The organism is Georgenia sp. Z1344 (assembly GCF_049856295.1).
Taxonomy (GTDB): domain Bacteria; phylum Actinomycetota; class Actinomycetes; order Actinomycetales; family Actinomycetaceae; genus JB111.
On the sequence record NZ_JBNDMZ010000009.1, the window covers coordinates 44252 to 156635 of the forward strand.

A 112384-nucleotide genomic window follows, 5' to 3' on the forward strand; every position below is an offset into this window, starting at 1 on the left:
GACTCCTCGTCGGCAGCCGCCTTGGTGGCGGTCGGCTTCTTGGCCGCCGGCTTCTTCGCAGCCGGCTTCTTGGCCGCCGGCTTCTTCGCGGCGGGCTTCTTGGCCGCCGGCTTCTCGTCCGCGGGCTCGTCGTCGGAGCTCTCGTCGTCGTCGGACTCCTCGGCCTCGTCCGCGCTGTCGGCGGAGTCGGGGCTGTCCGGGGAGTCCGCCGAGTCGGCGCTGTCGGCCGAGTCCGCCGAGTCGCCGGAGTCCGCGCTGTCGGCCGACTCCTCGGACTCCTCGCCCTCGGCCTCGGTCTTGTCGGTCTCCTCGGAGCCGAGGTACTCGCTGAGGTCGAGCTCGGTGCCGGAGCCGTCGACGACGGTGACGTCGCGGAGCACGACCGCGAGGGCCTTGTTGCGCGCCACCTCGCCCATGAAGGCGGGCAGCTGTCCGGTCTGACCGGCGGCCTGGATGAAGTTGTTCGGGTCCATGCCGTACTGCTGGGCCTGCTGGACGAGGAACTCGAGAAGCTCGTTCTGCGAGACCTGGACGTCGACCTGGTCGGAGATCGTGTCGAGGATGATCTGGTCGCGGAGCAGCTCCTCGGTCTCGCCGCGGATCTCCTCGCCGTGCGGGTCGCCCTCGGGCTTGCCCTCGGCCTCGAGGTGGCGCGCGATCTCGGCGTCGACCACGCCGGACGGGATCGGGACCTCGAGGTTCTCGCGCAGGTGGGCGAGCAGGAGGTCGCGGGCCTCGACGGCCTGGTTGCCCGCGCGGTCCGAGGCCACCTGGGTGCGCAGGTCGGCGCGCAGCTCCTCGAGCGTGTCGAACTCGGAGGCGAGCTGGGCGAAGTCGTCGTCGGCCTCGGGAAGCTCGCGCACCTTGACGGCGGTCGGCGTCACGGAGACGTCGGCCTCCTTGCCGGCGTGGTCGCCGCCGGCGAGCGTCGTGGTGAACGTGCCCTCCTTGCCGGCGGTGAGGCCGACGAGGGCCTCGTCCTGGCCGGGGAGCATCGAGCCGGAACCGACCTCGTAGGAGATGCCGGAGGCGGTGTCGACCTCCTCGCCGTCGACCATGGCGGACAGGTCGAGGGTGACGAAGTCACCGGTCTCGACGGCGCGGTCCACGCCGGTCAGCGTGCCGAAGCGCTCGCGCAGGGCGGTGAGGCGCTCCTCGACGTCCTCGTCCGACACCTCGGAGTCGGCCACCGTCAGGGTGATCGTCGAGAAGTCCGGGAGCTCGAGCTCGGGGCGCACGTCCATCGTGGCGGTGAAGACGAGCTGGCCGCCGAGGGGGCCGGTGACGGCCGGGAGCTCGGTGACCTCGATCTCCGGGCGGCCGAGCGGGTTGATGCCGGCCTCGCCGACGGCCCCGCGGTACAGGGAGTCGATCTGGCTGTTGATCGCCTGGTCGAGGACCGCGGCGCGGCCGACGCGCTGGTCGATGATCCGGGCCGGGACCTTGCCCTTGCGGAAGCCGGGGATGCTCACCTGCTGGGAGACCGTGGCGTAGGCGGAGTCGATCGCCGAGCTGAGGTCCTCGTACGGGACCGTCACGGTCAGCCTGGCCCGGGTGGCCTCGAGGTTCTCCACGTCCGTCTTCACTGCGGGGTACTCCAACTCGTCGGTAGATGACTTGAGCACGGGGCAGCGCGCACGGCGGCGCGGTGGGACCCGTGGGGTGGCGCCGCACGCCTCGTCGAGCAGGCGTGGGCACGCACGATCCTCACGATCCTACGGCACGACGCGCCTCGCGTAGAGGGTGCTCGGCCTCACGCGGGCGTCATCCGGGCCACACCTCTCCTCGCGTCGAGATTGCGGTTGGTGCACGTCGAGACTGCGGTTCGTCGTGGCCGGGAGTGCGGGTCACGCCGTCGAGATTGCGGTTCGTCGTCGTCGAGATTGCGGTTCGTGCGTGCGCTCGCCCCCACGCACCCCACGGACGGACCGTGCGCGGCATGCGAGGCGAGAGGACCCCATCGGGGACCCGCCCCGCCTCCTCACCTGCCCGCTACCGTCGGCGCGACACCCACGGGCACGACGACGGAGACCCCATGACCACCGACCCTGGTTCGACCGAGCTGCGCCGCGACCTGCGGGCCCTCGAGGCGCGCGTGCGTACGCTCGAGAACGCCCTCGTCCGACTCGTCATGGGCGCGGCGGGCGCCCTGCTCGTCGCGGGTCTGGTCCTCCCGTTCCTGCGCTACACGGACGACGGTGAACCGACGTCGTTCGCCCTGGCCTGGGCGGGCATCAAGGCCCTCGCCGACGGGGTCGTCGAGGAGCAGGGTGGGGGCGGGATCCTGCTGACGACCGTCATCTCCCTGCCGGCCGTCGTCTCGATCCTCGCGCTCGTCTCGCTGGGATTCCACGCCGCGCACCGGGACTCCGGCAGGCGCCGCGGGGTCGACGTGGCGATCGGCGGGCTCCTCGTGCTCTCGACCATCGGCGTCTTCTTCCTCGCCGCCGTCGGGAGCGGGCGCGACGTGGCGGATGCCGCTGTCGGCCCCGCGGTCTGGTTCTACGCCCCCGGGGCCATCGCGGTGGCGTGGCTGCTCGGCGAGGAGTCCGCGCGCTCGTGGTGGAACGCGGGGCGTCAGCTGCCAGGTTGACCCGCGGGCCGTCCGGCGAGGAGGCTCGTGGCGAAGCCGGCGATGTCGGTGGCGAGCCCTGGATGCGCCCGAGCTTCCGGCTCCTGGGCCGCGACCACGTCCAGGACGGCCTCGAGTGTGGCCGTCATCAGGTCCTCGGCTCCTCGCACACCCCACGATCGCGTCTCATCGAGCAGGTGCTCGCCGGTGACGGCGGCGTGCCGGTACTCCCCTGCGACCGACAGCGCGAGCTCGCCGTCGGTGGGCTGGTGTGCCTGGGGAACGACGTCGTAGGCCGGCGCGAGACGCATCGACCCGTCAGGGGGATGCAGGAGCGAGACGTTCTTGGCGTGCATGTCGAGATTGCCGACGGCGACGCTGAGAACCACGAGCCGGAACAACTCGTCGACGGACTCGCGGCCCGCCGCAGCACCGAGGGCGGCGGCGATCCTCGCGAGACTCACCCTGCCGCCGTGCCGCTGGTACTTCTCGTCCCCTGACGCCCCGAGGACCTGGTTGAGGTCCTCCTGATGCAGGCGCCCCTCGGACAGGTCGGGAGACCGGTCGTAGCGCTCGATCACGAGCGCCGGCACACCGTCGAAGTCGTCGATCCAGGTCGCGTGCGACGCGAGCCCCAGCGCCCGCGCGATCCGAGAGCCGTACTCCTCGTCGTAGATCGTCGTCGGCGCATCGACGGGGACGGGCTTGAGGATGTGCGTGGACGGCCATCCGTCGAGCACCTGCGCCCACCCGCCACCGACACGGGCGAGGACGATCTTGTCCTGCACACCGGCGAGGGACGTCTTCCCCCGGCCGGGCGCGTTCCCCAGCGGTCGCCCCCCGACCTCGCGCAGCATCTGGGCCACCTCCGCCGCGTCTCGCGGTTCCAAGGCGGGAGTGCGGGGCTCGCCGGGCTGCTCGGGGTCCCAGATCTGGAGCGCACCCGCGATGTCGCGACCATGCGCGCGCAGGAGCCCGAGCACGTCGGTCTCGGGCACGCGCGCCTGTTGCGCGAGCCTGGTGAGCATGCGCCCCTCCGGCAGCAGCTCGGCGAAGTAGTTCTGCCGCTGCGCCCGGCGCGCGCGAACGGGCACGGCGGACAGCGGGATCGCGACCGACAGCACCTGGCTGTCGAGCCCGAACCTCGCCACGGCACCCGGGTCCGGCACGAGGTCGAAGGTCCGGCGATCGCCGGTCAGCCGTCCGATGCGGGTGCCGTACAGGTCGACGGAGAGGTCACCCATCGTCGTCGGGAGGTGTGATCGTGGCGCTCAGCTCCATCCCGGTCGCGCGCATGAAGGCGAAGAGACGGTCGACGAGGATCGACGGCTTGCCAGCCTCGAGCTCCCAGACGTACTTCTGGGTGGTGCCCAGCTGCTCGGCCAGCTCACGTTGCGTGAGCCCCGAGAGCAGCCGGGCCTGCTGAAGGATCCTGCCCAGGGACTCGGGACCCGTCACCGTTCCGGTGTATGCCATCCGAACCTCCGACGTCGATAATAACGTCAACGTAGGTGACTACCTTTTTGACGTCAAGCATCATGACTGCGATATCGAAGTCAACCGACGGCCGCGGCTCCTGGGCGAGACTCGGTCCGGCAGCCCGGTGTCAGTCGACCTCGGAGAGGGGCGCACACGAGAAGCTCTCCAGCCATTTACGCAACATAGGCGATAAAGAAAACGCCACCGAAATAGAAATGCATATTTGTTCGCATCGAACGGTAAGGCATGCATTACCTTTCTGGACGCATTCCTCCATTGGTTCTACATTCTTTTCATCCGGCGCGACCAGCGCGCCTCGACGTCAGGAGGACACCATGTCCGTGCTCGAGATGCCGCGCGTGAGCGAGTGCTCCATCGACGGCTGCTCCTACAACCACGACGGCTGCACCGCCTTCGCCGTCACCGTCGGCCAGGACGCGCAGTGCGCCACGTTCCTGCCGCTCAACGTCAAGGGCGGCCTCGACAAGGTCGTCGCCCAGGTCGGCGCCTGCCAGCGCACGTCCTGCCTGCACAACGAGAACCTCGAGTGCTCGGCCGACTTCATCCGCGTCGGCGGCGCCGAGGCCGACTGCCTGTCCTACGAGGCCCGCGCCTGACACCCAGGCAGCTCACTCCGACGTCCCCGTCCCGCTCGTCCGGGCCGGGGACGTCGTGCGTCACGGAGCTGATCGGTTCGCGGCTCTCGGCGCAGGCTTAGAGAAATATCTCGGCCCGACTCCGTGTCGATGGCGTCGGGCCGAGGAGCTCGGAGCGAGTGACGGGAATCGAACCCGCGTAATCTGCTTGGAAGGCAGAGGCTCTACCATTGAGCTACACTCGCGCGCCCTCGACCGTGGCCAGGGGCAGCGCCCAGGTTAGCAAGGCGGAACGCCCTCGCCGAAGCCGGCGCCCGGGTGAGTGATCGGTCTCTCCTGCCCGCGTCGGGAGCCGCCGTCGCCGGACTCCCGCCGTACCCTGAGCGGGCGATCGTCGTCCGGACCGAGCACTCGGTGCACCGGAGGAACGGTCCTCGTCGCCGGGAGACCGGGGCGAACGGGGTGTGGCGCAGGTGGTAGCGCGTCCGCTTTGGGAGCGGAAGGCCGTGGGTTCAAGTCCCGCCACCCCGACCGATGTGATGTCCCGGGACATCGTGGACGGTTGAACCCCCGGTGACGGGGGTCCAGCCGGTCCGGTCGCCCGCGCGACGTCGCGGTGGGGTGATCTCCGAAACTCCCTTGACCTTGACGCTGGGTGAGCCTTCAGGGTGGTCCACATGAGCACCTACTACGACGCCTTCGAGCACAGTCCCGTCCCCGAGCCCGGGCCCGACGCCGTCGCGCCCGACATCTTCCGCGGCATCTACGGCATGCCCATGTTCGTCACGATCCCCACGACCGACATCGACGTGTCCGCCGACTTCTGGCAGCGCGCGCTGGGCTTCGTCGACCTCTTCTCTATCCCGGGCCGGATGGTCCACCTGCGCCGCTGGGCGTTCCAGGACGTCCTGCTCGTCGCCACCGACGAGGAAACCCCGGCACCCCCGGCGTCGAGCGTGACCTTCGCTGCCGTCCTCGACCAGGTCGACGGAATCGCCGAGGCGTGCAAGGAGCTGCGGCCGGGCTCGACGCAGGGACCGCGCCACACGCCGTGGAACACGGTCGACGTCGAGGTCGTCACCCCGGAGAACGCCCGCGTCCTCATGTCGGCGGCCAAGCCGTACGACCCCGAGAGCCAGTCGGCGAAGGATCTCGCGGACGTCGGCATCACCGGCCCGGAGGCGTGAGCGGCTCACGCCCCTCGAGGAGCGCGCCGCCGTGGCCCGCTCCCCGGATCAGAACGGCGAGGGAATCCACCAGGTGTCGTGCAGCGTCTGCGATCCGATGCCGTCGCCGTACACGGCGACGACCATGCCCGAGCGTTCGGCGTCGTAGAAGGTTGTGTAGTGCTCACCCGGGTCGGTGACGTCGGGCGGCGTGCGGAACGCAATGCCGTCCTCGCCGCCCGAGTAGCCCCAGACCGACCGCTCCCAGCCCAGGTTCTCGTCGCCCTCTGAGGTGAACTCGTCGCGCTCGATACTGCTCTCGAACTCGAGCACCGAGTACTCGATGCCGTCCGACTGGGTGCAGGTCATCGCCGCCACGAGGCCCGCGGGCACGTCATCCATGTGGCCGGAGACACCGTTCTCGCAGGTGGCGGAGTTGTAGCCCTGGCCACCCTCCTGCGAGGCGACGAGGTCGGGGAACGTGGCCGGGATCGAGGACTCCGTGCCCCACGCGTCGGCGAGCTCCTCCGCGCCCTGGGGCTCCTCCCCTCCCCCGCGGGTCAGCAGCCAGATGACGCCACCCACCACGATCAGCCCGACGACGACGATCGCGCCCAGCACCGCCGGGTGCAGGCCTCGGCGCTTCGTCCCCTTGGCGGCGCTGCCGTACTGGCTCTGACCGCCGTACTGGCCGCTGCCACCGTACGGTCCGGGGCCGGCAGCCGATGCGGGCGAGCCGGCGAACGGTGCCGGGCCACCCGTGGACGCCGGCGACCCCGCGAACGGCGCGGGACCGCCCGGACCGCCGAGGCCCACGGGTCGCCCGGGAGCTGCTGAGCCGCCGGGACCGGACGGGCCGGCAGCCGACGCGGGAGAGCCGGCGAACGGAGCGGGTCCGCCGGTGCCGCCCGGTCCACCCGGACGGCCGGCTGCGCCGGTCGCCGCGGCGCCGCCCTGCGGCGGGACGGCGTGGTTGCCGGTCGCGCCGGAGACGGCCGACGGGCTCGAGCCGCCGGGACCACCGGGGCTCTGCTGAGGCTGCGGGCCAGGGCCGCCAGGACCACCGGGGGCCTGCTGGGTCTGCGGGCCCGAGCCGCCGGGTCCGGGTACCGCGTGGGAGCCCGTCGCACCGGACGCGGCCGAGACGGGTGAGCCGGCGCCCGGACCGGCCGTGCCCGTGGCACCCGAACCCGGGCCCGCCGCCACCGGAGCAGCCGCTCCCGGGACTCCGTGACTTCCCGTGGCGCCGGACATCGCGGACGGGGAGCTGCCGGGCGCACCGGGACGTCCGGGCACAACCGGACCCCCGGAGGCTCCTGGGCCACCGGGGGCGCCCGGGCCACCGGGGGCTCCTGGGCCACCGGGCCCGCCGCCGGGCCGACCAGGGACGGGACCGCCACCGGGGCCGCCGGCCTGCTCGGACACGGGGATCGCCCCTGTGGGCTGCCACTGCTGCAGGCGGGCGAGCCGCTGGCTGATCCCGTCGAGGACGACGGGGTGCCGGGCCCCCTTGAACTCGTACGCGACCGTCCAGGTGCGGCCACCGCTGCCCACGGTGATCTCCTCGAGGTGGTCGCCCGGGATCACGCGCTCGAGCGGGAGACGCGGTGGGAGGTCGAAGAACTGGGACTCGCGCAGCAGCTGCTCGATCGCGCCGCGGTCCTGGGGCGAGGCCTGGCGCGTGTCGACCGGCCCCACCTGGAGCGACTGCGTGCCCGGGCCGAAGAACCGGCGGACCATCAGCGTGAACGGCGGGCGCGGGCCGGTCTGGGACTCGCTCGGGTACTGGCCGCCGCCGGGCGTCCGGCCCGGCGCCGCCTGGGCACCCGCGCCGGGGGTGGCGGTTCGTCCGGTGCCCGTCCGTTCGCCGGGTCCGGCCACGCGCCGGCCGGTCGGCGGGCCCGCCGTGTGCAGGCCGCTCGCACCACCCGACGCCGACGATCCGGCGCCCGCTGCAGCACCGGCGGCCGCGACACCAGCACCGGATCCCACACCACCCGAAGACCCACCGGCCTCGGAGCTCTCGCCCGCGCCACCTGCCTGCGACTCGCGCAAGGCCTTGTACGCGGCGCGACCGAGCGCACGGCACGTGTCGTACCGCTCGGCCGGGTCCTTGGCCATCGCCTTGGCGATGACGGCGTCGAACGCGGTCCCCAGCCCCGGCACGGACTCCGAGGGCTTCGGCGGCGGGAGGGTGAGGTGCGCGTTCATCTTGTTGAACGGCGTGTCCGCGGGGAACGGGATGCTGCCGGTGAGGAGCTCGTAGAGCACGCAGCCCAGCGCATAGACGTCCACCTTGTGCGACAGGTGGTGCGCCTCGATCTGCTCCGGGGCGGCGTAGGCGAGGGTCGCGAGCAGGTTGCCGGTGCCCGTGAGGTTGTCGCCGTCGTCGACGGTCTTGGCGATGCCGAAGTCGGTGAGAAGGACCTGCTCGGGCTCGTCCTCGTCGTCCGGGTCGAGCGGCGGGGCGAGCAGGATGTTGGCGGGCTTGACGTCCCGGTGGAGCAGCCCGTTGCGGTGGGCGAAGTCGAGGCCGGCGGCGACCTCGTGGACGATGTGGACGGCGCGCGCCGGGTCCAGGCCGCCCTCGACCGCCTTGACCTCGGCGGCGGCGTCCGTGCCCTCGACGTACTGCATGGCGATCCACAGCTGGCCCTCGTGCTCGCCGCGGTCGTAGACCGCCACGACGTTGCGGTGGAAGATCTGCGCCGCCAGGTCCGCCTCGCGCTCGAACCGCGTGCGGAAGGCCTCGTCCTTCGCGAGCGAGGTGCTGAGCATCTTGAGGGCGTCCTGCCGCGGCAGTCTCGGGTGCTTCGCGAGATACACCGACCCCATGCCGCCCCGACCGAGCTCGCGCACGATCGTGTAGCCGGCGAACTGCTGGCCGGGCTCGTGATCCACCGATGGACTCCGCTCTGACGACTGGGCGCGCGAAACTGACGCGAACATACCTTCGCAACACGCTATCGCCGTCGGCACCCCGAGGTGCGGCTAGTTCTCCCCCGTCGGCGCGTGTCGCCGGCGGCTCCGGTCGGTGCCGGACATGCGATCGACCTCGTGCAGCCGGGTCGGTCAGGGCACGTCGGCCTGGACGAGCCGCCCTCGTCCGGTCACCGTCACGGGACCGAGGTCGCCCGCCACGAACACGGCCTGCCCGCGGTGCAGCGTGGCGGCGAGCCCGTCGACGGTCACGGTGACCTCGCCGTCGAGCGCGAGCAGGATCCGCGGCCCGCGACCGGGCACGAGGGACTCGGCCTCGCCCTCGGCCTCGAGCGTGACGACGGCGAGCTCGAAGTCGTCGACGGGCGCGTAGTAGACGCCCACGCTCTCGCTCACGGTCTCCGGCGCGATCCGGACCGGTGGCGCCGCCACGTACTCGAGCGCCTCGAGCACCTCCCCGACGGCGACGTGCTTGCTCGTCAGCCCTGCCCGCAGGACGTTGTCCGAGGACGCCATGATCTCGACCGCGAACCCGGAGAGGTAGGCGTGCACCGCGCCGGCGGGCACGAACATCGCCTCGCCGGGGTGCAGGGTCACGGGGTTGAGCAGGAGGGCCACGACGACGCCCGGGTCCCCCGGGTGCTCCCCCGCGAGCTGCCCGACGATGCGGTCCATGCGCGGCGACGGCGACGACCCGTCAGCCAGGCGCCGCGCGCAGGCGGCAGCCACCGCAGCGACCTCGTCCGCGCTCGGCCGGGTCTCCTCGCGCAGCAGCCGCTCGACCACGGAGCGCACACCGTCCGCCGACGGCGCCGCCCGCAGCGCCTCCTCGAGCTCCGCTGTCAGAGGCGTCCCGAGACCGGCGAGCACCTCGATCGCGCGCCGCGGGGCCCGGAACCCGCACACGGCCTCGAACCGCGTGAGGGCGTAGACCATCTCCGGCTTGTGGTTGGGGTCCCGGTAGCTGCGCGCGAAGTCGCCGCGCGGGATGCCGGCGGCCTCCTCCTCGTCGAACCTCCGCCGGGCCCGCTCGAGGTCGGGGTGGACCTGGAGGGAGAGCGCGCGGTCGGGCGCGATGAGCTTGAGCAGGTAGGGCAGGTGCTCGCCGTACCGGGTGACGACGTCGGCGCCGAGCGTGCGGGACGGGTCGGCCGCGATGTGGTCGCCGAGGGAGCGCGGTTCGCCGCCGGTGGTGCGCCGTTCGCCGTCGGGCGGGTCGGTCGTCGCGCCGGGACCGCCGGCGGTCAGGGGAGGTTCGCCGTCGGGCGTGGTGACGGGTGTCGATCCCGCGGGGCGGCACGGGCGGGTCCGGGCCTGGGCCTCGGGGTGCGCGCCGAACCACAGCTCGGCGACGGGACCGCCCGCCGGCTCGACGCCGAGGAGCTCGGGGATGCGGGTCGCGGATCCCCATGCGTAGTCCCGCGGCGCTCCCTCGATGCGCACCAGGCCCTGGACGGCGGACATGCTCACTCCGTTTCGATCGTGCCCGCGCTGGTCGGCGGGACCCGCCATTCTCACCGGACGCGGAGGCGTCGGTCGACATCGCGGCGGGGAGTTGTCCCGATCCCCGGGGACGTCGAGTGCGGGGCGGCGTCGGTCCGTGGGGCGCGTCCGGTCCGCACGAGTGTGTCCCGCCCGCCCGGTACGGGTGCGTGCCGGGGCGCTCGAGTGTGCGGGTGAGGAGTGTCGGCCGCGCGCCCCGGGGGCGTCGAGTAGCCGGTGGGCGCGCCACGGCGGACGTGCGTCCGGTGCGCCCCGGCGCGCGACCCGTCCCACGCACCTGGGCCCGTGGAACGACGACGGCCCCGCACCCTGACGGGTACGGGGCCGTGCGTGAAGATGCGTCAGTCAGCCTCGACGAGGCCCTTCTGGTAGGCCTTCGCCAGACGACGGGGGACCTTGATCTCGCGACCCTTGACGCGGACGGTGACGAGCTCGGTGAGCTCGGCCTTCCACTGGGACCGGCGAGAGCGGGTGTTGCTGCGGGACATCTTGCGCTTGGGAACTGCCATGGCCCTGCCGCTCCTTTCTCGGGTGGACGATCAACGACCCCCAAGGATGCCAGAGCACGACGCCCAGGGGCCAACCTGCACAGCCTACGCGTCGTGTGAGATCCCTCGCCAGGCCCTCGGGCGCGCGACGCGTCACACCGCCCGCCTAGGATCGAGCTGCAGCCGAGCCCGAGGAGAGGACCGCCGTGCCGAGCCCGTCACCGCACGACGACGAGGCCACCCGCGCGTCCGCCGCCCTGCTCGGCGACCTGACCGCAGGGATCGCGCACGAGCTGACCAACCCGGTCGCGGCGATGGCCAGCGCCCTCGACCACCTTGCCGACGACCTCGACGACCTGCTCGACTCGCTCGCGCACGGCTCGCGCGCGGGCGACTCTCCTGCCGCCGACCTGCGCGGACGGATCGAGGACGCACGGCGCCGCATCGCCCACGCCCGCAACCGCCCCCTGCGCGCGAGCGCGGACGACCGTGCGCTGCGCCGCTCCCTCGCGGCCGAGGTCGGGGACGACGTGCTCGCACGCCGACTGCTCTCGGCCGGCGTGGAGGACCCGGCCGAGGCCGCGCGGCTCGCGGGCGACGAGTCGGCGATCGCGCGCGCCACGCACGCCACCGCCGTCGGCGACGCGCTGCGGCACCTCGACGGCGGCACCCGCCAGGTCGGCGCGCTCGTCGCGAGCATCCGCGCACACGTCCAGGCAGACTCCCCTCCGCAAGGGGGTGCCGCGGCGTCGGGCAGCTCCGTCGACCAGAGCGCCCCGGTGGCACAGGGCGAGGACGCGTCGACGACGTCTGCGGACCCCGGGGCACCGGGCGGCGGAGGCCCTGGCGGCGACCCCACCGCGTCCGTCGTCGTCGCGGACTCGTTGCGCTCCGCCCTCACCCTCACCGAGCACCGCCGCCGCGGCATCGCCACCGAGGTCACGCTCGCCGACGTCCCACCTGTGCGCGCCGAGCCCGGCCGTCTCGACCAGGTCTGGACCAACGTCCTCGTCAACGCGGCCGACGCCATGGGCGGGCACGGCACCCTGTCGATCGACGTGTCGGCGACGGAGGACGGGAACGTGCGCGTCGTCGTCGGGAACGACGGGCCGCCGATCCCGGCCGGCGACCTCGAACGGATCTTCACGCGGCGGTTCACCACCCGGTCCGGCGGCAGCGGCGGTGGACTGGGACTGGGGCTTGCGCTGTCGCGTGACATCGTCGAGCACGCCGGGGGGACGATGACGGCTCGCTCGCGCGAGGGACTGACGGAGATGATCGTGGAGCTGCCGCCCGGTCCGGGCGCGCAGGTGGCGGACGGGACCGCCGGGAGGGAGACGAGATGAGGCTGACCATCGTCGTGCTGGAGGACGACCCCGGGGTGCGGGCCGCCGTCGTGCGTGACCTCGAACCGTTCGCGGCGACGGTGCGCATCGAGGAGGCCGACACGGTCGACGACGCGTGGGAGATCGTCGACGAGGTGATGGCGGACGAGGACATCCCCGCGATGCTGCTCGTCGACCACGGGCTCCCCGGCCGCAACGGCGTCGACATGCTCGTCGAGGCATGGGTCGACCCGCGCACGTCCGACTCGCGCAAGATCCTGCTCACCGCCGAGGCCGAGCAGGCGGACACGATCCGGGCGGTCAACGAGGGCGGGCTCGACCATTACATCGGCAAGCCCTGGGACCCCGATGCCCTGCGCGCGACGGTCCGCAAGCAGCTGACGGACTTCGTCCTCACCACGAGAACCCCGGCCGACGCCCATGTCGCGGCCCTGGAGGCCGACCGGGTCGCCCACCTGCTCGGGCGTGAGGAGCAGGCCGCCGAGTGACCGCCGGTGCCACCGGCGGGTCCGGGTCTGGGTCTGGGTCTGGGTCTGGGTCTGGGTCCGAGGCCGGCACGTCCGGCGTCGGCCCCGGGGGTGTCGGCGCCGGGTCCGGGACCTTCTCCCCCGACGACGGCGCACCCCTCGTCGCGCTCCGCCCCGCGCGCGGCGCCCGGGCCGAGTTCGAGGTCGTGGAGAAGCGGTCGCGGTTCCTCGCACTCGCCGCACGGGCCGACGACGAGGACGCCGCCCGCTCCCTCCTGGCCGACGCGCGGGCCGCGCACCCGCAGGCCCGGCACCACTGCTCGGCGTGGATCCTGCCCGGTGAGGACGGCGGGCCCCCGGTCGCGCACAGCTCCGACGACGGCGAGCCCTCGGGGACGGCGGGCCGACCGATGCTCGACCGGCTCGACGGGGCGGGCCTCGAGGCGGTGGCCGTCGTCGTCGTGCGGTACTTCGGCGGGACGCTGCTGGGGACCGGCGGTCTCGTGCGTGCGTACGGCGACGCCGTCGGTGGGGCGCTCGAGGAACTGCCCCGGGTCGGCGTGCGGGTGCTCACGCGGTGCACGGTGACGGCCGACCATGCGGTCGGGCCGCGGCTCGAGGCGGAGCTGCTGTCGTCGGGGTCGTCGATGACGTCGGTCCTGGACGTGCGGTGGAACGCGGAAGGTGTCGAGCTGGACGTCGCCACCGACGACCCGGGGGCGCTCGAGGCGCGGGCGGCAGAGCTGTCCGGCGGGACGGCCCGGGTGATCGTCGCAGGACCCCACGAGGTCGAGCTGCCCCACGGATGAGGGGATCTCGCCCCGCGAGTGCGGGGACCCACGGCATCAACCTGGACGGCTTGTTCTAGTTCTCATAGAACTATAGAGTGAACCTATGCAGGTCGTCATCGACACCGCCTCGGCGGAACCGCTCTTCGAGCAGGTGGTCGCCCAGATCCGGGGCGCCATCCTGGCCGGCGAGGTCCGTCCGGGCGAGAAGCTGCCGTCGGCGAAGGACCTCGCCGCCGGGCTCGACGTCAACCAGCACACCGTGCTGCACGCCTACCAGGCGCTGCGCGACGAGGGCTTCATCGAGCTCCGCCGCGGTCGTGGCGCCACGGTCCGCGCCGACCACCCCTACCCGGACGCCAAGCTGCTGCGCGCGATCGAGACCGTGCGCCGGGCGGCCGCGGACTCCGGCGTCCCCCTCAACACCGTCATCCACCTCCTCAAGGAGCCGCAGTCATGACCACCGCCGACGCCACAGCCACCCGCACCGGTCGCGGCCCGGTCCCCCACCGCGGACGTCGACTCCTGCTCGGGGTCGCCCTCCCGCTCCTCGTCACGGCGGCCGCGTGGATCTACATCGCCGCGGTCGCGAGTGACCTCCCGAGCCAGGTGGCGGTGCACTGGGGCACGGACGGCCCGGACCGGTGGAGCTCCCGCACCGAGCTGCTGCTCGTGCCGGCCATCCTGTGCGCGGTCAGCCTGGCGATCACGTGCCCGCTTGCGGCCCTGACCGGCCGGCAGTCGATGACGCGGCGGATGACGGTCGGCCTCTCGGCAGGACTGGCCACGATGTTCGCGGGGATCGCCGTCGCCACGGTGCAGGTGAACCTCACCGACCCGCCGGGCGAGCCGCTTGCCGGCATCCTCATGGCGTCCGTCGCGGGCCTCGTCGTCGGCATCGCCGCGGCCGCCGGCGCCGGGGACGACCCGGTCGTCCGCGCGACCGAGCCCGTGCCCGCGGACGCCGAGCGTGCCGACCTCGGGCCGACCCAGCGCGCGGTGTGGGCGCAGGGAACCGGCGTATCGACGGGCGTGCTCGTCACCCTCGTCCTCGTCATGGCCGCGATCGGAGTTCTCATGGGCGTGCTCGGCAGCTGGCTGTGGGGCGCCGTCTTCGCCATCGCGCTCATCGCCCTCGAGCTGGCCTTCCTCCGGTTCCACGTGCGGGTCGACGCGGACGGCCTCGTCGCCCGCTCGATGCTCGGCATGACCGTGCTCCGGGCGCGGGCCGACGAGGTCGTGCGGTCCGACGTCGTGCAGGTCGAGCCGTTCGCCGAGTTCGGCGGCTGGGGGCTGCGGACCGATGCCCACGGTCGCGTCGGGCTCGTCACGCGCAGGGGCGAGGCGATCCGGGTCGAGCGATCGGGCGGACGCATCCAGCTCGTGACGATCGACGACGCCGGGCGCGGCGCCGCCCTGCTCAACACGATGGCGGAGCGCGCGCGGCCGGTCTCCCGGCTCGAGGACACCGAGCTCGGCGACGCCGCTCCCCGTCCGCAGGCCCGCGACGCGATCGAGCCGCACGGGCCGGCGGCGGGTGGCCGGAAGGCTGCAGCGGACGGCGGGAGCGACGCCGGCGTCGTGGGTGACTGACGCGCCCACATCCCGGACGCGCGTGGGACTGGTGCCGACCGGCCCCACCGATCAGGCACCATGGACGGTGGCCACCGGCTAAGGTGGTTGAGAGTTCAAACGTTCATGGCCGACGACGGCCCCGGTAGGGAGGTGACGCGTGCGCGACGACCTGGTGTCCCTCGTGCCTCCGCCGCACTTCGCGTTCTGCACCGACGGCGGCTGTCGCTAGGGCGTCGGGCCCGCACGAGCCGTCAGGCCTCCCGACCCCCGCCCCGCCGTACCCGGCCCCCACCGCCCGAGCCCCGCTCCGGCGTCGACGGGTGCGGCCGCGCCCCCGAGGCGCTCCCGACCAGTACGCCCGTTGACCCCACCAACCGGAGGACCCTCATGGCCCAGATCTTCGACGACGTCACCCAGGCCGTCGGCCGCACCCCGCTCGTCCGTCTCAACCGCGTGACCGACGGCGCCGGCGCGACCGTCCTCGCCAAGCTCGAGCACTTCAACCCCGCGAACTCGGTCAAGGACCGCATCGGAGTGGCGATCATCGACGCCGCCGAGGCGTCCGGCGAGCTGACCGAGGGCGGCACCGTGGTCGAGGCGACGTCCGGCAACACCGGCATCGCCCTCGCGATGGTCGGCGCGGCCCGCGGCTACACGGTCGTCCTCACGATGCCCGAGACGATGTCGAAGGAGCGCCGCGCCCTTCTGCGGGCCTTCGGCGCCGAGCTCATCCTCACGCCCGGGCCCGACGGCATGCGCGGAGCGGTCGAGGCCGCCGAGAAGGTCGCCGCCGAGCGCCCCGGTGCGGTGCTCGCCCGCCAGTTCGCCAACCAGGCCAACGTCGAGGTCCACCGCGCCACGACCGGCCCGGAGGTCTGGAACGACACGGACGGCGCGGTCGACGTGTTCGTGTCCGGCATCGGCACCGGCGGCACGATCACCGGCGCCGGCGGCTACCTCAAGCAGCAGAAGCCGGAGCTCCACCTCGTGGCCGTCGAGCCCGAGGAGTCGCCCATCCTCACCGGCGGCAAGCCCGGCCCGCACAAGATCCAGGGCCTCGGCGCGAACTTCGTGCCCGAGATCCTCGACACCGAGCTCTACGACGAGGTCGTCGACATCAACATCGACGCCGCCCTGACCTACGCGCGCCGCGCTGCCACCGAGGAGGGCCTCCTCGTCGGCATCTCCTCGGGCGCCGCGATCGCCGCCGCGGTCCAGGTCGCCAAGCGGCCCGAGCTCGCGGGCAAGACCATCGTCGTCGTCCTCCCGGACCTCGGCGAGCGCTACCAGTCGACCGCGCTCTTCGAGGGCCTGGTCGACTGACGTGCATGATTCCGGTGTGCCCTTCTGGGTCCTCCTGCGCGAGGACCTCGAGGCGGCCCAGCACGGCGACCCCGCCGCGCGGTCGAAGGTCGAGGTCGCCCTCGCGTACCCGGGCGTCCACGCCCTGTGGGCGCACCGGGTGGCTCACCGGCTCTGGCACGCCGACGGCTCGCGCGGGCGGCTCCGGCTGCCCGCGCGGCTCCTCTCGCAGGCGGCGCGCGCGCTGACCGGCATCGAGATCCACCCGGGCGCCGTCATCGGCCGCCGGATGTTTATCGACCACGGCATGGGCGTGGTCATCGGGGAGACCGCCGAGGTGGGTGAGGACGTGGTGATCTTCCACGGCACCACGCTCGGCGGAGTCTCGATGTCCAAGGGCAAGCGGCACCCCACCGTGGGCGACCGCGTGACGATCGGCGCCGGCGCCAAGGTGCTCGGGCCGGTCACCCTCGGGGCCGACGCGCGCGTGGGCGCCAACGCCGTGGTGGTCAAGGATGTCGGCGCCGGACGATCCGCCGTCGGCGTGCCGGCCAAGGAGCTGGCTCCGAAGCCGCCGGCCGAGGAGGCCCGCTGGATGGACCCGGCGATCTACATCTGAGCCGGCGCGCTCGACCACCGAGCGCTTCCATTCGAGGGCCGAGGAGCACGCGCTTCTCGGCCCTCGACGTTGGTGGGAAGCCCATCAAGTTGTCATGATGATTGACGAACGCTCCCGCAACTTGTCATAATGTTTCTCCCCAGTCGTCATGATGTGCAGCGAGGCGCAGATGTCATCCACCACCAGCACTCCTCCGGAAGCGGTCCGTGTCAACGGGCGCCGGGGAAAGTGGGGAGCGGTTCGCGACGACCTCATGCGCCGGTTCGGTCCGGCTCCGGCGGATACCCCATTGCCGAGCGAGGCCCTGCTGTGCGAGGAGTACGGCGTATCGCGGATCACGGTCCGACGAGCGCTCGACGAGCTCGACCGCGACGGCATCGTCCGGCGAGAGCAGGGCCGCGGGACCTTCACCACGGGACGACGGCGGAGCGCCGGCCCGCGCACCGAGGTCTTCGACCTCACGGGCTTCTTCCATCAGATGGCGGCTGAGGGACGGCGGGTGACGTCCCGCGTTCTCACGCAGGGTGTCTTCGCACCAGCCGCCGACGTCGCCCTCGAGCTCGGGGTGCACCCGACCGCGCCGGTCGTCCGGCTCGACCGCCTCCGCTCCGTCGACGGCACCGTGGATCATTTGAGCCGCGTGTGGCTCTCCCACGACGCCTACCCCGCCGTCGCGACGACCGACTTTCACGAGATCTCGCTGTACGACTTCCTTCGCGAGACCTACGGTCTCCAGCTCGTCGAGGACCGCGTGAGTGTGTCGATGGTCCGCCCCACGGGCGACGTCGCTGCGCTGCTGGACGCACCTGCCGGTTCGCTCCGACTGCACACCTCCTCCACGGCGTACGCGCCCGACCACAGGCCGATCGTGCACGGTCGGACGACATTCGCCTCGGCGGACGCGACCGCGAGCTTCACCGTGGTCACGTCCGGATCACCACTCCGAGACCCCGCCACGGCGGGGCTGCCGTCCACGACCCGAGGAGCATGATGTTGTCCACTCTGCTGACCGACGATCGGATCACCTTCGCCGACACCCTCGGCTGGGAGGAGGCGATCCGTCGCGCCGCCGCTCCGCTCGTCGCCGACGGGTCGGTCGATACGGGCTACGTCGATCAGATCGTCACCAACGTGAACGAACCCGGCGGTACCTACATGGATCTCGGCTTCGGGATCACGCTTGCGCACGCTCGTCCCGAGGCAGGAGTCAACCGCACGTCGGTGGCGCTCCTCCTGCTCGCACGCCCCACCGAGCTCGCCGACTCACCCGACCACCCGGTTCGCGCCGTCGTGGTCCTGGGAGCGACCGACAGTTCCAGCCACCAGGACACGCTCGCCGACATCGCCGCCATGCTCACCGACGAGGAGCGGCGCGGTGCACTCCTGTCCTCCACGACCCACGCCCAGGTCCGCGCCGTCGTCGACGCGGCCTGAACCCGGCGTCACGACCACGCCGCTCAGCGGCACACCACCACTCAAGGAGTACTCGTGAAGTTCATGGCAATGTGCAGCTCCGGACTCGGCTCGTCCCTCATGGTCCGGATGAACATCGAGAAGGCGCTGAAGACGATCGGGGCTGACGGCGTCGAGGTCGAGCACGCCGACCTCGGATCCGCCTCCAACGCCGACGCCGACGTGTTCTTCGTCGGCAAGGACCTGGAGAACTCGGTCGCCCACTTCGACGACGTCGTCGTCCTCGACTCGATCATCGACCAGAACGAGCTGGTCGAGAAGGTCCGCACCACGGCTGAGCGCCTCGGGATCCCCCACACGAGCTGAATCTTCGCCGCACCGCCGCGGCCCACACAGGAAGCAGACCCGCATGAACTCGTTCCTGAACGTCCTCGTCGACGTCTTCAGTCAACCCGCGATCCTCGTCGCCCTGATCGCGCTGCTCGGCCTCGCCCTGCAGCGCAAGAGCGGCTCGGACGTCATGAAGGGCACGATCCGCACGTTCGTGGGGTTCCTCGTGCTCTCTGCCGGCGCCGGTGTCGTCGTCACCGCGCTCGACCCGTTCGGCGCCATGTTCTCCGAGGTGTTCGGCGTCCAAGGTGTCGTGCCGAACAACGAGGCGATCGTCGGCCCCGTGCTCGTCGACTACGGCACCACAGCCGCACTCATCTTCTTCTTCGGGATGATCCTCAACGTCCTGTTCGCGCGTCTGACGCAGTTCAAGTACATCTACCTGTCCGGACACGTCGCGCTCTACCAGTCCGCGATGATTGCGGTTCTCCTCATCACGGCAGGGATGTCTCAGTGGGAAGCCATCCTCTGGGGCTCGATCGCCGAAGCACTGATCGTGACGATCTCTCCGGCGCTCGTGCAACCGTTCATGCGCAAGGTGACGGGCAATGACGACATCGCGCTCGGCCACACGGGTGGCGTCGGCATCGCCCTGTCCGGCCTTGTCGCCAAGGTGACGAAGGGCGACCCCGAGAACTCGACCGAGAAGGTCAACGTGCCGAAGTCACTGGGCTTCGTCCGGGACAGCACGGTGATCGTTGCTCTGTCGATGGGGCTGATCTTCCTCGTCGTGGCGCTGATCGCCGGACCGGCGTACGTCTCGACGGAGATCTCGGACGGTCAGAACTATGTGGTCTGGGCACTCATGGCAGCCGGACAGTTCGCCGCCGGCGTGTTCATCATCCTCGCCGGTGTCCGGGTGATCCTCGCCGAGATCGTGCCTGCCTTCAAGGGCATCTCCGAGAAGCTCGTCCCGAATGCCAAGCCTGCGCTCGACGTGCCCGTGACATTCCCGTTCGCGCCCAACGCGGTGATGATCGGGTTCCTGTCCTCGCTCATCGCCGGAATCATCGGCATGGCCATCATGGGCTTCGCAGGAACCGCGGTCATCATCCCGGGCATCATCGCCCACTTCATGACCGGCGGCGCAGCCGGAGTCATCGGAAACGCACAGGGCGGCCGCCGCGGTGCCGTACTCGGCGCGTTTGCCAACGGCGCGCTCATCACGGTCATCCCGCTTGCACTTCTCGACATGCTCGGCGAGTTCGGGTCGGCAGCCGCGACGTTCGGCGACTCCGACTACGGGTTCGGTCTGTTCATCGGCTGGCTCGACCAGCTCGGGGGCACGTGGGCGATCGTCGCGGGCATCCTGCTGGGGGTCGTCCTCATGTTCGTCGCCAGTGCCCTCGTGGGTCGGCGACGCCGTGCGACCGCTGCGAGAGAGTCAGCTTCGGTCGACGCCGACGCCTGATCGGACCCTGGCGAACACACGACAAGCCGGGCCGGACACGACAAACGCCTACGGCGCCGTCGTCCACTCAGACCGCGAGCACCTCCCGTGCCTCCGGTCGCAGGAGATGGACGACGGCGTCGCGCGCCCCCGCCGCGTCGGCGGCCGCGAGCGCGGCCTGCGCCATCGCTTCGCACTCGGCCAGCGTATGCGAGCGCAGGGCGTGCCGGACCGCCGGCAGCGCACCAGCCGACATCGACAAGCTCGTCACGCCCATGCCGGTCAGGGCGAGCGCCATGAGGGGGTCCCCGGCGGACTCGCCACACACGCCCACAGGCTTCCGGGCGGACACCCCGGCCGCCGCCGTGCGCGCGACGAGCTCGAGCACCGCCGGCTGCCACCGGTCGAGGAGGTCGGCGAGCCCGCCGAGCAGCCGGTCCGACGCCATCGTGTACTGGGCCAGGTCGTTCGTGCCGAGCGAGGCGAAGTCGACGTCGGCGAGGACGCCGTCCGCGCGCAGCGCCACGGCCGGGACCTCGACCATGACGCCGAGCCCCACGCCGTCGGTGAGCCCGGCCTCGCGGGCGGTCGCGACGAACTCCGCCGCCTCGCCGGCCGTGGAGATCATCGGCGCCATCACCCAGAGCTCGGCGGCGTCGGCACCGGCCTGGCCCCTCGCGCTCGCGAGCGCGCGCAGCTGGTCGCGGACGATCTCCGGCATCGTGCGCACGAGCCGGTAGCCCCGTACGCCGAGCGCGGGATTGTCCTCGTCCGCCTGGTTGGCGAAGGCGAGCGGCTTGTCGGCGCCGGCGTCGAGGGTCCGGACGACAACCTTCCGTCCGGCGAACGCCCGCAGCACGGCCGCGTACGTCTCGGCCTGAGCCTGGACGGCCGGCGCCTCGGTGGCGTCGAGGAAGAGCACCTCGGTGCGGAAGAGCCCGACGCCCTCGGCAGCGGTCGCGGCCGCGCGCTCGGCGTCGGCGACCGTGCCGATGTTGGCGAGCAGCTGGACGGCGTGCCCGTCGGCGGTCGCCCCGGGTTCCCGGTCGGCCTCGAGCGCGTCCAGCGCGGCCGAGCGGCGGTCGAGCTCGCCCCGAAGTTCGTCGTCGGGATCGAGAACGACACGGCCGTGCGCGGCGTCGACGGCGACGATCTCCCCGTCCGCGAGCCCCGTCGCGCCGGCGGCCCGGACCACGCACGGCAGGCCGAGCTGGCCCGCGATGATCGCCGTGTGGGAGGTGGGCCCGCCCTCCTCGGTGACGATGCCGAGGACGAGGTCGAGGTCGAGCGCCGAGGTGTCGGCGGGCGAGAGGTCCCGCGCGACGACGACCGCCGGCTCCTGCAGGTCGAGTCCCGGCTCCGGCTGTCCGGTCAGGCGCGCGACCACCCGGTCGCCGACCGAACGCAGGTCGGTGACGCGCTCGGCCATGTAGCCGCCGATGGACTCGAACGTGGTGGCGAATTCCTCTACCGCGTCGTGGACGGCGTGCGCGCGGCCGGTGCCGGCGCGCACGAGCTCGGCGGCGCGGGCGGAGAGCGCGGGGTCACCCGCCATGAGCGCGGCCGCACCGAGCACCTCGCCGAGGGTGGTGCCCTCCGCGGCAGCGGACCGTGCCGTGAGGTCCTCCTGGACGGCGGCGAGCGCCGCCTCGATCTCGGCGACCGCCGCCTCCGGGTCCGCCGGCGCGGGCTCGTCGGCAGGCAGCTCGGGCCCGCCCCGGACCTGCCGCACGGGGCCGACGACGCCGCGTCGGCCCACCCCGATGCCGTCCAGTACGCCCTCGGTCGTCGCGTCCATCAGTTGTCCTGCGGGTTCTCGAGGCGCGTCGCCAGCGAATCGACGGCCTCGTCGGCACCCTCGCCCTCCGCCGCCAGAACCACGGTGTCACCCTGCTTCACGCCGAGGGACATGACGGAGAGGATCGAGCTCGCGGATACCGGGGCGCCGTCCACCTTCGAGATGGTCACCTCCGCACCGGACGCCGTCGCCGCCGCGACGAACTCCTGAGCGGGACGGGCGTGCAGCCCGTGCTCGGAGGCGACGATCACTGAGCGCTGGGGCATGGTGACTCCTTCCGCATGGCCGGTGCCAGGGTCGGCATCGACGGTGGCGCCCAGGATAGAGGCGACGACAGGTCTCGTGGTGCCTCGGTGGCGCCCTGGGGGACAGCTGGTCGCATGCCCGAACCGAGGAGCCTCCGCCGCGTCGGCGGTGGCCACCGGCGGCCGCCTCCCCGTCTACGCCGCCCGCGCGCGCGAGCGCAGCAGACGCTGACACTTCCCGCACCAGAACACGGTGCGGCCCGCCATGTCGTCGATCGATACGGCCTGCCCGCACACGTGGCAGGCGCGCCCCGCACGCCGGTAGACGTACCAGCGGAAGTCGGCCTCCTCGTCGGTGGCGCGCTCGGCGGCCCGCGCCCACGAGTCCGGCCGCGGCGCGCGGCGGTCCTCCGGGCGGGTCGTGACGATGACGCCGTGCTCGACCCCGTCGGCCAGCAGCCCCGCGACGTCGTCCCACATCGCCCGCAGCCGCGCCACGCTCACGGCCCGCCCCTCGGTTCGGGGGTGGATGCGCGCACGGTAGAGCGCCTCGGCCCGGTAGATGTTGCCGACCCCCGCGATGACCGACTGGTCCATGAGCAGCTCGCCGATGCCGCGGCGGGTACGGCGCACGGCGGCCACGAAGCGGTCGGGGTCGGCGTCGGGGCGCAGCGGGTCGGGCCCGAGCCGCTCGTGCACCGCGTCCTTCTGACCCTCGTCGATGAGGTCGCAGCGCGCCGGGCCCGTGAGGTCCGCGACCACCCCGTCGGTGAGGAGCCGCAGCCGGACGGTCGGGCGCGGCTCGGGCACCACGAGCTCGGCATAGCCGTGGTCCTCGGTGTCCATGGGATCGGAGGGCACGACGTCGACGGCCAGGCTGTCGTCCCCGCCGGTGTCGACGACGCCACCCGGCGTCGTCCCCCGCCCCGCCCCGGGCGAGACGGCACCGGTCCCGTCGCTCGCCGGGCCACCCTCCGCGGGCCGGCGCGGCGCCCCGATCGCGTGCGGGGCGAACCCGTTCGCGGTGACGAACGACCACGCGCCGTAGAGGCCGAGGTGGACGTGGACGAACCGCGGCTCCCCGCCCGTGGGCGGCTCGAGCTCGACGAACAGGTGCTTGCCGTGCGCGCCGGTGCCTGTCACGCGCCACCCGTCGATCGCCTCGGCGCCGGCGGCGAACCGCCCCTGCGGGGAGGACGCGCGCACCACCGCGCCGGTGAACAGCGAGTCGAGCATGGTCGCGAGGCGCCGGATCGAGTGACCCTCAGGCATGCCGGTCGGGTGCCTTCCACTCGGTCGGGGCGTCCCACAGCGCGCGGCGCAGGTCGATCATCGTCGGCACCAGCGGCTCGAGCGGCGTGCCCTCGTTCTCGTACCGCGCGCTCGCCTCGGCGCGGAGCTGGCGTGGGAGCGTCCCGTCTGCGCGGACCACCCGCCACCAGGGCACGCGGTATCCGTGGCGCGAGAGGACGGTGCCGACATAACGGGCGCTGCCCCGGCCGGTGACGTCGCGGACGGCCTCGGCCACGAGGCCGTAGGTGGTCGCGCGACCGGCGGGGACCTGCTGGGCGACCTCCAGCACGAGCTCGGCGAGCTCGGTCGTGGCGATCCCCACGGGCTGCGGTGCGGACATGCTCCTTATGATCTCAGCATCATGTCCTCCTCCACCCTCCCCACGCCCGCCTCCGCCGACGCGCACGGGGCTGGTTGCTCACACTGCGACGACTCCGTGCCCCACGAGCACATCGACGTCCGCGCCGAGCTCACCGCCGCCGCCCGCCGTTCACGCACCCGTTCCGCGCTCGTCTGCACGATCGCCGCCGTGCCCCTCGTCGTCGGGCTCGTCGGCACGTTCGTCACCGGGGACGGCGCGCGCGCCGGGCTCCTCGCGCTCGTCGTCGCCGTCGGATGGCTCATCGCGTCGGCGCTCGGCGTGCTCCTCGTCCGGCACCTCGGTCGCCGGTCCTCCCGGCTCGGCCTCGCGGCCGGAGCTGCCACGACGGCGGCACTCGGCCCCGTCATCGGGCTCGCCGGGGCGGCGCTCACCGGGGTGTCGCCGGTCGTGTGGACCACGCTGGTCGCGGGCGGCGCGTGGTGGGCGGCGTCGGCGATCGCCGACGCGCTCGCCACCGTGGCCTGGCGCCGCTCGCTGTTCGAGCCGGGTGACGCGGCGGAGGCCGCGCGCGTCCAGGCGATCGCCGGCCGGGACGAGGGGCTCGACCTGCCGCTCGCCTGGCTCGTCCAGGGTCCGGCGGTGGGTGTGGCGGCGATCTTGTCGGGGCCGCTCGCCGCAGCGGTGGTCCTCCTGGCCGCGCTCTGCGCCGCGCTCAGCGTGCGGGGCTCGGCCCGTCGCCGCTGAGGCGGTCAGGAGCGGTCGTCTGCCTCAGGTGGGCGGATGTCGATCATTCCCTGGACAAACCTTGTGACTGCACGAGATCGAGGATGACGCGCGCGGTCTCGTCGGGCGCCGTGACCATCGGCCAGTGGCCGGCGTCGATCTCCCGGTAGCGCCAGCCGGGGCTCTCGGCGGTGACGTGCGACGTCGGCGGGTCCGTCCGTAGGCAGCGCACGTAGCCGAGGTCGAACCCGGCGTCCGTCAGCTCGAGGTCGGCGGCCGGCTCGGCGTAGGTGCCCAGCGGCTGGCCGCTCACCCGCTCCGCCATCCATGCGTAGTCGTCGTCGGTGAGGCCGTGCCCGGGGAACAGGGCGTCGATCTCCTGGCGGGTGAACCAGGGCGTCGCGCCGTCGACGGCGAGCAGCGGCATGACCTCCGACGCGCCGGGTCCCTGTTGGTCGAACCACGAGCGGCCGGGCGTCGGCAGGACGGCGTCGATCATGACGACGCTGCGGACCGGTGTCGTGCGCGGGGCAGGAATCCCCTCACTCGTCGCGGGAGTCCGGGCCGAGATCCGCTCACTCGTCGCTGGTGGAGGCGTGCTCGCGCGCTGCCGGGCGAGGACGCCCGCGACGATGAAGGCCGCGAACGAGTGGGCCACGATCGTCACGCCCTCCGGGCCGGGCGGACCCTGAGCCGCACTCTCGACTCCCGGCGAGCCCAGATCCGGGCCCTCACCCGCACTCTCGGCACCTGAGGCGTCATCCGTTTCGACCGTCTCAAGGGCGGCGACGACGTCGTCGACCCAGGAGGTCAGCGTCACCTCGGCGGCCGGGGTCGGGTCGCCGTCGATGCCGCGCAGGCGCGGGGTGACCACCCGGTGGCCGGCCGCCTCGAGCAGCGGCGTCACGCGTTCCCAGATCCACCCGCCCAGGCCACTGCCGCCCAGGAGCACGAGCGGCGCGGGGCGGCCGTCCACGCGCTACTCCTCGATCGTCACAGAGTCGAGGATCGCCTCGAACAGGGGCTCGGCCGCCTCGAGCTCCTCGATGGGTGCCGTCAGCGTGAGCCCGGCCATCGCACCGTCCGCGAGCTCGAGCGGGTAGATCCGCTGGATCGCCGGAAAGCTGTAGGGCGTGAGGTCGACCTCGTAGGGCGTCACGGTCTGGCCGGCGACCTCGCGGGGCTCGATCTCGGTGAGCGCGTCGGCGGGGGCGCCGTCGGCTTCCACGAGCTCGAGGTAGCTGCGACCGTCCACGAACTCGGCGGTGTAGACGGTGAGCACCCCGGCCGGGTAGATCAGCGTCCCCGAGGAGCCGACCATCTCGATCTCGGCGCCCTCCGGCGGCGGCGCAAGCATGTCGGTGAGGTCCATCCACTCGGCGGGCCAGACCAGCGACACCGGGGCGATGCCGCCGGGCGTGCCCTCGCCGCTGGTCGCACCCGCGTCGGAGGCCGCCTCGTCCGCATCGGAGGCTGCCTCGTCCGCCCGGGAGGAGGCCTCAGCCTCGGCCTCGCCCTCGTCGGACGGAGCCGCGTCGGAGTCGGTCTCCGAACCGCCGTCGTCCTGGCCGGTGCCGTCGGAGCTCTCCGACTCAGCCGGCTCGGTCGTTGCCGGCGGCGCCTCGGTCGTGGCGGCGTCGGTGGTGTCGTCGTTGTCATCGCCCCCGCACGCGGCGAGGACCAGTGCGGTCGCGAGCGAGGCGCCCGCGAGCGCAGGGGCACGGCGCGGGGCGGCCGGGCGGTTCGTCGTCGTGCTCATGGACCTCATGCCGTTGCCCCTCTATCCGTTCACGACTCGAGCTCGGCCACCTGGTCGATGCGCCGCTGGTGGCGCGCCTCGCCCGAGAACGGCTCGGCGAGGAAGGCGTCGACGATCTCGAACGCCTCCTCCTGGGTGTGCATGCGGGCGCCGACGCCGACCACGTTGGCGTCGTTGTGCGCCCGGGTCAGGCGAGCGGTCTCGACCGACCAGGCCAGACCGGCGCGCACGCCGCGCACCTTGTTGGCGGCGATCTGCTCGCCGTTGCCGGACCCGCCGATGACGACCCCGAGCGAGCCGGGGTCAGCGACAACCGCCTCCCCGGCCTGGAAGCAGAAGCCGGGGTAGTCGTCCTCGGCGTCGTAGGTCTCGGCGCCGTGGTCGACGACCTCGTGACCGGCGGACGCGAGGTGGGCCGAGAGGGCGGACTTGAGCTCGAAGCCGGCGTGGTCGGCGGCGATGTGGACGCGCATGGCGCACAGTGTGGCACGCGGCATGCCACGCATACGCTGGATGCCATGACCTCACCGAGCACCGAGCAGCCCGTCGACCTCGAGAGCTACGTGGACCGCGGCGTCCGCCCGCAGGACGATCTCTTCCGCCACGTCAACGGACGCTGGATCGCCGAGACCGAGATCCCGTCCGACCGCGCGCGCATCGGCGGGTTCGTCGACCTGCGCGACCGCTCCGAGGAGCGGGTCCGCGCCCTCATCGAGGAGCTCGGCGAGGCGGCCGCGACGGGCGAGGACGCCGGGTCGGTCGCCGAGGCCGGCGCCGACGCCGCCGCGGAGAACCCCGACCCCGCGGGTGCCGCGCCCAAGATCGGCGCGGTGTACGCGATGTTCATGGACGAGGCCGCGATCGAGGCCGCCGGCGCCGCCCCGCTGGAGGCGGACCTCGCACTCGTCCGCGGTGCCGACGACCACTCCTCGCTCGCCCGCGTCATGGGCGAGCTCCAGCGCACGGGCGTCTCCGGCATCGCCGGCATCGACGTCTCCCCCGGCATCTCCGACCCGGACTACCTCGTGTGGTTCGCGCAGGACGGCATCGGCCTGCCGGACGAGGCCTACTACCGCGAGGCGGAGCACGCCGCCGTACGCGAGGCGTACGCGGGGCACGTCGCCCGGCTCCTCGAGCTCGTCGGTGCCGTCGAGGCCGGGGAGGGCGCGGGCGCCGCGGAGCGGATCCTCGCGCTCGAGACGCGTATCGCCGCGCACCACTGGGACGTCGTCGCCACCCGCGAGGCGGACAAGATCGACAACCCGATGTCCTTCGTCGAGCTCGCCGGCTCGGCCCCCGGGCTCGACTGGGACGCCTACCACGCGGGGCTGCGCCTGCCCGAGGGCGAGCTCAAGCTGCTGGTCGCCACGCCGTCCGCGCTCGTCGGCGCCGCGCAGACCTGGGCGGAGACGCCGCTCGAGGACCTCAAGGTCTGGCTGTCCTTCCACGCGGCGGCCTCCCGTGCGTCCCTGCTCACCGAGGAGATCGTGGCCGAGCGGTTCGACTTCGCGGGGCGCACGCTCACCGGCGCGCAGGAGAATCGCGAGCGCTGGCGCCGGGGCGTCGGGCTCGTCGAGGGCCTGCTCGGCGAGGACGTCGGCCGGCTGTACGTCGCGCGGCACTTCCCGCCCACGCACAAGGCGCGCATGGACGAGCTCGTGACCAACCTCGTCGAGGCATACCGCGTCTCGATCGACGGGCTGGACTGGATGAGCCCCGAGACCAAGGAGCGGGCCCAGGCGAAGCTCGCCGCGTTCAACCCGAAGATCGGGTACCCGGAGATCGTCCGCGACTCCTCGGGCCTCACCGTGACCGAGGGCGACCTCGTCGCCACCGTGCGCGCCGGGCGCGCGTACTGGTGGGACGACGAGATGTCGCGCTACGGCGGCGAGGTCGACCGGCGGGAGTGGCTGATGACGCCGCAGACCGTCAACGCGTACTACAACCCGGTGTGGAACGAGATCGTCTTCCCGGCCGCGATCCTCCAGCCCCCGTTCTTCGACCCGGAGACCGACGACGCCTTCAACTACGGCGGCATCGGCACGGTGATCGGCCACGAGATCGGGCACGGGTTCGACGACCAGGGCTCGAAGTTCGGCCCCGACGGCCAGCTCGAGAACTGGTGGACCGACGAGGACCGCGAGCGGTTCATGGAGCGCGCGAACGCCCTCATCGCCCAGTACGACGGCCTCGTGCCCGCCCAGCTCGGCGAGAGCTCGGAGGTCTCGGTCAACGGCGCCCTCACCGTCGGCGAGAACATCGGCGACCTCGGCGGGCTCGACATCGGCCTCAAGGCCTACGCGATCGCCCTGCGCGCGCAGGGGGTCGACAGCCTCGACGACGCTCCGGTGGTCGACGGCCGCACCGGCCTGCAGCGCTTCTTCACCGGGTGGGCGCGCGTGTGGCGCTCGAAGCACCGCGACGAGGTGCTGCGCACGCAGATGTCCACCGACCCGCACTCCCCCGACGAGTTCCGCGCGAACGTCACGGCCTCCAACCTCGACGCCTTCCACCGGGCGTTCGACGTCCAGCCGGGCGACGGTGGCTACCGGGCCCCGGAGGAGCGCGTCGCCATCTGGTGAGCCGGGCGGGCAGCGCGCGGCCGACAGTCGCGCAGGACGGCGCATCGCCGCCACGACGGCGGTGCGCCGCAGTCGCCGTCCCGACCTCCGACGTCACCCGAGCGCCAGGGAGTCGAGGACGGTCGCGACGTCCTCCTCGACGACGTCGGTCCTCTCGGCGGTGACGACGAACATGACGAGCACGACGACGCCGTCCGGTCCTGGCACCGGATAGGCGATCGTGTCCCACTCCCCCGACGTGCTGCGCGCCTCCCAGCGCGTCACGCTCTCGCCGGCCACGTCCCGCGTCCCCGCCTCGACGATGCTCGCCGGGTCGTTCCCGCGCGCCGCAAGGAGGCCGGGCATGTCCGCGACCGGACCGTCGGCCGGTTCCACCACGACCGTCGAGCCGGCGATCGTGCCGTCCGCGGTCGCTGTGGCCATGGCGAGCGAGCCCGGCGGGAGGTTCGCCGCCGCGGCGGACTGCTCCTCCCACGCGTCCGGGTAGGTCACCGAGAGGGCCAGCGCCCCGTCCGGTGCCGGGGCGCGGTCGCCGGACGGCGCCGCGTCCTCCGATGCGGAGCCGGTCCTCGTCTCTGTCTCCTCGGTCTCCGGATCGGGCTCGGGTGCGGGTACGGACGAGGGCGAGGTGTCGGAGCCAGGGTCGGGATCCACCGGTCGTTCGTCGTCGTCGGGCGGGGTGTCCGACCCGGCCCCGGACTCTGAGGACCGGGCCCCGTCGGGCGCGACCGTCCCGTCCGACGCGCCCGTCGGCTCGCCGTCGCCGCACCCGGCGAGGGCGAGGCCGGCGGCGAGCAGGAGCGCCGTGAGGGAGGTGCCGCGAGCGGCGTTGCTGGACCCGGAGCGTGTGCGTGTGCGTGTGCGCATGCGGCCAGGCTGGCCGCGCGCAGCACCTCGGGCGGCTCGTCATCCACACGTCCGCTCCGAACCGCCACCTGTCCACATCCACCGGGACGGCGCACCACGACGAACGACGACGGCGCCACCCGCGATCGGCGACGCCGTCGTGCGACCCGCGAGGCGGTCCCTCGGGACGGCCCTCGGCCGGTCAGCTGATCTCGATGGAGTCGAGGATCGCCTCGAAGTCCTCCTCGTGGCTGTCGAAGTCGTCCACCGGGGACTGGACCGAGATCTCGACGTACGAGCCGTCCTCGAGCGGGAAGCCGTAGGCGCGCTGGCGCATCTCGCCGTCGCCCAGGTCCTGCGTCGTCTCGATGCCCTCCGCCTCGTGCCCGCCGATGTCGCGCGGCTCGAGCTCGGTGAACTCCGACGTGTCCTGGCCGCTCTGCGCGAACAGCTCCATGAACGTGCCCTCGCCGATCGTGCCGGGCGCGTACCGGATGACGCGTGCCCCGGTCGGGAACGGCTCGGCCGGGTCGAGCGCGTAGGCGTGGGTTTCGGCCACCCCCTGGGGCAGGCCGGCGCTGTCGGTCTCCAGGTCCTCCCAGCCCTCGGGCCAGGTGATGTCGATGCGTTCCTCGGCGGCAGCGCTCCCCGACTCTCCACCGGGGCCGGCCGAGCCGGACTCGCTCCCGGTCTCGGGCGGCAGGCCCGCGGGGTCGTCGGACCCGGTCTCGGACCCGGAGCCCGATTCGGCGCCGTCGTCGGACCCGGACTCCGCGCCGTCCCCCGCGCCGCCCGACGTGACCTCGGGCTCCTCCGACGTCTGCGGGGAGTCCTCGGTGGTGGTCGTCTCCTCGTCGTCGCCCCCGCCGCAGGCGGCGAGCGTGAGGCCGGCGCCGAGCGCGACGGCCGCGACAAGGGATCGACGGACAGGCGTGTGCATGATCCTCATGCCCTCCACTGTGCATCAGGGCGCCACAGGCGTGGGACCGGGATCCGCACGGGGCTCCCCCACCATTCGTGCCGACACCCATCACGCACGACGACGGCGCCGCCCGAGGTGGGCGACGCCGTCGTGCGACCTGCGGGGCGGTCCCTCAGGACCTCACCTCAGCGGGTCAGTTGATCGTGATCGAGTCGAGGATCGCGTTGAAGTCCTCCTCGTTGGCCTCGAACTCGTCGGCGGAGGACGAGAGGACGATCTCGACGAACGAGCCGTCCTCGAGCTGGAAGCCGTAGGCGCGCTGCACGATGGCGGTGCCCTGGGCGTCCTGCTCGAACTCGAGGCCCTCGGCCTCGTTCCCGTCGATGTCGCGCGGCTCGAGCTCGGTGTAGGCCGAGGTGTCCTGGCCGCTCTGCTCGAGCAGCTCGATGTAGGAGCCGTCGCCCATGATGCCGGGCGCGTAACGGATGGCCGTGACGTTCGTGGCGAAGCTGGCCGAGTCGGTCGTGCCGTAGGCGTGCATCTCCTCGACGCCCTCCGGGATCGGCATCTCGCCGGCGGCCGCGGACAGGTCCTCCCAGCCCTCGGGCCAGGTGATCTCGATGCGCTCCTCGCCGGTGGCGCCGCTCTCGGACTCGCCGCCGGGCGCCGCGCCGGCCGAACCGGCCTCGCTCTCGGTCTCCGGGGGGAGGCCCGCTGCGTCGTCGGACTCGGTCTCGGACCCGGTCTCGGCGGCGTCGGACTCGGTCTCCCCGCCGTCCGAGGGAGCCTCGGGCTCCTCCTCGGTCTCCGGAGCCTCCTCCTCGGTGGTGGTCGTCTCCTCGTCGTCGCCCCCGCCGCAGGCGGCGAGCGTGAGGCCGGCGCCGAGCGCGGCGGCCGCGACGAGGGAGCGACGGACAGGCTTGTGGGTGATGTTCATGTGAACCACTTTCCGGTAGGGGTCTGTCGAGTACGGGAAGGATCGACGGGGAGATCTCCCCGTGGGACCTTCCTCACTCAGTCGATGACGACGGATGCGAGGATCTCGTCGAAGGTCGGTATGAGGCTGGCGAACTCGGTCTCCTCGGCGACCAGGGTGATCTCCACGAGACCGCCGTCGTCGAGCTCGACCGGGTAGAGGTGCTGGACGACCGAGCCGGTCCCGGGGTCGGTGACGCGCTCGTACGGGGTGACGGGGGTTCCGTCCACCTCCCGTCCGGGCAGCTCGAGGAGCTCGGCGAGATCGGTCCCCTGCTCCTCGAGGATCTCGGCGTACGACCGACCCTCGGTGGTGGACTCCCCGAACGACATGACGACGACGGAGGTCGCGAACTGGTTCGTCGGGTCGCCGTACGCCTGGACCTCGGCCCCCTCGGGGGTGGTCGAGATGTACGGCGACAGGTCTTCCCAGCCCTCGGGCCAGGTGATCTCGACCTCCGGGCCGTCGAACGGCTCGGCGGTCGGGCTCTCCGACGACGACTCCGACGACGACTCGGACGACGACTCGCCCGAGCTCTCCGTCGAGGGGGTCTCCCCCGACGTGCTCTCGGAGTCGTCCTCGCCCCCGCCGCAGGCGGCGAGGAGGAGCGCACAACCCGCGGTCGCAGCGAGTGCTGCGGCGGCGCGGACGTGCGTCGGTCGGGTGCTCATCGCCCCCACGCTTGCACCACCGGCGCGATCTCGCATCCCTGCCCGCCGTGAGATGAACCGCACGCGACACGCCGCGGAGGTACCCGTCGACGCCCCTCAGTCGACCGAGATCGAGTCGATGATCGCCTGGAAATCCGGCTCGAACTCGCCGAACGTGGCCTGGGGTGCACCCACGACGACCTCGAGGAACTGGTCGTCCTCCGTCATCAGCCCGTAGCCGTGCAGAAGCTGGTCCTCCACGCCTTCGGTCTCGAAGACGATGGTGACCTCGTACCCGTCCGCCTCGGTGCCGAGGATCTCCCGCGGCTCGATGAGCGCCGCGTCCTGCCCGGGCCCGTCCGGCGTGGAGCGGCAGTGATCCACCATCGACTCGGCGTAGTCGTCACCCCAGTAGCCCGGCTCCCACAGCGTGATCCGGACGTCGGCGGGGCCGGTGAGGGTCAGCGCGCTGAGCGTCTCCTCCTGCCCCCCCGCTGCCCGGCTCCTGGGGCTGAGCCTCCCATTCCTCGGGCAGTGCGACCGTCACGCGGCCGTCCCCGACGGCTGCCGGATCACCCGGCTCGACGGCGTCGTCGTCGGAACCGGCCGACCCGGTCACGCGCGAGTCCGAGCTCGACTCCTCGGGTGCGGAGGTCGCGTCGTCCGTGCCGGACTCCTCGGCGCTCTCGTCCTCCGAAGGCGTCTCCCCGGTCGAGGTCTCCCCGCTCGGGGCCGCCTCGCTCGGGGCCACGGTGCCCTCGGGCGCGCCGACCGAGGCCGGCGGCTCGGGAGCGGGGCCGGGCGTCGAGTCGTCGTCCCCGCCGCAGGCGGCGAGCACGAACGTGAGGGAGAGGGCGAGAGCGCTGACGCCGAGACGTCGGGCGGACGGACGCGGAGCGGTGGGAGACGAGGCGGACGGTTGCGGGCCGGTCGGACGCGCGGCGGGAACACTCACGGCCGGATCCTTCGTCACGACGAGCTGGAGGCGGAGGCGTCGGTCAGTTGATGACGACCGAGTCGAGCGCCGCCTCGAAGGCCTCCTGGTGCTCGTCGACGGACTCGATGCCCGCCGAGTACACGATCTCGACGGCGCTGCCGTCCTCGAGGACGACCCCGTATAGCTGCTGGCGGTACGTGATGCCCTGCTGCGACGCGTCGGTCGAGTACCCCTCGGCCGGGTGCCCGCCGATCTCGCGCTCGGGCAGGTCGCGCAGGCTGGAGGGGTCCGCGACCTGCGGCTCGGCAAGATCGCGGTACGAGCCGCTCGGGACGGTGCCGGCCGGGTAGGCGACGACCACGATGTTGGACGTGAAGGTCCCGGGCTCCGCGTCCGGCACCGCGTAGGCCTGCACCTCGAGCGGTGCCGTGCCGGCGGCGAGCTGCTCGCTCACGTCGGTCCAGCCCTCAGGGAACTGCATCTCGACCTGGGGCACGTCGCCGGACCCCGCGGCGGCGTCGGAGCCCTCCTCGGTCGGCTCCTCCGTCGCGTCGTCGGAGCCGTCCTCGCTCGTCTCCTCGTCGGCGGGCTGCGTCTCCTCGGCAGGCTCGGTCTCCTCCGCCGGCTCGCTCTCCGTCTCGGAGGTCTCCTCGTCGGTGGGCTCGCTCTCCTCGGCAGGCTCGGACGCCGGAGGGTTCTCGTCGGGCGAGGGCGCGATCGCGGAGTCGTCGTCACCGCCGCAGGCGGCGAGGGTGAGGGCGGTCGCGAGGGTGAGGGCCGCGGCGGCGGCGTGGCGGGGGGACGTCGAGATCTGCATGGCCGAAGTCTCTCATCCCGCACACGGTGACAAGATGCGTCGTGCGGCGAGTTCTCCCCATGGTTCCGCGGTTCGACGGTTCCACAGATCGGCGGACGCACCGAGGCCCGGGACCCCTGCAGGGGTCCCGGGCCGCGGGCGACGTCGGACGTCAGTCGTTGGTGGTCTCGGGTCAGTTGATGGTGGCCGAGTCGAGCACCGACTCGAAGAGCTCCATGCCCTCCGTGATCTCGTCGACCTCCGCCGAGAGCACGAACTCGACGATGCTGCCGTCCTCGAGGACCACGCCGTAGAGCCGCTGGCGGAAGGTGAAGCCGGACTCGCTCGCGTCCTGCTGGTAGCCGGTCGCGGTGTGGCCGTCGATGTCGCGCTCGCCGACCTCGTTGAGGGAGCCGGAGTCGCCGCCGAGCTCCTGGACGAGCACGTCGCCGTAGGACGAGCCCGCGGGGGCGGTGCCCGCCGGGTAGGTCGTGATGACGGCGTTCATCGAGAAGCCGTCCTGGCTCGGCACGCCGTAGATCTGCATGCCCATGCCGGGCTGCTCCGGGACCTGGTCGGACATGTCGACCCACTCGTCGGGCCAGGTGACCTCGACCTGCGGGAGCTCGCCGGTCGCGCCGGCGCCCGGGGCCTGCTCGTCGGAGTCGCTGGGCGCCTCGGCCGCGTCGTCGCTCGGGGCGGCGGCCGCGTCGTCCTCGGTGTCCTCGTCCTCCGCGGGGGCGTCCTCGCTGGGCGCCTCGGCCGCGTCGTCCTCGGTGTCGCTGTCCTCGTCCTCCGACGGCTCCTCGGCCGGCTCCGAGGGCTCGGTCGTCGTGGCGTCGTCGTCGGGCGAGGGAGCAACCTCGTCGTCACCACCGCACGCCGCGAGCGTGAGCGTGGCGGCGAGGGCGAGAGTGGCGGTGGCTGCGTGGCGGGGGGAGATCTTTCGCGTTGTCCTGACGTCAGATTGATCCGCCGGTCGAGGTCCGGTGAACCGCTGTCATGGGGACGTCTGACCAGGTCGGACTACCTGTCGGACCGCGACCGTCCGGCATCACCGGGAGTCCGTCCGAATCACCCGGGGCCTGGCGGGTCTACTCGATGTCGATCGACTCCGCGACCTGACGAAGGCCCGGAAGGTCCGCCTCCTCGTCCCCCGCGTCCATCGCGAACTGGAGCTCCCACTGGTAGCCGTCCGTGTAGATCGGGTAGGTGTACTGGACGAACCCGCCCGTCGGCGTCGACATCTCCACCCGCAGGCCGGGTACCGAGGAACCGTCGACGGTGATCGCGTCGGCCTCCGACATCTCGGCGTCCGGCGGCCGCTGGGCCTCGAGCGCCTCGCGGTAGGCCTCGAACGAGCCGGCTCCGCCCTCGATCGCCGTGAGCGTGAGCTGCGTGCCGTTGGCGGCGGTCTCCAGGGGGGCGGCGCCGAGGACGATCGTCGGGTGGCCCTCGTAGGCGAACGACAGGTCGTTCCAGCCCTCGGGCAGCGCGTAGGACACGGTGCCGGCGTCGTGCTCGATCGTGATCCGCTCGCCGTCGGCGGCCGGCGCCTCGCCCTCCGCGTCGTCGTCGCCCTCCTCGGAGGTCGGTTCCTCGCCGGCCCCGTCGCTCGGGGAGTCCCTGGGCTCGTCCTCCGCGGGGCCGTTGGGCTCAGCGGCGGACCCGGCGCCCTCGTCGTCGTCGGCCGTGCTCGACTCCTCGGTCTCCTCCTCCGCCGGACCCTCGGAGCTCGAGGACCCGGACGGGGACTCCTGGGACTCGCTCGTCTCCTCGTCGTCGAGGCTCTCGACGGGTGAGCAGGCGGCGAGCGCCGCCGCGAGGACGAGCGCCGCGCCGGCGCCGAGGGTGCGACCGTGCCGCATGGGACTCCTTCTCAGGGGACGGGGACGAACCGCCGTGCCGGTGCGCCGGCACGCGTCGGGTCGATCAGGGGGTCAGGCGAGGATCGGACCCGAGGTCCGGGTGCGCTTGAGCTCGTAGAGCCCGGGCACGGAGACGACGAGCGCGAAGCCGTCCCACAGGCGCAGCGCGTCCTCGCCCGTGGGGGCGGGGGTGACGACCGGGCCGAAGAACGCGCCGTCGCCGTACTTGATGACCGGCACGCCGACGTCGTCGCCGACCAGCTTCTGGGCGGTGGCCGTCGTCGCCCGGAAGGCCTCGTCGAGAGAGGAGTCCTCGGCGGCCTCGACGAGGTCCGCCGGCAGGTCGAGCTCGGCGAGCGCCTCGGTCACGACCGCGAGCTCCTCGCTCTTGCGGTCCTCCGGGTGGAACTTCGTGCCGACGGCCGTGTAGAGCGCGGCGAACTGCTCGGCGGTCAGGCGCTCCTTGGCGGCCTGGAAGACGCGCACCACGCCCCACTGGCGGTCGAGGCCCGCGCGGTAGTCGGCGGGGACGTCCTTGCCCTCGTTGACGATGACGAGCGGCATGAGGTGGAGGTGGAGGTTGAGCCCGCGGGCCTCGGCGACCTCGGTGAGCCAGCGGGAGGTCATCCACGCCCAGGGGCAGTGGGGGTCGAAGAACAGGTCGACGTCGTGCGGCTGGAACGAGGCGGAGTCCGTCATGACCTCATCGTCCCACGGGGTCGGGCCGGTCGGCGGGAGCGGCACAGGGTGTCGACGGCGGCCCGCGCCCGGACGCGGTTACGCTGCCTGACGGCGCTCCTGCGCCCGGCCGGGACCACGGCGGTCCCGGTGCGTCATCCCCCGATCCACAGGAGCCCTCGTGCCCGCAGAGAACCTCACCCGGGCGGAGGCCGCCGAGCGCGCCTCCGTCGTGGCCACGCAGACCTACCGGGTCGAGCTCGACCTCACCCGTGGACCCGAGGTGTTCGGTTCGACGACGACGCTCACCTTCGCGGCCACCCCCGGCGCGTCCACGTTCCTCGACCTCATCGCGCCGGTCGTCCACCGGATCACGCTCAACGGGTCCGACGTCGACACGTCCGCGTTCGCCGACTCGCGCATCGAGCTGACGGGCCTCGCGGAGACCAACGAGATCGTCGTCGAGGCCGACGGCGCCTACATGACCACCGGCGAGGGCCTGCACCGGTTCGTCGACCCGGTCGACGAGAACGTCTACCTCTACTCGCAGTTCGAGGTGGCCGACGCGCGTCGCGTGTTCGCGTGCTTCGAGCAGCCGGACCTCAAGGCCGAGTTCAGCTTCGTCGTCACGGCCCCCGCGAGCTGGACGGTCTTCTCCAACGAGGCGGCCGCCGAGGTGAGCGACGCCCCGGTCGACCCCGGTGCCGACGGCGACTCCGAGGCCGACGCGCGGACCTGGACGTTCGCCCCCACCGCCCGCATCTCGACCTACCTCACGGCGATCGTCGCCGGCCCGTACGCCGGGACCACCGGCGAGCTCACCTCGAGCGACGGCCGGACGATCCCCCTCGGCGTCTACGCGCGCGCCTCGATCGCCGAGCACCTCGACGCCGAGACGATCATGGACGTCACCCGCCAGGGCTTCGCCTTCTACGAGGAGGCGTTCGACCGCCCCTACCCGTTCACGAAGTACGACCAGGTGTTCGTCCCGGAGTTCAACGCGGGCGCGATGGAGAACGTCGGCCTCGTCACCTATCTCGAGAACTACGTCTTCCGCGGGCCCGTGTCCGGCGCCGTGCGCGAGCGCCGCGTCATCACGATCCTCCACGAGCTCGCCCACATGTGGTTCGGCGACCTCGTGACCATGCGGTGGTGGAACGACCTGTGGCTCAACGAGTCGTTCGCCGAGTACGCGTCCCACCTCGCCGCCGCCGAGGGCCTGGGGATCGACGACTCGTGGGTGACCTTCACGTCGCTGGAGAAGGCCTGGGCGCTCGACCAGGACCAGCTGCCGACGACCCACCCGATCGTCGCGTCGATCGAGGACCTCGAGGACGTCGAGGTCAACTTCGACGGGATCACCTACGCCAAGGGCTCCTCGGTCCTCACCCAGCTCGTCACCTTCGTCGGGAAGGACGCCTTCCTCACGGGCCTGCGCCGCTACTTCGCCGCGCACGCCTTCGGCAACACCGAGCTGTCCGACCTGCTCGTCGAGCTCGAGGCCGCCTCCGGGCGCGACCTGCGGGCGTGGTCGACCGTGTGGCTCGAGTCCGCCGGCGTCACGACGCTCACGCCGGAGGTGACGACCGAGAAGGACGACGAGGGCGTCGAGCGGATCGCCACCGCCGCGATCCTCCAGTCCGTGCCGGACGCGCACCCGGTCCAGCGCCCGCACCGGCTCGCGGTGGCGGGGTACGAGCTCGACGGCGAACGGCTCGTGCGCAGCTGGTCCGAGGAGGTCGACGTCGACGGCGCGCGCACCGAGCTGCCGGAGATCGTGGGCCGGCCCTGGCCCGCGGTGCTGCTCGTCAACGACGAGGACCTCTCCTACGCCAAGGTCCGGCTCGACGACCGCTCGCTCGCCGCGGCCACCAAGCACGTCGACGCGTTCGCCGAGGCGATGCCGCGCACCCTCGTGCTCGCGTCCGCGTGGGACATGACGCGTGACGGTCAGTGGGCCGCGAGCCGGTACCTCGACCTCGCGCTGCGGGCGCTGGCCTCCGAGCAGCAGCCCACCGCGATGCGGGTGCTGCTCGCGAACGTGCGCACCGCCGTCGAGCGGTACTCCGACCCGACCACGCGCGACCAGGTCCGGGCCGCCGTGGCGGACGACCTCGCGGTCCTCGCCGAGGCCGGGTCCGACGCCCAGCTCCAGCTCTCGCGGGCGGCCGCCCAGCTCGTGGTCACCGACGAGCAGGTGGCGACCGTCCGCGGCTGGGTCGACGGCACCGCGCCTCTGGCCGGCCAGGAGGTCGACGCCCAGCAGCGGTGGGAGGTCCTGCGCGGGCTCGCGCTCGCCGGGGCCGTCACGGACGACGACGTCGAGGCGGCCCTCGCGGCCGACCCGTCGGCGACCGGCCGCGAGTACGCCGTGTGGGTCCGGGCCGCCCGCCCCACCGCGGAGGCCAAGCAGTGGGTGTGGGAGAACATCGTCGAGGCCGCGAACCTGCCGAACACCCAGCAGCGGTACGCCGCCCTCGGGTTCGCCGACGTGCGTGACCCGCAGCTCCTCGCCCCGTACGTGCGCCGCTACCTCGACGCGCTGGTGCGGGTGTGGACCGAGCAGACGAACGAGATGGCGCAGAACGTGGCCACGCTCGCGTTCCCGGCCGCACTGGCGGGACGCGCGGACGAGGCCGGCGTCGACGTCGTGGCCGAGACCCGCGCCTGGCTCGAGGCGAACGCCGACGCGCCGGCCGCCCTGCGCCGCCTCGTCGCCGAGCGGCTCGACACGGCGGAGCGCGCGGTACGCGCCCAGGCGGTCGACGCGGGCCGCTGAGGTAGGGGGCCGCCGGTGAAGCACCAGCCCGGCGACCACCCTCAGCGACGAATGCGGCGATCGGGTGGTGAGTGCGGGGACCGGATCCCCGCACTCACCGCCCGATTCCCTACGTCGAGGGCCGGAGCAGGCACCCGCGCCCGGGTCAGCGACCCTGGCGGCCCATCGCGCGCTCGACCGTCGCCACGAGCGAGCGGACGCGCGGGTGGGCGTGCAGGTCGTCGAGGAGGACCACCTGCTCGGTGCCGTCGGCGAGCGGCACCTTCCAGTTCGGGTACTCGGTGTGCGTTCCGGGCTGGTTCTGGGCGCGCCGCTCCCCCACCGCGTCGACGAGCGAGACGCCCACGAGGTAGCTCGGCGTCGCGGCGACGTAGGCGTGCAGCGCCTCGAGGATCTCGCGCTCCGAGGGGTCCTCGCCGACCAGCCCGTGCTCGCGCAGGCGCTCCACGGTGCGGCGACGCTCGAGCGCGGACTCGGCCCGGACCTGCTCGACCGGCTCCACCAGCAGGCCGAGGCGCTCGCGCAGGTCGACGTGCTCGTCGGCGAGGTACCCCGCGACGGGCGGCAGGTCGTGCGTGTCGACGGTCGCGAGCGCGAGCCGCCGGTAGTCCGCGGGCTCCTTCGGCCGCCCGTCCTCGTCCTTCTCGAACCAGAACACCTGCGTGCCGAGGACGCCGCGCTCCTCGAGGTAGTCGCGCACCCAGGGCTCGACCGTGCCGAGGTCCTCCCCGATGACCACCGCGCCCGCGCGGTGCGCCTCGAGCAGCAGGACGCCGACCATCGCCTCGTGGTCGTAGCTGACGTAGGTGCCCTGGTCGGCCCCGCCGTCGGTGGGGATCCACCACAGGCGGAACAAGCCGGCCACGTGGTCGACCCGGATCGCGCCGGCGTGGCGCAGCACTGTGCGCAGCATCTGCCGCAGCGGGGCGTAGGCGGTGCGCGCGAGAGCGTCGGGCCGCCACGGGGGCTGGGACCAGTTCTGGCCCTGCTGGTTGTACATGTCCGGCGGCGCGCCGACCTCGATGCCGGCGGCGAAGACCTCCTGGCCGGACCAGCGCTCGGCGCCCTGGGAGTCCACCCCGACGGCGAGGTCGTGCATGATGCCGAGCCGCATGCCGGACTCCGTTGCCGCGCGCTGCGCCGCCGCGAGCTGCTCGTCGAGCACCCACTGGAGCCACGCGAAGAATTCGACCCGGTCCGCGAGCTCGGAGCGCTTGAGCGCCACCTGCGGGCTTGCGGGGTCGGTGAGCTCGACCGGCCACGGCTCGCCGGCCTGGTCCTCGAGCAGCGCGCACCACAGGGCGAAGTCCTCCAGGCCCTCGCCCTCGTCCGCCCGGAACCGCTCGAACGCCTGCTGCCGCGCGGCGCTGCGGCCGGCGGCGAAGATCACCTCGAGCGCCTGGAGCTTGGCCGCCCACACGGCGTCGCGGTCGAGGGGCTCGTTCGTCTCGTTGAGGGGGCGCACCTCGTCCGCCGCCCACTGCACGAGCGAGCGCTCGGGGCCGGAGAGGTAGGTGGCCTCGTGGATCTCCTCGGGGCGCAGGTAGATCGGGTTGACGAACCGGCGCGTGACCGGGAGGTAGGGGGACGTCTCCATCCCCTGCACCGGCTGCGCGGCGTGCAGCGGGTTGATGAGGATGAAGTCGGCGCCGGAACCCCCGGCGAGCGCGGCCAGCTCGGCGAGGTCCGCGGCGTCCCCCAGCCCCCAGGAGCGGCGCGACCGCACGGAGTACAGCTGGGCGCTGAGCCCCCAGCCGCGGCCGCCCTCGAGCTCGGGAAGCTGCAGGCGGTCCGGCGTCACGGCCATGGGTGCACGACGACGCCGAGCACCCGCGGGCTTGGCGACCACCGTGTGCCAGCCGAGCGGCAGGTCGGCGGGGACGACGAACTCCACCCTCGACTGCGTGCGGCCGTCGACCTCCCGCATCTCGGGCGGCTCGGCCGCGGGGCTCAGCTCCCACCGCTCGCCGTCCTCGAGGCGCACCTCGACGTGGACGTCGGTGCCCAGCGGGACGTAGACCGACAGCCGGGACTCGTGCCCCTGCCGCACGACCACCGAGTCGGGCAGGACCTCGCGCCAGGGCGCCAGCTCGTGCTCCTCGAGGGACTCGGCGACCTCGTCGTCGGTGTCCGCCGGGACACCCAGGGCCCGCAGCGCCGACCGGATCGTGGCCGCGCTGATCGTCCGGTGCTTCCCGTGGAAGTCCCAGAACTCGGTGGCGACCCCCTTGAGGTCCGCCAGACGCGCGAGGGCCTGCGAGGGTGCCACGGCGTCGTCGGCGTCCATCATTGAGCTCCTTACGTGAGGCCCGCGCTGGCCGGCCGTCGAGGTTCGGTGGAACATCATGATCCTGCCAGAGCAGAACGGCGGACGCCGTGAGGTTGTGCCGTGTTGCCGCAAGGGTTCCACGGGTGACAATGGGGCGATGACGACGAGCGACCGATCGACCCAGCTGGCCGAGCGCGCGGCGCTGTTCGCCCGCCTCGGCGGCCACGAGACCTTCGAGCTGCTCGCCCGTCGCTTCTACGAGGGCGTCGCCACGGACGAGGTGCTCGCGCCGATGTACGAGGGCGACGTCGAGGGCGGCGAGCGGCGCCTGCGGATGTTCCTCGAGCAGTACTGGGGCGGGCCCACCACGTACTCCGAGGAGCGCGGCCACCCGCGTCTGCGGATGCGTCACGCGCCGTTCCGCGTGACCCCGGACGCTCGGGACCGGTGGCTCACGCACATGCGCGCCGCCCTCGACGACGCCGGGCTCGACCCCGAGTCCGAGCAGGCCATGTGGGACTACTTCGTCCGCGCCGCCGACGCGATGATCAACACGCTGGAGCCGCGGCCGTGAGCGATGAGCAGACGACGCACGTCGGCGTGCCCTCGGTGCCTCCCCCGCCGGGCGACCGGTCGGGCGTGCTCGACGTCCCGAGCAGCGACTCGGAGCAGATGCGGCGCATCCTCGACGCCATGCGCCTCGAGCGCACCGGCGACGACACGTACGCGGCGGAGTCCCTGCCGCAGCTGTCGGGGCGGATCTACGGCGGGCAGGTGCTCGCCCAGGCGATCCTCGCGGCCGACGACACGCTCGTCGACGACGGGGACGGCCCACGCCTGCTGCACTCCGCCCACGGCTACTTCCTGCGCCCGGGCAACGCCGACCACGGGGTGACCCTTGCCGTCGAGCGCCTGCACGACGGCCGCTCGTTCTCCACCCGCCGCAGCCACGCATTCCAGGGCGGGAAGCCGATCCTGTCGATCATCTTCTCGTTCCAGGAGACCCAGCCGGGGCTCGAGCACCACGACCCCGCACCGGACGCGCCGGACCCGGAGACGCTGCCGAGCGCGATCGACCTGTTCGAGTCCGTCGACCACCCCGTCGCGCGGTTCATGTCCTCGACCGCGGCGTTCGACATCCGGCACGTGGGGCCGAGCATCTACCTGGGGCCGGACCCGGACAGGTCCGACACGCAGATGCTCTGGATGCGGGCTCGTGCCCCGTTGCCCGAGGGCAGCAGCCAGCTCCTCCACCGCGCCCTGCTCGCCTATGCCTGCGACCAGGTGATGCTCGAGCCGGTGCTGCGTCGACAGGGACTGACGTGGCGCACGGACGGGCTCTCGATGGCCTCGCTCGACCACTCGATGTGGTGGCACCGAGAGCTGCGGGTCGACGACTGGCTGCTGTTCGTCCAGCGCTCGCCGTCCGCGCAGGGCGGCCGTGGCCTCGGGACCGCCGAGGTCTACGACCGCTCCGGCGCGCTCGTGTCGACCATCGGGCAGGAGGGCATGGTCCGCGTGCCCGAGCCCCAGCCGCACGTCTCGGGGTCGGGTCCCGGCGAGCAGTGGCGCCGGCCGTCCCTGCGATAGACACCTGCACGACGACGAGGCGCGCCCGGGCAGGACGTGCCCGATCGGGCGCGGGCTCGGGCCTCGTGCGCGCCGGCACCGCACCCGGGTCCCCGCGGCCCAGACGTCCCCCGCGGCATGCGATCTCCCGAGGGCGGGCAAGACCCCGGGAGCACGCGAGGACCGGGGAGCACGCGGGGTCCCGGCGCGGGGGCACCGGGACCCCGGGGCTGCCGTCAGGCCCGGCGGACCATGTCGGTCGTGTTCTGCGCCGTCCGGATGAGCGCGATCGCCGACTCGAGGCCGACGCGGACGAGGACGAGGTAGAGCAGGGCCGGCACCCAGCCGAGCAGGAGGGCGAGGATGCCGAGCATCGCCTCTCCCGTCGCGAAGCCGGTGACCACGAGCATGAGCCAGCCGATCGCGGCGATCCCGATGACCAGCACATAGATGATCTTCGCGAACGTCAGGGTGATGAAGTCGTTGAAGGACAGGTCGAACAGCTTGGCGAAGAACCCCTTCGCGGCGTCCGCCGGGGCTGTGGCGCGGTACGGGTCGCCGACGCCCGGGGGACCTCCCGCCCGGCCGGGGCCTCCGGGGCCGCCGTAGCCCCCGGGCGGCCCGTACCCGCCGTGACCGCCGGGCGACGGTGCGCTCGGATGGACGGCGTACTGGCCGGTCCCGGGCGACTGCGCGGAGTGCAGGCCGGAGTCCTGGTGCTGGTCGTCGGGCTGCCCGGGGTGGTGACCGAGCGGTTCGGGGGGATGGTGGGACATGAGTGCCTCCGAGGGCTCTCCATCGAGCTGGCCAGAGGGGGTTCAGGCCGTGTTCTCGACCGTCGACGAGCCACCGTCGGACGTGTCTCGGTCCCGGCGTCGGAAACGTATCGCAGCATCCGTGAGTTCGGACCACGCTGAACGTTCGGCCGCGGTGATCCTGCGCGGACGTCCAGTCTCCTCGTCGACGAGGACGAGCGTGGTCGTCGCCCGCGCGGCTGGCCCGTCAGGCCCGGGGATCTCGTAGCAGACGTCGATCGACGCCCCGCCCATGTGCGAGATCCACAGCTCCACCTGCAGGGGCTCGAGCGAGTACTCGACGGGCGCGAGGTACTCGATCTCCTGTCGGGCGATCAGCGTGTTCGTGCCCGACCCGGGGCCCATCGCGGGCGAGTCCTCCCCCTGGCGCGGCTGCCAGAACGCCTGGATGCGGCACTCCTCGAGGATGCCGAGCATCTTCGCGTTGTTGACGTGCCGGTAGGCGTCGATGTCCGACCAGCGCAGGCGCACGGGGATCGTCAGGCGAGGCATGGGAGCCATTGTCGCCCGACCGTCCGGGTCCGATGGTGACCGGCCGTGCGGAGGCACGGCCGACGACCGGGACCGGCCCGGACGGCCGACGACGAGAACGGCGCCCGACGGGCACCGACGAGCCGGACGACGACGGGCGGGGCTAGGCGGCGCTCCCGTCGCCGGGCACGAGGCGCGAGCGCTGGTGGCCCAGGCCGTCCACGCCCATCTCCATGACATCCCCGCCGGTGAGGTAGGGGAAGCGACCCGACAGGGCGACGCCCTGCGGCGTCCCCGTGCTGATGAGGTCGCCGGGCTCGAGCCGCACGTACTGCGAGAGCTCGTGGACGATCGTGGGGACGTCGAAGATGAGGTCCGCCGTCGTCGAGTCCTGCCGCGGCTCGCCGTTGACGGTCGACCAGATCCGCAGGTCCCCCGGGTCCAGCTCGCCCGCCGGCACGAGCGCGGGACCGACGGGGCAGAACGTCGGCGCGGTCTTACCCTTCGACCACTGCCCGAGCGAGGTGACGAGCTGGTGCTCGCGCTCGGAGACGTCGTTGCACACGACGTACCCGGCGATCACGGCCTCCGCCTCCTCGCGGGAGGCGAGCCGGTGCGCGGCGCGGCCGACGACGATGCCCAGCTCCACCTCCCAGTCGAGCTTCTCGGCGCCCGGGGGGATGACGACGTCGTCGTAGGGGCCGACGACGGTGTTGGGGTGCTTGAGGAAGACGATGAGCTCGCTCGGGGGCTCGGCGCCGGACTCCGCCGCGTGGGCCGCGTAGTTCTGGCCGATGCAGATCACCGCCGTGGGGCGGGCGATCGGCGCGCCGACGCGGGCGCCGTCGATGCTCATCTCGGGCAGCTCGCCCGCCTCGAGCGCGCGGGCGACGCGGTCGATCCCGCCGCCGCCGAGGAAGTCGCCGTCGATGTCGGCGGTCAGGCCGTCCAGCGCGTACGTCGTGCCGCCCTGCCGGACCACGGGTCGCTCGCCGCCGACCGGACCGATACGCAGGAGCTCCATGCCGGTCACGCCTCCGGGACGAGCGCGACGACCGCGTCGATCTCGACGAGGAAGCCGCTGAGGTCGGCCTGGATCGAGGTCCGCGCCGGGTACGGCTCGCTCAGGCACTCCTTCGAGACCTCGTTGAACTCGGGCCAGTCGGCCATGTCGTTGAGGTAGACGCCGATGCGCACGGCATTGCTCATCGAGGTCCCCGCCGCCTGGGCGACGGCCTCGAGGTTGGCGAACGTGCGCCGCACCTGGTCCGCGAAGCTGCCGCCGACGAGGGTGCTGTCGGCGTCGAACGGCCCCTGCCCCGCGAGGAAGAGGAACCCCCCGCTGACGATGCCGGACGAGTACGGGCCCGCCGGCGCGGGGGCCTCGGGCGAGGTGATCTGCTGCATGGGGGTGTTCCCTTCTAGTGACGGCCCAGGACGGGCCAGACGTCGACGACGACACCGCCGTCGACGACGAGGACGTGGCTGTGCATGTTGGTGAGCCCGCAGGCGTGGTTGGGGCGGAACCGGACGAGGTCGCCGACCTGCAAAGGCGCAGCGCCGCCGAGCACGCCGTGCTCCTCGTACCCCTTGGCGAGGACTCCCCCGCCGTCGGTGACGACGGTGCCGATCCGTCCGTCGCCGTGCATGCTCGGGTCGGAGCTCATGGCCTTGATCCCGGCGTCGACGACGACGGGCTCGCCCCGCTGCGTGCTCACCACGCGGCTGAGCACGCTCGTCGCGGTGTCGGCCGGGTCGATCGTGCCGATGGCGACCTGGTTCTCGTCGCCGTAGACGTAGGTGCCCGGACGGGCCTCGGTCACGCCGTCGGCGCTCGGGGCCGACCGTGAGCCGGCGGTCGAGCCGACCGAGACGCTGCCGACCTCGAGGCCGTCCGCACGCAGCCGGTCGGCGACATCGGCGAGGAGGCGCCCCGCCGCCGTGCCGACCTCGAGGCGCCGCTCCGGGTCGGGCCCGAGGGCCTGGACGTGCCCCTCGTGCGTGAAGATCCCCTCGAGCACGAGACCCGGCAGGTCCGCGAGGTCCCGGGCCACGGCCGGCGCCTCCTCGGGGTCGACGCCGGTGCGCCCGAGGCCGGTGTCGACCTCGAGGCGGACCTCGACCTCGACGCCCTGCGCGGCCGCCGCCTCGGCGAGCGGCCGGGCCGAGGCGAGCGAGTCGACCCCGACGATCAGGCGCGCGCGCCGCGCGGCGCCCAGCGCCGTCGCGACCCGGTGCGGACCGACGGGCGGGTACGCCCAGAAGACGTCCGGCACGCCGGCCGCGACGAGCGCCTCGACCTCGCCGGCCGTCGCCGCCGTGAGCCCGACCGCCCCCGCCTCGAGCTGCATGCGGGCGACCTCGGCGGACTTGCTCGTCTTCCAGTGGGGACGCAGCGCGACGCCGAAGCCGCGCGCCACCCCCGCCATCCGCGCGATGTTGCGCCGCACGGTCGGCAGGTCGACGAGGACCGCCGGGGTCGGCAGCTCCTCGAGCGGTCGGCCGACGACGTCGGCGGGGTCGGTCACGGTCACGGGGCCCTCCAGGGCGTCTCGGTGGGGTCGGCCGGTCAGGTCGGCAGGTCGGGCAGGCCGGCGGGCGGGACCGACGCCGGAGGCGGCGGCGTCGTCGGGGTGACTAGGCGAGCGGGAACTCGCGACGCACGTCGAACTGCGAGTACGCCACGTGGCGGGTGAGCGGGTCGGCCGCCTCGGCGTACTCGGTCAGCGGGAGCAGCGACCGGGTCTCGCCACGGAAGCGGACGTAGGGCTCGGCGAGCGCGACGCCGGCGGTGCGGCCGAACTCGCCGTTGCTCGCCTCGATGAGCTTGCGGGCGAACGGGCCGTCGTAGCCCTGGCTCGAGAAGCAGTCCATCGCGGCGATCTTGCGGCCGACCACCGAGGTGATGTCGATGAACAGGTCGTTGCGCACGCCGTAGGTGGACAGGGCGTCGCCCGCCATGACCGGGAGGCCGCCGAGGAAGACCTGCTTGACGTTGACCTCCTCCTTGCCGTCGATGTTCTTGAGGAACTGGGAGGCACGGTCGAGGGCGGCGATGAGCGTCATCGTCGCGATCGTGTGCGCGGAGTTCGTCACCGCGGGGTTCTGCGGGTAGTCCGCGATGATGACGTCGGGCCGGTGCTTGGCGATGAGCTCGGCGACCTCGTCGACCATGTCCTCCTGCACCACGCTGATGGCGTCGTCGTGGTCGAGGAACTCGATCGTGCCGATGCCGACGATCTCGGCGGCGCGCCGCAGCTCGCCCTTCTTGTTCTCGATGATCGCCTCGCGGTCGGCCTCGAGGAGGGCGAGGTCGGCGGCGTCCTCCTTGCGCGCCTCCTCGGCGTAGACGTTGGGGTGGATCCGTCCGCCGTGCGTGAGGATCACGGCGACGATCTCGTCGCCGGCGTCGGCGTGGAGCGCCAGCGTGCCACCGCAGTTGGTGATCGTGTCGGCGGGATGGGCGTAGACGGTCATGACGCGCATGGGTGTACTCCTGTTGTGGGGTTGGTCGTGCAGATCTAGTGGGTGGTGACGTGCGTGAGCTGCCGGTCCCGCTGACGCTCGGGGTCCGGGACCGGCGCGGCCTCGACGAGCCGACGGGTGTAGTCGGTCTGCGGGTCGTTGAGGACCGCCTGCGCGTTCCCGCGCTCGACGATCTGCCCGCCCTGGAGCACGACGACGCTCTCCGAGAGCAGCTCGACGACCGCGAGGTCGTGGCTGATGAAGAGGCAGGAGAAGCCGAGCCGCTGCTGCAGGTCCTGGAACACGTCGAGCACGGCGGCCTGGACCGACACGTCGAGCGCCGAGGTCGGCTCGTCCGCGATGAGCAGCTCCGGGTCGAGCGCCAGCGCCCGGGCGATACCGACCCGCTGGCGCTGGCCGCCGGAGAGCTCGTGCGGGAAGCGCGTGACCCACGCGGCGGGCAGCTGGACCTGCTCGAGGAGCTCGACGACGCGGGCCTTGCGCTCGGCCTTCGTCATCTCGCGCCGGTGCGCGACGAGCGGCTCGGCGATGCACTGGCCGATCGTCATCCGCGGGTTGAGCGAGGAGGCCGGGTCCTGGAAGACCATGCCGTAGTTCGCGCGCGACCGGCGCGCGGCCCCTCCCCGCAGGTCCTTGAGGTCGACGTCGCCGACCCGGATGCTGCCGGCCGTGATCGGGGCGAGCCCGACGATCGCCTTGCCGATCGTCGACTTGCCCGATCCCGACTCGCCCACGAGCCCGACGACGGACCCCTCGGGCACCGAGAAGCTGACGCCGTCCACCGCGCGGAAGCCCTGCCGGCGCCAGGAGCGGTTGTACTGGACCACGAGGTCGGTGACCTCGAGCGCGACCGGGTCGGAGGTCTCCGGCTCGGCGGGAACGGGTTCCTCGCCGGTCGGCTGCGGCACGGCGTCGAGGAGCTTGCGCGTGTAGGGGTGCTGCGGCGACGCGAAGAGGGCGTGCGACTCCGCCGTCTCGACGACCCGCCCCTCCTTCATGACGACGATGCGGTCGGCCATGTCGGCGATGACGCCCATGTCGTGCGTGATGAGCAGGATCGACAGGCCGCGGCGGTCGCGGATCGCGCGCAGGAGGGCGAGGATCTCCGCCTGGATCGTCACGTCGAGGGCCGTGGTGGGTTCGTCGGCGATGATGACGTCCGGGTCGTTGACGAGCGCCATCGCGATGACCGCGCGTTGGCGCATGCCGCCGGACCACTGGTGCGGGTACTGCTTCGCCCGCTCCGCGGCGTCCGGCACGCCGACCCGCTCGAGGGTCTCGACCACCAGGGCGCGGGCCTTCGCCCGGCCGGCCCGCGGGTGGTGGATGAGGTAGGCCTCCTCGATCTGCGCTCCGATGGAGATCACCGGGTCGAGGGTCGTCATGTGGTCCTGGAAGACCATCGCGATGCGCCGCCCCCGGATCTTGCGCATCCCGCCCTGGCTCAGCGTGGCGAGGTCGACGCCCTCGAACTCGATGTGACCGCCGAGGATGGAGGCGGTCGGGGGCAGGATCCGCAGGACGCTGAGCGCGGTCATGCTCTTGCCAGAGCCGGACTCACCCACGACGCCGACGATCTCGCCCTCGTGGACCTCGAGCGACACGTCCTCGAGGATGCGCGCCTTGCCCTGGGGCGTCCGGATGTCGAGGGTGAGGTCGCGGACCGCCAGCAGGGGGTTCGTCGTCGTCTGCCCGTCCGTGGTCGAGCCGCTCGACGTGCTGTCCGTCGTCGACCTGATCGTGGTCGACCCGTTCATGATCGGCCCGTCCGACGTGGTCGTCGTCGTCTTCTCGTCTGTCATGTCAGGTGTTCTTCCGCGGGTCGATGGCGTCCCGGACGCCGTCCCCGATCGCCATCGCCGACAGGACGGTGACGGCGATCATCAGACCGGCCGGCACCCACAGCCACGGCATCGACGACAGGACGGTGAGGGACTGGGCCTCGTTGAGCATGTTGCCCCAGCTGGACTCCGGGGGCTGGACGCCGGCGCCGAGGAACGACAGCGAGGACTCGAGGAGCACGGACTCCGCCACGAGCAGGGTCGCCGAGACGACGATCGGGGGCAGCACGCCGGGCACGAGGTGCCTCATGAGGATGAACCCGGTCCGCGAGCCGAGGGCCCGCGCGGCCTGGACGAACTCCTCCTCCCGGAGACTGAGCACCACGCCTCTCGCGATGCGCGCAGGCGTGGGCCACGCGAGGCCGGCGATGACGATGATGAGCATCGGCACGCTCGGTCCGATGACGCCGGCCAGGACGATGATGACGAGCACCGGCGGCACCGAGAGCATGATGTCGATGACGCGGCTGATGATCCCGTCGACGATGCCGCCGAACCATCCGGCGACGACGCCGGCCAGCGTGCCGATGACCACCGCCATGAGCGCGGCGAGGAAGCCCACCATGAGCGAGATCTGGCCGCCCGCGAGCAGCCGGCTGAAGACGTCGCGCCCGGTCGAGTCCGTGCCGAGCCAGTGCTCCCCGGACGGCGGCTGGCGGACGTTCGTCAGGTCGATCGCGTTCGGCGGGTGCGGGCTGATGTACGGGGCGAGCACGCTCGCGAGCACGGTGATGACCAGGGCGATGACGCCGATCACCGCGATCGGGTTCTTGAGGAACCGGCGCACCGCGAGCTTGTCGGGGGACGACTCCGACTGCGTCCCGGCGACGTCGGCCCCCGTGACGGGACCGGGGCTCTGGCCCGGGGACAGGTCGACGCTCGAGGCGGGACCGGGGGTCTGGCTCGTCATCGTGCGGTCCTCACCCTCGGGTCGATGATCGTGTAGGACAGGTCGGCGATGAGGTTGCAGATGAGCACGAGCACCGCGATGTAGAGCCCGAACCCGATGAGCACCGGGTAGTCGCGCTGCCCGAGGGCGTCGATCGCCAGCTGACCCATCCCGGGCCACGAGAAGATCTGCTCGAGCACGACCGCACCGGACAGGGCGATCGGGATCGTCATCGCGAGCACCGTGACCAGCGACATCAGGCTGTTGCGCAGGGCGTGCCGCAGGGCCCGTGCCCGGGTGCCGCCCTTCGCGATGATCGTGCGGACGTAGTCCTTGTTCAGCTCCTCGAGCACGCCGCTGCGCACGTACCGGATGAAGTTGGCCGCGTTGGCCAGGGCGAGCAGGCCCACCGGCATGATCATGTGGAGCAGCAGGTCGCCGAGGTCGTCGCGACCCGGCGAGTGCATCCCCGAGGAGGGCAGGACCTGCATCCGCACCGCGAAGGTGTAGATGGCGAGCATGCCGAGGAAGAAGCTCGGGACGGCGATCGCGATGACGCTCACCGAGCTGATCGTGTAGTCGGCGATCGTGTTGCGGCGCACGGCGGCGATGACGCCGGCCGGGACCGCGACGATCAGACCGATGGTCAGGGCGCTGCCCATGAGCAGGGCCGTGGGGCCCAGCCGGTCGGCGAGGAGGTCGCCGACCGGCCGGCCGTTGGTGTACGAGTAGCCGAGATCCCCCGTCAGGAGCCCACCGAGCCAGCGCCAGAACTGCACGACGATCGGCTGGTCGAGACCGAACCTCTCGCGGACCGACGCGAGGTACGCGTCGCGTTGGGCTCCGGCCAGCTCCGGCGGCACCATCATCTCGATGGGGTCGCCGGGTGCGAGCCGGACCAGCGCGAACAGTCCGATGGCGATGAGCAGGAAGACAGCCACGCTCGAGAGGAGACGTGGGACGAGGGCTCTCAGCATGCAGCTACTCCGTCACGGTCCACTCGGCGACGTTCCAGAAGCCGTTGGCGAAGTCGCCGTGCGGCTCGAAGCCCTGGAGGCGGTCGCTCGACGCCCACAGCGTGTCGGGGACGTAGAGCCAGAGGTAGGGCACCAGCTGGTTGTCCATGCGGACGGCGTCCTGGTAGATCGACTCGCGCTCGCCCTCGTCGGCGGTGACGGCGCCCTCGGCGAGCAGGGCGTCGAGCTCCTCGTTGCAGAACAGGGACGTGTTGCCTCCGGCGGGGAAGACGTTGTCGCAGGTCAGCGCGTTGGCAGAGACCGTCGGGTCGGGGGTGTAGAAGCCACCGCCCGAGACCATGAGGTCGTACTCCGCGTTCTCGATCATCGAGAGCTGGTTCGCGCTCTCGATCTGCTGCGCGACGGCGTTGACGCCGATCGCGTTGAGGTTCTCGATGGCGACCTGGACGGCGGCGTCACGATCGGCCGTCCCGGGGATGTAGCTGATCGCGACCTCCTGGTCGAAGTCGAAGCCCGCCTCCTCGAGGAGCGCCGTCGCCTCCTCCGGGTTGTAGTCGTACGTCTCGAGGTCGTCGGGCAGCGCCCACGGCGTCATGATCGTGCTGTTGATCGTCTCGCCGTGGCCGCCGAGGATGCCGTCGATGATGCCCTGGCGGTCGATGGCCATGAGGAACGCCTGACGGATCCGCTCGTCCTCGAACTTGGTGAAGTTGACGAGCAGGCGGAGGAACCCGGGCGACGGCGCCGAGCCGACGGTGACGCCGTCGAGCCCCTCGACCGTCTCGAGGTCCTGCGGCGCGATCTGGACGAGGTCGATCTCGCCGGTGGCGAGCTGCGCGGTCGCGACGTCGGTCGTGAGCATCTGGAGGTAGAGGGTGTCGATGCCGACCTCGGTCCAGTAGTTGGGGTTGGCCTCGAGGACGACGTTCTGGTCGGTGTTGAACTCCTGCATGACGTAGGGGCCGGAGCTCACGGTCGGCATCGTCCAGAACTCGTGCTCCATGATCTCGCCGGGCGCGACCTCGCCGAGGACGTGCTCGGGGAGGATCCCGAAGCCGATGCCGAACTCCGCGAGGTACCCGGGGGTCGGGTCGGTGAGCGTGATCGACACCGTCTGCTCGTCCTCCGCCACGAGGCCCTCGAGCGTCTCGGCCGAGCCGTCCTGGACCGCGTCGAACCCGACGACGTTGTCGAAGGGGGCGACGTTGGGGCTGGCGACGTCCGGGTTGGCGAACAGGTTGTACGTGAAGACGACGTCGTCCGCGGTGATCGGCTCACCGTCGCTCCACTCGAGTCCCTCGCGCAGGTGGAACGTGTAGGTGGTCGCGTCGTCCGAGACGTCCCACGACTCGGCGATGCGCGGGACCGGCTCGAAGTCCGGGCCCAGGTTGAACAGGCCGTCGTAGACGAGCGACATCGTCAGCTGCTCGGCACCCTGGCCGGGCGCGAGCGGGTTGAACTGGACGGGCGCCTGGTACAGGTAGAGGTTCGCCGACGTGGCCTCGCCCCCGTCCGACCCGGACTCGCCGCCGTCACCGTCGTCGCCGCCGCCCCCGCAGGCGGCGAGCAGGGCCGTCGTGAGGCCGACTGCCACGACACTCTTCGCGATTCGTGATCGCATCATTGCTCCTCGTGATCGGGTGGTGCTGGTGCGGGCGGCGACTATGCCGCCACGATGGGGGTGGTGAGGGACCCGAGTCCCTCGACCGCGGCGACCATGGTGTCGCCGGGCTGGAGGAAGACGCCGGTGGTGGCACCGACGCCGGACGGTGTGCCGGTGAGGATGACGTCACCGGGGTTGAGGGTCATGAGTCGCGAGCTGAAGGACACCAGCTCGGCGACGGTGTGGACCATGTCGGTCGAGCTCCCCCGCTGCATGACCTGTCCGTTGAGCTCGAGCGTCAGCCCGAGGTTCTGTGGGTCGGGCACCTCGTCGCTCGTGACGAGGTAGGGGCCCAGCGGCGCGGAGCCGTCGAGCCACTTGCCCTCGAGCCAGTCGAAGAACCCGGTCGCCGCCTCGCCGTCGCGCTCGACACCCAGGTCGAGGCTGCGCGCCGAGATGTCGTTGCTCGTGGCGTAGCCGAACACGTGCTCCAGCGCCCGGTCCACCGGCACACCCTGGGCACGCCGGCCGATGACCGCGGCGATCTCGACCTCCCAGTCGAGCTGGCTCGTGATCGGGTTGAGCGCCACCGGGGCGCCCGGGCCCGTGATCGAGGTGTCGGGCTTGAGGAAGAGCCGCGGCGTCGCGGTGGACTGCTTGCGCGCCTCGAACCCGGCCTCCTTGACGTGCTCCTGGTAGTTCGCGGCGACCGCGAGCACCTTGCCCGGGGCGAGCAGCGGGGCGAGGATGCGCGCGCCGTCGAGCGGGCGTCGGCCCGCCTCGGCCGTGCCGGCCTCTCCCCGGACGACGGCGGTCAGGTCCCCGTCGCCGGTGACGACGATCTCGTCGCCCTCGACGTACCCGTGCCGGACCGCGCCGTCCTCGTCGAACGTCAACCACTTCATGTCCGCTCCTTCCTCACCAGCTGGTCTCTGCCGTCGCACCGGACCGCGCCGAACCGGCGATCGCGGACAGGGTCTCGGTCGCCTCGTCCGGCGCGACGTCCGCGCCGGGCAGGCCGAAGGGCACCGCGCGCACGCCGGCCGCGGTGCGGACGTCGAGCTCGGGGCTCAGGAGGTCGACGAGCACCGACCCGTGCGTGCCGACGATCCGGACGGCGGCGCGCAGATACTCCCGGCGCTCCCCCGCGACCAGGGAGAGGTGGGCGCTCACCGCGACCCCGTGGTCGGCGCGACCGAGGAACGTCGCGGCGCCCGTGTCGGCACTCGCGTGGGCCTGGAGCGTGACCGAGGTCGGGCCGGTCGCGCCGCGCAGGACCTCGATCGCGTCCGGGCCGAGCTCGCTCAGCGCGTCCCCCGGGCCGGTCGCGACGAGATCGAGGGCGACGGCGCGCAGGAGCCCGATCTCGCCGCTGCGGACCGCGGCGAGCGCGCGCGTGAGGCCCGGGCGGGTGGCCAGCGGTCCGGTCATGACAGGGCTCCGATCTCGATCGTGCGGCCCGTGCGCAGGGACTCCTCGGACGCCGCGGCGATGTCGACGGCGTGGATCGCCGCCGAGACCGGCGGGACGACCTCGGCCTCGCTGCGCGCCGCGGCGACGAACGCCTCGAGCTCGCGGACGAAGGTGCGGGGGCCGGACCCGTCGACGCCCCAGGCGGTGAGGCCGGTGTCGGTCCAGGCGAGGACGCCCTCGGCGTCCCACGAGCGCGTGAGGACGCCGTCGGTGCCCACCACGGTGAGCTCGAGGTAGGACGCGCTGCGGGGCCGCTCGCCGCGGCTGATCTCGCAGACGGCCGCGGCGCCGCTCGCGAAGCCGAGCCCCATGACGAGGTAGTCGTAGATGTCGAGCGCCTCGCTCGTGGCGTGCTGCCCCACCGAGTGGACGCTCGTGGCGGGCTCGCCGATCCACCAGCTCGCGAGGTCGACGAGGTGGACGCCGTTGTGCAGGGAGTGGCCGCCGGACAGGGCGGGGTCGAGCACCCAGGCCTGCCAGCCGGGCCAGATCCAGCCGCCGTTGATGACGACCCGGACGAACCGGGGCGTGCCGATCTCCCCGGCGTCGATGACCTCGCGGATCGCGAGGCTCTGGTCGGAGAACCGGTGGCTGTGGCCCACGGCGAGCGCGAGCCCGCGCGCCTCGGCCTCGGCGGCGACGCCGCGCGCCCCCTCCGGGGTCAGCGCCAGCGGCTTCTCCATCAGCAGGTGCCTGCCGGCCTGAAGGACCTGGTGGCCCAGCTTCTCGTGCGTCATGTTCGGGGTGCAGACGATGACGGCCTCGACCTCGTCGTCCGCGAGGAGCTCCTCGACCGACCCGTAGCCGGCGCAGCGCTCGGTGTGCGCCACCTCGGCGGCACGGGCGGCGTCCAGGTCGCACACCGCGACGAGCCGCGCGCCGGGCATCGTGCGCAGCGCGGCCATGTGGGACAGGGCGATGCCGCCGACCCCCACGATCCCGACGCCGAGCGGCGTCTTGTCCTCGTTCACTGCTCTCTCCCTCTGATGAGCGCTCCCGGGCGGGCGCCGGTCAGGCGCCCGGAGTCGACGACGGCGATGCCGCCCACGTACACGTGGTCGAGCCCGACGGACGGCCGGGCCGGGTCCCCGAACGTGGCCGCGGAGTCGAAGGCCTGGTCGTCGAGGACGACGAGGTCGGCCCGCCGCCCGGGCACGATCCCGCTGCTGATGCCGGCACGCGCGGCGGGCGCCGTCGAGAGCCGGCGCACGGTCTCGCCGATCGCGGTCCCGCGGTGCCGCAGCATGCGGTACCCCGCGGAGAAGGCACCCCACGAGCGGGGGTGGGCCACGGACGCGCGGTGGGTGCGGTCGAGCGCGGTGCCGTCGGAGGCGATCGAGACCCAGTCGGTGGCGAGCATGAGGTCGATGTCGCTCCACCGGCCGCTCTCGGCCGCGACGTCGACGAGGCCGCGGTTGGCGACGAGGAGGTCGACGAGCCAGAGCCAGGGGTCCCCGGGCGCCTCCGTGAGGTCCGATCCGACGGCCTCGGGCGTCTCGGTCGCCTTCATCACGAGGATCTGGTCGAGGCCGTACCCGGCGGCGGCGAGCTCCCTCGCGACCGCGCCCGGGTCGGTGAGGCAGGCCGCGACCACGGCGTCCGGCCCGCCGTCGCGGAGCTCGGGCGGAAGCAGCTGGGTGAGCGTGGTGTGGCCGTGGACGTAGGGGTACGCGTCGGCGTCGATGTCGACGGACTCCCGCAGCGCCGCGAGGTGGGCGAGCGCCTCCGGGAACCCGTGCTGCCCGCCGATGCCCCGCAGGTGGGAGACCTGGAGCCTCGGCCCGCCCTCGCCGGACGCACCGGCCAGCTCGTCGATCGAGCGCCGCAGGGACCCGGCGCGGTAGTCGCGCAGGTGCGCCGAGAGCAGGCCGTCGTGCGCGGCGACGATCCGGGCGACGGCGGCGAGCTCGTCCGCACCGGCCGAGGCGCCGGGCGCGTACATCAGCCCGAGGCTCACGCCGACGACGCCGGCCGCGAAGGCGTCCTCGACCTCCCGCTCGAGGGCGGCGAGCCCGTCGTCGTCGAGCGGGTCCGTGCTCGTGCCGGTCACGGCGAACCGTGCGGATCCGTGCCCGACCTGGGCGGCGACGTTGGTCGCCGTCTCGCAGTCGTCGAGCGCCTGGAGCCAGCCGGCGACGTCGGTCCAGGTCCACCCGAGGTCGGGCGTGACGTCGATCGTGCTGATGACTCGGGCGAGGCCGGCGGCGTCGGCGTTCCCGGGGGCCGGGCTCATGCCGCAGTTCCCCACCACCTCGGTGGTCACTCCCTGACCGACCCTGCTCTCGTTGCCCGGGTAGGCGAGCAGGCTGAGGTCGGAGTGGCAGTGGAGGTCGACGAACCCGGGGGCGACGACCCGGTCCGTGCAGTCGACGATCTCCGCGTCGTACCCGCCGGCGGGCCGCTCGCGCGCCGGGACGACGGCGGAGACCCGTCCGTCGGCGACGAGCACGTCACCGAGGAAGGGGTCGCCGCCGAGCCCGTCGGCCACGAGGCCTCCGGTCAGCACGGTCGAGGAGATCGGGGACATGTCAGGCGTTCGCCGCCTGCGCCGCGAAGATCCCCTCGCGCGCCATCGCACCGAGGACGTCCTCGGCCTGGGCGAGCGTGCGGTCGACGTCGGCCTCGGTGTGCGCGAGCGAGATGTGGTTCCGCTTGAGCGCCATCGGGTACATGAACGAGCCCTTGTCGATCATGCGGCGGTGGAAGGTCGCGTAGGCGTGGTCGTCGTTGCGCAGCAGGTCGCGGTAGCCACGCACCTCGCCGTCGAGGAAGTACGGGATGAAGACGGAGCCGAGACCGGTGACGTGCGCGGCGATCCCGGCGTCGTCGGCGATCTGCTGGAGACCCACGCGCATCCGGTCGCCGAGGCGGCCCACGTGACCGTAGAAGTCGACCTCGGGGTCCTTGAGGACCTCGATCGTGGCGATGGCGGCGGCCATCGACGCGGCGTTCCCGTTGAAGGTGCCGGCGAGCATGACCGAGCCGCCGGCGGGCGTGAAGTGGGACATCGCCTCGGTGGAGCCGGCGAGGCCCGCGACCGGGAACCCGTTGCCCATCGCCTTGCCGAAGGTGGTGAGGTCCGGGGTGACGCCGCACAGCTCCTGGTACCCGCCGAGCGCGTGCCGGAAGCCGGAGATCACCTCGTCGAAGATCAGGAGGCTGCCGTGCGCCCGTGTGATCTCGCGCAGGCCCTCGAGGAACTCCTGCTCGGGCAGGAGCGCGCCGACGTTGTGGGGCACGGGCTCGAGGATGACGGCGGCGATCTGCTCGGGGTGCCGGGCGAAGTGCTCCTGCACCGAGGCGAGGTCGTTGAACTCGGCGATCAGCGTGTGGTCGATGGCGTCGTCGAGGATTCCCGAGGAGTTCGGGTCGCGGCCCCAGGCGAGGTCGGGGCTCGAGATGACGTTGCGGGCGAGCGCGTCGTAGGACCCGTGGAAGTTGCCCTGGAACTTGAGGATGAAGGGGCGCCCCGTCGCGCCACGGGCGAGACGGACGGCCTGGAACGTGGCCTCCGACCCGCTCATCGTGGAGATGACCATCTCGGCGCTCGGGATGGCGTCGACCACGAGCCGGGCGAGCTCGACCTCGAGCTCCGTGGTCCCGACGCCCACGAGGTCGATGTCGGCGATCGCGCGGGTGACGGCGTCGTTGACCCGCTCGTCGCTGTGGCCGAGCAGGATCGCCCCGAAGGCGGCGTGGTAGTCGGTGTAGACGCCACCGTCCATGTCGGTCATCGTGGCGCCCTTGGCCGACCGCCAGGCCCATGGTGCGCCGATGCTGCGGGTGGCGGAGTTGACCCCGCCCGGGATGATGCGCTCGGCAGCCTCGGCGAGGCTGCGGGAGACGGATGTCACGAGGTGCTCCTAGGTGTCGAAGAGTGCGTGCCGGCGGGAGCGGTGAGCTCGAGCATCGTCAGCGCGTCGCAGTGGATGATCCGCTCGATCGTGTCGTCGGCCACGAACGGCAGGTTCCCGGCGCGGAACCGGGCGATCGCGCGCAGGTTGGCGAGCGCCTGCGCGGGGGTCCAGAGGGGGTAGTCGGAGCCGAACACGAGCTTGTCGACCGTGCGCCACTCCTGGGCGCCGACGAATGCGAAGAACGCGTCCATCGGCCGGGACGGGACGCCCGACACGTCGGCGAAGACGCGCGGGTTCTTGCGCAGCACGACGTTCGTGTCGCGCTGCCAGGGGTGGCCCATGTGCGCCATGACCTGGGTGAGGTCCGGGTGGCGGCGGGCGACCTCGTCGATGACCATCGGCTGGCTGACCGCGAGCCGGCCGACGGGGCTGGGGGTGGCGCCCATGTGCCACAGGGCGACCATGCCGTTCGCCCGAAGCGTCGTGTAGAAGTCGTCGAACTCGTCGGCGAGCGGGTCGAACAGCGACAGGACCGGGTAGAGCTTGACACCCTGGAAGCCGAGCTCGACGGCCTCGTCGAGCTGGTCGCGCCAGTCGGCGTCGAGCGGGTCGATCGAGCAGAACGGGATCGCCGGGGTCTGCATCCGTGCCACGAAGTCGGCGACGAAGCGGTTCGGCGTGCGCACCCCGGCCTGCGACGCCGCGAGGCCGAAGACGACCGCGACGTCGACGCCGGCCTCCTGCATGACCTGGTCGTAGGACTCGGGCGTGACCACCGGGTAGGGCTCGCCGCCGTAGGCGCCCTGCCAGTGGTCCTCGTGCTCGCTCCCCCAGTGCTCCGGCTGGTGGCAGTGGCTGTGGACGTCGACGATCATGCGGTGGCCATCCGGGGGCGCAGCGGCTCGAGCGCGGCGTCGAAACCGGGCGCCGCGACGAGCTCGGCCGCCGCGGCGTTGAGGACGGGGAGGAGCGTCGCACGGGCCGGCTCCTCGAGCTCGGCGCTCGGGGCGGAGACGGACATCGCCAACGTGGGGGCGCCGTGCGTCGGCAGGAGGACGGCCATGCAGGTGACGCCGCGGTTGCGCTCCTCGTCGTCGACGCTGTAGCCGTCCCGGCGGATCCGCTCGAGCTCGTCGACGATGCCGGCCCGGGTGGTGATCGTGCGTGCGGTCCAGCTCGAGTAGGGCTCGGACTCCGGGAGGTGGGCGTCGATGGCGTCCTCCGGGAGGACCGACATGAGCAGCTTGCCGAGTCCGGTGCAGTACGCGTGGTCGAGCGTGCCGCCGGTGGCGAAGCGGAGCGCGCGCTGCGGCTCCGCCACGTGCAGGTGGAGGACCGAGGGGCCCTCGAGGAGGCCGACGTTTGCGGTGAAGCCCACCTCGTCGGCGAGCCGGCTGAGGACCGGGGCCGCGACGTCGGACATGCTCGGCGGCCGGTAGCCCTCGGCGATCTCGTGGACGGCATGCCCGATCGAGTACGCCGGGTGCTCGCCGGAGCGGCGGACGAACCCCTCCTCCTCCATCACCTGGAGGAGGCGGACCGCGGTCGACTTCGGCAGCTCGAGCTCCGTGGCGATCGAGGCCAGCGTGAGGGGGGCGGGTGCCTTGCCGAGCAGTCGCAAGATCGCCAGGGCTCGGACGAGCCCTTGCGAGTGATACGACTTGGCACGCTGTTCCATGTCGGGGACCGTAACAGGGGATCGGCCACATGGAAACACATTCCATGTCACGAATGCGTGTCGCGACGTGGCACGCGGAGTGCGATGAGACCTCCATGCTCGGGCACATCACGATTCGGTCACGCGACATGACACTCTCGACATGGAACGGGGGTCCATGCTGATAGTTGCGTCTCAACGGTCGGCAAAGGAGCCACTCGTGATCGCCCTCCCCTTGGTCAGGTTCAGTCCCTCTACTCACCGGCGGTGGCTCGGTCTCGCCACCGCTGCGCTCCTCGCGCTCGTCCTGGCACTGGCGCCAGTGGCGGTGCTACGCGGGTCTCCCGCCGCTGCGGCGCCCGCGGACGGTGCCGTGCGCACGTTCGACGACGAGCCGCTCGGCGAGCCACCCGCGGACTGCCGGATCATCGGTGACGTCACCGTCGCCGAGGCCGCCTTCGGCGGCGCGGCCGAGACGAACCAGGCGATGCGGGTGGTCGACCAGAGCAGCTCGGTCTACACCCGAGCCTGGTGCACCTACCCCCAGACCGAGGAGCGGTCCGTCTCCTACCGGTTCTCTCCCGCCGAGTTCAACGCCGGCCCCTACGTCGCCATCCAAGGTGCCGAGGGCACCAGTGCCAACGGCGTCTGGCGGTTCACCTTCAACCGCGACGGGGACGACATCCGGATCGCGGCCTACGACGGGTCCAGCTTCGCCGACGTCGCCCGGGTCGCGGGTGGCGCGGCACTCAACGAGTGGGTGGACGTCACCATCAACGCCACGACCGAGCGCGCCGAGATCATCGTCAACGGCGTCCGGTTCCAGACCGAGAGGCGCAACGCACCCTCGCCCACGTTGGGCGAGATCTACTTCGGGTCCGCCGGCGCCAGCGCCGTCGGCGTCGACTACTACATCGACGACCTCGCCGTCTCCGGCGAGCTGCCCGACGATGCCTTCGCGGGCCTCGCCGTCGAGCCCCTCCTCGACGACTTCATCGACGCCGGCGAGGTCGTGGACCTGTCCGTCGCGCGCGTCCAACTGCCCGAGGGCGCCGACGTCGCGGACTACACCGCGGTCGCCGAGTGGCAGGGCGAAACCATCCCCGCCGAGCTCACAGGCCCCGACGACGACGGCTGGGCGACCATCTCGATCTCCCACACCTTCGGTGACGGGGAGCGCGGGATCCTGCGCACGATCGTCACCGGCCCGGACGGGACCGAGTCGGTGGCCGCGCAGTCCGTCGGCGCGAGCTCCAGGATTCAGCCGGACGTCATCATCGCGGAGGGCGACGGCGACGAGCGGCCCTTCTTCCCGGAGGTCGCACGCCTCGACGACGGACGCCTGGTCACCGTCTACTACTGGTCGAACGGGCACTCGCCGGGCGACGGCGGTGATCCCGGTCAGATCCGGTGGACCGAGAGCACCGACGGGGGGCTGACCTGGTCGGAGCCGCGGGTCGTCATCGACACGCCCGACGACGACCGCGACCCCCAGATCACGCAGCTGCGCGACGGCACCATCGTGCTCACCTGGTTCCAGACGGACTGGACCGACTATCCCGCCGAGGGCGCCACGATCGACACCTACGTGGCACGCTCCGAGGACGGCGGCACGACGTGGTCCGACCCCGCCCTCGTCGAGACGTCGATGAGCTGCGGCTGCGGGCCCCGCAGCGGCCACTACCTCCTCGGCTGGGCGGCCGAGTCCGGCAACGTCGTCGAGCTGGACAACGGCGACCTGCTCGTCCCCCTGTACGGGACGCGCCCCGATGCCGCGCTGAGCCGCGCCAGCGTCGTGCGCAGCACGGACGGCGGACGGACCTGGCCGCTGGAGAACGAGGTGATGATCCCGTCGGAGCCCGGGGTCGGCCTCTCCGAGATCGAGGTGGCCGTCCTGGACGACGACCACCTGACCGCCGTCATCCGGCCCGGCCTCGTCAGCGAGTCGTTCGACCACGGTCGCACGTGGTCCGTCGCGAGCCCGGTCCCGTGGAGCATGCAGGCTCCCGACATCCTCACGCTGCCCGGCGGCCGGATGCTGCTCACGTACGGCGGCAACGACTACGGGTCCAGCGAACCCGTCGTCGGCCGGCTCGCGCACCCGGGGCAGGCCTGGACCGACACGACTCCCGTGCTCCTGTACATGTCGCGGCAGAACGTCGACCAGGGCGATCCGAGCTCCGCCGTCGTCTCCGGCGACGAGTACCTCACGGTGAGCTACGACACGAACATCAACGCCGTCGTCGGCACGTTCAGCTCCCTGGGTGACTATCCCGCGGACCCGAACGAGCCCGAGCCGGTGGCGGGGTCGATCACGGCGTCCGTCGAGGACGTTGACGGTGCTGCTGTTGCCGGTGGCGCGATCACGGTCGTGGCGCCCGGTGACGGTGAGGAGATCACGGTCGTCGACGGCGGAGAGGCCGACCTGGCCGAGGCCGACGGCGTCATCACGGTGGTCGTCGAGGGCGCCGGGGACTACGAGGTCACGCTGACCGGCGTGCCCGAGGGCTACGAGCACGAGGCGACCACGGCCACTGCCGCGATCACCGAGGAGACGCCCGACGTCACGCTCGACCCGTTCCTCGTCACGCTCATCGACGACGAGGAGCCGGGCGAGCCCGGGGAGCCGGACCCTGAGCCCGTTCCGCCGTCGCCGGGTCGTGGGTTCTACCTCAACGACGACTGGGACATCTGGGCCGACCACGAGTTCAGCTTCGGCCGCCCCGGCGACGAGGTCCTCGTCGGTGACTGGGACGGCGACGGCTCCGACACCCTCGCGGTCAGGCGTGGGAACGCGTACTACCTGTCCAACACCCTCTACGGCGGGACGGCGGACGTGGAGCTGACCTTCGGCCGCTCCGGCGACACCGTCCTCGTGGGCGACTGGGACGGCGACGGGTCCGACTCCTTCGCCATCCGACGCGGGAACTCCTACTTCCTCACCAACCGGCTCACCGGCGGGAACGCGGAGACCGAGCTGGACTACGGCCGGGCGTCCGACCAGGTCCTCGTCGGTGACTACGACGCCGACTCCGTGGACACGTTCGCCGTGCGGCGCGGCACCACCTACTACGTCTCCAACTCGCTGACCTCGGGTTGGGCGGACGCGCAGTTCGACTACGGCCGGGCGAACGACCAGGTCCTCGTGGGCGACTGGGACGGCGACGGCGCAGACACCTTCGCCTCCCGACGCGGGAACCAGTACCTCGTGTCCAACACCCTCACAGGCGGGTGGGCCGACATCGAGCAGTTCTACGGCCGCACCGGCGACGAGGTCGTCGTCGGCGACTGGAACCGCGACGGCACCGACACCCTCGGCATCCGCCGCTGACAAACCCCCGATCACCGACGTCCCCACCGCCCCCGGGCGGGCCCCCCGCATGACCCCAGGCGCCGCCACACCGTGCCGGCCGCACCACCGAGGAGGAAGTGGAAGAGATGAAACTCCGCAGATCGCGTCCACGACGCGCCGCGCTCGCGGCCGCCGTGGCCGCCTGTGCCCTGACGCTGGTGTCGGGCGCCGTCGTACCGAGCTCACCGGCCGTAGCGGCGCCGGCCGACGGCACCGTGCGCACCTTCGACGACGAACCGCTCGGCGAGCCACCCGCGGACTGCCGCATCATCGGCGACGTCACCGTCGCCGAGGCGGCCTTCGGCGGCGCCGCCGAGACCAACCGGGCGATGCGCGTGGTCGACCAGGACAACTCTGTCTACACGCGCGCCTGGTGCAACTACCCCCAGACCGAGGAACGCTCGGTCTCCTACCGGTTCTCCCCCGCCCAGATCAACGCCGGCCCCTACGTGGCCATCCAGGGCGCACCGGGCACCAGCGCCAACGGCGTCTGGCGGTTCACGTTCAACCGCGACGGCGACGACATCCGCGTCGCCGCCTACGACGGGTCGAGCTTCGCCGACGTCGCCACGATCCCGGGAGGTGCCACCCTCAACGAGTGGGTCGACGTCACCATCAACGCGACCACCGAGCGCGCCGAGCTCGTCCTCAACGGCGTCCGCTTCGAGACCGACCGACGCAACGCCGAGTCGCCCACGATGGGCGAGATCTTCTTCGGGTCCGCCGGACAGAGTCCCGTCGGCGTCGACTACTACATCGACGACCTCGCCGTCTCCGGCGAGCTGCCCGAGGACGCCTTCGCCGGCCTCACCATCGAGTCCACCTTCGACGACAGCGGCCTCGCCGTCGGCACGGAGGTCACCGACGAGCCCATCGCCCGGTTCGTGCTCCCCGAGGGCGCGGACGTCGCGGACTACACGGCGGTCGCCGAGTGGCAGGGCGAGACCATCCCGGCCGTGCTCAGCGGGCCCGACGAGGACGGGTGGGTGACGGTGTCGATCTCGCACACCTTCGCCCAGGCCGGCGTCAACACGCTGCGCACGGTCGTCACCGACACCGCCGGCAACGAGTCCGACAGCACCCAGGAGGTCACGGTCGCCGGCGAGTTCGACACGCTCACCTTCGAAAACGACGACGTCGGGTCCGTGCCGGCCGAGTGCTCCACGCTCGACGGCTACGACCCGGCGCTCGTCAGCGACGAGGCCGCGTCCGAGGGCGAGCGCTCGCTCCGTGTGCAGGACACGAGCTCCGACGCGGCCGTCGGCGTGACCTGCCCGGTGGCTCCCCAACAGGGCGCCTACCTCGCCTTCGACGTCAACCCCACGGCACTCGAGGGATTCACGTTCGACATCGTCGGCGACTCCCTGCTCCCGACCGGCCACCCGGCCAACTCGCTGTTCCGCCTGCGGGTGATCGACGACGGCAGCATCCAGTGGTACGAGCAGTGGACGAGGACCTGGCGCGAGCTGGCCCCGGCCGGCAGCGTCCCGCTCGGCGAGTGGTCGCAGATCGAGGTGGCGGTGCCGAGCGACAACGCCGCCGCGCGGGTGAGTGTCGGCGGCGAGTACGTCGGCTCCGCGGGGTCGACGATCGGCAACAACTCGGGCGCGACCAACGCGGTCACGGCCATCACCGGGCTCGCATTCACCACGGGTGCGACCGGCGTCGGGGCTGCGGTCGACGATCTCTTCATCGACGACGTCACGTTCGGCACGGCCGAGGAGACCCCGGCCGAGGCGGTCGGCACCGCGCCGTTCACCATCGGCGACACCGTGACGATCGACGACGACGGCGAGGATCTCGGCTTCCCCCTCGGCGGGATCCTCGTCCCGACCGACGACGGCGGACGTCGCATCATCTTCCCGTACTCGGCCAGCCCGGACCGCATCGACGCCTCCGGCTTCCTCTTCGGGATGTCGGACGACGACGGCGCGAGCTGGACCCCCGCCGTGGACCTCAACCCCATGCCGGACGCCTCGGGCATCACCGTGTCGAGGCTCCGCAACGGCGACATCATCGCGGTCGACTTCAACACGTTCATGGTGGACGGGAGCGGCAACCAGCAGGCCACCGTGGAGACCGCGGTCTCCTCCGACGGCGGCACGACCTGGGAGTACCGCGACGGTGTGCTCGACACGCCCGAGCCGATGCGGCCGATCGGCGCCACCTCACCGCGGCCGGGGACGACGCTGGGCGGCTTCGTGCTGCTCCACACCCTGCTCGAGGACCCCGACGGGACGCTGTACATCTCGGCCTACGGGTACTACGAGGGCGACGAGAACTACCGCCAGCTCCTGCTCGTCTCCGAGGACGGCGGCATCAACTGGGACGTCGCGGGCACGGCCGCCGAGCCGGACCCGGAGCTCGCCGACGTCACCGCCTACGACGGACCGAGCGAGGGCGCGGTCGAGCGGCTCGCCGACGGTTCGCTGTACATGGTCATGCGCACCGGCTGGCACCTGCCGATGCTCCACTCGCGCTCGACGGACGACGGCGCGACCTGGAGCGAGCCGGAGCCGATCGACGTCGGCCCGGCCGGGCAGGACCTGGAGAGCGTCCAGCCCACGATGGAGATGCTCCCCTCGGGCGAGCTGCTCCTCATGGTGGGGCGGCCCGGGCTCGTGCTCACGATGTCCGAGAGCGGGCGCGGGGACGACTGGAGCGTCCCGGTCGGCGTCGACTACAACAACTCCGAGAACGGCGCCTTCACGGTGCTCGACTCGATGAACGTCGTCGTCGCCGGTGACCGCGGGCGTGTGGCGCCGTGGGAGGTGTGGTCGCGGAACGTCTCGATCGCACCGCCGTGCGAGCAGACGATCACCGGCGCCCACGACGGATCGGTCACCGCCGGCGCGGGCGGGCTCTGCCTCGACGACGCGAGCGTCACCGGCGACGTCACCGTCGCGGACGGTGGCAGGCTCATCGTCCAGGACTCCGAGGTCACCGGTTCTGTCACCACCAACGGCGCCTCCGTCGTCGCGATCTGCGGGTCCGGCGTCACCGGACCGGTGAGCATCGCTGGTACGACCGGCCAGGTCTCGGTGGGCGACACGACCGCCGGGTGTGAGCAGTCGACGATCGGGGGCACGCTCAGCGTCACCGGCACGGCGGGCCCTGTCGTCATCGACCGCTCGGAGGTCGCCGACGACGTGACGATCGCGGACAACAGCGGCCGCATGGCGACCATCCTCTCCGGTCTTACCGTCGACGGCTCGCTGGCCTGCACGGGCAACGCGGTCGTCCCGACGGACTCGGGCGTGCCCTTCACGGTCGCGGGCGCGGCCAGCGGGCAGTGCGGGACCGACGAGCCCGAGCCGGTGGTGGTGACTCCTGAGGACGTGGTGTTCACGGACGAGGACGGGACCGACGCGGACACCTTCACGGTTCCCGAGGTCGAGGGCGTGGAGTACCTGGTCGGCGACGAGGTCGTCGAGGCGGGCACGCACCCCGGTGAGGGGACCGTGACCGTCACGGCGCGCGCCGCCGACGGGTACGAGCTGGCCGAGGATGCCACCACCGAGTGGAGCCACACCTTCGACGACAGCACGACGCCGGACCCCGACCCCGAGCCGGTCCCCCCGACCCCGGGTCGTGGGTTCTACCTCAACGACGGCTGGGACATCTGGGCCGACCACGAGTTCTCCTTCGGCCGCCCCGGCGACCAGGTGCTCGTGGGCGACTGGGACGGCAACGGGTCCGACACGCTCGCCGTGCGCCGCGGGAACGCCTATTTCCTGTCCAACTCCCTCTACGGGGGCAACGCGGACATCGAGCTGACCTTCGGCCGCTCCGGGGACACCGTGCTCGTGGGTGACTGGGACGGTGACGGCGTGGACTCCTTCGCCGTTCGTCGCGGTAACTCGTACTTCCTGACCAACTCGCTTGCGGGTGGGGACGCGGAGACCGAGCTGGACTACGGCCGCGCCAATGACCAGGTCCTGGTCGGTGACTACGACGGCGACGGGACGGACACGTTCGCGGTGCGTCGTGGGGCCCGGTACTTCGTGTCCAACAGCCTGGCCAGTGGCTGGGCGGATGCGGAGTTCACCTACGGGCGCGGCAACGACCAGGTGCTCGTGGGTGACTGGGACGGGGACGGGAGCGACACGTTCGCCTCGCGTCGCGGGAACCTGTACCTGATGTCGAACACCCTCACGGGTGGTTGGGCGGACCAGGAGGTTCGTTACGGCCGGTCGGGTGACGAGGTCTTCGTCGGTGACTGGAACGGCGACGGCTCCGACACGTTGGGTGTCCGCCGCTGACTGCCGGTTGCTCGTCCGTGAGTGACGAGTGAGCGGCTGTCGGTTCGACCAGTGAGCGGGCCCCGCACCCATCAGGGTGCGGGGCCCGCTTCGTCGTCCCCGGGGCGACGCGCTCACTCGTTGGGAGGACTTCCCCTCACTCGCCGGGCGGGCGGGCGAGCGAACGGACCACTGTCCAGCACGAACGAGCGCCGCCCGGTCTGTGACCGGGCGGCGCTCACTCGTCGTCGGAGCTGGTGCTCGCGTATGCGGCGGACGACTCGCGCCGCACGCTCGTCCTACCTGCGCTGACGCGAGACCGCCACGACGATCTCGATGAAGCCGCGCAGCACGGCGACCTTGAGGAGCACGACGGCGAGGCTGAGCACCCACTGCACCCACAGGCCGGCCGGGGCATCGCCGTAAGCGCTCGTCAGGGTGAAGATCTCGCCGATCCACTCGACGGCGAGGATCGCCACGCCGATGTAGAAGATCGTCGAGGCGAATCGCGCGACGGCCGACTCGGTGAAGCTGCCGGAGAAGAGGGCGGAGAAGACGTTCCCCTGGCCCTGGGCCTGCGGCGCGTACTGCTGACCCGGCGCACCGTAGCCGGCGGGGGCCTGTCCCGGCTGCCCCTGGGCGTAGCCGCCCGTCTGGCCGTAGCCGGCCCCGGGGGCGGGCTGGCCGTAGCCCTGCGGCTGCTGTCCGTACCCGTGGTCGGGGCCGGGCTGCCCGCCGGGGCCGGGCGCCGATGCTGCCGAGGGGTTGTACTCAGTCACTGTCTCTCCTGGAGTCGTTGAGGATGGGCCGCGAGGGACCATATCGGACCCGCGACAGCACAAACGAACCGGCCGCGCCTGACGCGCGCGGCCGGTTCGTCGGTGGGACCGAGGTCAGTCGCGCGTGAGCTTGCGGTAGGTGACGGAGTGGGGGCGCACGGCCTCCGGGCCGAGGCGCTGGACCTTGTTGGCCTCGTAGGACTCGAAGTTGCCCTCGAACCAGTACCAGCTGGCCGGGTTCTCCTCGGTGCCCTCCCACGCGAGGATGTGCGTGGCGACGCGGTCGAGGAACCACCGGTCGTGCGTGACGACGACCGCGCAGCCGGGGAACTCGAGCAGGGCGTTCTCCAGGGAGCCGAGGGTCTCGACGTCGAGGTCGTTGGTGGGCTCGTCGAGGAGCAGGAGGTTGCCGCCCTGCTTGAGCGTGAGCGCGAGGTTGAGGCGGTTGCGCTCACCGCCGGACAGCACGCCGGCCCGCTTCTGCTGGTCCGGCCCCTTGAAGCCGAACGCCGAGACGTACGCGCGCGAGGGCATCTCGACGTTGCCGACTTGGATGTAGTCCATCCCGTCCGAGACGACCTCCCAGAGGCTCTTGTCCGGGTCGATGCCGCCGCGCGACTGGTCGACGTAGCTGATCTTCACCGTCTCGCCGATCGTCAGGTCGCCGGAGTCCAGCGGCTCCAGGCCGACGATCGTCTTGAACAGCGTCGTCTTGCCGACACCGTTGGGGCCGATGACGCCGACGATGCCGTTGCGCGGGAGGCTGAAGGAGAGTCCGTCGATGAGCACGCGGTCGTCGAAGCCCTTGTGCAGGTCGCGCGCCTCGATGACCACGCTGCCGAGCCGCGGACCGGGCGGGATCTGGATCTCCTCGAAGTCGAGCTTCCTCGTGCGCTCGGCCTCGGCGGCCATCTCCTCGTAGCGGGCGAGTCGCGCCTTCGACTTGGCCTGCCGGCCCTTGGCGTTGGAGCGCACCCACTCGAGCTCGTCGGCCAGGCGCTTGGCCATCTTGGCGTCCTTCTTGCCCTGGACCTCGAGGCGCTGCTGCTTCTTCTCCAGGTACGTGGAGTAGTTGCCCTCGTACGGGTAGAGGCGGCCGCGGTCGACCTCGGCGATCCACTCGGCCACGTGGTCGAGGAAGTACCGGTCGTGCGTGACGGCGATGACGGCGCCGGGGTACTTCGACAGGTGCTGCTCGAGCCAGAGGACGGACTCGGCGTCGAGGTGGTTGGTGGGCTCGTCGAGGAGCAGGAGGTCGGGCTGCTCGAGCAGGAGCTTGCACAGCGCGACGCGGCGGCGCTCACCACCCGAGAGGTTGGTGACCGGCGAGTCCGGCGGCGGGCAGCGCAGCGCGTCCATGGCCTGCGCGAGCTGGGCGTCGATGTCCCACGCGTTGGCGGCGTCGATCTCGGTCTGGAGCTTGCCCATCTCCTCCATGAGCGCGTCGAAGTCGGCGTCCGGCTCGGCCATCTCGTTGCCGATCTCGTTGAACCGCTCGACCTTGCCCAGGATCTCGCCCACACCCTCCTGGACGTTGCCGAGGACGGTCTTCTCCTCGTTGAGCGGCGGCTCCTGCAGGAGGATGCCCACGGTGTGACCGGGGGTGAGGACGGCGTCGCCGTTCGACGGCTGGTCGAGGCCGGCCATGATCTTGAGGATCGTGGACTTCCCCGCGCCGTTCGGACCGACCATGCCGATCTTGGCGCCCGGGTAGAACGACATCGTCACGTCGTCGAGGATGACCTTGTCCCCGTGGGCCTTGCGGGCCCGGACCATGGAGTAGATGTACTCGGCCACGTAGCTCCCTCTCGATCGGGTGGTGGGGTGTGCCCGGCCCGTGCGGCCGCGGCGCTGTCCCCCAGCGTAGGCGAGGCGGGGGAACCGGGCCCAACCCGTCCTCGCATCCGACCCGGGAGGCGCCGACCTGTCGACGACGATCACCCCGGGCGTCCGACCACTCTCCCCGCGCGGCCGGACGCCCCGGGCGGTCAGAAGGCCGACTCGAGCTCGCGGTCGACCTCGAGGGGCTCGGACTCGATCCCGTGACCGGTCTCGACGCCGTCGGCCTCGTCGACCTCCGGCGCACCGGAGAGATCGCCGTCCGACGACGCCGGACCCTGCTGCTCGCCCTGGCCCGCCGTTCCGTTGTCGACCTTCGTGTAGGTGGTCAGCCCGCGGGACATCTCGAGAGCGACGGACTCGCCATTGATGACGAGGTTGGTGCGCTCCCCGCCGTCCTTGCCGGTCCACGTCTCGGTGGCGAGGTTCCCGCGTACGAGCACGGGCGTCCCCTTCTTGACTGACGCCCCGATGTGGGGCGCCATCCGGCCGAAGTTCTTGACGTTGAACCACTGGGTGGGTCCGTCCACCCAGGTGTTGCTCACGGTGTCGAACTTGCGCGGGGTCGAACCGAGGCGGAACGACACCCAGGGCGTCCCGGACTCGGTGGTACGGAGGATGGCGTCGGCGGCGGCGTTGCCGCGCACCGTCACCTGGATCTCGTTGGACATGACGTGCTCCTTCGCTGCCGGCGCCGTGCCGACTCGCGCCCACCGTGGCGTGAGGGACCCACTCGATGTGCGGACCGTCGTCGGGGGCTGTGGACGAGGGTGCAGTCCGCGGACCTGTGGGGACGTCGTGGCGGGCGGGACGGCCCTGAGCCGCGCTCTCGACGAGGAGCGAGACCCCGAGCCGCGCTCTCGGCAGAAGGTCGAGGCGCTACCCCGCACTCTCGACCAGAAGGCGGGGCTCCCAACCGCAATCTCGGCGGGCACCAACCGCAATCTCGACGACGACGAACCGCAATCTCGACGACAGGTGAGTGATGGGGACTGTCAGGCGAGGGCCGTGCGGAGGGACTCGTGATCGGCGAGGACCGGCTCGGCGGGCTCGCGCAGGGCGGAGCGCCCCACGTCGCGCAGCCGGGAGTCGAGCTCGCGGGAGTAGCCGGTCGCGCGCTCGTCGGCCGCCGTGGCCCTCACCCTCGGCGCCGCGAGGAGCAGACCCGCCCCGACGCCGGCGAGCACCACGGCCCCGAGCACCCATGCGACCAGCGGCAGGGACGCAATCAGCCCGACGACCACCACGACGACCGCCAGCGCGAGCGCCACCGCGCCCCCGATCTGCAGCCCGCGGGCGCGGGGCACGTCGGTGGCGGGCAGCGGGACCTCCGCGACGGCGGCGTCCACCGCGCGGGCCAGGTCCGGCGCGTCGGTGACGGCGTCGTCGAGCGACCTCGACCACCGCTCGGGCACGCCCGCGGTGACCTCGGCGAGCCAGTCGCCGCGCACGTCGGCCACGGCGAGCGGTCGGACCGGCTCGGGCCTCGCGGCCGCGCCGCCCGAACGGACGGCGGTGCGCACCGAGTCGGCGGCGGCCTCGGTCCCGACGGCGCGGGAGAGGTGGGCGCCCACGGCGTCGTCGGCGGGCGGGGTGATCTGCCGGTCGGCGACCTGGTCGGCGAGGCGCTCGGCGAGGCGGTCGATCCCGGCGTCGAGCGTGGCCGACGAAGTCGTGGGACGCACGAGCGCGCGGGCGAGGAACTCCCGCACGTCGGCGACCCCCTCCCCCGTCAGCGCGGAGGCGGTGAGGATCTCGACCCCGTCGAGGCCGTCGCGGCGCAGCACCTCCCGCACGTCCTCGACGACGACGTCGACGTCCTGCTCGCGCAGGTTGTCGATCTGGTTGACCACCACGAGCATGTGCTCCTCGCGGCCGCGCAGGTGCGTGAGGTAGTTGTCGTGGAGGACGTGGTCGGCGTACTTCTGCGGGTCGACGATCCAGACGAGGACGTCGACGAGCGGCAGCATCCGCTCGACGATCCGCTGGTTGGACTCCGAGCGGGAGTCGTGGTCCGGCAGGTCGAGGAGGACGAGGCCGTGCAGGAGCTCCTCGTCCGAGGCGTCGAGCAGCGACTCGCGCGTCACCCGGCGACCGGGCTCGACGAGGAGGAAGTCGAGCAGACGTGTCGCGTCCGGACCCCACACACAGGCCGTGGGCTCCTCGGTGGTCGGGCGCAGCGGCCCCACCTCGGCCACCTCGAGCGTGGCGATCTGGTTGAACATCGACGACTTGCCCGAGCCGGTCCCGCCGACGAGCGCGACGACCGCGTGGTCCACGCCGAGCTCGAGCCGGTCGAGCAGCTCCGCGCACCGCTCGCGCGCGGTGGCCGCGGCCTCGGCGTCCACCCGGTCGCCGGCACGGTCGAGCGCCTCGGTGAGGGCGCCGATGCGGGCACGCAGCCGCTCGGCGACGGGACGGTCGGAGGCGGCCGCGATCGGTGCGGTCTGGGTCACGTGAACTCCTTGAGCTCGCCCGCGCGGAGGCGGACGGCGGTGCCGGGGTCGACGGCGAGGTCCGCAAGGACGTCGGCGTAGGGGCGGGCGACGTCGCGGACGGCGCCCTGGGCCAGGTCGGTCAGGCTCTCGCGGGCGCCGGTCACGAGCCGCTCCCCGTCGGCCGGGAACAGCCCACGCAGCGCGGTGGCGGGGCCGGCGAGGCCCACGGCAGCGGCGCGCACGAGGCCGGCGACCCCGTCGGCCCCGAGCACGTCGCCCGCCGTCGTCCCGGACGCGACCGGGTCGACGGCCGCTGAGACCGAGGCCTGCCACGCCTCGACAGCGCGCTCGGCGAGCGCCTCGGGGCCGCGCGCGCGGCGGACCCGCTCGCCGGCGAGGATCTCGGCGGCACCCCCGGCCTCCCAGCGCGAGGTCATCGCCGAGTCAGCGGCGCGCACGTGCCGCAGGATCGTGTCGTGGACGGGGCCGTCGACCTGGGCGCCCACGCTGACGGCGGCGGCCCGGCGTTCCTCGTTGACCCGCGCGCGACCGGAGCGCAGCCGCTCGGGACGGGTGGCGACCCGGGCGAGCGGACCGCCGGTCGAGGCGAGCGCGAGCCAGCGCGTGGTGGGCGATCCGTGCCCGAGCGACGGGTCGGTCACGGCCTCGCGGACGTCCGCCAGCGGTCCGGCGATCGCGTCGTCGACCAGCCCGGTCAGCTCCTCGGCGCGCCGCACCTGCGCGTCGGCGGCGTCGGCGATCGCGAGCAGGTCGGCGCGAAGGGCCGCCCACGTGGTCCGGGTCGTGTGCCGGCGCAGCATCGACCCCGCCCGGGAGCGCGCGACGAGGCCGAGCCACTGCCGCAGCTCGGAGACCCTCTCGGGCGGGAGCGGACCGTGGTTCGGTCCGACGTCGGGCACCACGAAGATCGGGGCGTCCGAGGCGCCGAGGGCCTGGAGCCTCCTGGTGAGGTCCTGCTCGACCTCGCGCCGGACCCGGTCGTTGGCCCGGTTGAGGACGACCGCGACCGTCACCCCGCGCGCCTGCGCGGCGGCGAGCGCCGACCACGGCAGCTCGTCGCCGTACCGCACGGGGGTGGTGACGAATACCCACAGGTCGGCGGCCTCGACGAGCCGCGCGGACAGCTGCCGGTTGCGCGCCTCGACCGAGTCGAGGTCCGGGGCGTCGAGCACGGCCACGCCCCGCGGGACCTGATCGGTCGGCGCGAGGCGGGCCAGCTCGAGAAGCGGGTTGTCCACGAGCGCGTCGGCGTCGTCGGGGTGCGCCGCGAGGATCGCGGTGCGCGTGGTGGGCCGGAGCACGCCGGCGAGGGAGATCTCGTCGCCCACGAGTGAGTTGAGCAGGGTCGACTTGCCGGCCCCCGAGGAGCCGCCCAGCACGACCACCGCCGGCGCCGAGTCCTCGCGCAGGCGCGGCAGGAGGCGGACCTCGAGCTCCGTGAGCACGCGTCGTCGCCGCCCGCGCGCCTCCTCGGCGCCCGGGATGTCGAGCGGGAGCCGCAGCTCGCGCAGGTCGCTCAGCGTGTCGGCGATGACGGCCACCCGGGGTAGACGGTCGGGGGTGTCGCCCGCCTGCGCGGACCGGCGGGCGACGTCGGGCGTCGCAGCGCGTCGGTTCTCGGGGGTGGGCACATGGGTCATTGTGGCCGCCCGCGCGGTGTCGGTGCATGTCCGCACCGCCCGGCGCGCCGCGACGTTCGTGACACGTGGCCCGTCGGTTCGTGACACGTGGCCCGTCGATGCATGACAAATGTCGGAGACCGGCGGACGTCGCGCTCCTACTGTCGTCAGCGTCCCACCAGCCAGGAGAGGCGCCATGACGCAGCAGGCCGAGCACGTCCCACCCACCCCCGTCCCCGACAGCGCCGTACTCGTGGTCGACGAGGTCGTCCGCAGGTTCGGCGACCTCACCGCCGTCGGCGGCGTGAGCTTCCACATCGACAAGGGCGAGACCTTCGGTCTCCTCGGGCCGAACGGCGCCGGGAAGACGACGACGATCTCGATGGTCGCCGGGCTCATCCCCGCCGACTCCGGGACCGTGACGATCGCCGGCGAACGGGTCGGCCCGCACGCCGTCGAGCCGAAGCGTCACATCGGGCTCGTCCCCCAGGACCTCGCGATCTACCCCGAGCTCACAGCGCGCGAGAACCTCGTGTACTTCGGCCGCCTCCAGGGCATCGCCGGCTCCGAGCTCAAGGGCCGGGTCGACGAGGTGCTCGAGCTCATCGGCCTGACCGACCGCGCGAAGGACCAGACGAAGAACTACTCCGGCGGCATGCAGCGCCGCCTCAACATCGGCATCGGCCTGCTCCACCGCCCCGAGCTGCTCATCCTCGACGAGCCGACGGTCGGCGTGGACCCGCAGTCGCGCAACTCGATCCTCGAGTCGGTCGAGAAGCTCTCGGTCGAGGGCATGGCCGTGCTGTACACGACCCACTACATGGAGGAGGCCGAGCGGCTCTGCGACCGGATCGCGATCGTCGACGCCGGGCGGATCCAGGCGGAGGGCACGCGCGAGGAGCTCACGCGGATCGTGGGCGGGGTCGACCAGATCGTCCTGTCCGGCACCGGGGACACCGAGGCGGCGGCCGCCGCCCTGCGGGAGCTCGCCGCGGTCGAGAAGGTCGACGTCGAACGGCGCACCCTGCGCCTGACCGTCCGTGACGCGCCCGCCGTGGTCGCGGACGTCGTCACGCGGGCCACCGGCGCCGGGCTCACGCTCTCCGACGTCGAGATCTCGCGCCCCGACCTCGAGTCCGTCTTCCTCCACCTGACCGGGAAGGCGCTGAGGGACTGACATGCGGACCATCTGGACCATGACGCAGTCGGACCTGCGTCAACGCATACGAGACAAGTCGGTCATCATCTTCGCGATCGTCGTGCCGCTCGCCCTAATGACGGTCCTCAACCTCGTGGTCGGCGGGACGCAGGACGACGAGCTCGACCCCGTCACGGTGGCCGCCTCGGTCCCCGACGGCGACGACTCCGCCGCCACCCTGATCGACGTCCTCGGCGGCATCGAGGGCTTCGACGTCACGGTCGAGGAGACCTCCGCCGAGGACGCCCGCACGATGACCGAGGAGGGCGACGCCGCGCTCGGCGTCGTCGTGCCCGAGGGTTTCGGCGAGGGCCTGCGCGGAGGTGAGGCGCTCGACGTCTCCGTCATCGAGGGTGACGCCGCCGGGATCGAGGGCGACGTCGTGCTGTCGATCCTCCAGGGCACGCTCACCCGGATGCACGCCGCCTCGACGGCGGCCGGCGCCGGGTCCGCGCTCGGCATGGCGCCCGAGCAGATCGGGGCGCTCGCCGAACAGGTCGGCGCGGGCGACACCGCGCTCGCCCTCACGGCCGGCACGACGGCGGACGAGCAGCTCGACGCCTCCGCCACCCTCGTCGCGGGCCAGGCCGGGCTGTTCCTCCTGTTCACGGTCGGGTTCGGCGTGCTCGCGCTCGTCACCGAGCGGGAGCAGGGCACGCTCGCCCGGCTCCGGTCGATGCCGATGCCGACCTGGCACATCGGCGCCGCCAAGGCGCTGACGAGCTTCCTCCTCGGCGCGGTCGCCACGACCGTGCTCCTGGTCGCGGGCAGCCTGATGTTCGGGGTCGACTTCGGCAACCCGTTCGCGGTCGCCGTGCTCGTCCTGTGCGTGACCGCCGCCGGCACCGCCGTCATGCTCGTCATCGCCCGGGTCACGCGCTCGAGCGAGCAGGCGAACATCGCCCAGTCGATCGTCGCGCTCGTGCTCGGCATGGCGGGCGGCGCGTTCTTCCCGATGAGCGCCTCCGGGCTGCTCGGGCAGATCCTCGACCTCAACCCGATCGGCGCCTTCACGCGCGGACTCGGGATCACCTCCGGCGGCGGGGGGCTCGGCGAGATCGCCGTCCCGGTCGCCGTCCTGCTCGGATTCACACTCGTCATGGGCGCGGTGTCCCGCCTCGTCCCGGACAGGGGGACGTCGCTGTGAGAGCCATCCTGACGGTCGCCGGCACCGAGCTGCGCCGGTTCCTGCGCGACCGCTCCAACATCTTCTTCGTCTTCTTCTTCCCGCTCCTGCTCGTCCTCGTGCTCGGCTCCCAGTTCGGAGCAGCCGGCTCCCAGGGCAGCGTCACCGTGGCGGGACCCGACGGCGAGCTGCGCACCGAGCTCGTCACCGCCCTCGAGGAGCACGACCTCACGGTCTCCTCCGACGACGCCGATGCGACGCGGACGGCCGTCGCCCGCGGCCGGACCGACGTGGGGCTGTTCGTCCCCGAGGGCGCCGAGACCTCCTGGGCCGACGGCGAGCCCGTGACCGTCGAGGTCGTCTCCGGCTCGGGCGGGAACGCGTTCGCGATCGAGCAGCGCGTGTCGACCGCCGTCGAGTCCCTCTCCCTCGAGCGCGCGCAGGTCGACGCGCTCGTGTCGGCCGGCGCCGAGCAGGCCGACGCCGAGCAGGCGCTCGGCGAGACCCGCGAGGAGGTCGCGGCGCCGGAGCTCGTCGTCACCGACGTGAACGAGATCGCCCAGGAGTTCTCGGGTCTCGGCCAGTTCGACCTCGGCGGCGTCTCCCAGCTGCTCCTGTTCGTCTTCCTCATCTCGCTCGCCGCCTCCGGGACGCTCATCCAGGCCCGCCGCAACGGGGTCATCGGGCGGTCGCTGGCCGCGCCGGTACGCACGAGCCAGATGATGGGCGGGCTCACCCTCGGGCGGTGGGTGATCGCGATGTTCCAAGGCCTCTACATCATGGCCGCCACCGCGATCCTCTTCGGCGTGGACTGGGGCAACCTCGCCCTGTCCGCCCTCGTGCTCGCCGTGTTCGCCGCGGTGGCCGCGGGCGTGGCGATGCTGCTCGGCTCGGTGCTCGACAACGAGGGCGCCGCGTCCGGGGTGGGCGTGGGGCTCGGCCTCGTGCTCGCCGGCATCGGCGGCGGCATGGCCCCGCTCGAGGTGTTCCCCGAGACGATGCGGCAGGTCGCCCACGTCACCCCGCACGCCTGGGCCTACGACGCGTTCGCCGAGATCCAGCGGCACGACGGCGGGCTCGTCGACATCCTGCCGATGCTCGGGGTGCTCGCCGGGATGGCGGCCCTCGCCGTGCTGCTCGGCTCGTGGGCCATGCGCCGGAGCCTCGCGCGGTCGTTGTGACGCGGTCGTCGTGACGCGGGCGCTGTGAGGTGGGCGCTGTGAGGTGGGCGCTGTGAGGTGGGCGCTGTGAGGTGGGCGCTGTGAGGTGGGCGATCCGCTGATCGAACCGTTCGGGTGGCGTGCGGCACTTCCGGAGGTCCGGAAGCGTCGGACGCCACCCGATCGGCGTCCGAGGGCGGACGACGTCGGCCCGAAAGGCTGGGAGACTGGGGGCGTGCTCGAACAGTCCTCCCTCGCCCCGGCCCTCGACCTCCCGACCGCCGAGGAGGCGCGGGACCTGCGCCTCGTGGCGCTCGACATGGACGGCACGCTGGTCCGCTCCGACAAGACGGTGAACGACGAGTTCTGGCCGGTCGCCGAGGAGCTGATCGGGCGCGGCATCGTGCTCGTCGCCGCGAGCGGGCGGCAGCGCGGCGCGATCATGGAGACCATGGCGCCCGTCGGCGACCGGATCACCGTGCTCTCGGAGAACGGTGCCGTCGCCTGGCAGGGCGAGGAGGTGCTGCGCGCCGAGACCGTCGACCGCGAGACGACCGTGCGCGTCGCCACCGCCGTCCGCGCGCTGGCCGCCCAGGGGCGGGACACGGGGCTCGTGGCCGGCGCGCCGTCTCGGGCGTACGTCGAGCGCAGCGACGCGACGTTCCTCGCGCACGTGCGCCACTTCTACCCGGTCGTCGAGGTCGTCGACGACCTCACCGACCTTCCCGAGGACGTCGTCAAGCTTGCCACCTGGGACGCGGAGCCGATCGTCGAGGCGGTCGTCCCGGCGCTTCAGGCGCTCGAGCTCGACGCCGCGATCGTGCGCTCCCACGAGTACTGGGCCGACGTCATGCGCGCCGGCGCCTCGAAGGGGGCCGCGCTCACGCGCCTGCGCGAGTCGCTCGGGATCCCCCGCGAGGCGAGTGCCGCGTTCGGCGACCACTTCAACGACCTCGCGATGCTGCAGTCGGTCGGGATGCCGTTCGCCGTGGCCAACGCCGAGCCCGAGATCCGCTCCGCCGCCCGGTTCGTCGCCCCGTCCAACGACGAGGACGGCGTCATGCACGTCCTGCGCGCCCTCCTCGCCGCCTGAACTACTTTCGTCGAGATTGCGGTTGGTGCCCGTCGAGATTGCGGTTCGTGCACACCCCGTAGGTCGAGACTGCGGTTGAGGACCGAACGCTACGTCGGCACAGCGGATCGTCGTCGTCGACCCTCCGCCGGGGCGACGTCGAGAGTGCGGTTCAGGGCCAGGTCACTCGCCTCCCCCGCTCCGGATGGTGCCGCGATCACCATCCGAGCCACCGACGAGCAGGGTCACCGAAGGCCCGCGAGCTCGAGCACCTCGTCGACGAGCTCGACCAGCTCGATGTCATCCAGTACGCCGAGCGGGATCCACTCCGCGCGGTCGGTCGTGCCGTCAGTCTCGGGGCGGAGGTCCCCGCCGACGACCCGGGCCTCGTAGACGATCCGGATCCCCTGGAACGGCCGGTCGGCGGGCGGCACCCGGTCGGGCTGCGGGATGACGATGCTGCTCACCCCGATCAGGCCGGTGATCTCGACGTCGTACCCGGTCTCCTCGCGTGTCTCGCGCACCGCGGCGTCCTCAGGGTGCTCGCCGGGGTCGATGCCACCACCGGGCATCGTCCAGGCGTCGTCCGGATGGTCCCGGAGATGCGAGAGCAGGAGCCGGTCGTCCTGCACGACCACGACGTAGGCGGAGACACGGAGATCCACGCCGCGATCCAAGCAGCCGGCGCCGCGCACGAGCGAGGCAATTCGGAGCTCCCGCATCATCGCCCGTCGGCCGCAAGTCAGGCCTCAGGGTTCGGGGCACCCGCCTCACGTGCACGGCGGGCCGAGGCGACGTCGTCGACCACCTCGGCGATGTGGCGCACGCTGGTGATGAGCGAGCCGTACACGGGCCACGACCGTGCGGGGAGCTGCCGGTCGCGGCTGAGCTCCTCGGCCAGCGCCTCGAGTCTGTCGGCGACGGGCTCGACCTCGGCGTCGGGATCGGCGACGGAGCGACCGCAGTCCCCCACGATCCGCACCCAGGTCACGCGGAAGTGCTCGTCCCACTCGCCCTCGGCATACGTCGCGTTGTACAGCGTGCGCGCGAGGTGCCGCAGGTGCGAGACCCCCTCGTCCAGCCTCGGCAGGATGTCCTCGTACCCGAGCCGGACGCCCCGCCGTCCGGCGGCGTGGCGCTCGGGGAGGAACAGTCGGTAGTTCCCCCTCCTGCTCTCCCGGGCGAAGCCGACCGATTGCCACGCCACCTCGACGGACCTGCTCATCGACTCCGTCGCCTCGAACCAGTCGGTCGCCCGCTGCGTGCCCCAGTCCTCGGCGAACTCCTCGGCCATCTCGACGAGCACCTCACCCATCCGGCGGTTGACGGCATCCACGTGTCGAGCGGCCTGCGCGTCCCGCAGCGGGGGCACCACGAGCAGGTTGACACCGACCCCGACCCCGACGCCGACACCCACCTCGAGGATGCGGTCGAGCAGGAGCGGCGCCTGCTCGTCGAACCCGGTGCCGAGGACGAAGATCGCCGTCGTCGCGACGGCCGTCCCCTCGTCCCGGATCCACGGGGTCCGCGCGACGGCGAGGCCGACCAGGATCGCGAGCGCGAACGTCCACCCGTTGACGCCCAGATAGCTGCCGATGAGGAACGACATCCCGACACCGAGCGCCGACGAGAGGGTGAGCTGCACGCCGCTCGACATCGACCGGTACACGGTGGCGTGGACGGTGAGCAGAGCGGTCCATGGCGCCAGGAACGGCAGCTCGGAGTCGAGCACCGCGACCGACAGCCACCACGCGCCGGTCGCGGCGACGACACCCTTGAGGATCTGGAGCAGCTCGGTCGTGAGCTCGGGCCGCGCGAGAAGCTCTCGCAGCCGGCTGCCCGAGCCCTCCCCCGGACGTCCGCGGGTGCGTCCGCCCCGGCCCGGCCCGCCCGATCCAGCGGGCACCTGATCCTTCGGCGGCGACATGAGATCCTCTCGGGTGCACGACAGTCCCGGCGGAGTCCGTACCGAGCTCGAGGTCCGCAGCTCGGATCGGACATCCGGCGCCACGGTCGCACACCCCTGGTGCGCGCGCCCGTCGAGGACACCGTGCTCGGCACAGGATCCCTCCGCGCCCGAGGATCGGCCGATCCGCCGGCAGCGAGACACCTAGACTGTCCCGGTGGCGGCCGGCCGTGGCCACCCACGCCTCCATAGCTCAATGGATAGAGCACCGGCCTTCTAATCCGTAGGTTCCCGGTTCGAGTCCGGGTGGGGGCACCATGCCCGCGCGACGCCGCGCACAGGTGCGGGCACCGCACACGATCGCCCGTCGCGTCAGCCATCGTCGCGCGCCAGGCCGCCGATCCCCCTAGGCTCGTACCCGTTCCCGAGTCATGAGGAGGCAGTCAGATGAGCAAGGTGTCATTCCTGGTCGGACTGGGCGTGGGGTTCGTGCTCGGCGCACGCGCCGGCCGCGGTCAGTACGAGAAGATGAAGCGCCAGGCCACGCAGATCTGGGAGAACCCCAAGGTCGCGGAGGTGCGCGAGCAGGCGGCCGAGAAGGCCGAGGAGCTCGCGAAGCAGGCGCCGGGTGCTGCCGCCTCCGCCGCACGCACCGCGAAGGACAAGGTGGGTGAGGCCGTCGAGGAGCGTCGCGAGCGCTCCGCCACCGACGACGCAGCACCCGAGAGCACCGGGCCGTCGCCCGCGGTCGACGCCGGGATCAAGGACGCGCCGAACCGCGCCGACACCGCCTGAGGCAGTCAGCACCGATACACGCACGACGACGCCGGGCTCCCGCGAGGAGGCCCGGCGTCGTCGTCCGTCCGGAGGCCCGTTCCTGGCTCATGACGCGGCCCGCAACCGCACTCTCGGCACACGGGACACACGCGTGACACACGCGGGGCACACGCGCAACGCCGACGAACCGCAATCTCGACGCGCACCAACCGCAATCTCGACGAAGAAGAGCGTCAGGCGCCTGACCGGCGGACCATCTCGTTGATCCAGTCGGGCGCGTAGGGCGAGGTGCAGTTCGGCGGCGTCGGGTAGTCCTTGAGGACCTCGAGCCGCTCCCCGATGAGAAGCGCCCGCGGGCGCAGGTCAGGGTGCTCGATCCCGATGTGGGCGAGGCAGGTGTTCATCGACCACTGGAGCCGCTCGGGGGCGTCCTTCATCCGGGCGTCGATGACGTCGAGCAGCCCGTCGAGGTCGAGCCCCGCCGGCGACTTCCGGATCCGGACCGAGGTGAGGTCCCAGCCGGCGCTCTCGACCACCGGGTCGGGGTCGGTCAGCCAGCTCACCCGCAGGTCCTCGGCGTGCGGGCTCTTGCCGACCACGTAGCTGACCAGCCAGTCCTGGACCTTCGGGGCGCGGGCGTCGCGCAGCATCGCGTCCAGCTCGGCGCGCTCGAACGCCTTCGGCCGGCACACGAGCAGTGCGAGCAGTCGGGCGGCGGTGTCCTCGGTCGCCCAAAGGTCCGTCGCGAGCTCGTGCCGGGTCTTCAGCCGCTTGGCGATCGCGCGGAGCTTCGTCAGGTTGACGCCGTGGTCGTCGCCGCGGCGCTCGTTGACGGCCCGCATCCGCGGATCCTCGAGCGCTCGCAGCTCGGCGAGCAGGCTCTCGACGCCCTCCTCGGGCGCGGTGGTCGGCGTGGTCGCGGTCGCCATCACGGCTCCTCTCCTGGGTCCTCGCCCCAGTATGCGCGCAGGCCCGCCCCAGTCACGGTGGGTGCGAGTCACCGTGCCCGGGGCGGGCCTGCGGGGATCCGTGCGACGTCGGGCACCCGACGTCGCACAATGGCGACGAACCGCAATCTCGACGAGGAGGATCCGGTCGGGCGCCCGGGCGGCCGCGTCGACCGCGCCGGACGATCCCCGACGACGAGCTGCGTCGTCGCCGTGGGTCGCCGTCCGGCACGCCGGACCGCGACCCTGCTCAGCGGGCGTCGGCCCGCGCGAGGACGTAGCTCGTCGACGCGGCCTGCGCCCCGCGGTGCGTCCGGTCGGCCGAGATGCGGTCCCCGACCTCGTCGCGGACGATCGCTGACAGGGTGCGCCGGGCGGCGGCCGCGACGCGAGCGCCCACGGACGGACGGGGAGTCGGCCGGGACGTCCGCGGCACGACCGTCGCGACGTGCCGACGGATCGCCTCGGGGCAGACGACGGTGGTGGTTGCTGTGCTCATGATTCTCCAACCCGAGCGGCGCGCATGAGCGCGCCGAGGTGCATGCCCGCCCCTGCGGGCGGAGGAGATGGGCACGACGTCGAACCGCGCGGCTGCGCGGATGGTGATCGTCGTCGCCTCGTTCGCGGTCGCTCGTGGGCGACCGGGGCCGTTCAGCGGTGTCGGCTAGGCGAGGCGGAGAGCCCCGCCGTGCGCCGACGCCGGACCAGTGCCGGTGGCATTCATCTGATCCTCCTTCGCGTCGTGCGGACTGACGGGTGGTGAGACCGCCGGGATCGTCCCGGTCGGTCTCACAGGGACAACTTCACCAGGCCGTGCACGCGATGTCAGGTCTTTTTCCCGACGACGGCCTCCCGTCCGCCGTTCGTCCCATTCGACCACCGAGCACCGACATCGAGAGCGCGAGGTTCCCTCGGCGGGGGCTGCGTCCCGGCCGGCCCGGACGAGGGGCGGTCCGGCGGTCCGGACGGCCCCGGCGATCAGGCCAGGCCGGCCTCGCGGGCGACGATTGCCGCCTGCATCCGCGAGGCGACCCCGAGCTTGGCGAGCACCCGTGAGACGTGGGTCTTCACCGTCGCCTCCGCGATGAACAGCTCGGCGGCGATGGCCGCGTTCGACAGCCCCCGCCCCAGGGCGGCAAGTACCTCGCGCTCGCGGTCCGTGAGGTCGACGCCGATGCCGCCGGGACGACCCGGACCGCTCGCACCAGGGGGCCCGCCTGCTGCAGCTGAACCTGAGCCGTCGTCGACCGCGCCACCGGCGGCGCCGCCGGCCGCCGCACCGCCGACCACCCCGAGACCACCGCCGCCCACTCCGGCACCGAGCCCTCCCCCGCCCTCGCCCCGCAACCCCGGTCCGACGAACGCCGCGAGCACCCGGCGCGTGACCTCGGGGGCGACGACGCCGTCACCGGCCGCGACGGTCCGGACGGCGTCGATGAGAGCCTCGGGCTCCGCGGTCTTGAGGAGGAACCCGGCCGCGCCGGCGCGCAGGGCGCCGAACACCACCTCGTCGACGTCGAAGGTCGTCAGCACGAGCACCTGGGCGAGGTCCTCGCCGACGATCGTGCGCGTCGCCTCCACCCCGTCGACGCCGGGCATCCGGACGTCCATGACGACGACGTCGGGCCGCAGCGAGCGGGCGTTGAGGATCGCGGCGCGACCGTCGGCGGCCTCCCCCACCACCTCGACGTCGTCGGCGGCGTCGAGCAGGAGGCGCAGTCCCCCGCGGATCGCGGCGTGGTCGTCGGCGAGCAGCACCCGGATCATGCGGTTGCCTCCGTCACGGCGTCGTCCCCGGCGGCTTGCCCCGGTAGCTCGGGGACTCCCGTCGTTCCCGCCGGATCGGTCGGCAGATCGGCGCGGACCTGCCACACCCCGTCACGGACCCCGGCGTCGAACGTGCCGCCCATCGCCTCGGTGCGCTCGCGCATCGAGAGCAGCCCGATCCCGGGGGACGGCGTCGCAAGATCGACGTCGGCCGCGCGGGGGTCGCGGAGCTCGTTGGTCACCACGAGGGACAGTGTGCCGCCGGTGCGTTCGAGCTCGAGGTGCGCGTCGCCGGCGCCGTGCCGCAGCGCGTTCGTCAGCGCCTCCTGGACGATGCGCAGGGCCGACTGCGCGACCGGCGTCGGAGCCGTGACCGCGACGCTCCCGTCCGGGGCGAGCACGTGCGGGTCGACGGTGAGGGCGAGCCCCGCGTCCCGGGTCCGCTCGACGAGCGCCGGGAGCTCGTCAAGTCCCGCGGGCGACGCCCACGGCTCGTCGGACCCGGAGCGCAGGAGCCCCACCATCGTCCGCATCTCCTCCAGAGAGGCCACCGCCTCGCGCCGCACCGCGGTCAGTGCCGCCCGGTCGCGCTCCCCGTCGGGCGGTACCGCGAGCGCGGCCCCGGAGTGGATGGCGATCGCGGACAGGTGGGAGGAGATGACGTCGTGCAGGTCGCGGGCCATCGACGTCCGCTCCTCCCGGACGGCGTCGGCCCGCTCCCGCTCGGCGGCCAGGGCCACGGCGTCGGCACGCTCCGCCTCGAGCCGCGCCTTCTGCGCGGAGACCTCGGCGAGCTCGTGCCCGCGCCGCACCTCGGTCGCCCACCAGATCGGCATGACGCCCAGTCCGGCGACCTGGAGCACGGTCGAGATCCACACGCGCGAATCGCTCTCACCGATCGCAGTGCCGACGCCGGCGAGCACCGCCACCACCCCGACACCGACGAGCAACCCGATCCGCATCCGCCGCGACCCGACGAGCGCCGCATGGTGGATGAGCTCCCAGATGACGAGCAGCATCGCCACGCTTCCACCGAGCGCGAGGTCGACGAGGAGCAGCAGCGTCCCGACGACGAGCGACCCGCCCGCGTGGAGGCTGCGCAGTGCGACGACGGCGCTGCCCGCGACCAGTGTGACGACGAACCACCACGGCGAGATCGACCCGGCGTCGGCCCCGTAGACCGACGGCAGGTTCGTCAGCGGGTAGAGCCCGAGCCCGAGCGTGAGGAGCCCGATGCCGACGACGAAGCCGGCGGCACGCACGTCCTTGGTCCGGTCCGGGGTCACGGGGTCCATCCCAGCACGCCCGCCTTGTCGAGAAGGTCCGTCGAAGGATGTACCCGTTCGTCGCTCCGTTCGACGGACGCGCACGCGAGGGCCACCCCGGAGACTGGCGTCATGGACTTCCTCGGATCCTTCTCGGACGGCGCGATGTCGCAGCCGGCGCTCGCCGGTGTGCTGGCCGTGCTCGCGCTCATCGACTCGACGAGCTTCGGCACCCTGCTCATCCCGGTGTGGCTCATGCTCGCCCCCGGCCGCCTGCGCCCGGGGCGCGTGCTGGTCTTCCTCGGGACCGTCGCCGGGTTCTACCTCGCGGTCGGGATCGCCGTCATGCTCGGCGCCGACGCCTTCCTCGGCGCCTTCGGAGACCTGCTGTCCGGCCGGCCAGCAGCGATCCTCATGATGGTGGTGGGCATCGGCCTGGTCCTCCTCAGCTTCGCCCTCGACTCCCCTGCCGCCAAGCGCCGGGCAGCCGAGCAGGCCGAGCACGGTGGCGGTCGGATCGGCCGGTGGCGCGAGCGCGCCATGGGGGTCGAGTCCGACGACAACGCTGCGCGGGGCGGTGGCGTGGGCAGTGCCGTGAACGGTCGGCTCAGCACCGGGTCCGTGTCATGGTCCGAGTCGGCCCTTCCCACCTCGACGACGACGCGCGGGCGCGGATCGGTCGGCGCGCTCATGGGCCTGGCCCTCGCGGCAGCGGCCATCGAGGTGGCCTCGATGCTCCCCTACCTCGCGGGTATCGGTCTCATCTCCACCCAGGGGCCGGGCTGGCCGACATCGGTGCTGTGGCTGGCCGCCTACTGCCTCGTGATGATCACGCCGGCGCTCGTCCTGCTCACGGGCCGGCTCGTCGCCGCTCGTCAGCTCGACGGACCGCTGCGCAGGCTCGACAGCTGGCTCACGCGCAACGCGGCGTCGACCACCGCGTGGGTCGTCGGCATCGTCGGCGTGGTCCTCGCGCTCAACGGGCTCCAGCAGTTCCAGGGCTGAGCGGCGCCCCACCTACTGGACCGGCTCCCAGCTGCCGCAGCGGTTCGAGCTGAAGGCGACGTCGGAGGCGGCGATGGTGACGATCGACCCCGGGTTGCTCGTGAAGTCGTTGGCGATGATGTCCGACAGCTCGCCCGACGTGCCGGCGAGGCGCTCCCAGTAGCACCCGTCACCGGTGCCGGTCGACCGGTACGTTCCCGGGGCGATGTCGGTCCCGACCAGGTGGGTGCCCGCACCGAACGAGGCGGAGTCGATCTCCTCCTCCACGGCGCCGACGGCGACCTCGCGCTCGCCGACCTCGGTCTCGCGCTCGCCGATGTCCGTCTCACGTTCGGAGATCTCGGTCTCACGGGTGTCGAGGCCACTCTCGCGCTCGTCCAGGCCCACCTCACGCTCGTCGAGGCCGGCCTCGCGCTCGTCGTGCCCAGCCGTCGCGTTGTCGAGGTCGGTGAGCGCCTGGTCGCGCTCCGCGGTGACGTCGGTGACCTGCTGCTGCGCGGACGCGAGGTCGCCCTCGGTGGTGCCGAGCGTCGTCAGTGCCTCGTCCCGCTCGGACTCGGCGGTGGTGAGCCGGCCCTCGAGGCCGGCGTACTCCTCCGATGCGGTCGGGTCGGCGGTCATCCGTCCGCCGAGGAAGCCGGCGACCAGGGCGAGCGCCGCCACGAGGGTGGCGAGGGCGACGATCCGGGCGCGGCCGCCGCGGCGCGCCGGGGAGGTCGCAAAGGGCGCGTCGTCGGCCGGGTCTTGCTCGGTGGCGGTGGCGGTGGCGGTGGCGCAGCCGTACGCCGGGGCGTCGGCGTGGCCCTGACCGGCGTCGGGCGCGTAGGTCGGCGTGTACACGGGGGCGTAGGTGTCGGCGACGTCGCCGTTCGTCGAGGACGGCGGCACGCCGTCGGGGAAGGTGTCAGGCACGGGGGCTCCCTGGCTGATTCGGGTGGGGGGACGACGCGTCCGGGGGAACGCGTCGATGCCAAGGTATGGACCATCACCGACATCGAGAGCAGTTGACGAATCGACGCGCCCCCTGCCCAGCACTCTCGACAGGAAGCCGGACGCTCCGAACCGCAATCTCGAGGAGAGCTGCGCAGCCAGTCTTCGCGCTGAGCCGCACTCTCGACCAACTGGTCAGTCCTGAGGCGCACTCTCGACAGAAGGGGCGGCGCGGAGGTGCGCCCGCTCCCCCTGCTTGCCGATGAGGCTGAGGTACTCGACAGGTCCGTCCGGGGTGGCGCCGAACCAGTGCGGGGTGCGGGTGTCGAACTCGGCCGCCTCGCCCGGCCCGAGGATCATGTCCTGCTCACCGAGCACGAGGCGCAGCCGGCCGTCGAGGACGTAGACCCAGTCGAACCCCTCGTGCGTGCGCGGCTGCGGGACCTCTCCCGGCCGGCCGGCGGGCCGGACGAACTTGTAGGCCTGGATCCCGCCGGGACGGCGCGAGAGCGGCAGGACCACCGCGCCGTGGTCCCCGGCAAGGGGACGCATGTTGATGCGCGGGTCGCCGGTCGGCGGGGCGTCGACGAGCTCGTCGAGCGTCACGCCGTGCACCCGGGCGAGCGGAAGCAGCTGCTCGAGGGTGGGCCGGCGCAGGCCGGACTCGAGGCGGGACAGGGTGCTCGCGGAGATCCCGGTCCGCTCGGCGAGCTCCGCCAGCGTGACGTCGCCACGCTGCCGGAGGCGGCGCAGCCGCGGCCCGACGGCGTCGAGCGTGTGGTCGAGGTCGGGTGCCATGCCCCCAGTTTGCCATTCGGCAACTCTGCTTGCCATACGGGAAATGGCCGCGCAGGCTCGTCAGCACACCGACTCCCGGGGCGAGCGCCCCGCCGACGCATGTGAGGACCACCATGACCACGCCCGACCGCACCACTTCGCCCACGACGACGACCACCACCCCGTCCGATCCCGCCACGAACGACGACACCCTCCCGACGACGAACGACTCCCCCTCCCCCGAGACCTACGACGCCGTCGTGGTGGGCGGTGGTGCGGCCGGGCTCAGCGGCGCACTCATGCTCGCTCGCTCGCGGCGTCGCGTGCTCGTCCTCGACGGCGGCGAGCCCCGCAACGCCCCGGCCGACGCCGTCCACGCACTCATCGCCCTCGACGGCACACCGCCCCTCGAGCTGCTCGCCCGCGGGCGGGCCGACGTCGAGCGGTACGGGGGCGAGATCCGGCCCGCGAAGGTCCGGGACGCCCGGCAGGACGGCGACCTGTTCGTCGTCACCACCGAGGACGGCTCGACGGTCCGCGCCCGCAGGCTGCTCCTCGCCACCGGGGTGCTCGACGAGCTGCCCGAGCTGCCGGGCCTGCGGGAGGGCTGGGGTTCCGACGTCGTGCACTGCCCGTTCTGCCACGGCTGGGAGGTCCGCGACCGCGTCATCGGCGTGCTGGGCTCCCGTCCGATGGCCGTCCACCAGGCGTTGATGTTCCGCCAGCTCTCCGAGCGGGTCCGGCTGTTCGCGTGGGACCTCGAGCTCGCCGCGACCGACCGCGAGCGACTCGCCGCCCGCGGGGTCGAGATCGTCACGGGCACGCCCGATGGCATCGTGCGTGAGGGCGGCCGGGTGTCGGGCGTACGGATGGATGACGGGCGAGTCCTCGAGGTCGGGGCGGTGACGGTCCAGACCGTGCTCCAGCCGCGCCTCGAGCCGTTCGCGGCGCTCGGCCTCGAGGTCGCCGAGAACGTCATGGGCACCGCGGTCGCAGCCACCCCGACCGGCGCGACGAACGTCCCCGGCGTATGGGTGGCCGGGAACCTCGCGGACGTGTCGATGCAGGTCGGTGCCGCTGCCGCGCAGGGGGCGCTGGCCGGGGGCCACATCAACGGGGACCTCGTCATGGCCGACGCCGACCTGGCGGTCGCAGCGGCCGCCGCCTGACGGTCGCGCGCCTCGAGGCGGGTCGGGCGGGGCCGCCGGGCCGCCGCGGCCTGCCCGGGGCCGCCTCCCAACCGCAATCTCGGTGAGAAGGTCCTGATCTCGCCACGGATGTCGGCGGCCCTCGCTAGCCTCCGACCACACGGCCCCGCCCCGGGCCCGACGGACGGACGGCACCCCATGGCGACGCACTCGACCGACTACCGCGACACGCTGATCACCCCGGCCCCCGACACCCGGGCGACGCACCCGACGGAGCCGCCGACCGGGAAGGGCACGGTCGCGGAGCTGCAGTACGAGCGGCTCGCACCGACCGACTACGCCCTCACCAGCGACGAGCTGCTCCTCGACGTCCACATGGTCCGCCGCGGGATCCCCGCGACGGACGTCGACCGGGCGCGGGAGGAGTTCTTCTCGAAGGGGCAGCCGTGCCTGCGCGCCTCGCCGCTGACGAAGACCTACGGCTGAGCCGTGCACTTCGACGCCGAGGGGCGCATCGCGCTCGTCGAGCCCGGCTCCGACCGCTACGACGAGCTCGTGGCCGACGAGTCGGTGACGAAGCGACCGGCGATGCGGTCCTCGCGGTGAGGCGACGACGGCCGGGAGGAAACTCGCGTGCGTCGGTACGCGTCCCTCAGGCGAGTGCTCGGACGGTGGTCCCGACGAGTTCGACGAGGTGGGCGGCGTCGTCGCCGGCCGGATCCTGGTCCGGGTCGTAGATCGCCATGCTCAGGCCGAGGCAGCCGCCCTCCGCCACGGCCGCCGTCATCGCTACGGCAAGCTGGCCGAGGTCCAGGCCGTCGGGCTCGTCGGGGTAGTCGGGCAGGCCCTGCGCCGGGACGACTGTCGGGTCGAGGACGTCGACGTCGACGTGGAGCCACCACCCGTTCGTCCGCTCCCGCAGGTGGCGAGCGGCGTCACGGGCTGCACCACCGGGATCGGCACGCATCGACGTGAGATCCCGCGACCATACGCCGAGGTCGGCGAGGCTGCCGACGTTGAACCGCCGCCGCCAGTCGGCGTCCCGCTGCCCCAGCAGGCACAGCGAGTCGGTGTCGAGGGCCGGGAGCGGGACCCCGAGCCCGTCGCGCAGCGTTCGCCCGGTCAGCCCCAGGAGAAGGCCGACCTCGCAGTTGGCTGCCTCCCCGTCCTCGACGACGTCGAGCGGCATCGTGTCCTCGTGGCCGTCGAGCAGCAGGAGCCCGGGTGCCCTCCACGTCTCCGCCAGGCCCCCGACGACGCCGATCAGCTCGATCGTCGTCATGATCCACTCGTCCCGGCTACGGCCGCGGGATGTTGCGCAGGTTCGAGCGCGCCATCGACACGACCTCGCCGGCGCCCTTGGTGAAGACGATCTTGCTCATCGCGGTGGCGAACCCGAAGACCTGCTCGCCGGTGATCGACGGCGGCAGCGAGAGCGCGTTGGGGTCGGTGACGATGTCGAGCAGCGCCGGACCGGGGTGGGCGAGCACCTCGGCGATGCCCGCCTCGAGCTCCTTCGGGTCGGCCACCCGCACGGCGTGCCAGCCCATCGCCTCGGCGATCGCGGCGTAGTTCGTCGCGGGCACGTCCACGCCGTGGTCCGGCAGCTTGTCCACGAGCATCTCGAGCTTGACCATGCCGAGCGTCGAGTTGTTGAAGAGCATGACCTTGACCGGCAGCTCGCACTGGACGGCGGTGAGCATGTCGCCCATGAGCATCGACAGACCGCCGTCCCCGCTGAACGCGACCACCTGGCGGTCCCGGTCGGCCACCTGGGCGCCGAGCGCGTGCGGGAGGGCGTTCGCCATCGACCCGTGCAGGAACGAGCCGATGACACGGCGCCGGCCGTTGGGGGTGACGTAGCGGGCCTGCCACACGTTGCACATGCCGGTGTCCGCGGTGAACACGGCGTCGTCGGCGGCCGCCTGGTCGATGAGCGAGGCCGCGTACTCCGGGTGGATCGGCACGAGGTCCTCGGCATTGCGCGTGTAGGCGCCGACGGTCGAGTCCATCAGCTTCTCGTGCCGCTTGAGGGTCTTCTTCAGGTAGGAGCGCGAGCGCTTCGCCGCCACGCGGTCGAGCAGTCCGCGCAGGAACGGGCCCACGTCGGCGTGGACGGGGAGGTCGACGCCGGTGCGCCGTCCGATCACCTCGGCCCGGCGGTCGACCTGGATCGTCGTCGGCCCGTCGGGCAGGAACTGGTCGTAGGGGAAGTCGGTCCCGAGCAGGAGCAGCAGGTCGGCGTCGTCCATGCCCTCCGCGGCTGCGCCGTACCCGAGCAGACCGGTCATGCCGACGTCGAAGGGGTTGTCGTGCTGCACCCACTCCTTGCCGCGCAGCGAGTGGCCCACGGGCGCGCCGATCCTGTCCGCGAGATCGATCAGCTCGTCGTGCGAGCCCCGCACCCCGGCGCCGGCGAAGATCGCGACCCGCTTGGCGTCGTCGATCGCCTCGGCCGCGGCGTCGAGCGCCGACTGCGCGGGCTCGAGCGTGCCGCGCACGGTCGGCACGTAGGCGGGTGCGTCCGCGGTGGCCTCCTCGTCCGCGACGTCGCCGGGCAGGGTGACGACGGCGACGCCGGGGGCGGCGAGCGCGTGCGTGATCGCGGAGTGCACGATCCGCGGCGACTGGGTGGGCGTGCTGACGAGCTCGCTGTAGACGGAGCACTCCGTGAAGAGTCGGTCGGGGTGGGTCTCCTGGAAGAACTCCTGGCCGATCTGCGGTGTGGGGATGTGGCTGGCGATCGCGAGGACGGGCGCGCCGGACCGGTTGGCGTCGTACAGGCCGTTGATGAGGTGGAGGTTGCCGGGACCGCACGATCCCGCGCACACCGCGAGCTCACCGGAGATCTGGGCGTCCGCGGCGGCAGCGAAGGCCGCTGCCTCCTCGTGGCGGACATGGATCCAGTCGATGCCGCCCTCGGCGCTTCCGACGGTGCGGCGGACGGCGTCGACGACGGGGTTGAGGCTGTCACCGACAATCCCGTAGATGCGCCGCACCCCCACGGCCTGCAGCTGGGCGACGATCTGGTCGGCGAGCTTCACGGGGCAGTCCTCCTCGGGCCCGTGGGCACCCCGACTCCGGCCGCCGGGCCACGGGTCGTTCGTCGTCCCGCCAGGCTACGGCCCGGGCGCACGCCTCGCGCGTCGGGGCGACGCGGGCGCGGTCAGAGCAGGCCGAGCTCGGCGAACGCGCGGGTCAGGCCCTCGCGCTCGGGGCCCGGCGCCGTCCGGTCGGCGGCGGCCAGGACACGCGGGTCGGACCCCTCGATGGCCACGCCGATGCCGGCCTCGCGCAACATCTCGAGGTCGTTCATCCCGTCGCCGAAGGCGATCGAGTCGGCCACGTCGGCACCGAGGTGCGCGAGCGCGGCCCGCATGCCGACCGCCTTGTGCATACCGGCGAGGTAGAGCTCGCCGGACGAGGGGTGCAGGCCGGGCACGGAGGCCTCGAGGGACAGGACGGCCTCGCCGGCCTCGCGGGCGAGCTGGTCGTTCGGGACCCCCGACTCGACGACGACGGCCTTGGCGAAGGGGCGGCCCCTGAGGTCGTCGACGACGGACATGCCGGCGAGGATGTCGGACGGACCGGAGTGCCTCGAGCCGTCGACGGAGGCCTCGTGGCCGGCGACCGCCGCGCTGATGACCTGCTCCGCGTGCCGGTTTCCCAGGAGCGCCCCAGGCGTCTCGAGCACGAAGGTCACGTCGTAGGACTCGAGCACGTCGATGAGCCGGTCGCCGAGCTCGACCGGGAACCGCTCGTCGGCGACGACCTCGCCGTCGACCTCGACGTACGCCCCGGCCGTGGCGACGTACCCGTCGAAACCTGCGGCGGAGATGCGCTCGGGGAGCATGATCCGGGGTCGCCCCGTGCACAGCAGCACCCGGTGGCCGGCCGCACGGACGGCCTGCACAGCCCGCACGTGGCCCGGGGGTACCTCGCCCTGGTGGGCGTAGGTGCCGTCGACGTCGAGGAACACGATCTTGCTGTCGGTCATGGTCCGATTCTCCCCCGGCGGGCCGTCGACGGCACAGCCGTCCGCCGGTCGGCGGCCTCCCCCGACGGCCGGCCGACGCGACCCTCAGTCGGCGGCGTGCTTGCCGCCGCCGGAGTCGTCACCCTCGTTCAGGACGTGGGCGTCGTCCGGCGGTGCCGCCGCGTGGGCCCCGGAGGTGGAACCGTCGGACGGCTTCCGCCCCTCGCCGGCCCGGGCACCTGACGCGGGGGCCGATCCAGCGTCCGCACCAGCCGCGCCCGCACCAGCCTCGGCCTCGCCGGCGCCGGCATGCACGAGCACGGGGGCGTCGTCGTCGCCGACCCGCTCCTCCTCGCGGACCCGGGCCGCTCCCCCCCCGGCGCGCAGCCGCTCGAGCTCGGCGCGGGGCGCAGCGGCGTCCTCGCCGCGCTCCTCGCGCGCCGCCACGACCTTCTCCAGCCGAGCGATCTCCTTCTCCCGTGCCCGCCGCTCGCCGCGCCCCTCGGTCAGCTCGTAGAGCACCGGGACGAGCAGCAGCGTGAGGATCGTCGAGGTGATGAGGCCGCCGATGACGACGATCGCGAGCGGCTGCGAGATGAAGGCACCGCCGCCCGTGATGCCGAACGCCATCGGGATGAGCGCCATGATCGTCGCGGCCGAGGTCATGAGGATCGGGCGCAGGCGGTGCCGCCCGCCCTCGACGACCGCCTCGCGCAGGTCCATTCCGGCCGTGCGGTACTGGTTGATGAGGTCGATGAGGACGATCGCGTTCGTCACGACGACGCCGACGAGCATGAGCGCACCGACGAGGGCCGCGACCCCGAGCGGCGTGTCCGTCAGCCACAGACCGAGGATCGCGCCGGTGGCGGCGAACGGGATCGACACGAGCAGCACGAGCGGCTGCACGAGCGAGCGGAACGTCGCCACCATGACGAGGTAGACGAGCGCCACGGCGAGCCCGAGCGCGAGGAAGAGGTTGCCGAAGGCGTCCTCCTGCTCGGCGCTGACGCCGCCGATCTCGACGCTGACGCCCTCGGGCTCGTCGACCGAGTCGAGCGCCGTGGCGAGCTCGGCGTTGACCGTCTGCAGGTCGGCGATCTCGGTCGCCGCGGTGATCGACGCCGAGCGGAGTCCGTCCTGGCGGGTGATCGAGGCCTGCTGGCGCTCCTCAGCGACGTCGGCGACGTCGTCGAGCACGAGCGGCGCCTCCGGCGACCCGCCGAGCGGCAGGGCGCTCAGCTCGTCGACGGTGGCCGGCGCCTCCCCGGAGAACAGGACGATCGGGAGGGTGCCGTCCTCGGTGTCGACGTCGCCGGCCGGGAGGCCGTTGATCGCCGCGTAGGCGATGCCGCCGACGGCGGACTCGGTGAGGCCGAGCGAGGCCGCGGCGGGCCGGTCGACGGCGACCTGGATGAAGGGCAGGTCCGAGGCGAGCGAGCTCTCGACGTCGCGCAGCCCGTCGATCCCGGCGATCGCCGCCTCGACCTCCTCGGCGGTTGCGGCGACGTCCTCGCCGTCGGCCCCGGAGACGATGACCTCGACCCCGGAGGAGAACCCGCCGGCCGAGCCGGGCGCCACGGTGATGGTGCCGGCGTCCTCGCCGAGGGCCTCGAGCCGCTCGCGGACGTCGTCCTCGACGGCACCCGCGTCGGCGTCGACGTCGAGCGTCACCGAGAAGGTGACGTCCTGCGCCATGCCGAAGGCCGCCATCGCGGGATCGGCCGACCCGACCGTGACCTGGTAGCTCTCGACCTCCTCGACGTCGGCGAGCACGTCCTCGACCTGCTGGGCGGCGGCGTCCTGGGCCTCGAGCGTGACGCCCGTGGGCAGGTCCTGGGTGACCGAGATCGCGTTCTCGCCCGTGTCGCCGATGAAGTCGGTGGGCAGGCGAGTCGCACCGAACACGGTGGCCGCCATGAGGACGACGGCGCCGCCGATGGTGAGCCAGCGGTGCCCGAGGACGCCGCGCAACGAGGAGACGTAGCCGCGCTGCAGGATGCTCCTGCGCTCCTTCTCCTCCGCCTCGACGCGGGCGGTGGCGGCGCGCTCGGGGTCGACGGGCGTGCGGAGGAACCAGTAGGCGAGCACCGGGACGATCGTCAGGGCGACGAGCAGGGACGCGCCCAGTGCGAGGGCCACGGTGAACGCGAAGGGGCGCAGGAGCTCGCCGACCATGCCGCCGACGAGGCCGAGCGGGACGAACACGGCGGCGGTGGCGACGGTCGCGGACGTGACGGCGCCGGCCACCTCCTTGACGCCCGTGAGCACGGACTGCCGCTTCGACGTCCCGTAGGACTGATGCCGGGCGATGTTCTCAATGACGACGATCGAGTCGTCGACCACGCGGCCGATCGAGATCGTCAGCGCCGCCAGCGTGAACATGTTGAGCGAGTAGTCGGCTACCTTGAGCGCGAGCAGCGCGACGAGCAGCGAGAGCGGGATCGAGATCGCCGTGACGGTGGTCGCGCGGATCGAGCGCAGGAACAGCAGGATGACGAGGACGGCGAACGCGAGGCCGAGCACGCCCTCGACGGCGAGGTCCTCGATGGACTGCTGGATGAAGACGGCCTGGTCGAACGCGACGACGAGCTCGCCGCCGTCGCCGAGGGAGCCCTCGAGCTCGGGCATGAGCTCGCGGATCTGCTCCGAGATCTCGACCGTGTTGCCGTCGGGCGTGGCCGTGATCGCCAGCCCGATGCTCGCGACCCCGTCGGTGCGGGTGAGCGACGTGGCGGGCACGTCCTCGACGGCGACGTCCGCGACGTCGTCGATCGTCACGACCTCGTCCGGGGCGGGTGCCTGGGGCGCCTGCTCGGCGCCGTCACCGGCGGTCGGTGCCTGCCCCGGGTCGGTGGGCGCCTGCCCCGGGTCGGTGGGCGCCTGCCCCGGGTCGGTGGGCGCCTGCCCCGGGTCGGTCGGTGCCTGCCCCGGGTCGGCGGGTGCCTGGCCCCCGTCGGCAGGGGCGTCCCCGCCCGCGGCGCCGCCCGACGACGAGTCGGCGACGAGCGGGAGCCCCGCGATCTCCTCGGGAGACGTGAGGCGGCCACCGGCCTGGATCGTCAGCTCGCTGCCGTCGGACTCGATGGTGCCGGCGGGGGTGACCACGCCGTTCTCGTCGAGCGAGCTCGTGATGGAGTCGAGCGTGAGGCCCTCGGCGGCGAGCGCCTCGGGGTCGACGTCGATGGCGACGCGCTGCTCGGTGATGCCGGAGAGCTGGACCTGGCGGACGCCGTCGACCCGGGAGAGCTCGGGGACGAGCACCTCCTCGACGCGCTGCTGGAGCTCGGCGACGTCGGCGCCGCCCGTGGCGGCGAGCTGGATGACCGGGAGGTCGTCGACGGAGCCGGCGATGACCTGGGTCTCGGCGTCCTCGGGGAGCTGCTGCTCGACCCGGCCGAGGGCCACCTGGAGCTCCTGCTGCGCGGTGAGAATGTCGGTGCCGTACTCGAGCTCGAGCATGACCGCCGAGACGCTGGGACCGGACTGGGACGTGGTGCCCTCGAGTCCGGGGACACCACGCGCCGCCTCCTCGACCACGCCCGTCACCTGGTCCTCGACGATCTCCGGGGAGGCGCCGGGCATGGTCGTCACGGCGGCGACGATCGGCAGCTCGAGGTCCGGGATGAGCTCCTGCCGCAGGGAGGTCGTGGCCCACAGGCCGGCGAGCACGGCGATGATCGTGGACAGGGCCACGAGCGCGCGATTGGACAGCGAGAAGCGGGCGAGGTTCGCCACGGGCGTGCTCCGGGAGGTCGTCGGGGAGGGGATCGCGCCGGACCACCGGCCGCGCCGTCGCTGAGTCTAGACACCGCGTCTCGTCTGGTGGCATCAGCCGAAGGATTGACGGTGTGGTCGTCGGTGTGACGTACGCCGGGACCGCGCCGCCGCCGTCGTCCGCGCCTACGATTCCCTGGTGACTGCTGCTTCCCGCGCCAAGGACCCCATCGTCTGGATCGACTGCGAGATGACGGGCCTCGACGCCGAGCGCGACTCGCTCGTCGAGGTCGCCGTCGTCGTCACCGACTCCGAGCTGACGCCGCTCGACGCCGGGCTCGACCTCGTCATCCGGCCGCGCCCCGGCACGGTGGAGACGATGGACGAGGTGGTCGTCGAGATGCACAAGGCCTCCGGCCTCATCACCGAGCTGGACGACGGCCTCGAGATGGCCGACGCCGCGGAGCAGGTCCTCGCCTACGTCAAGCGGTTCGTGCCGGAGAAGCGCCGCGCCCCGCTCGCCGGCAACTCGGTGGGGACCGACCGCGTGTTCCTCGCGCGGGACATGCCCGAGCTGGTCGAGCACCTGCACTACCGGATCATCGACGTCTCCTCGATCAAGGAGCTCGCCCGCCGCTGGTACCCGCGGGCCTACTTCCAGTCGCCGCAGAAGAACGGCGGCCACCGCGCGCTCGCCGACATCCTCGAGTCGATCGACGAGCTGCGGTACTACCGCGCGGTCCTGTGGCCCGAGGGCGAGGGGCCGACGACCTCCGAGGCGCGCGCCGCCGCCAAGGCCGTCTCCGACCACCCGACGAGCGCCGCGATCACCGAGCTCGCGAAGCCGTCGGACGCGTAACCACGCCCGACGACGAGACCCTCTGACCCGGTGCCCCGGACCGCTCCAGCCACCTCCGCCACCGACCCGAGCCGACGCCGACCAGCGCCACCCCTGACCGGCGCCCCCACCGGCGGTGGCGCACCGTCCCCACGGCCCACCGCCGGCCGGGTTCAGTCCAGGTGCCCGATCGAGGCGCGGATGTCGGCCGCGACGAGCTCGGGCTGCTCCCAGGCCGCGAAGTGCCCACCCCGCTCGGCCTCGGTCCAGCTCACGACCCGGTCGACCTGCTCGACGAGCCGGCGCACGGGCCGGCCGATGTCGTCCGGCATGACGAGGATCGCCGTCGGCACGGTCGAGGGCTGCAGCGGCTCCGCCCAGTCGGGCAGCCCGTACTTGTAGTACCGGGCGGAGGAGCCGGCGGTCCGGAAGAACCAGTAGATCGAGACCACGGTGAGCATCTCGTCGCGGTCGAGCACCTGGTCCGGGTCGCCCTCGGCGGACGACCAGTCCTTGAACCGCTCGACGATCCACGACATCTGCGCGACCGGCGAGTCCGTCAGCGCGTAGGAGATCGACTGCGGCCGGGTCGACTGCAGCATCGCGTAGGCGCCGATGTCGTACATGTACCGGTACCCGTCGGCCACGGCGGCCGCCTCCGCGGGCACCGACATGTCCGCGGTCTCCTCGGTCAGCTCCTCGCCGCCGAGCGGGCCGGTGGAGTGGATGCCGGCGACGTGCTCGGGGTGGCGCAGCCCAAGGTCGCGGACGACCCCGGCGCCCGTGTCGTAGCCGTGGGCCAGGTAGCGCTCGTAGCCGAGCCGGTCCATGAGCGTGGCGAACGCGTCGGCCACCCGGGTGAGCGTCCACCCGACGACGGGGCCCGAGACACCGAAGCCGGGGATCGTCGGGGCGACGACGTCGAAGGCCTGGCCGCCGTCCGCGGGCTCGGTGAGCAGCGGGATCATCGACAGGAAGTCCGTCGGTCCGCTCGGCCAGCCGTGCACGAGCAGGAGCGGCTTCGCGTCGGGGCGGGGCGAACGGACGTGGACGAAGTGGACGTCGTGGCCGTCGATCGCGGTCGTGAACTGCGGGACGGCGTTGAGGCGGTCCTCCTGCGCCCGCCAGTCGAAGGTCTCCCGCCAGTAGGTCGCGAGGTCCTTCGCAAAAGCGAGCGGGAGACCGTCGGACCAGCCGGCCTCCGGGTTCTCGTCCGGCCAGCGCGTGTCCGCCAGGCGACGGTGGAGGTCCTCGATCGTGTCCTGGGGGACGGCGAGGGTGAAGGGACGGACGGTCTCGTCGGCGCGGGTGTCGGTCTGGGTGTCGGTGGTTCGCGTACCGCTGGTATCCATGACCGGGACGCTACGGACCCACCCGGACAGGGCGTGACCTTTTTTCTGCGCGACCTCTCGGGGACGTCGCGCCACCCCCCGCGGACGTGAGCGAGCGCACCGCACACACGGCGCCGACGCCCTCGGGCCTCGGATAGCATGGTGCGTCGCTACCGCCGGTCGGTGGCGCATGGTGGCTATAGCTCAGTTGGTAGAGCGCCTCGTTGTGGTCGAGGAGGTCGCGGGTTCAAGCCCCGTTAGCCACCCCAGGGAGTCAGGTTCGGGCCCCGGCCGAGGCAGCTCGGTCGGGGCCCGCCCCCTTCCGGCCCCGGACCCGGGCCCCGCCGGACCGTCCGTGTCGCCCCGCTCACACGTCTCCGGCCGACGCGCCGATCCACCATGCGCGCCGACGCCGGAGGGGGCAGAGTGGAGGGATGAGCACCGAGCAGACGTCCCTGTCCGTCTCCCGCACGATCGACGCCCCGGCGAAGGCCATCTTCGACGTCCTCACCCTCCCCTCCCGTCACTCCGAGTTCGACGGCTCGGGGATGGTCCGGTCCGACGACTACGCCGACCGGATCCAGCAGGTGGGCGACACGTTCGTCATGAACATGCACGCCGAGTCGCAGGGCGGCGACTACCAGATGCGCAACCACGTCACGGCGTACGCCGAGAACGTCATGGTCGGCTGGCAGCCGAACAGCCCCGACGCCGACGGCCCCGGGGGCTGGGAGTGGCTGTACGAGCTGAAGTCCCAGGGCTCGGACTCGACCGAGGTCACCCTCACGTACGACTGGTCGAAGGTGGAGGACCCGAAGCTCGCGTCGGTCTTCCCCGCGATCCCCGCCGAGAGCCTCGAGGAGTCCCTCAACCTGCTCGCCGCCGCCGTCTCGGACGCGTGAGGTGGGCGTACCCCGCAGGCGATCGCGCAGGAGCGTCAGGCGCGAGGCCGGCCGCACGGCCCTCTCCCGAGGATCGACCCCGCACGACGCCGACACCCGCACCTCGGCCGCCCACGCGGTGACCGCCGCCGGAACAGTGCCGGAGGGCACGGACGCGGGTGGTTCGACGTCGGGCCGTGCCGGTTTTCTCGCCGGATACCCACGCACCCGGGTGGTCATCCTCGCCTCGGTGACCATCGTCCTGGTCGGCCTGGCCGTCCAGACGATCAACCAGGCCGGCGCGCTGCTCAGCTCGATCCTCATCCCGACCGCGGTGGCGATCCTGCTCACGGGGCTGCTCATGCCGCTCCAGGTGCTGCTCAACCACCGGCTGCGCCTGCCGCGCCTGGCCGCCGCGGCACTGACGATCCTCATCACCCTCGCCTTCCTCACCGGGGTCGGCGCGCTCGTCGGAACCCAGATCTCCGAGGGGATCGGTGAGGTCGGGGAGCTCGCGTCCCTGCAGGTGCAGGACATCGTCAACGCGATCGCCAGCTCGCCCCTGCCCGTCGACGCCGCCCAGGTGCAGTCGGCCATGGACCAGGCGGGCACCTGGCTGCAGGAGAACTCCTCCCAAATCGCCACGTCGGCCGTCGGCATCGGGACCGGCGCGGCGGGTGTCGTCGTCGGGGCCGTGCTCTGCCTCGTCGCCACGTTCTTCTTCCTCGCCGAGGGCGACCGCCTCGGCACGTGGGCGATCATGCGCCTGCCCCGCCAGTGGCACGAGCGGGCCTACGAGGCGGCGCGCCGCGGCTGGGTGACCATCGGGACGTACACGAAGACGCAGGCGCTCGTCGCCGCCGTCGACGCGGTCGGTATCGGCATCGGTGCGGCGATCCTCGGGGTCCCGTTCGTCATCCCCCTCACCGTGCTGACCTTCGTGCTGTGCTTCATCCCGGTCGTCGGTGCGTTCGTCTCCGGCGCGCTGTTCGTGCTCGTCGCCCTGGGCTCCCAGGGCCTGACGGCGGCGATCATCATGCTCGTCATCGTCGTGGGCGTCCAGCAGCTCGAGTCGAACTTCCTCCAGCCGGTCCTCATGGGCCGGGCCGTCGACGTCCACCCGATCGTCGTCCTCCTCGGCGTGGCGACGGGCTCGTACATCATGGGCATCGTCGGCGCCCTCTTCGCGGTCCCCGCGATCGCCGCCGTCAACACGATCGCGAGCTACCTCGGCGGCCGGGACCCGTTCCCCGGACTGGCGCACGGCGGGAGCGCGCTCACCGACCCACCGCGCAGGCTCCTGCCCGAGGTCGACGCCGAGCGGATCCCGAAGCAGCTGGGGTCGGTGTCCCCCGCCTGGGTCGACGAGCGCAACGCCCGGCGGGACGAGAAGATCCGGCAGGTGCGCAAGGACCGGGCCGACTGACCGACCCGGTCGCTACAGCCGCACCCGCCGGTCCGTGGCGGCCGACTCGTACGCGGCGTAGATCGCCTGCATCGAGGAGTACGCGAGCTCGATGTCCGCCTGCGGAGTCCCACCGTGGACGACGCAGTCGACGAAGTCCTGCATCTCGCCGACGTAGCCGCGGGCCAGCAGCTCGTCGAGCAGCACGTACTGCCAGCCGGCCTTGTGGTCGAGCTTCTCGGTGACGTACACGTCCTCCACCGAGGCCGGGTCCGCGTGGAAGAGACGCATCGAGTCGTTCTGGCTGATCTGGCACAGGTGGACGCTGTCCGTGGTGAAGACCTGGACGGTGTTGCGGACCCCGCCGACGATCACGTCGCTCGCCGTCACCACGCCCCGGGTGCCGTCGTCGAAGGCGAGGACGACGTTCGCGACGTCCTCGACGTCGGCGGGCCGGGCGTGGAGGAAGCGCCGCCGCTCGTCCGGGAGCGTGGGCGTGATCGCCGTCGTGTCCGCGAGGACCGACTCGACGGCCACGCTGCGACCCGCCGCCCGTGCCTCGACCTGCTTGAGGTAGAGCATCGCCGACAGCGGGTGGCAGCCCTGCCGGATCAGTGCCCCGCCGCCCGAGTGGCGCCAGTGGCGCGCGTACTCGGAGTGCGAGCCGTTGTGGGACTCCTCGCCGAGCATCATCGTGATGCGCGACCCGGAGCGCTCGAGCACCTCACGGCTCTTCTGGATCGACGGCGCGTAGACGTAGTTCTCCGCGTACCCGAAGACCCGGTCACCCCGGACCACGACCTCCCGCAGCCGGTCCATCTCGGCCGTCACCGACTCGACCATCCGACGACGATCCACTCCGTCCGCGCCCTCGGCCGGCACGTCGAAGAACCCGGTCAGCGGCTTCTCGCAGATGACGTGCTTGCCTGCCTCGAGCACCGCGATCGCCATCTCGACGTGCAGCGACGGCGGGGTGCAGATGTCGACGACGTCCACGGCGTCGTCGGCCAGCAGCTCGTCGAGGTCCTCGTAGACCGCGTCGATCCCGTGCCGCTCCGCGAACGCCGCGCGCCGCGTGGGCGGCGCGGCTACCGCGACGACCCGGACGTCGTGGCCCGCGACCCGGCGGAACGCCTCGACGTGCAGGTCGGCCACGAATCCCGCGCCGACCATCCCGATTCCGACCGTCTCCATGTCGAGCCGTCCTTTCCTGTGGTGGTGAATCGCGGGCCCGGCCGAGGGTGGCGAGACGCGGGTGGACGCCTGCGCCCGCTAGGCAGCGGTCTCGCGCATGGCTGCCTCGAGCCGGTCGATCGCCTTGCCCGACGTCCGCTGCTTGATGATCCCCTCGAGCCCGTGGGCTGTGATGACCGCCTGGTTCGGGTGCCACTGGACCTGGACGACCGCCGTGTTCATGTTCATCGAGCCCGAGCCCATGAGCCCGATGAGGGCCTGGCGATCCTGGCGCAGGACGGTGTGCAGCACGGCGGCCAGGGCCGCCTCTCGCTCCGGCGTCGGCGGGATCGGGACGACGCGCTGCGAGCCGTATACCTTCGTGAACAGCCGGGCACCCAGCCTGCCGCCGCTGCGGCCGCCGGAGCGTCCACCGACACTCCCGCCCAGGGCTCCGGCGGCGGCGCCGCCGATCCCGCCGCCGATGGCTCCGCCGACCGCTCCCCCGCGCGCGCCGAGGTCCGCGTTGGCCTCGACGAGGAGGTGCCTGACCTCCTCGGGGGTGAGGATCGGCGTCGGGTGGTCGCGGACGTCAGGGGCCCGGGTCATGCGCGGCGGCCCGGAGTCGGGCCGTCCGCGGGTGGGACGGGCGAGCGGTGTCGTGGCACGGGCCAAGGCTAGCGGCCCGTCAGCGCACGAGCCGCGGAACGAGGCGGACGAGGGCCACCATGACGAGGAGCTCGACGAGCGTCTGCGTGACGACGACGATCGGCGCCACCTCGAAGCCGGCGGGGAGCGCGAGCGCGAGCGGGAGCACCACGAGCGAGTTGCGGGTGACCCCGGCGAACGTGACGGCGCGCCGCCCGGGGACGTCGAGCCCGGCGACCCGGCCCGCCCAGGCGCCGACCGGGAGCATGACGGCGGCGAACGCGACGTAGACCGGGACCACGAGCGGAAGCGCGCCGAGCTCTCCGCGGACGGCCGCGACCTGGGAGGTCACGACGACGCCGAGCGCGAGCATCATCAGCGGCACCATCGCGCTCGCCACTGCGCTCGACCAGGCCGCGGCCGCGCTCGCGCGGGCGGCGATCGCCTGGGTGAGCGCGGCGGCGGCGAGCGGGAGGGCGATGAGGACGACGAACGCGCGGACGAACGGGGCGAGGTCGACCGCGGCGACGGCGTCGGGGCCGGCGAGCAGCCACAGGTAGGCGGGCAGCAGCGCCATCTGTACGAGCATGAGGAGCGGGGCCGCCGCGAGCAACCGGTCGTGCGCGCCGCCGGCGAGGCCCGTGAAGACGATGACGTAGTCCACGCAGGGGGTGAGCAGCACGAGCAGGACCCCGACGAGCAACGCCCGGTCGTGCGCGACGACCCGCGAGAGCACCGCGACCACCACCGGCACGACGAGGAAGTTGACCGCGAGCACGACGACGACGAACCGCACGTCCCGCACCGCCCCGCCGATCCGGGCGAACGGCACCCCCAAGAATGTCGCGTACAGCAGCAGCGCGATCGCGGGATCGACCGCGTGACGCGCCGCCCCCGCCGCGCCGGGGACGAGGAGGCCGACCGCGGCTCCGAGCACCAGCGCCACCAGGTAGAGCGACACCTGGTGCCGCTCCATCCCCTCGACGACCACGCGCATGCCGGCCATCCTCTCGCGGGCCCCCGCCTGGTCCGGGTGACCTCCTCCTCACGTGACGCCCACGAAGGTCGCGGTTAGGCTGGCCTAAGTTGCCGTGCCCCCCGCACATCGCGCGCCCGGGCGGGCCCCCGAGCCGAAAGGTGCACATGACTGCCCACACCGAGCGTCCCCGTCGTCCGCAGCGGCCCCAGATCGTCCTCGAGGTGCTCGAGCGGATCCAGCTCACGCCGCACATGGTGCGGATCGTCGCCGGCGGACCCGGGATCGCCGCGGTCGAGGACGCGGGGAAGACGGACGCGTACACGAAGATGCTGTTCCCGCACCCGGACACCGACCTCACGCCGCCGTACGACATGGAGGCGCTGCGCGAGGAGCTCCCGACCGAGCTCATGCCCACGCGGCGCACGTACTCGATCCGGCGGTTCGACCTCGAGAATGGTCGGATCTGGATCGACTTCGTCGTGCACGGGGACCGCGGCGTGGCCGGGCCGTGGGCCATGGCGGCTCGCCCCGGGGACGCGGTCGTCCTCGGCGGGATCGGCGGCGGCTATGCACCGGACCCCGACGCCGAATGGCACCTGCTCGCCGGCGACGACTCCGCGCTCCCGGCGGTGGCCGCCGCCCTCGAGGCGATGCCGCGCGACGCCGTGGGCGTCGCCCACCTCGAGGTCGACTCCGCGGCCGATCACCAGGAGATCGACGCCCCGGACGGCATCGAGGTGCGGTGGCTGCACCGCGACGGCGCCGAGCCCGGCACCACCTCCCTGCTCACCGACGCCGTGCGCGAGACCCCGTGGCGGGACGGGCGCGTCCAGGTCTTCGCCCACGGCGAGCGCAGCGCGATGAAGTCGCTGCGCCCGTACCTCACCGACGACCGCGGGCTCGCGAAGGACCAGCTCTCGATCTCGGCCTACTGGGCGCACGGCCGCATCGAGGACGCGTTCCAGGCGGAGAAGCGCGAGGACATCGGCCGCATCTGACCGGCTCCTCTTCGTCGAGATTGCGGTTGGTGCACGTCGAGATTGCGGTTCGTGCACACCCCGTGTCGAGAGTGCGGCTCAGGGCGGGTGATCAGACCCTCCCCTGACTCGTCGGAGGAGAATCCCCTCACTCGCCAACGTCGGCATCGGCATCGGCATCGGGCCGCCGGTACTCGCTCGGCGTGAGGCCGAGGACCGTGCGGAAGTCGGAGCTGAGGTGCGCGTGGTCGGCGTACCCGAGGTCGGCCGCGACGTCCGCGATGCCGAGACCCGGCTCCTCCCTCAGGCGCCGGGCCGCCTCCTGCAGGCGGTAGCGCCGCACGATCGCCAGCGGCGCGAGCCCCACGTACCTGCGCGCGAGCCGCTGCACCGCCCGCGCCGACATCCCGAGCCGCTGCGCCACCTGCTCGACCCGCACCACCTCGGGGTCGGTGGCGACGAGGTCCTCCATCGCGTTGGCCGTCGCTCCCGCGTCGTCGGGGGCCGGCAGGTGAACACGCACCCAGTCGGCGAGCGCCGCCACGGCCCGGTCCCGGCCGGCGTCCTCGTCCGGGTCGGACATCGCCCCTGCGACCGCGGCGTGCAGCTCCCCCAGCCCCCAACCAGCGAGGTCCAGCACGACCTCGGAGTCCCGCAGGTCGCGCGGCTCGTCCGCGAGAGCCGCGATCCCGGCCGGCCGGAGCAGCGCGCCGACCGCCCAGCCGGTCCCGGAGAGGTCGCGGTGCGAGACGCCCGTCGTCGGACCGGAGAGCGTGACGCCGTCCGGTCCCACGACCAGGTTGGCCGCGGGGAACGGGAGGAGCCGCTGCCGCGAGACCCGTCCCGGGGCGAGGCGCCAGCGCGGCACCCAGAACCAGCGGACGCGATCCGCGAGGTCCGGCGGGGCCGCAGCGCGGTGAAAGGTCGGGAGCCGCGCCGGGTAGAGGATCCCGCGGCCGTCCGCCAGATCGGCCATCTCGCCCCCGCCTCCGACGTCGTCGCGAATCTCCAAGCCGCACTCTCGACGTCGAACCTAGCCTCACACCATGACCACCGAGCAGACCACGGCCACGACGACCACCACACCCACCACGACCTCCGACGACGACGCACCCCGCACCGGGGTGACCGGCGAGCACACGACGGACGGTGTCCCGCACGGCTCGACGAGCCTCACACCTTTCCTCGCCGTGCCCCGCGCCGTCGAGGCCGTCGAGTTCTACCGGGACGTGCTCGGGGCGCGCGTCGTCGACGTCACCGAGATGGGCGGCGTCGTCGTCCACGCCGAGCTCGACCTCGGCGACGGCCGCCTCCAGATCGGCGAGCCCAACCCCGAGTACGGCCTGGTCCCGCCGCCCGACGGCGACGCCGCCTGCTACTCGCTCGGTCTCTTCTGCGCCGACGCGGACGCGGTCGTCGCGCGCGCCGAGGCCGCAGGCGCCCGGGTCCGCGAGCCGCTGGCCACGTTCGTCTCCGGCGACAGGTACGCCTCGATCATCGACCCGTTCGGGGTGCGCTGGACCATCATGAGCCGGGTCGAGGACCTCTCCGAGGAGGAGAGCGCCCGGCGGGTGGCGGCATGGGCGGCCGAGCAGGAGGCCGCGGCGCACGCCTGACGGTGATCGGCCGCCCCGCCGGCGACGGCGGGGCGGCCACAGCCTGGGCGGGCAGGGCCCGACGACGGCTCAGAGCTGGTTGATCCGGAGCAGGTTGCCGGCCGGGTCGCGCACCGCACCGTCGCGGATGCCGTAGTCCTGGTCGGTCGGTTCCTGGACCACGTCCGCGCCGGCGGCCACGAGGGCCTCGAACACGCCGTCGAGGTCCTGGCTCGCCAGGGTCAGCGCAGTGTAGGCGCCCTTGGCGATGAGCGTGTGGACGGTGGCCCGCTCCTCGTCCGTCAGACCCGGGTCGAGCGCCGGCGGGTGGAGGAGGATCGAGGTCCCGGGCTGGTCGGGCGGGCCGACGGTGATCCAGCGCATGCCCTCGTAGCCGACGTCCTTGCGGACCTCGAACCCGAGGGTGTCGCGGTAGAAGCCGAGCGCCGCGTCGGCGTCGGTGTGCGGGAGGAAGGCCAGGGCGATGGTGAGATCCATGGCGGTCACGCTAGGGGCGCGATCTCGGTGCTCGCTTCTCGATTCCTGATCGGTCGCATGACCTGCCGCGCGAGGCACGGCAGGATCCCGGCGCCGGCCGCGCCGTGGTCCTTCCGGTACACGCTCGGCGGCACCCCGACCAGCTCGGTGAACCGCGTGCTGAAGGTGCCCAGCGAGGTGAAGCCGACCTCGAAGCACACCTCGGTGACGCTGCGGTCGCCGCGCCGGAGCAGCGTCATCGCGCGTTCGATCCGGCGTGTCATGAGGTAGGAGTACGGCGGCTCGCCGAAGATGCGGCGGAACTCGCGGCTGAGATGGCCCGCCGACATGTGAGCGCCACGCGCGAGCGCCTCCAGGTCGAGGGGGCGGGCGTACTCACGGTCGATGCGGTCGCGCACCCGGCGCATGGCGACGATGTCCCGCAGGCGCTGCTCCTCCCGCGTCACCGTGGCCATGCCCGGCATGGTGGCACGTCGCGTCGACCCGCGTCCGACGGCGGGAGCGGCCCGGCACCTGACGCACGGGCTGCACCCGCTGCATCCGCTGCACCCGCTGCACCGACCCTCGCGGTCTCCTCCCGCGAATGCGAGACTGGTGCCATGCAGGGACGGAGCACGCTCGCCACGGTGCTCATCGTCATCGGCGCCGTGGTCGTGGCGTGGTGGCTGGTGGGCTTCGTCTTCCAGGCCATCGCCTTCCTCGCGCGGCTCGTCGTCGTCGCGGTCATCGCACTCGTCATCTATGTCCTGATCCGCCGGGCGCTCGCCCGCCGCGACGAGTGAGCACAGGGTCCCTCCCGCACGCGGTCCCGCTCGGCAACGACCGAGGTTGCACTCGGGCGACCTCCACCTCCCCCGACCGAAGGAGCCAGCATGCGCGCCGTCGTCCTCCACGCCCCCGGTGACGTCCGGGTCGACACGGTCGACGACCCCGAGATCGTCGACCCCACCGACGCGATCATCCGCGTCACCGCCGCCTGCGTGTGCGGCTCGGACCTGTGGCCCTACCGAGGGCTCGAGGAGATCGGCGGGCCGACCCGGATGGGGCACGAGTACGTCGGCGTCGTCGAGGAGATCGGGGCGGACGTACGTGACCTCGCCGTCGGCGACCGGGTCGTCGGCTCGTTCGTCGCGTCGGACAACACGTGCGAGATCTGCGCCGCCGGCTACCAGTCGCGCTGCATCGAGCACGTCTTCATGGCCTCGATCGGCACCCAGTCCGAGCTCGCCCGGATCCCGCACGCCGACGGCACACTCGTCACGATCCCCGGCACCCCCACCGAGGCGCAGACCCGCGGCCTGCTCGCGGCCTCCGACGTGCTGGGCACCGGCTGGTTCGCCGCCGACGCGGCCGCCGTCGGGCCGGGGACGACCGTCGCGGTCGTCGGCGACGGCGCCGTCGGGCTCCTCGGGATCCTCGCCGCGAGGCGGTTCGGCGCCGAGCGGATCATCGCGATGTCCCGCCACGCCGACCGGCAGGCGCTCGCCACGCGGCTCGGCGCCACGGACGTCGTCGAGGAACGGGGCGAGGACGGCGTCGCACGCGTCAAGGAGCTCACCGGCGGCTACGGCGCGCACTCGACGATCGAGGCGGTCGGCACGCAGGAGTCGATGATGCAGGCCATCAGCTCGACCCGGCCGGGCGGTCACGTCGGCTATGTCGGCGTGAGCCACGGCGTCGAGCTCGACGGCGCCGCCCTGTTCCTGTCCGGCGTCCACCTCCACGGCGGCCCGGCGCCCGTGCGCCGCTACCTGCCCGAGCTGGTCGACCTCGTGATGTCCGACGAGATCGACCCGGGCGTGGTCTTCGACCTCACCCTGCCGCTCGACCAGGCGGCCGAGGGCTACCGTGCGATGGACGAGCGCCGCGCGATCAAGGCCATGCTCACGTTCTGAGCCGGCGCCAGCCCGCCGCCCCTCGACGACAGGACCCCGCATGAGCCTCGACGCTCTCCTGGCCGAGCTCGACTCCGGCCGCACGATCCCGTCCGACTCGCCGCTGCACGAGGCGATGCACGCCGCGAGCCAGGCGGCGCTGCGGATCACGGCCGAGCTCAACGGCCGGTACAACGCCCCGGACCGGGTCCGCGAGCTCCTCACCGAGCTCACGGGACGCCCGGTCGACGCGTCGGTCCAGATGTTCCCGCCGTTCAGCACCGACTTCGGTCGGAACATCCGGCTCGGCCGGCGGGTGTTCATCAACGCCGGCTGCCGGTTCCAGGACCAGGGCGGCATCACCATCGGCGACGACTGCCTCATCGGCCACGACACGATCATCGCGACGCTCAACCACGACCTCGACCCGGCCCGCCGGGGCGACATGAAGCCGGCCCCGGTCGTCATCGGGACCAACGTGTGGATCGGGTCGCGCGCGACGATCCTCCCGGGCGTGACGATCGGCGACGACGCCGTGGTCGGCGCGGCCTCCGTGGTCACCCGCGACGTCCCGGCCGGCGCCGTGGTCGTGGGCTCACCCGCCCGGGTCGTGCGGCACGTGACGGGCTGACCCGGCGCACCGGTAGCGTCCCCGGCATGACCGCGCCCTCCCCGCGCCCGCACGGGCACGACCACGCGCACGACGACGCCGCACCCGGCGGCCACGCGAGCGTCGATCCGGACCAGGACCCGACGGCGTACTGGGAGGGCCGCTACGGGGAGTCCGAGCGGATGTGGTCGGGCCGGCCCAACGCGACGACGGCGGACGTCGCCGCCGACCTGCCGCGCGGCAACGCCCTCGACCTCGGCTGCGGGGAGGGCGCCGACGCGATCTGGCTGGCCCGGCAGGGCTGGCGCACGACCGGGGTCGACATCTCGTCCGTCGCCGTGGGTCGCGCGAGAGCCGCGGCGAGCGAGCTCGGGCTGGACGAGGACGCGGTGCGGTTCGACGTCGCGGACCTCGCCACGTGGACCCCGGAAGGGCCGTACGACCTCGTCACCGCGAGCTTCCTCCACTCGAGCGTCGAGCTCCCCCGGACGCAGATCCTGCGGCGGGTGGCCGACGCCGTCGCACCCGGCGGGCACCTGCTCGCCGTCACCCACGCGGCCCCTCCCCCGTGGGCGGGTCCGGAGGGGCACCTCCACGACATGCCGTCGCCCGCGGAGGAGCTCGCGGAGCTCGATCTCGGCGACGAATGGGAGGTCGTGCTCGCCGAGACGAGGACCCGGGCCGCCACCTCTCCGGACGGCGAGCCCGCGGAGCTCGAGGACGGAGTCCTGCTGCTGCGCCGCCGGTAGTCCCCGTCCGGCACCGACCCGCATCACCGATGCCGTACCACCGGTCGGCCGGCCCGACCCGCGCCGCCGGCGTGGCCACCGCCGCCCCGCGCCGCCGCCTCGCGAGCGGCGCACGGTCACGCCGCGGCGGCGTCGTCGTGCTCGATCTCGTGCTCGGTGACGAGCCGGGTGCTGATCCGGGTGGCCACGTAGGCGACCGTGGCGAGGCAGACCACGACGGCTCCGACGAACACCGTCGGCAGCCCCCACAGCTCGCCGACCAGGCCCGCGGTCAGCGCCCCGAGGGGCATGAGTCCGTACCCGATCATGCCGCCGGCGCCGCCGACCCGTCCGAGCTTGTCGCGCGGGACGAGCCGCTGGCGCATCGTCCGCGACACCACGTTGCCGATCATGTTGGTCATCCCGATGAGCGTGAGAGCGCCGGCCATGGCCCAGGGGTTGGGGGCGATCACCGGGACGATGAGCAGCGAGAAGCACACGAGCCAGCTGCCGACGAGAAGCGGCACCTCCCGCAGCCGGGCCACGAGCCGCTCGGCGAGCATCGCGCCGAGGACGGCGCCGACGGCGAGGAGCGCACCGAGCAGCGCGTACTGCTCCGGCTCGAGCCCGACCCGCGACTCCTCACCCACCGCCCACAGCACGACGACCGAGAAGTAGGCGGTGTTGGCGAAGTTGAGGAGAGAGTTGCCGATGAGCAGCGGCCGGAGCACGGGGTGGCGGACCTGGAACCGCATGCCCTCGAGCACCTCCTGGAGCCTCGTCGCGGCAGGCTCGGACCGCTGCGCCCGGTAGCTGCCGCGCATGCCGAGGCCGATGACGAGGAGGAAGGCGACGCCGAGCGCGGCCGGTACGCCGAACACCCATCCGCTGCCGATCGCGACGAGGAGCCCGGCGAGCGGGGCACCGAGAAAGTTGGTGCCGACCTGCTCGAGCCCCATCACGCGCCCGTTGGCGGCGGACAGCCGCGAGCGCGGGACGAGCTGCGGGACGATCGAGGACCCGGCCAGGTCGACGAAGACCTGGGTGACGCCGTAGAGCCCGACCCCGGCGATCAGTACGGGCATCGTCAGCCGGTCGGTGGCGGCCAGCGCGGCCAGCCCTGCCATGACGGCCACGCGGACGACCATGCCGAGGAGCTGGACGTGCCGGCGGTCCATCCGGTCGACGACCACTCCCGCGACGATGCCGAGCAGCAGCCACGGGAGCCAGAACGCCGCCTGGATGAGCGAGATCTGCCCCGGCGAGCGCGTGAGGGTGACGGCGACGAGCGGGACACCGACGAGGACGAACCCGTCGGCCAGGTTGGCGAAGCCGACGCCCGTGAGGTGGACGCCGAATCGCCGGCCGAGGGGTTCCCGGACGGTCGGGGCGTCCTCGACACCGGACGTGGGTGCGGTGGGCGTGGTCATGGCGGTCTCCCCTAGAGTCGGTGCAGAAGGATCAATGCAAAGTTCTCTCTGCAAAGGTATCTCTGCATATGGCGACGCACAACCCCCCGACGGACTCCCGCGACCCCGACGAGCCCGAGTTCTTCGCCCCCGCGATCGACGCGCGCGCGATGAAGGCCTTCGCCCACCCCCTGCGGATGGCGATGTACGACTACCTCGTCGATCACGAGGCGGCGACGGCGACGATGCTCGCCCGGCACACCGGC

General features: G+C 72.6%; 104 protein-coding genes, 4 tRNA genes and 1 pseudogene (1 of these 109 only partly in view). 42 read left to right on the forward strand and 67 right to left on the reverse strand.

All coding sequences use genetic code 11. The features are described 5' to 3' along the window. The coding region (tig, locus tag ACPYO6_RS10915; protein ID WP_425714894.1) for a trigger factor at positions 1 to 1586 on the reverse strand (1586 nt) is incomplete at its 3' end. 449 nt (positions 1587 to 2035) lie between these two features. Here tig and ACPYO6_RS10920 point away from each other — a divergent pair. Continuing rightward, a complete protein-coding gene (locus tag ACPYO6_RS10920) occupies positions 2036 to 2593 on the forward strand; it encodes a hypothetical protein (protein ID WP_425714895.1) in 558 nt (185 codons plus the stop codon). Here the strand turns inward: ACPYO6_RS10920 and ACPYO6_RS10925 are convergent. Together ACPYO6_RS10925 and ACPYO6_RS10930 are read right to left on the reverse strand one after the other, a co-directional pair. Continuing rightward, entirely contained in the window at positions 2578 to 3816 is a 1239-nt protein-coding gene (locus ACPYO6_RS10925; RefSeq protein WP_425714896.1) for a type II toxin-antitoxin system HipA family toxin, read from the reverse strand. The two genes, ACPYO6_RS10920 and ACPYO6_RS10925, sit on opposite strands and share 16 nt — an antisense overlap. Then, positions 3809 to 4048: a helix-turn-helix domain-containing protein gene (locus ACPYO6_RS10930; protein WP_425714897.1), complete on the reverse strand. Its 240-nt coding sequence runs from the start codon at positions 4046 to 4048 to the stop codon at positions 3809 to 3811. The genes ACPYO6_RS10925 and ACPYO6_RS10930 overlap by 8 nt, the downstream gene beginning before the upstream one ends. A 338-nt stretch (positions 4049 to 4386) precedes the next feature. Between ACPYO6_RS10930 and ACPYO6_RS10935 the strand changes: the two genes are divergently transcribed. Continuing rightward, a complete protein-coding gene (locus ACPYO6_RS10935; RefSeq protein ID WP_425714898.1) occupies positions 4387 to 4668 on the forward strand; it encodes a DUF1540 domain-containing protein in 282 nt (93 codons plus the stop codon). Between the two features lie 153 nt (positions 4669 to 4821). On the opposite strand, the gene ACPYO6_RS10940 is transcribed toward ACPYO6_RS10935, so the two are convergent. Continuing rightward, positions 4822 to 4892: transfer RNA gene (locus tag ACPYO6_RS10940), tRNA-Gly, on the reverse strand. 213 nt (positions 4893 to 5105) lie between these two features. On the opposite strand from ACPYO6_RS10940, the gene ACPYO6_RS10945 reads away from it, so the two are divergent. Together ACPYO6_RS10945 and ACPYO6_RS10950 are read left to right on the forward strand one after the other, a co-directional pair. Further along, positions 5106 to 5178: transfer RNA gene (locus tag ACPYO6_RS10945), tRNA-Pro, on the forward strand. Between the two features lie 146 nt (positions 5179 to 5324). Continuing rightward, positions 5325 to 5834, forward strand: coding sequence for a VOC family protein (locus ACPYO6_RS10950; protein WP_425714899.1), 510 nt, complete (start codon positions 5325 to 5327; stop codon positions 5832 to 5834). Positions 5835 to 5882: 48 nt separating this feature from the next. On the opposite strand, the gene ACPYO6_RS10955 is transcribed toward ACPYO6_RS10950, so the two are convergent. From ACPYO6_RS10955 to rpmF, 3 genes are all read right to left on the reverse strand, one after another. Next, complete coding sequence (locus ACPYO6_RS10955) at positions 5883 to 8714, reverse strand: protein kinase domain-containing protein (RefSeq protein ID WP_425714900.1); 2832 nt, start codon at positions 8712 to 8714, stop codon at positions 5883 to 5885. A gap of 171 nt (positions 8715 to 8885) precedes the next feature. Beyond that, entirely contained in the window at positions 8886 to 10217 is a 1332-nt protein-coding gene (gene manA, locus ACPYO6_RS10960) for a mannose-6-phosphate isomerase, class I (RefSeq protein WP_425714901.1), read from the reverse strand. 380 nt (positions 10218 to 10597) lie between these two features. Further along, positions 10598 to 10765 carry a 50S ribosomal protein L32 gene (gene rpmF, locus ACPYO6_RS10965; RefSeq protein WP_425714902.1) on the reverse strand — a complete coding sequence of 56 codons (168 nt, stop codon included), beginning with the start codon at positions 10763 to 10765 and terminating at the stop codon, positions 10598 to 10600. 185 nt (positions 10766 to 10950) lie between these two features. On the opposite strand from rpmF, the gene ACPYO6_RS10970 reads away from it, so the two are divergent. From ACPYO6_RS10970 to ACPYO6_RS11020, 11 genes are all read left to right on the forward strand, one after another. Beyond that, complete coding sequence (locus ACPYO6_RS10970) at positions 10951 to 12090, forward strand: ATP-binding protein (RefSeq protein WP_425714903.1); 1140 nt, start codon at positions 10951 to 10953, stop codon at positions 12088 to 12090. Next, complete coding sequence (locus tag ACPYO6_RS10975) at positions 12087 to 12578, forward strand: response regulator (RefSeq protein WP_425714904.1); 492 nt, start codon at positions 12087 to 12089, stop codon at positions 12576 to 12578. The genes ACPYO6_RS10970 and ACPYO6_RS10975 overlap by 4 nt, the downstream gene beginning before the upstream one ends. A gap of 185 nt (positions 12579 to 12763) precedes the next feature. Next, a complete protein-coding gene (locus ACPYO6_RS10980; RefSeq protein WP_425714905.1) occupies positions 12764 to 13366 on the forward strand; it encodes an IMPACT family protein in 603 nt (200 codons plus the stop codon). An 85-nt stretch (positions 13367 to 13451) separates the two neighbouring features. Next, positions 13452 to 13805, forward strand: coding sequence for a GntR family transcriptional regulator (locus tag ACPYO6_RS10985; protein ID WP_425714906.1), 354 nt, complete (start codon positions 13452 to 13454; stop codon positions 13803 to 13805). Then, on the forward strand, positions 13802 to 14938 hold the full coding sequence (locus tag ACPYO6_RS10990) for a DUF1648 domain-containing protein (protein WP_425714907.1): 1137 nt from the start codon (positions 13802 to 13804) through the stop codon (positions 14936 to 14938). Before ACPYO6_RS10985 ends, ACPYO6_RS10990 begins: the two co-directional genes overlap by 4 nt. 369 nt (positions 14939 to 15307) lie before the next feature. Then, positions 15308 to 16243 carry a cysteine synthase A gene (gene cysK, locus ACPYO6_RS10995; RefSeq protein ID WP_425714908.1) on the forward strand — a complete coding sequence of 312 codons (936 nt, stop codon included), beginning with the start codon at positions 15308 to 15310 and terminating at the stop codon, positions 16241 to 16243. Between the two features lie 16 nt (positions 16244 to 16259). Beyond that, a complete protein-coding gene (gene epsC / locus ACPYO6_RS11000) occupies positions 16260 to 16841 on the forward strand; it encodes a serine O-acetyltransferase EpsC (protein ID WP_425714910.1) in 582 nt (193 codons plus the stop codon). A 253-nt stretch (positions 16842 to 17094) separates the two neighbouring features. Then, a complete protein-coding gene (locus tag ACPYO6_RS11005; protein ID WP_425715051.1) occupies positions 17095 to 17832 on the forward strand; it encodes a GntR family transcriptional regulator in 738 nt (245 codons plus the stop codon). Further along, positions 17829 to 18275, forward strand: a complete 447-nt coding sequence (locus ACPYO6_RS11010; protein WP_425714911.1) for a PTS sugar transporter subunit IIA — start codon at positions 17829 to 17831, stop codon at positions 18273 to 18275. Before ACPYO6_RS11005 ends, ACPYO6_RS11010 begins: the two co-directional genes overlap by 4 nt. 63 nt (positions 18276 to 18338) lie before the next feature. Continuing rightward, positions 18339 to 18620 carry a PTS sugar transporter subunit IIB gene (locus ACPYO6_RS11015; RefSeq protein ID WP_425715053.1) on the forward strand — a complete coding sequence of 94 codons (282 nt, stop codon included), beginning with the start codon at positions 18339 to 18341 and terminating at the stop codon, positions 18618 to 18620. A 43-nt stretch (positions 18621 to 18663) separates the two neighbouring features. Beyond that, complete coding sequence (locus tag ACPYO6_RS11020; protein WP_425714912.1) at positions 18664 to 20055, forward strand: PTS ascorbate transporter subunit IIC; 1392 nt, start codon at positions 18664 to 18666, stop codon at positions 20053 to 20055. Positions 20056 to 20122: 67 nt separating this feature from the next. Here the strand turns inward: ACPYO6_RS11020 and ptsP are convergent, their stop codons facing one another. The 4 genes from ptsP to ACPYO6_RS11040 all read right to left on the reverse strand — a co-directional run bounded on the left by ptsP (position 20123) and on the right by ACPYO6_RS11040 (position 23710). Next, positions 20123 to 21832 carry a phosphoenolpyruvate--protein phosphotransferase gene (ptsP, locus tag ACPYO6_RS11025; RefSeq protein WP_425714913.1) on the reverse strand — a complete coding sequence of 570 codons (1710 nt, stop codon included), beginning with the start codon at positions 21830 to 21832 and terminating at the stop codon, positions 20123 to 20125. Continuing rightward, on the reverse strand, positions 21832 to 22098 hold the full coding sequence (locus ACPYO6_RS11030) for an HPr family phosphocarrier protein (RefSeq protein WP_425714914.1): 267 nt from the start codon (positions 22096 to 22098) through the stop codon (positions 21832 to 21834). The genes ptsP and ACPYO6_RS11030 overlap by 1 nt, the downstream gene beginning before the upstream one ends. Before the next feature lie 174 nt (positions 22099 to 22272). Further along, positions 22273 to 23349 (reverse strand): Fpg/Nei family DNA glycosylase, encoded by a 1077-nt coding sequence (locus ACPYO6_RS11035; protein ID WP_425714915.1) that lies wholly within the window; start codon positions 23347 to 23349, stop codon positions 22273 to 22275. Next, the gene (locus tag ACPYO6_RS11040) at positions 23342 to 23710 is read right to left on the reverse strand and encodes an MGMT family protein (protein ID WP_425714916.1); all 369 of its coding nucleotides are present in this window, start codon (positions 23708 to 23710) and stop codon (positions 23342 to 23344) included. Before ACPYO6_RS11040 ends, ACPYO6_RS11035 begins: the two co-directional genes overlap by 8 nt. Before the next feature lie 21 nt (positions 23711 to 23731). Between ACPYO6_RS11040 and ACPYO6_RS11045 the strand changes: the two genes are divergently transcribed. Then, on the forward strand, positions 23732 to 24436 hold the full coding sequence (locus ACPYO6_RS11045; protein ID WP_425714917.1) for a hypothetical protein: 705 nt from the start codon (positions 23732 to 23734) through the stop codon (positions 24434 to 24436). A gap of 43 nt (positions 24437 to 24479) precedes the next feature. Here ACPYO6_RS11045 and ACPYO6_RS11050 read toward each other — a convergent pair whose 3' ends face one another. Genes ACPYO6_RS11050 through ACPYO6_RS11060 form a run of 3 tightly spaced genes read right to left on the reverse strand, consistent with a single transcriptional unit; the run spans position 24480 to position 26647 of the window. Further along, on the reverse strand, positions 24480 to 25391 hold the full coding sequence (locus ACPYO6_RS11050) for an alpha/beta fold hydrolase (RefSeq protein ID WP_425714918.1): 912 nt from the start codon (positions 25389 to 25391) through the stop codon (positions 24480 to 24482). A 3-nt stretch (positions 25392 to 25394) separates the two neighbouring features. Then, positions 25395 to 26174 (reverse strand): hypothetical protein, encoded by a 780-nt coding sequence (locus tag ACPYO6_RS11055; RefSeq protein WP_425714919.1) that lies wholly within the window; start codon positions 26172 to 26174, stop codon positions 25395 to 25397. Positions 26175 to 26203: 29 nt separating this feature from the next. Further along, positions 26204 to 26647: a ribose-5-phosphate isomerase gene (locus ACPYO6_RS11060; protein ID WP_425714920.1), complete on the reverse strand. Its 444-nt coding sequence runs from the start codon at positions 26645 to 26647 to the stop codon at positions 26204 to 26206. A gap of 45 nt (positions 26648 to 26692) precedes the next feature. Between ACPYO6_RS11060 and ACPYO6_RS11065 the strand changes: the two genes are divergently transcribed. Then, complete coding sequence (locus ACPYO6_RS11065) at positions 26693 to 28756, forward strand: M13 family metallopeptidase (RefSeq protein WP_425714921.1); 2064 nt, start codon at positions 26693 to 26695, stop codon at positions 28754 to 28756. Positions 28757 to 28849: 93 nt separating this feature from the next. Here the strand turns inward: ACPYO6_RS11065 and ACPYO6_RS11070 are convergent, their stop codons facing one another. The 10 genes from ACPYO6_RS11070 to ACPYO6_RS11115 form a co-directional block, all read right to left on the reverse strand. Continuing rightward, on the reverse strand, positions 28850 to 29623 hold the full coding sequence (locus ACPYO6_RS11070) for a hypothetical protein (protein WP_425714922.1): 774 nt from the start codon (positions 29621 to 29623) through the stop codon (positions 28850 to 28852). A 181-nt stretch (positions 29624 to 29804) separates the two neighbouring features. Further along, positions 29805 to 30551, reverse strand: coding sequence for a hypothetical protein (locus tag ACPYO6_RS11075; RefSeq protein ID WP_425714923.1), 747 nt, complete (start codon positions 30549 to 30551; stop codon positions 29805 to 29807). A 166-nt stretch (positions 30552 to 30717) separates the two neighbouring features. Next, positions 30718 to 31461: a hypothetical protein gene (locus ACPYO6_RS11080; protein WP_425714924.1), complete on the reverse strand. Its 744-nt coding sequence runs from the start codon at positions 31459 to 31461 to the stop codon at positions 30718 to 30720. Positions 31462 to 31538: 77 nt separating this feature from the next. Continuing rightward, entirely contained in the window at positions 31539 to 32171 is a 633-nt protein-coding gene (locus ACPYO6_RS11085; protein ID WP_425714925.1) for a hypothetical protein, read from the reverse strand. A 96-nt stretch (positions 32172 to 32267) separates the two neighbouring features. Next, positions 32268 to 32537, reverse strand: coding sequence for a hypothetical protein (locus tag ACPYO6_RS11090; protein WP_425714926.1), 270 nt, complete (start codon positions 32535 to 32537; stop codon positions 32268 to 32270). 16 nt (positions 32538 to 32553) lie between these two features. Further along, entirely contained in the window at positions 32554 to 33105 is a 552-nt protein-coding gene (locus tag ACPYO6_RS11095; RefSeq protein ID WP_425714927.1) for a hypothetical protein, read from the reverse strand. 43 nt (positions 33106 to 33148) lie between these two features. After that, positions 33149 to 33904, reverse strand: a complete 756-nt coding sequence (locus ACPYO6_RS11100; RefSeq protein ID WP_425714928.1) for a hypothetical protein — start codon at positions 33902 to 33904, stop codon at positions 33149 to 33151. Between the two features lie 172 nt (positions 33905 to 34076). Continuing rightward, a complete protein-coding gene (locus ACPYO6_RS11105; RefSeq protein WP_425714929.1) occupies positions 34077 to 34466 on the reverse strand; it encodes a hypothetical protein in 390 nt (129 codons plus the stop codon). A gap of 511 nt (positions 34467 to 34977) precedes the next feature. Continuing rightward, positions 34978 to 35751, reverse strand: coding sequence for a hypothetical protein (locus ACPYO6_RS11110; protein WP_425714930.1), 774 nt, complete (start codon positions 35749 to 35751; stop codon positions 34978 to 34980). A gap of 72 nt (positions 35752 to 35823) precedes the next feature. Then, entirely contained in the window at positions 35824 to 36450 is a 627-nt protein-coding gene (locus tag ACPYO6_RS11115) for a disulfide bond formation protein DsbA (RefSeq protein ID WP_425714931.1), read from the reverse strand. Positions 36451 to 36610: 160 nt separating this feature from the next. Between ACPYO6_RS11115 and pepN the strand changes: the two genes are divergently transcribed. Continuing rightward, on the forward strand, positions 36611 to 39208 hold the full coding sequence (pepN, locus tag ACPYO6_RS11120) for an aminopeptidase N (RefSeq protein WP_425714932.1): 2598 nt from the start codon (positions 36611 to 36613) through the stop codon (positions 39206 to 39208). Between the two features lie 145 nt (positions 39209 to 39353). Here pepN and malQ read toward each other — a convergent pair whose 3' ends face one another. Continuing rightward, the gene (malQ, locus tag ACPYO6_RS11125) at positions 39354 to 41495 is read right to left on the reverse strand and encodes a 4-alpha-glucanotransferase (protein WP_425715054.1); all 2142 of its coding nucleotides are present in this window, start codon (positions 41493 to 41495) and stop codon (positions 39354 to 39356) included. Positions 41496 to 41634: 139 nt separating this feature from the next. On the opposite strand from malQ, the gene ACPYO6_RS11130 reads away from it, so the two are divergent. Further along, positions 41635 to 42051, forward strand: coding sequence for a globin (locus ACPYO6_RS11130; RefSeq protein WP_425714933.1), 417 nt, complete (start codon positions 41635 to 41637; stop codon positions 42049 to 42051). Then, positions 42048 to 43067, forward strand: coding sequence for an acyl-CoA thioesterase (locus ACPYO6_RS11135; protein WP_425714934.1), 1020 nt, complete (start codon positions 42048 to 42050; stop codon positions 43065 to 43067). Before ACPYO6_RS11130 ends, ACPYO6_RS11135 begins: the two co-directional genes overlap by 4 nt. Positions 43068 to 43282: 215 nt before the next feature. Here ACPYO6_RS11135 and ACPYO6_RS11140 read toward each other — a convergent pair whose 3' ends face one another. From ACPYO6_RS11140 to ACPYO6_RS11220, 17 genes are all read right to left on the reverse strand, one after another. Further along, positions 43283 to 43822, reverse strand: a complete 540-nt coding sequence (locus ACPYO6_RS11140; protein ID WP_425714935.1) for a DUF4282 domain-containing protein — start codon at positions 43820 to 43822, stop codon at positions 43283 to 43285. Positions 43823 to 43864: 42 nt separating this feature from the next. Next, positions 43865 to 44353, reverse strand: a complete 489-nt coding sequence (locus ACPYO6_RS11145; RefSeq protein WP_425714936.1) for an acyl-CoA thioesterase — start codon at positions 44351 to 44353, stop codon at positions 43865 to 43867. Positions 44354 to 44495: 142 nt separating this feature from the next. Then, on the reverse strand, positions 44496 to 45356 hold the full coding sequence (locus tag ACPYO6_RS11150) for a fumarylacetoacetate hydrolase family protein (protein ID WP_425714937.1): 861 nt from the start codon (positions 45354 to 45356) through the stop codon (positions 44496 to 44498). 5 nt (positions 45357 to 45361) lie between these two features. Then, complete coding sequence (locus ACPYO6_RS11155) at positions 45362 to 45739, reverse strand: RidA family protein (RefSeq protein ID WP_425714939.1); 378 nt, start codon at positions 45737 to 45739, stop codon at positions 45362 to 45364. A gap of 14 nt (positions 45740 to 45753) precedes the next feature. After that, positions 45754 to 46866 carry an alanine racemase gene (locus ACPYO6_RS11160; protein WP_425714940.1) on the reverse strand — a complete coding sequence of 371 codons (1113 nt, stop codon included), beginning with the start codon at positions 46864 to 46866 and terminating at the stop codon, positions 45754 to 45756. Positions 46867 to 46969: 103 nt separating this feature from the next. After that, positions 46970 to 47818: a PIG-L deacetylase family protein gene (locus ACPYO6_RS11165; protein ID WP_425714941.1), complete on the reverse strand. Its 849-nt coding sequence runs from the start codon at positions 47816 to 47818 to the stop codon at positions 46970 to 46972. A gap of 35 nt (positions 47819 to 47853) precedes the next feature. Further along, a complete protein-coding gene (locus ACPYO6_RS11170) occupies positions 47854 to 49620 on the reverse strand; it encodes an ABC transporter ATP-binding protein (protein ID WP_425714942.1) in 1767 nt (588 codons plus the stop codon). Position 49621: 1 nt separating this feature from the next. Beyond that, positions 49622 to 50569 carry an oligopeptide ABC transporter permease gene (opp4C, locus tag ACPYO6_RS11175; RefSeq protein ID WP_425714943.1) on the reverse strand — a complete coding sequence of 316 codons (948 nt, stop codon included), beginning with the start codon at positions 50567 to 50569 and terminating at the stop codon, positions 49622 to 49624. After that, positions 50566 to 51525, reverse strand: coding sequence for an ABC transporter permease (locus tag ACPYO6_RS11180; RefSeq protein WP_425714944.1), 960 nt, complete (start codon positions 51523 to 51525; stop codon positions 50566 to 50568). The genes opp4C and ACPYO6_RS11180 overlap by 4 nt, the downstream gene beginning before the upstream one ends. A gap of 4 nt (positions 51526 to 51529) precedes the next feature. Then, positions 51530 to 53119, reverse strand: coding sequence for an ABC transporter substrate-binding protein (locus ACPYO6_RS11185; protein WP_425714946.1), 1590 nt, complete (start codon positions 53117 to 53119; stop codon positions 51530 to 51532). A 68-nt stretch (positions 53120 to 53187) separates the two neighbouring features. Beyond that, positions 53188 to 54033 (reverse strand): fumarylacetoacetate hydrolase family protein, encoded by an 846-nt coding sequence (locus tag ACPYO6_RS11190; RefSeq protein ID WP_425714948.1) that lies wholly within the window; start codon positions 54031 to 54033, stop codon positions 53188 to 53190. A gap of 13 nt (positions 54034 to 54046) precedes the next feature. Next, positions 54047 to 54559 carry a hypothetical protein gene (locus tag ACPYO6_RS11195; protein ID WP_425714949.1) on the reverse strand — a complete coding sequence of 171 codons (513 nt, stop codon included), beginning with the start codon at positions 54557 to 54559 and terminating at the stop codon, positions 54047 to 54049. After that, the gene (locus ACPYO6_RS11200; RefSeq protein ID WP_425714950.1) at positions 54556 to 55572 is read right to left on the reverse strand and encodes a Gfo/Idh/MocA family protein; all 1017 of its coding nucleotides are present in this window, start codon (positions 55570 to 55572) and stop codon (positions 54556 to 54558) included. The genes ACPYO6_RS11195 and ACPYO6_RS11200 overlap by 4 nt, the downstream gene beginning before the upstream one ends. After that, the gene (locus ACPYO6_RS11205; RefSeq protein WP_425714951.1) at positions 55569 to 57128 is read right to left on the reverse strand and encodes an N-acyl-D-amino-acid deacylase family protein; all 1560 of its coding nucleotides are present in this window, start codon (positions 57126 to 57128) and stop codon (positions 55569 to 55571) included. The genes ACPYO6_RS11200 and ACPYO6_RS11205 overlap by 4 nt, the downstream gene beginning before the upstream one ends. 1 nt (position 57129) lies before the next feature. Further along, positions 57130 to 58455 (reverse strand): aspartate aminotransferase family protein, encoded by a 1326-nt coding sequence (locus ACPYO6_RS11210; RefSeq protein ID WP_425714952.1) that lies wholly within the window; start codon positions 58453 to 58455, stop codon positions 57130 to 57132. Then, positions 58452 to 59333 carry an amidohydrolase family protein gene (locus tag ACPYO6_RS11215; protein WP_425714953.1) on the reverse strand — a complete coding sequence of 294 codons (882 nt, stop codon included), beginning with the start codon at positions 59331 to 59333 and terminating at the stop codon, positions 58452 to 58454. Before ACPYO6_RS11215 ends, ACPYO6_RS11210 begins: the two co-directional genes overlap by 4 nt. Then, positions 59330 to 60136, reverse strand: coding sequence for an IclR family transcriptional regulator (locus tag ACPYO6_RS11220; protein ID WP_425714954.1), 807 nt, complete (start codon positions 60134 to 60136; stop codon positions 59330 to 59332). The genes ACPYO6_RS11215 and ACPYO6_RS11220 overlap by 4 nt, the downstream gene beginning before the upstream one ends. Positions 60137 to 60335: 199 nt before the next feature. On the opposite strand from ACPYO6_RS11220, the gene ACPYO6_RS11225 reads away from it, so the two are divergent. Together ACPYO6_RS11225 and ACPYO6_RS11230 are read left to right on the forward strand one after the other, a co-directional pair. Then, entirely contained in the window at positions 60336 to 63446 is a 3111-nt protein-coding gene (locus tag ACPYO6_RS11225) for a sialidase family protein (protein WP_425714955.1), read from the forward strand. Between the two features lie 107 nt (positions 63447 to 63553). Further along, the gene (locus ACPYO6_RS11230; RefSeq protein WP_425714956.1) at positions 63554 to 67729 is read left to right on the forward strand and encodes an exo-alpha-sialidase; all 4176 of its coding nucleotides are present in this window, start codon (positions 63554 to 63556) and stop codon (positions 67727 to 67729) included. A 278-nt stretch (positions 67730 to 68007) separates the two neighbouring features. Here the strand turns inward: ACPYO6_RS11230 and ACPYO6_RS11235 are convergent, their stop codons facing one another. The 5 genes from ACPYO6_RS11235 to ACPYO6_RS11255 form a co-directional block, all read right to left on the reverse strand. After that, positions 68008 to 68487 (reverse strand): DUF4282 domain-containing protein, encoded by a 480-nt coding sequence (locus ACPYO6_RS11235; protein WP_425714957.1) that lies wholly within the window; start codon positions 68485 to 68487, stop codon positions 68008 to 68010. A 114-nt stretch (positions 68488 to 68601) separates the two neighbouring features. Next, complete coding sequence (ettA, locus tag ACPYO6_RS11240; RefSeq protein WP_425714958.1) at positions 68602 to 70284, reverse strand: energy-dependent translational throttle protein EttA; 1683 nt, start codon at positions 70282 to 70284, stop codon at positions 68602 to 68604. Between the two features lie 191 nt (positions 70285 to 70475). After that, positions 70476 to 70997, reverse strand: a complete 522-nt coding sequence (locus ACPYO6_RS11245; protein ID WP_425714959.1) for a single-stranded DNA-binding protein — start codon at positions 70995 to 70997, stop codon at positions 70476 to 70478. Between the two features lie 324 nt (positions 70998 to 71321). Beyond that, complete coding sequence (locus ACPYO6_RS11250) at positions 71322 to 72782, reverse strand: GTPase (protein ID WP_425714960.1); 1461 nt, start codon at positions 72780 to 72782, stop codon at positions 71322 to 71324. Further along, a complete protein-coding gene (locus ACPYO6_RS11255; protein WP_425714961.1) occupies positions 72779 to 74416 on the reverse strand; it encodes a hypothetical protein in 1638 nt (545 codons plus the stop codon). The genes ACPYO6_RS11250 and ACPYO6_RS11255 overlap by 4 nt, the downstream gene beginning before the upstream one ends. A gap of 184 nt (positions 74417 to 74600) precedes the next feature. Between ACPYO6_RS11255 and ACPYO6_RS11260 the strand changes: the two genes are divergently transcribed. The 4 genes from ACPYO6_RS11260 to ACPYO6_RS11275 all read left to right on the forward strand — a co-directional run bounded on the left by ACPYO6_RS11260 (position 74601) and on the right by ACPYO6_RS11275 (position 78981). Continuing rightward, complete coding sequence (locus tag ACPYO6_RS11260) at positions 74601 to 75581, forward strand: ABC transporter ATP-binding protein (RefSeq protein WP_425714963.1); 981 nt, start codon at positions 74601 to 74603, stop codon at positions 75579 to 75581. Between the two features lie 19 nt (positions 75582 to 75600). Next, positions 75601 to 76749: an ABC transporter permease gene (locus ACPYO6_RS11265; protein WP_425714964.1), complete on the forward strand. Its 1149-nt coding sequence runs from the start codon at positions 75601 to 75603 to the stop codon at positions 76747 to 76749. Further along, positions 76746 to 77909, forward strand: coding sequence for an ABC transporter permease (locus ACPYO6_RS11270; RefSeq protein WP_425714965.1), 1164 nt, complete (start codon positions 76746 to 76748; stop codon positions 77907 to 77909). The genes ACPYO6_RS11265 and ACPYO6_RS11270 overlap by 4 nt, the downstream gene beginning before the upstream one ends. Before the next feature lie 214 nt (positions 77910 to 78123). Further along, entirely contained in the window at positions 78124 to 78981 is an 858-nt protein-coding gene (locus ACPYO6_RS11275; RefSeq protein ID WP_425714966.1) for an HAD family hydrolase, read from the forward strand. A gap of 224 nt (positions 78982 to 79205) precedes the next feature. Here ACPYO6_RS11275 and ACPYO6_RS11280 read toward each other — a convergent pair whose 3' ends face one another. Further along, positions 79206 to 79625 carry an NUDIX hydrolase gene (locus tag ACPYO6_RS11280; RefSeq protein WP_425714967.1) on the reverse strand — a complete coding sequence of 140 codons (420 nt, stop codon included), beginning with the start codon at positions 79623 to 79625 and terminating at the stop codon, positions 79206 to 79208. A 77-nt stretch (positions 79626 to 79702) separates the two neighbouring features. Beyond that, a complete protein-coding gene (locus ACPYO6_RS11285; protein ID WP_425714968.1) occupies positions 79703 to 80887 on the reverse strand; it encodes an FUSC family protein in 1185 nt (394 codons plus the stop codon). A 221-nt stretch (positions 80888 to 81108) separates the two neighbouring features. Between ACPYO6_RS11285 and ACPYO6_RS11290 the strand changes: the two genes are divergently transcribed. Beyond that, a tRNA-Arg gene (locus ACPYO6_RS11290) sits at positions 81109 to 81184 on the forward strand. A 129-nt stretch (positions 81185 to 81313) separates the two neighbouring features. Continuing rightward, positions 81314 to 81661: a YtxH domain-containing protein gene (locus ACPYO6_RS11295; RefSeq protein WP_425714969.1), complete on the forward strand. Its 348-nt coding sequence runs from the start codon at positions 81314 to 81316 to the stop codon at positions 81659 to 81661. Between the two features lie 215 nt (positions 81662 to 81876). Here ACPYO6_RS11295 and ACPYO6_RS11300 read toward each other — a convergent pair whose 3' ends face one another. The 4 genes from ACPYO6_RS11300 to ACPYO6_RS11315 form a co-directional block, all read right to left on the reverse strand. Beyond that, on the reverse strand, positions 81877 to 82572 hold the full coding sequence (locus ACPYO6_RS11300; protein ID WP_425714970.1) for a DNA alkylation repair protein: 696 nt from the start codon (positions 82570 to 82572) through the stop codon (positions 81877 to 81879). A 268-nt stretch (positions 82573 to 82840) separates the two neighbouring features. Next, on the reverse strand, positions 82841 to 83089 hold the full coding sequence (locus ACPYO6_RS11305) for a hypothetical protein (RefSeq protein WP_425714971.1): 249 nt from the start codon (positions 83087 to 83089) through the stop codon (positions 82841 to 82843). A 479-nt stretch (positions 83090 to 83568) separates the two neighbouring features. Continuing rightward, positions 83569 to 84357, reverse strand: a complete 789-nt coding sequence (locus ACPYO6_RS11310; RefSeq protein ID WP_425714972.1) for a response regulator — start codon at positions 84355 to 84357, stop codon at positions 83569 to 83571. Continuing rightward, on the reverse strand, positions 84354 to 85652 hold the full coding sequence (locus tag ACPYO6_RS11315; protein WP_425714973.1) for a sensor histidine kinase: 1299 nt from the start codon (positions 85650 to 85652) through the stop codon (positions 84354 to 84356). The genes ACPYO6_RS11310 and ACPYO6_RS11315 overlap by 4 nt, the downstream gene beginning before the upstream one ends. Positions 85653 to 85754: 102 nt before the next feature. Between ACPYO6_RS11315 and ACPYO6_RS11320 the strand changes: the two genes are divergently transcribed. After that, positions 85755 to 86627 (forward strand): GAP family protein, encoded by an 873-nt coding sequence (locus ACPYO6_RS11320; RefSeq protein ID WP_425714974.1) that lies wholly within the window; start codon positions 85755 to 85757, stop codon positions 86625 to 86627. A 12-nt stretch (positions 86628 to 86639) separates the two neighbouring features. On the opposite strand, the gene ACPYO6_RS11325 is transcribed toward ACPYO6_RS11320, so the two are convergent. Both ACPYO6_RS11325 and ACPYO6_RS11330 read right to left on the reverse strand, forming a co-directional pair. Beyond that, positions 86640 to 87539 carry a hypothetical protein gene (locus ACPYO6_RS11325; protein ID WP_425714975.1) on the reverse strand — a complete coding sequence of 300 codons (900 nt, stop codon included), beginning with the start codon at positions 87537 to 87539 and terminating at the stop codon, positions 86640 to 86642. A gap of 213 nt (positions 87540 to 87752) precedes the next feature. Further along, positions 87753 to 88355, reverse strand: a complete 603-nt coding sequence (locus ACPYO6_RS11330) for a helix-turn-helix domain-containing protein (protein WP_425714976.1) — start codon at positions 88353 to 88355, stop codon at positions 87753 to 87755. Positions 88356 to 88468: 113 nt separating this feature from the next. Between ACPYO6_RS11330 and ACPYO6_RS11335 the strand changes: the two genes are divergently transcribed. Then, positions 88469 to 89503 carry an NAD(P)/FAD-dependent oxidoreductase gene (locus tag ACPYO6_RS11335; protein ID WP_425714977.1) on the forward strand — a complete coding sequence of 345 codons (1035 nt, stop codon included), beginning with the start codon at positions 88469 to 88471 and terminating at the stop codon, positions 89501 to 89503. Between the two features lie 177 nt (positions 89504 to 89680). Beyond that, positions 89681 to 90088: pseudogene (locus ACPYO6_RS11340) on the forward strand (DUF6157 family protein). 46 nt (positions 90089 to 90134) lie between these two features. On the opposite strand, the gene ACPYO6_RS11345 reads toward ACPYO6_RS11340, so the two are convergent. The 4 genes from ACPYO6_RS11345 to ACPYO6_RS11360 all read right to left on the reverse strand — a co-directional run bounded on the left by ACPYO6_RS11345 (position 90135) and on the right by ACPYO6_RS11360 (position 97193). Further along, positions 90135 to 90764: an arginase family protein gene (locus ACPYO6_RS11345; protein ID WP_425714978.1), complete on the reverse strand. Its 630-nt coding sequence runs from the start codon at positions 90762 to 90764 to the stop codon at positions 90135 to 90137. A gap of 16 nt (positions 90765 to 90780) precedes the next feature. Next, a complete protein-coding gene (locus ACPYO6_RS11350; protein ID WP_425714979.1) occupies positions 90781 to 92526 on the reverse strand; it encodes a pyruvate dehydrogenase in 1746 nt (581 codons plus the stop codon). A 122-nt stretch (positions 92527 to 92648) separates the two neighbouring features. Then, positions 92649 to 93479 carry an HAD hydrolase family protein gene (locus ACPYO6_RS11355; protein WP_425714980.1) on the reverse strand — a complete coding sequence of 277 codons (831 nt, stop codon included), beginning with the start codon at positions 93477 to 93479 and terminating at the stop codon, positions 92649 to 92651. Positions 93480 to 93563: 84 nt separating this feature from the next. Further along, positions 93564 to 97193: an efflux RND transporter permease subunit gene (locus ACPYO6_RS11360; protein ID WP_425714981.1), complete on the reverse strand. Its 3630-nt coding sequence runs from the start codon at positions 97191 to 97193 to the stop codon at positions 93564 to 93566. Between the two features lie 178 nt (positions 97194 to 97371). On the opposite strand from ACPYO6_RS11360, the gene orn reads away from it, so the two are divergent. After that, positions 97372 to 98031 (forward strand): oligoribonuclease, encoded by a 660-nt coding sequence (gene orn, locus ACPYO6_RS11365; RefSeq protein ID WP_425714982.1) that lies wholly within the window; start codon positions 97372 to 97374, stop codon positions 98029 to 98031. A 152-nt stretch (positions 98032 to 98183) separates the two neighbouring features. Here orn and ACPYO6_RS11370 read toward each other — a convergent pair whose 3' ends face one another. Beyond that, positions 98184 to 99362: an epoxide hydrolase family protein gene (locus tag ACPYO6_RS11370; protein ID WP_425714983.1), complete on the reverse strand. Its 1179-nt coding sequence runs from the start codon at positions 99360 to 99362 to the stop codon at positions 98184 to 98186. Between the two features lie 172 nt (positions 99363 to 99534). Between ACPYO6_RS11370 and ACPYO6_RS11375 the strand changes: the two genes are divergently transcribed. The 3 genes from ACPYO6_RS11375 (at position 99535) to ACPYO6_RS11385 (ending at position 101648) form a co-directional block, all read left to right on the forward strand. Then, a tRNA-His gene (locus tag ACPYO6_RS11375) sits at positions 99535 to 99610 on the forward strand. A gap of 165 nt (positions 99611 to 99775) precedes the next feature. Beyond that, on the forward strand, positions 99776 to 100243 hold the full coding sequence (locus ACPYO6_RS11380) for an SRPBCC family protein (protein ID WP_425714984.1): 468 nt from the start codon (positions 99776 to 99778) through the stop codon (positions 100241 to 100243). 229 nt (positions 100244 to 100472) lie between these two features. Next, complete coding sequence (locus ACPYO6_RS11385) at positions 100473 to 101648, forward strand: AI-2E family transporter (RefSeq protein ID WP_425714985.1); 1176 nt, start codon at positions 100473 to 100475, stop codon at positions 101646 to 101648. 12 nt (positions 101649 to 101660) lie between these two features. Here ACPYO6_RS11385 and ACPYO6_RS11390 read toward each other — a convergent pair whose 3' ends face one another. From ACPYO6_RS11390 to ACPYO6_RS11400, 3 genes are all read right to left on the reverse strand, one after another. After that, the gene (locus ACPYO6_RS11390) at positions 101661 to 102821 is read right to left on the reverse strand and encodes a Gfo/Idh/MocA family protein (protein ID WP_425714986.1); all 1161 of its coding nucleotides are present in this window, start codon (positions 102819 to 102821) and stop codon (positions 101661 to 101663) included. Positions 102822 to 102899: 78 nt separating this feature from the next. Further along, positions 102900 to 103409: a hypothetical protein gene (locus ACPYO6_RS11395; protein ID WP_425714988.1), complete on the reverse strand. Its 510-nt coding sequence runs from the start codon at positions 103407 to 103409 to the stop codon at positions 102900 to 102902. Between the two features lie 79 nt (positions 103410 to 103488). Then, positions 103489 to 104445: a bile acid:sodium symporter gene (locus ACPYO6_RS11400; RefSeq protein WP_425714989.1), complete on the reverse strand. Its 957-nt coding sequence runs from the start codon at positions 104443 to 104445 to the stop codon at positions 103489 to 103491. A 146-nt stretch (positions 104446 to 104591) separates the two neighbouring features. Here ACPYO6_RS11400 and ACPYO6_RS11405 point away from each other — a divergent pair, with 146 nt between their 5' ends. After that, entirely contained in the window at positions 104592 to 105425 is an 834-nt protein-coding gene (locus ACPYO6_RS11405) for a siderophore-interacting protein (RefSeq protein WP_425714990.1), read from the forward strand. A gap of 127 nt (positions 105426 to 105552) precedes the next feature. Here the strand turns inward: ACPYO6_RS11405 and ACPYO6_RS11410 are convergent, their stop codons facing one another. Next, positions 105553 to 106416 carry a helix-turn-helix domain-containing protein gene (locus tag ACPYO6_RS11410; RefSeq protein ID WP_425714991.1) on the reverse strand — a complete coding sequence of 288 codons (864 nt, stop codon included), beginning with the start codon at positions 106414 to 106416 and terminating at the stop codon, positions 105553 to 105555. Positions 106417 to 106450: 34 nt separating this feature from the next. Between ACPYO6_RS11410 and ACPYO6_RS11415 the strand changes: the two genes are divergently transcribed. Next, positions 106451 to 107020, forward strand: a complete 570-nt coding sequence (locus ACPYO6_RS11415) for a VOC family protein (protein ID WP_425714992.1) — start codon at positions 106451 to 106453, stop codon at positions 107018 to 107020. Between the two features lie 69 nt (positions 107021 to 107089). Here the strand turns inward: ACPYO6_RS11415 and ACPYO6_RS11420 are convergent, their stop codons facing one another. Together ACPYO6_RS11420 and ACPYO6_RS11425 are read right to left on the reverse strand one after the other, a co-directional pair. Beyond that, complete coding sequence (locus ACPYO6_RS11420) at positions 107090 to 107497, reverse strand: VOC family protein (protein ID WP_425714993.1); 408 nt, start codon at positions 107495 to 107497, stop codon at positions 107090 to 107092. Between the two features lie 5 nt (positions 107498 to 107502). Next, a complete protein-coding gene (locus tag ACPYO6_RS11425) occupies positions 107503 to 107952 on the reverse strand; it encodes a helix-turn-helix transcriptional regulator (protein ID WP_425714994.1) in 450 nt (149 codons plus the stop codon). Between the two features lie 144 nt (positions 107953 to 108096). Here ACPYO6_RS11425 and ACPYO6_RS11430 point away from each other — a divergent pair, with 144 nt between their 5' ends. The 4 genes from ACPYO6_RS11430 to ACPYO6_RS11445 all read left to right on the forward strand — a co-directional run bounded on the left by ACPYO6_RS11430 (position 108097) and on the right by ACPYO6_RS11445 (position 110730). Beyond that, positions 108097 to 108279, forward strand: a complete 183-nt coding sequence (locus ACPYO6_RS11430; protein ID WP_425714995.1) for a hypothetical protein — start codon at positions 108097 to 108099, stop codon at positions 108277 to 108279. A gap of 90 nt (positions 108280 to 108369) precedes the next feature. After that, complete coding sequence (locus tag ACPYO6_RS11435; RefSeq protein ID WP_425714996.1) at positions 108370 to 109392, forward strand: zinc-dependent alcohol dehydrogenase family protein; 1023 nt, start codon at positions 108370 to 108372, stop codon at positions 109390 to 109392. A 40-nt stretch (positions 109393 to 109432) separates the two neighbouring features. Beyond that, complete coding sequence (locus ACPYO6_RS11440; RefSeq protein ID WP_425714997.1) at positions 109433 to 110002, forward strand: DapH/DapD/GlmU-related protein; 570 nt, start codon at positions 109433 to 109435, stop codon at positions 110000 to 110002. A 26-nt stretch (positions 110003 to 110028) separates the two neighbouring features. Continuing rightward, positions 110029 to 110730 (forward strand): class I SAM-dependent methyltransferase, encoded by a 702-nt coding sequence (locus ACPYO6_RS11445; protein WP_425714998.1) that lies wholly within the window; start codon positions 110029 to 110031, stop codon positions 110728 to 110730. 116 nt (positions 110731 to 110846) lie between these two features. Here ACPYO6_RS11445 and ACPYO6_RS11450 read toward each other — a convergent pair whose 3' ends face one another. Then, a complete protein-coding gene (locus ACPYO6_RS11450; protein ID WP_425715000.1) occupies positions 110847 to 112139 on the reverse strand; it encodes an MFS transporter in 1293 nt (430 codons plus the stop codon). 68 nt (positions 112140 to 112207) lie between these two features. Here ACPYO6_RS11450 and ACPYO6_RS11455 point away from each other — a divergent pair, with 68 nt between their 5' ends. Continuing rightward, on the forward strand, positions 112208 to 112384 hold the start of the coding sequence (locus ACPYO6_RS11455) for an ArsR/SmtB family transcription factor (protein ID WP_425715001.1). Its footprint extends 456 nt past the window's final position; only the first 177 of its 633 coding nucleotides appear in the window; its start codon is at positions 112208 to 112210; the stop codon falls past the right edge of the window.

What these genes read in the sequence shown, in the direction of transcription:
- ACPYO6_RS11245 (WP_425714959.1), bottom strand. Translation starts at nt 70,997, where the DNA reads ATGTCCAACGAGATCCAGGTGACGGTGCGCGGCAACGCCGCCGCCGAC.
- ACPYO6_RS11085 (WP_425714925.1), bottom strand. Translation starts at nt 32,171, where the DNA reads ATGAGCACCCGACCGACGCACGTCCGCGCCGCCGCAGCACTCGCTGCG.
- ACPYO6_RS10950 (WP_425714899.1), top strand. Translation starts at nt 5,325, where the DNA reads ATGAGCACCTACTACGACGCCTTCGAGCACAGTCCCGTCCCCGAGCCC.
- ACPYO6_RS11155 (WP_425714939.1), bottom strand. Translation starts at nt 45,739, where the DNA reads ATGCAGCAGATCACCTCGCCCGAGGCCCCCGCGCCGGCGGGCCCGTAC.
- ACPYO6_RS11115 (WP_425714931.1), bottom strand. Translation starts at nt 36,450, where the DNA reads ATGACGGACTCCGCCTCGTTCCAGCCGCACGACGTCGACCTGTTCTTC.
- ACPYO6_RS10985 (WP_425714906.1), top strand. Translation starts at nt 13,452, where the DNA reads ATGCAGGTCGTCATCGACACCGCCTCGGCGGAACCGCTCTTCGAGCAG.
- ACPYO6_RS11195 (WP_425714949.1), bottom strand. Translation starts at nt 54,559, where the DNA reads ATGACCGGACCGCTGGCCACCCGCCCGGGCCTCACGCGCGCGCTCGCC.
- ACPYO6_RS11130 (WP_425714933.1), top strand. Translation starts at nt 41,635, where the DNA reads ATGACGACGAGCGACCGATCGACCCAGCTGGCCGAGCGCGCGGCGCTG.
- ACPYO6_RS10925 (WP_425714896.1), bottom strand. Translation starts at nt 3,816, where the DNA reads ATGGGTGACCTCTCCGTCGACCTGTACGGCACCCGCATCGGACGGCTG.
- ACPYO6_RS11165 (WP_425714941.1), bottom strand. Translation starts at nt 47,818, where the DNA reads ATGCGCGTCATGACCGTCTACGCCCATCCCGCCGACACGATCACCAAC.
- ACPYO6_RS11190 (WP_425714948.1), bottom strand. Translation starts at nt 54,033, where the DNA reads ATGAAGTGGTTGACGTTCGACGAGGACGGCGCGGTCCGGCACGGGTAC.
- ACPYO6_RS11140 (WP_425714935.1), bottom strand. Translation starts at nt 43,822, where the DNA reads ATGTCCCACCATCCCCCCGAACCGCTCGGTCACCACCCCGGGCAGCCC.
- ACPYO6_RS10920 (WP_425714895.1), top strand. Translation starts at nt 2,036, where the DNA reads ATGACCACCGACCCTGGTTCGACCGAGCTGCGCCGCGACCTGCGGGCC.
- ACPYO6_RS11415 (WP_425714992.1), top strand. Translation starts at nt 106,451, where the DNA reads ATGACCACCGAGCAGACCACGGCCACGACGACCACCACACCCACCACG.
- ACPYO6_RS11030 (WP_425714914.1), bottom strand. Translation starts at nt 22,098, where the DNA reads ATGCCCCAGCGCTCAGTGATCGTCGCCTCCGAGCACGGGCTGCACGCC.
- ACPYO6_RS11020 (WP_425714912.1), top strand. Translation starts at nt 18,664, where the DNA reads ATGAACTCGTTCCTGAACGTCCTCGTCGACGTCTTCAGTCAACCCGCG.
- manA (WP_425714901.1), bottom strand. Translation starts at nt 10,217, where the DNA reads ATGTCCGCCGTCCAGGGCCTGGTGCGCATCGAGGGAGCGCCGCGGGAC.
- ACPYO6_RS11400 (WP_425714989.1), bottom strand. Translation starts at nt 104,445, where the DNA reads ATGCGCGTGGTCGTCGAGGGGATGGAGCGGCACCAGGTGTCGCTCTAC.
- ACPYO6_RS11295 (WP_425714969.1), top strand. Translation starts at nt 81,314, where the DNA reads ATGAGCAAGGTGTCATTCCTGGTCGGACTGGGCGTGGGGTTCGTGCTC.
- ACPYO6_RS11445 (WP_425714998.1), top strand. Translation starts at nt 110,029, where the DNA reads ATGACCGCGCCCTCCCCGCGCCCGCACGGGCACGACCACGCGCACGAC.
- ACPYO6_RS11070 (WP_425714922.1), bottom strand. Translation starts at nt 29,623, where the DNA reads ATGCGCACACGCACACGCACACGCTCCGGGTCCAGCAACGCCGCTCGC.
- ACPYO6_RS11355 (WP_425714980.1), bottom strand. Translation starts at nt 93,479, where the DNA reads ATGACCGACAGCAAGATCGTGTTCCTCGACGTCGACGGCACCTACGCC.
- ACPYO6_RS11220 (WP_425714954.1), bottom strand. Translation starts at nt 60,136, where the DNA reads ATGGAACAGCGTGCCAAGTCGTATCACTCGCAAGGGCTCGTCCGAGCC.
- ACPYO6_RS11035 (WP_425714915.1), bottom strand. Translation starts at nt 23,349, where the DNA reads ATGCCTGAGGGTCACTCGATCCGGCGCCTCGCGACCATGCTCGACTCG.
- ACPYO6_RS11110 (WP_425714930.1), bottom strand. Translation starts at nt 35,751, where the DNA reads ATGCGGCACGGTCGCACCCTCGGCGCCGGCGCGGCGCTCGTCCTCGCG.
- ACPYO6_RS11335 (WP_425714977.1), top strand. Translation starts at nt 88,469, where the DNA reads ATGACCACGCCCGACCGCACCACTTCGCCCACGACGACGACCACCACC.
- cysK (WP_425714908.1), top strand. Translation starts at nt 15,308, where the DNA reads ATGGCCCAGATCTTCGACGACGTCACCCAGGCCGTCGGCCGCACCCCG.
- ACPYO6_RS11010 (WP_425714911.1), top strand. Translation starts at nt 17,829, where the DNA reads ATGATGTTGTCCACTCTGCTGACCGACGATCGGATCACCTTCGCCGAC.
- ACPYO6_RS11055 (WP_425714919.1), bottom strand. Translation starts at nt 26,174, where the DNA reads ATGAGCACGACGACGAACCGCCCGGCCGCCCCGCGCCGTGCCCCTGCG.
- opp4C (WP_425714943.1), bottom strand. Translation starts at nt 50,569, where the DNA reads ATGACGAGCCAGACCCCCGGTCCCGCCTCGAGCGTCGACCTGTCCCCG.
- ACPYO6_RS11305 (WP_425714971.1), bottom strand. Translation starts at nt 83,089, where the DNA reads ATGAGCACAGCAACCACCACCGTCGTCTGCCCCGAGGCGATCCGTCGG.
- ACPYO6_RS11040 (WP_425714916.1), bottom strand. Translation starts at nt 23,710, where the DNA reads ATGTCCGCACCGCAGCCCGTGGGGATCGCCACGACCGAGCTCGCCGAG.
- ACPYO6_RS11450 (WP_425715000.1), bottom strand. Translation starts at nt 112,139, where the DNA reads ATGACCACGCCCACCGCACCCACGTCCGGTGTCGAGGACGCCCCGACC.
- ACPYO6_RS11345 (WP_425714978.1), bottom strand. Translation starts at nt 90,764, where the DNA reads ATGACGACGATCGAGCTGATCGGCGTCGTCGGGGGCCTGGCGGAGACG.
- ACPYO6_RS11310 (WP_425714972.1), bottom strand. Translation starts at nt 84,357, where the DNA reads ATGATCCGGGTGCTGCTCGCCGACGACCACGCCGCGATCCGCGGGGGA.
- ACPYO6_RS11075 (WP_425714923.1), bottom strand. Translation starts at nt 30,551, where the DNA reads ATGAGGATCATGCACACGCCTGTCCGTCGATCCCTTGTCGCGGCCGTC.
- rpmF (WP_425714902.1), bottom strand. Translation starts at nt 10,765, where the DNA reads ATGGCAGTTCCCAAGCGCAAGATGTCCCGCAGCAACACCCGCTCTCGC.
- ACPYO6_RS11045 (WP_425714917.1), top strand. Translation starts at nt 23,732, where the DNA reads ATGTCCTCCTCCACCCTCCCCACGCCCGCCTCCGCCGACGCGCACGGG.
- ACPYO6_RS11060 (WP_425714920.1), bottom strand. Translation starts at nt 26,647, where the DNA reads ATGCGCGTCCACATCGCCGCCGACCACGCCGGCTTCGAGCTCAAGTCC.
- ACPYO6_RS11330 (WP_425714976.1), bottom strand. Translation starts at nt 88,355, where the DNA reads ATGGCACCCGACCTCGACCACACGCTCGACGCCGTCGGGCCGCGGCTG.
- ACPYO6_RS11370 (WP_425714983.1), bottom strand. Translation starts at nt 99,362, where the DNA reads ATGGATACCAGCGGTACGCGAACCACCGACACCCAGACCGACACCCGC.
- ACPYO6_RS11230 (WP_425714956.1), top strand. Translation starts at nt 63,554, where the DNA reads ATGAAACTCCGCAGATCGCGTCCACGACGCGCCGCGCTCGCGGCCGCC.
- ACPYO6_RS11180 (WP_425714944.1), bottom strand. Translation starts at nt 51,525, where the DNA reads ATGCTGAGAGCCCTCGTCCCACGTCTCCTCTCGAGCGTGGCTGTCTTC.
- malQ (WP_425715054.1), bottom strand. Translation starts at nt 41,495, where the DNA reads ATGGACGCCGACGACGCCGTGGCACCCTCGCAGGCCCTCGCGCGTCTG.
- ACPYO6_RS11205 (WP_425714951.1), bottom strand. Translation starts at nt 57,128, where the DNA reads ATGTCCCCGATCTCCTCGACCGTGCTGACCGGAGGCCTCGTGGCCGAC.
- ACPYO6_RS11435 (WP_425714996.1), top strand. Translation starts at nt 108,370, where the DNA reads ATGCGCGCCGTCGTCCTCCACGCCCCCGGTGACGTCCGGGTCGACACG.
- ACPYO6_RS11420 (WP_425714993.1), bottom strand. Translation starts at nt 107,497, where the DNA reads ATGGATCTCACCATCGCCCTGGCCTTCCTCCCGCACACCGACGCCGAC.
- ACPYO6_RS11215 (WP_425714953.1), bottom strand. Translation starts at nt 59,333, where the DNA reads ATGATCGTCGACGTCCACAGCCACTGCCACCAGCCGGAGCACTGGGGG.
- ACPYO6_RS11425 (WP_425714994.1), bottom strand. Translation starts at nt 107,952, where the DNA reads ATGGCCACGGTGACGCGGGAGGAGCAGCGCCTGCGGGACATCGTCGCC.
- ACPYO6_RS11300 (WP_425714970.1), bottom strand. Translation starts at nt 82,572, where the DNA reads ATGGCGACCGCGACCACGCCGACCACCGCGCCCGAGGAGGGCGTCGAG.
- ACPYO6_RS11395 (WP_425714988.1), bottom strand. Translation starts at nt 103,409, where the DNA reads ATGACCCGGGCCCCTGACGTCCGCGACCACCCGACGCCGATCCTCACC.
- ptsP (WP_425714913.1), bottom strand. Translation starts at nt 21,832, where the DNA reads ATGGACGCGACGACCGAGGGCGTACTGGACGGCATCGGGGTGGGCCGA.
- ACPYO6_RS11080 (WP_425714924.1), bottom strand. Translation starts at nt 31,461, where the DNA reads ATGAACATCACCCACAAGCCTGTCCGTCGCTCCCTCGTCGCGGCCGCC.
- ACPYO6_RS11015 (WP_425715053.1), top strand. Translation starts at nt 18,339, where the DNA reads ATGGCAATGTGCAGCTCCGGACTCGGCTCGTCCCTCATGGTCCGGATG.
- ACPYO6_RS10975 (WP_425714904.1), top strand. Translation starts at nt 12,087, where the DNA reads ATGAGGCTGACCATCGTCGTGCTGGAGGACGACCCCGGGGTGCGGGCC.
- ACPYO6_RS10935 (WP_425714898.1), top strand. Translation starts at nt 4,387, where the DNA reads ATGTCCGTGCTCGAGATGCCGCGCGTGAGCGAGTGCTCCATCGACGGC.
- ACPYO6_RS10930 (WP_425714897.1), bottom strand. Translation starts at nt 4,048, where the DNA reads ATGGCATACACCGGAACGGTGACGGGTCCCGAGTCCCTGGGCAGGATC.
- ACPYO6_RS11390 (WP_425714986.1), bottom strand. Translation starts at nt 102,821, where the DNA reads ATGGAGACGGTCGGAATCGGGATGGTCGGCGCGGGATTCGTGGCCGAC.
- ACPYO6_RS11380 (WP_425714984.1), top strand. Translation starts at nt 99,776, where the DNA reads ATGAGCACCGAGCAGACGTCCCTGTCCGTCTCCCGCACGATCGACGCC.
- ACPYO6_RS11315 (WP_425714973.1), bottom strand. Translation starts at nt 85,652, where the DNA reads ATGGACCCCGTGACCCCGGACCGGACCAAGGACGTGCGTGCCGCCGGC.
- ACPYO6_RS11440 (WP_425714997.1), top strand. Translation starts at nt 109,433, where the DNA reads ATGAGCCTCGACGCTCTCCTGGCCGAGCTCGACTCCGGCCGCACGATC.
- ACPYO6_RS11260 (WP_425714963.1), top strand. Translation starts at nt 74,601, where the DNA reads ATGACGCAGCAGGCCGAGCACGTCCCACCCACCCCCGTCCCCGACAGC.
- ACPYO6_RS11105 (WP_425714929.1), bottom strand. Translation starts at nt 34,466, where the DNA reads ATGTCCGACCAGGTCCCGGAGCAGCCCGGCATGGGCATGCAGATCTAC.
- ACPYO6_RS11285 (WP_425714968.1), bottom strand. Translation starts at nt 80,887, where the DNA reads ATGTCGCCGCCGAAGGATCAGGTGCCCGCTGGATCGGGCGGGCCGGGC.
- ACPYO6_RS11150 (WP_425714937.1), bottom strand. Translation starts at nt 45,356, where the DNA reads ATGGAGCTCCTGCGTATCGGTCCGGTCGGCGGCGAGCGACCCGTGGTC.
- ACPYO6_RS10990 (WP_425714907.1), top strand. Translation starts at nt 13,802, where the DNA reads ATGACCACCGCCGACGCCACAGCCACCCGCACCGGTCGCGGCCCGGTC.
- ACPYO6_RS11265 (WP_425714964.1), top strand. Translation starts at nt 75,601, where the DNA reads ATGACGCAGTCGGACCTGCGTCAACGCATACGAGACAAGTCGGTCATC.
- ACPYO6_RS11065 (WP_425714921.1), top strand. Translation starts at nt 26,693, where the DNA reads ATGACCTCACCGAGCACCGAGCAGCCCGTCGACCTCGAGAGCTACGTG.
- ACPYO6_RS11005 (WP_425715051.1), top strand. Translation starts at nt 17,095, where the DNA reads ATGCGCCGGTTCGGTCCGGCTCCGGCGGATACCCCATTGCCGAGCGAG.
- ACPYO6_RS11430 (WP_425714995.1), top strand. Translation starts at nt 108,097, where the DNA reads ATGCAGGGACGGAGCACGCTCGCCACGGTGCTCATCGTCATCGGCGCC.
- ACPYO6_RS11320 (WP_425714974.1), top strand. Translation starts at nt 85,755, where the DNA reads ATGGACTTCCTCGGATCCTTCTCGGACGGCGCGATGTCGCAGCCGGCG.
- ACPYO6_RS11170 (WP_425714942.1), bottom strand. Translation starts at nt 49,620, where the DNA reads ATGACAGACGAGAAGACGACGACGACCACGTCGGACGGGCCGATCATG.
- ACPYO6_RS11090 (WP_425714926.1), bottom strand. Translation starts at nt 32,537, where the DNA reads ATGGTGGATCACTGCCGCTCCACGCCGGACGGGCCCGGGCAGGACGCG.
- ACPYO6_RS11405 (WP_425714990.1), top strand. Translation starts at nt 104,592, where the DNA reads ATGACTGCCCACACCGAGCGTCCCCGTCGTCCGCAGCGGCCCCAGATC.
- ACPYO6_RS11100 (WP_425714928.1), bottom strand. Translation starts at nt 33,904, where the DNA reads ATGCAGATCTCGACGTCCCCCCGCCACGCCGCCGCCGCGGCCCTCACC.
- ACPYO6_RS11145 (WP_425714936.1), bottom strand. Translation starts at nt 44,353, where the DNA reads ATGCCTCGCCTGACGATCCCCGTGCGCCTGCGCTGGTCGGACATCGAC.